The organism is Ornithinibacillus liuyingii (assembly GCF_055550225.1).
On sequence record NZ_JBPWOS010000006.1, the window covers coordinates 173015 to 265010 of the forward strand.

The 91996-nt window shown below is 37.0% G+C and carries 86 protein-coding genes and 2 pseudogenes; 61 read left to right on the plus strand and 27 right to left on the minus strand.

What is annotated here, in order from left to right:
- The first annotated feature begins 41 nt into the window (after positions 1 to 41).
- The gene (locus tag ACSKT4_RS09980; protein ID WP_465823310.1) at positions 42 to 1598 is read left to right on the plus strand and encodes a hypothetical protein; all 1557 of its coding nucleotides are present in this window, start codon (positions 42 to 44) and stop codon (positions 1596 to 1598) included.
- Positions 1599 to 2598: 1000 nt separating this feature from the next.
- On the opposite strand, the gene ACSKT4_RS09985 is transcribed toward ACSKT4_RS09980, so the two are convergent.
- Together ACSKT4_RS09985 and ACSKT4_RS09990 are read right to left on the minus strand one after the other, a co-directional pair.
- A complete protein-coding gene (locus ACSKT4_RS09985; RefSeq protein WP_465823311.1) occupies positions 2599 to 3060 on the minus strand; it encodes a competence protein ComK in 462 nt (153 codons plus the stop codon).
- Between the two features lie 41 nt (positions 3061 to 3101).
- Positions 3102 to 3371 (minus strand): helix-turn-helix domain-containing protein, encoded by a 270-nt coding sequence (locus tag ACSKT4_RS09990; RefSeq protein ID WP_465823312.1) that lies wholly within the window; start codon positions 3369 to 3371, stop codon positions 3102 to 3104.
- Between the two features lie 320 nt (positions 3372 to 3691).
- Here ACSKT4_RS09990 and ACSKT4_RS09995 point away from each other — a divergent pair, with 320 nt between their 5' ends.
- The 7 genes from ACSKT4_RS09995 to ACSKT4_RS10025 all read left to right on the plus strand — a co-directional run bounded on the left by ACSKT4_RS09995 (position 3692) and on the right by ACSKT4_RS10025 (position 12629).
- Entirely contained in the window at positions 3692 to 4234 is a 543-nt protein-coding gene (locus ACSKT4_RS09995; protein ID WP_465823313.1) for a sigma-70 family RNA polymerase sigma factor, read from the plus strand.
- 54 nt (positions 4235 to 4288) lie between these two features.
- Positions 4289 to 5194, plus strand: coding sequence for a DnaD domain-containing protein (locus ACSKT4_RS10000; protein WP_465823314.1), 906 nt, complete (start codon positions 4289 to 4291; stop codon positions 5192 to 5194).
- A 213-nt stretch (positions 5195 to 5407) separates the two neighbouring features.
- Positions 5408 to 6196 (plus strand): hypothetical protein, encoded by a 789-nt coding sequence (locus tag ACSKT4_RS10005; RefSeq protein ID WP_465823315.1) that lies wholly within the window; start codon positions 5408 to 5410, stop codon positions 6194 to 6196.
- Between the two features lie 234 nt (positions 6197 to 6430).
- The gene (locus ACSKT4_RS10010) at positions 6431 to 9157 is read left to right on the plus strand and encodes an AAA domain-containing protein (RefSeq protein WP_465823317.1); all 2727 of its coding nucleotides are present in this window, start codon (positions 6431 to 6433) and stop codon (positions 9155 to 9157) included.
- A gap of 200 nt (positions 9158 to 9357) precedes the next feature.
- Positions 9358 to 11040 (plus strand): restriction endonuclease, encoded by a 1683-nt coding sequence (locus ACSKT4_RS10015; protein ID WP_465823318.1) that lies wholly within the window; start codon positions 9358 to 9360, stop codon positions 11038 to 11040.
- Positions 11041 to 11059: 19 nt separating this feature from the next.
- Positions 11060 to 11494, plus strand: coding sequence for a hypothetical protein (locus ACSKT4_RS10020; RefSeq protein WP_465823319.1), 435 nt, complete (start codon positions 11060 to 11062; stop codon positions 11492 to 11494).
- Between the two features lie 28 nt (positions 11495 to 11522).
- Positions 11523 to 12629 (plus strand): BRCT domain-containing protein, encoded by a 1107-nt coding sequence (locus ACSKT4_RS10025; protein WP_465823320.1) that lies wholly within the window; start codon positions 11523 to 11525, stop codon positions 12627 to 12629.
- A 77-nt stretch (positions 12630 to 12706) separates the two neighbouring features.
- Here ACSKT4_RS10025 and ACSKT4_RS10030 read toward each other — a convergent pair whose 3' ends face one another.
- Positions 12707 to 13945 (minus strand): dicarboxylate/amino acid:cation symporter, encoded by a 1239-nt coding sequence (locus ACSKT4_RS10030; protein ID WP_465823321.1) that lies wholly within the window; start codon positions 13943 to 13945, stop codon positions 12707 to 12709.
- Positions 13923 to 14831, minus strand: coding sequence for a prephenate dehydratase (locus tag ACSKT4_RS10035; RefSeq protein WP_465823322.1), 909 nt, complete (start codon positions 14829 to 14831; stop codon positions 13923 to 13925). The genes ACSKT4_RS10030 and ACSKT4_RS10035 overlap by 23 nt, the downstream gene beginning before the upstream one ends.
- A gap of 1108 nt (positions 14832 to 15939) precedes the next feature.
- Here ACSKT4_RS10035 and ACSKT4_RS10040 point away from each other — a divergent pair.
- The 7 genes from ACSKT4_RS10040 (at position 15940) to ACSKT4_RS10070 (ending at position 28609) form a co-directional block, all read left to right on the plus strand.
- Positions 15940 to 17874, plus strand: a complete 1935-nt coding sequence (locus ACSKT4_RS10040; protein WP_465823324.1) for an endonuclease MutS2 — start codon at positions 15940 to 15942, stop codon at positions 17872 to 17874.
- A 543-nt stretch (positions 17875 to 18417) separates the two neighbouring features.
- A complete protein-coding gene (locus ACSKT4_RS10045) occupies positions 18418 to 18924 on the plus strand; it encodes an LURP-one-related/scramblase family protein (RefSeq protein WP_465823325.1) in 507 nt (168 codons plus the stop codon).
- A 77-nt stretch (positions 18925 to 19001) separates the two neighbouring features.
- Positions 19002 to 19727, plus strand: coding sequence for a hypothetical protein (locus ACSKT4_RS10050; RefSeq protein ID WP_465823327.1), 726 nt, complete (start codon positions 19002 to 19004; stop codon positions 19725 to 19727).
- 2 nt (positions 19728 to 19729) lie between these two features.
- Positions 19730 to 20503, plus strand: coding sequence for a hypothetical protein (locus tag ACSKT4_RS10055; protein ID WP_465823328.1), 774 nt, complete (start codon positions 19730 to 19732; stop codon positions 20501 to 20503).
- A gap of 221 nt (positions 20504 to 20724) precedes the next feature.
- Entirely contained in the window at positions 20725 to 23091 is a 2367-nt protein-coding gene (locus tag ACSKT4_RS10060; protein WP_465823330.1) for a GH39 family glycosyl hydrolase, read from the plus strand.
- A gap of 403 nt (positions 23092 to 23494) precedes the next feature.
- A complete protein-coding gene (locus ACSKT4_RS10065; protein ID WP_465823331.1) occupies positions 23495 to 26263 on the plus strand; it encodes a glycoside hydrolase family 3 N-terminal domain-containing protein in 2769 nt (922 codons plus the stop codon).
- Positions 26264 to 28609, plus strand: a complete 2346-nt coding sequence (locus tag ACSKT4_RS10070) for a beta-glucosidase (RefSeq protein ID WP_465823332.1) — start codon at positions 26264 to 26266, stop codon at positions 28607 to 28609.
- 164 nt (positions 28610 to 28773) lie between these two features.
- On the opposite strand, the gene ACSKT4_RS10075 is transcribed toward ACSKT4_RS10070, so the two are convergent.
- The gene (locus ACSKT4_RS10075; RefSeq protein ID WP_465823334.1) at positions 28774 to 29235 is read right to left on the minus strand and encodes a DUF3278 domain-containing protein; all 462 of its coding nucleotides are present in this window, start codon (positions 29233 to 29235) and stop codon (positions 28774 to 28776) included.
- On the minus strand, positions 29235 to 29432 hold the full coding sequence (locus tag ACSKT4_RS10080) for a helix-turn-helix transcriptional regulator (protein WP_186867933.1): 198 nt from the start codon (positions 29430 to 29432) through the stop codon (positions 29235 to 29237). The genes ACSKT4_RS10075 and ACSKT4_RS10080 overlap by 1 nt, the downstream gene beginning before the upstream one ends.
- A gap of 438 nt (positions 29433 to 29870) precedes the next feature.
- Between ACSKT4_RS10080 and ACSKT4_RS10085 the strand changes: the two genes are divergently transcribed.
- Positions 29871 to 31133, plus strand: coding sequence for a LamG-like jellyroll fold domain-containing protein (locus ACSKT4_RS10085; RefSeq protein WP_465823335.1), 1263 nt, complete (start codon positions 29871 to 29873; stop codon positions 31131 to 31133).
- 379 nt (positions 31134 to 31512) lie between these two features.
- Here the strand turns inward: ACSKT4_RS10085 and ACSKT4_RS10090 are convergent, their stop codons facing one another.
- Both ACSKT4_RS10090 and ACSKT4_RS10095 read right to left on the minus strand, forming a co-directional pair.
- The gene (locus ACSKT4_RS10090) at positions 31513 to 31908 is read right to left on the minus strand and encodes a hypothetical protein (RefSeq protein WP_465823337.1); all 396 of its coding nucleotides are present in this window, start codon (positions 31906 to 31908) and stop codon (positions 31513 to 31515) included.
- 89 nt (positions 31909 to 31997) lie between these two features.
- Positions 31998 to 32183 carry a hypothetical protein gene (locus tag ACSKT4_RS10095; RefSeq protein ID WP_465823338.1) on the minus strand — a complete coding sequence of 62 codons (186 nt, stop codon included), beginning with the start codon at positions 32181 to 32183 and terminating at the stop codon, positions 31998 to 32000.
- Positions 32184 to 32386: 203 nt separating this feature from the next.
- Between ACSKT4_RS10095 and ACSKT4_RS10100 the strand changes: the two genes are divergently transcribed.
- The 3 genes from ACSKT4_RS10100 to ACSKT4_RS10110 all read left to right on the plus strand — a co-directional run bounded on the left by ACSKT4_RS10100 (position 32387) and on the right by ACSKT4_RS10110 (position 33826).
- Positions 32387 to 32809: a hypothetical protein gene (locus ACSKT4_RS10100; protein WP_465823339.1), complete on the plus strand. Its 423-nt coding sequence runs from the start codon at positions 32387 to 32389 to the stop codon at positions 32807 to 32809.
- Positions 32810 to 32955: 146 nt separating this feature from the next.
- Positions 32956 to 33273 carry a PadR family transcriptional regulator gene (locus ACSKT4_RS10105; RefSeq protein WP_186867936.1) on the plus strand — a complete coding sequence of 106 codons (318 nt, stop codon included), beginning with the start codon at positions 32956 to 32958 and terminating at the stop codon, positions 33271 to 33273.
- On the plus strand, positions 33260 to 33826 hold the full coding sequence (locus ACSKT4_RS10110; RefSeq protein ID WP_186867937.1) for a DUF2812 domain-containing protein: 567 nt from the start codon (positions 33260 to 33262) through the stop codon (positions 33824 to 33826). Before ACSKT4_RS10105 ends, ACSKT4_RS10110 begins: the two co-directional genes overlap by 14 nt.
- A gap of 292 nt (positions 33827 to 34118) precedes the next feature.
- Here ACSKT4_RS10110 and ACSKT4_RS10115 read toward each other — a convergent pair whose 3' ends face one another.
- The gene (locus ACSKT4_RS10115) at positions 34119 to 35933 is read right to left on the minus strand and encodes a sensor histidine kinase (protein ID WP_465823340.1); all 1815 of its coding nucleotides are present in this window, start codon (positions 35931 to 35933) and stop codon (positions 34119 to 34121) included.
- Positions 35908 to 36609, minus strand: a complete 702-nt coding sequence (locus tag ACSKT4_RS10120) for a response regulator transcription factor (protein WP_465823375.1) — start codon at positions 36607 to 36609, stop codon at positions 35908 to 35910. Before ACSKT4_RS10120 ends, ACSKT4_RS10115 begins: the two co-directional genes overlap by 26 nt.
- A gap of 389 nt (positions 36610 to 36998) precedes the next feature.
- Between ACSKT4_RS10120 and lgt the strand changes: the two are divergent.
- A pseudogene (gene lgt / locus ACSKT4_RS10125) lies at positions 36999 to 37680 on the plus strand (prolipoprotein diacylglyceryl transferase).
- A 71-nt stretch (positions 37681 to 37751) separates the two neighbouring features.
- On the plus strand, positions 37752 to 38213 hold the full coding sequence (locus ACSKT4_RS10130; protein WP_465823341.1) for a hypothetical protein: 462 nt from the start codon (positions 37752 to 37754) through the stop codon (positions 38211 to 38213).
- 159 nt (positions 38214 to 38372) lie between these two features.
- Here ACSKT4_RS10130 and ACSKT4_RS10135 read toward each other — a convergent pair whose 3' ends face one another.
- Positions 38373 to 39086 (minus strand): Crp/Fnr family transcriptional regulator, encoded by a 714-nt coding sequence (locus ACSKT4_RS10135; RefSeq protein ID WP_366480480.1) that lies wholly within the window; start codon positions 39084 to 39086, stop codon positions 38373 to 38375.
- Positions 39087 to 39192: 106 nt separating this feature from the next.
- Here ACSKT4_RS10135 and ACSKT4_RS10140 point away from each other — a divergent pair, with 106 nt between their 5' ends.
- The gene (locus tag ACSKT4_RS10140; RefSeq protein ID WP_186867941.1) at positions 39193 to 39540 is read left to right on the plus strand and encodes a DoxX family protein; all 348 of its coding nucleotides are present in this window, start codon (positions 39193 to 39195) and stop codon (positions 39538 to 39540) included.
- A 393-nt stretch (positions 39541 to 39933) separates the two neighbouring features.
- Here the strand turns inward: ACSKT4_RS10140 and ACSKT4_RS10145 are convergent, their stop codons facing one another.
- On the minus strand, positions 39934 to 40656 hold the full coding sequence (locus tag ACSKT4_RS10145) for an HAD-IIB family hydrolase (protein WP_186867942.1): 723 nt from the start codon (positions 40654 to 40656) through the stop codon (positions 39934 to 39936).
- Between the two features lie 70 nt (positions 40657 to 40726).
- Here ACSKT4_RS10145 and ACSKT4_RS10150 point away from each other — a divergent pair, with 70 nt between their 5' ends.
- The 9 genes from ACSKT4_RS10150 (at position 40727) to dltD (ending at position 49393) form a co-directional block, all read left to right on the plus strand.
- Positions 40727 to 41389 (plus strand): cyclic nucleotide-binding domain-containing protein, encoded by a 663-nt coding sequence (locus ACSKT4_RS10150; RefSeq protein ID WP_186867943.1) that lies wholly within the window; start codon positions 40727 to 40729, stop codon positions 41387 to 41389.
- A gap of 239 nt (positions 41390 to 41628) precedes the next feature.
- Positions 41629 to 42336 carry a DNA alkylation repair protein gene (locus ACSKT4_RS10155; RefSeq protein ID WP_186867944.1) on the plus strand — a complete coding sequence of 236 codons (708 nt, stop codon included), beginning with the start codon at positions 41629 to 41631 and terminating at the stop codon, positions 42334 to 42336.
- A gap of 311 nt (positions 42337 to 42647) precedes the next feature.
- Complete coding sequence (locus ACSKT4_RS10160) at positions 42648 to 44390, plus strand: sensor histidine kinase (protein ID WP_186867945.1); 1743 nt, start codon at positions 42648 to 42650, stop codon at positions 44388 to 44390.
- Positions 44391 to 44469: 79 nt separating this feature from the next.
- On the plus strand, positions 44470 to 45141 hold the full coding sequence (locus tag ACSKT4_RS10165) for a response regulator transcription factor (protein ID WP_186867946.1): 672 nt from the start codon (positions 44470 to 44472) through the stop codon (positions 45139 to 45141).
- 13 nt (positions 45142 to 45154) lie between these two features.
- Complete coding sequence (locus ACSKT4_RS10170) at positions 45155 to 45301, plus strand: teichoic acid D-Ala incorporation-associated protein DltX (RefSeq protein WP_186867947.1); 147 nt, start codon at positions 45155 to 45157, stop codon at positions 45299 to 45301.
- A 17-nt stretch (positions 45302 to 45318) separates the two neighbouring features.
- On the plus strand, positions 45319 to 46821 hold the full coding sequence (dltA, locus tag ACSKT4_RS10175; RefSeq protein ID WP_186867948.1) for a D-alanine--poly(phosphoribitol) ligase subunit DltA: 1503 nt from the start codon (positions 45319 to 45321) through the stop codon (positions 46819 to 46821).
- A complete protein-coding gene (dltB, locus tag ACSKT4_RS10180) occupies positions 46818 to 47975 on the plus strand; it encodes a D-alanyl-lipoteichoic acid biosynthesis protein DltB (protein WP_186867949.1) in 1158 nt (385 codons plus the stop codon). Before dltA ends, dltB begins: the two co-directional genes overlap by 4 nt.
- A 15-nt stretch (positions 47976 to 47990) precedes the next feature.
- Positions 47991 to 48227, plus strand: a complete 237-nt coding sequence (gene dltC, locus ACSKT4_RS10185) for a D-alanine--poly(phosphoribitol) ligase subunit DltC (protein ID WP_186867950.1) — start codon at positions 47991 to 47993, stop codon at positions 48225 to 48227.
- Positions 48227 to 49393 (plus strand): D-alanyl-lipoteichoic acid biosynthesis protein DltD, encoded by a 1167-nt coding sequence (gene dltD, locus ACSKT4_RS10190; RefSeq protein WP_465823343.1) that lies wholly within the window; start codon positions 48227 to 48229, stop codon positions 49391 to 49393. Before dltC ends, dltD begins: the two co-directional genes overlap by 1 nt.
- A 128-nt stretch (positions 49394 to 49521) precedes the next feature.
- On the opposite strand, the gene ACSKT4_RS10195 is transcribed toward dltD, so the two are convergent.
- Positions 49522 to 50271 (minus strand): SDR family NAD(P)-dependent oxidoreductase, encoded by a 750-nt coding sequence (locus tag ACSKT4_RS10195; RefSeq protein WP_186867952.1) that lies wholly within the window; start codon positions 50269 to 50271, stop codon positions 49522 to 49524.
- A gap of 722 nt (positions 50272 to 50993) precedes the next feature.
- Here ACSKT4_RS10195 and ACSKT4_RS10200 point away from each other — a divergent pair.
- The 3 genes from ACSKT4_RS10200 (at position 50994) to ACSKT4_RS10210 (ending at position 54249) form a co-directional block, all read left to right on the plus strand.
- Entirely contained in the window at positions 50994 to 52028 is a 1035-nt protein-coding gene (locus ACSKT4_RS10200; RefSeq protein ID WP_465823345.1) for an NADH:flavin oxidoreductase/NADH oxidase, read from the plus strand.
- Between the two features lie 63 nt (positions 52029 to 52091).
- The gene (locus ACSKT4_RS10205) at positions 52092 to 52748 is read left to right on the plus strand and encodes a type 1 glutamine amidotransferase domain-containing protein (protein ID WP_465823346.1); all 657 of its coding nucleotides are present in this window, start codon (positions 52092 to 52094) and stop codon (positions 52746 to 52748) included.
- Positions 52749 to 52974: 226 nt separating this feature from the next.
- Positions 52975 to 54249 carry a YcxB family protein gene (locus ACSKT4_RS10210; protein ID WP_465823348.1) on the plus strand — a complete coding sequence of 425 codons (1275 nt, stop codon included), beginning with the start codon at positions 52975 to 52977 and terminating at the stop codon, positions 54247 to 54249.
- A 186-nt stretch (positions 54250 to 54435) separates the two neighbouring features.
- On the opposite strand, the gene ACSKT4_RS10215 is transcribed toward ACSKT4_RS10210, so the two are convergent.
- Positions 54436 to 54906: a hypothetical protein gene (locus ACSKT4_RS10215; RefSeq protein WP_186867956.1), complete on the minus strand. Its 471-nt coding sequence runs from the start codon at positions 54904 to 54906 to the stop codon at positions 54436 to 54438.
- A gap of 23 nt (positions 54907 to 54929) precedes the next feature.
- Between ACSKT4_RS10215 and ACSKT4_RS10220 the strand changes: the two genes are divergently transcribed.
- The 18 genes from ACSKT4_RS10220 (at position 54930) to ACSKT4_RS10305 (ending at position 75235) form a co-directional block, all read left to right on the plus strand.
- Complete coding sequence (locus tag ACSKT4_RS10220; protein ID WP_186867957.1) at positions 54930 to 55076, plus strand: hypothetical protein; 147 nt, start codon at positions 54930 to 54932, stop codon at positions 55074 to 55076.
- Positions 55077 to 55499: 423 nt separating this feature from the next.
- Positions 55500 to 56600 carry a metallophosphoesterase gene (locus ACSKT4_RS10225; RefSeq protein WP_186867958.1) on the plus strand — a complete coding sequence of 367 codons (1101 nt, stop codon included), beginning with the start codon at positions 55500 to 55502 and terminating at the stop codon, positions 56598 to 56600.
- A gap of 96 nt (positions 56601 to 56696) precedes the next feature.
- Positions 56697 to 58481, plus strand: a complete 1785-nt coding sequence (locus tag ACSKT4_RS10230) for a S9 family peptidase (RefSeq protein WP_465823350.1) — start codon at positions 56697 to 56699, stop codon at positions 58479 to 58481.
- Between the two features lie 222 nt (positions 58482 to 58703).
- Positions 58704 to 60617 carry a BglG family transcription antiterminator gene (locus ACSKT4_RS10235; RefSeq protein ID WP_465823351.1) on the plus strand — a complete coding sequence of 638 codons (1914 nt, stop codon included), beginning with the start codon at positions 58704 to 58706 and terminating at the stop codon, positions 60615 to 60617.
- 282 nt (positions 60618 to 60899) lie between these two features.
- A complete protein-coding gene (locus ACSKT4_RS10240) occupies positions 60900 to 61190 on the plus strand; it encodes a PTS lactose/cellobiose transporter subunit IIA (protein WP_211741198.1) in 291 nt (96 codons plus the stop codon).
- A gap of 12 nt (positions 61191 to 61202) precedes the next feature.
- On the plus strand, positions 61203 to 61514 hold the full coding sequence (locus ACSKT4_RS10245) for a PTS sugar transporter subunit IIB (RefSeq protein ID WP_211740897.1): 312 nt from the start codon (positions 61203 to 61205) through the stop codon (positions 61512 to 61514).
- Between the two features lie 58 nt (positions 61515 to 61572).
- Positions 61573 to 62844 carry a PTS sugar transporter subunit IIC gene (locus ACSKT4_RS10250; RefSeq protein ID WP_211740898.1) on the plus strand — a complete coding sequence of 424 codons (1272 nt, stop codon included), beginning with the start codon at positions 61573 to 61575 and terminating at the stop codon, positions 62842 to 62844.
- 53 nt (positions 62845 to 62897) lie between these two features.
- The gene (locus ACSKT4_RS10255; protein WP_465823353.1) at positions 62898 to 64316 is read left to right on the plus strand and encodes a glycoside hydrolase family 1 protein; all 1419 of its coding nucleotides are present in this window, start codon (positions 62898 to 62900) and stop codon (positions 64314 to 64316) included.
- Positions 64317 to 64791: 475 nt separating this feature from the next.
- On the plus strand, positions 64792 to 66093 hold the full coding sequence (locus ACSKT4_RS10260) for an ABC transporter substrate-binding protein (RefSeq protein ID WP_465823355.1): 1302 nt from the start codon (positions 64792 to 64794) through the stop codon (positions 66091 to 66093).
- Positions 66094 to 66286: 193 nt separating this feature from the next.
- On the plus strand, positions 66287 to 67240 hold the full coding sequence (locus ACSKT4_RS10265) for a carbohydrate ABC transporter permease (RefSeq protein WP_211740901.1): 954 nt from the start codon (positions 66287 to 66289) through the stop codon (positions 67238 to 67240).
- On the plus strand, positions 67237 to 68085 hold the full coding sequence (locus ACSKT4_RS10270) for a carbohydrate ABC transporter permease (RefSeq protein ID WP_339212395.1): 849 nt from the start codon (positions 67237 to 67239) through the stop codon (positions 68083 to 68085). The genes ACSKT4_RS10265 and ACSKT4_RS10270 overlap by 4 nt, the downstream gene beginning before the upstream one ends.
- A 93-nt stretch (positions 68086 to 68178) precedes the next feature.
- Positions 68179 to 69204 (plus strand): LacI family DNA-binding transcriptional regulator, encoded by a 1026-nt coding sequence (locus tag ACSKT4_RS10275; RefSeq protein WP_211740903.1) that lies wholly within the window; start codon positions 68179 to 68181, stop codon positions 69202 to 69204.
- Positions 69205 to 69284: 80 nt separating this feature from the next.
- Complete coding sequence (locus ACSKT4_RS10280; RefSeq protein WP_186867964.1) at positions 69285 to 70199, plus strand: ROK family protein; 915 nt, start codon at positions 69285 to 69287, stop codon at positions 70197 to 70199.
- Between the two features lie 65 nt (positions 70200 to 70264).
- Positions 70265 to 71701: a glycoside hydrolase family 1 protein gene (locus ACSKT4_RS10285; protein WP_465823359.1), complete on the plus strand. Its 1437-nt coding sequence runs from the start codon at positions 70265 to 70267 to the stop codon at positions 71699 to 71701.
- Between the two features lie 30 nt (positions 71702 to 71731).
- Positions 71732 to 72652: a Gfo/Idh/MocA family protein gene (locus ACSKT4_RS10290; protein WP_465823376.1), complete on the plus strand. Its 921-nt coding sequence runs from the start codon at positions 71732 to 71734 to the stop codon at positions 72650 to 72652.
- Positions 72653 to 72909: 257 nt separating this feature from the next.
- Positions 72910 to 73659 carry a nuclear transport factor 2 family protein gene (locus tag ACSKT4_RS10295; protein WP_339212406.1) on the plus strand — a complete coding sequence of 250 codons (750 nt, stop codon included), beginning with the start codon at positions 72910 to 72912 and terminating at the stop codon, positions 73657 to 73659.
- A 211-nt stretch (positions 73660 to 73870) separates the two neighbouring features.
- Positions 73871 to 74002, plus strand: a complete 132-nt coding sequence (locus tag ACSKT4_RS10300) for a hypothetical protein (protein ID WP_255488041.1) — start codon at positions 73871 to 73873, stop codon at positions 74000 to 74002.
- A 654-nt stretch (positions 74003 to 74656) separates the two neighbouring features.
- Positions 74657 to 75235, plus strand: a complete 579-nt coding sequence (locus ACSKT4_RS10305; protein ID WP_186867967.1) for a DUF1062 domain-containing protein — start codon at positions 74657 to 74659, stop codon at positions 75233 to 75235.
- Between the two features lie 250 nt (positions 75236 to 75485).
- Here the strand turns inward: ACSKT4_RS10305 and ACSKT4_RS10310 are convergent, their stop codons facing one another.
- The 3 genes from ACSKT4_RS10310 to ACSKT4_RS10320 form a co-directional block, all read right to left on the minus strand.
- Complete coding sequence (locus tag ACSKT4_RS10310; RefSeq protein ID WP_186867968.1) at positions 75486 to 76241, minus strand: MerR family transcriptional regulator; 756 nt, start codon at positions 76239 to 76241, stop codon at positions 75486 to 75488.
- A 17-nt stretch (positions 76242 to 76258) separates the two neighbouring features.
- Entirely contained in the window at positions 76259 to 77083 is an 825-nt protein-coding gene (locus ACSKT4_RS10315) for a VOC family protein (protein ID WP_186867969.1), read from the minus strand.
- 162 nt (positions 77084 to 77245) lie between these two features.
- Positions 77246 to 77557: a hypothetical protein gene (locus ACSKT4_RS10320; protein ID WP_211740907.1), complete on the minus strand. Its 312-nt coding sequence runs from the start codon at positions 77555 to 77557 to the stop codon at positions 77246 to 77248.
- 263 nt (positions 77558 to 77820) lie between these two features.
- Here ACSKT4_RS10320 and ACSKT4_RS10325 point away from each other — a divergent pair, with 263 nt between their 5' ends.
- From ACSKT4_RS10325 to ACSKT4_RS10345, 5 genes and pseudogenes are all read left to right on the plus strand, one after another.
- Positions 77821 to 78192 carry a VOC family protein gene (locus ACSKT4_RS10325; protein WP_343221399.1) on the plus strand — a complete coding sequence of 124 codons (372 nt, stop codon included), beginning with the start codon at positions 77821 to 77823 and terminating at the stop codon, positions 78190 to 78192.
- 56 nt (positions 78193 to 78248) lie between these two features.
- Entirely contained in the window at positions 78249 to 78707 is a 459-nt protein-coding gene (locus ACSKT4_RS10330) for an effector binding domain-containing protein (protein ID WP_465823363.1), read from the plus strand.
- Positions 78708 to 78766: 59 nt separating this feature from the next.
- Positions 78767 to 78887, plus strand: a pseudogene (locus tag ACSKT4_RS10335) (2-thiouracil desulfurase family protein); the annotation flags it as partial.
- A gap of 333 nt (positions 78888 to 79220) precedes the next feature.
- Positions 79221 to 79652, plus strand: a complete 432-nt coding sequence (locus tag ACSKT4_RS10340; protein ID WP_222618939.1) for an N-acetyltransferase — start codon at positions 79221 to 79223, stop codon at positions 79650 to 79652.
- A gap of 21 nt (positions 79653 to 79673) precedes the next feature.
- Entirely contained in the window at positions 79674 to 80051 is a 378-nt protein-coding gene (locus tag ACSKT4_RS10345) for a VOC family protein (RefSeq protein ID WP_186867972.1), read from the plus strand.
- 178 nt (positions 80052 to 80229) lie between these two features.
- Here ACSKT4_RS10345 and ACSKT4_RS10350 read toward each other — a convergent pair whose 3' ends face one another.
- The 4 genes from ACSKT4_RS10350 to ACSKT4_RS10365 all read right to left on the minus strand — a co-directional run bounded on the left by ACSKT4_RS10350 (position 80230) and on the right by ACSKT4_RS10365 (position 82400).
- Positions 80230 to 80712 (minus strand): GyrI-like domain-containing protein, encoded by a 483-nt coding sequence (locus tag ACSKT4_RS10350; protein WP_186867973.1) that lies wholly within the window; start codon positions 80710 to 80712, stop codon positions 80230 to 80232.
- Positions 80713 to 80728: 16 nt separating this feature from the next.
- Positions 80729 to 81175, minus strand: a complete 447-nt coding sequence (locus ACSKT4_RS10355) for a VOC family protein (protein ID WP_465823365.1) — start codon at positions 81173 to 81175, stop codon at positions 80729 to 80731.
- Positions 81176 to 81181: 6 nt separating this feature from the next.
- Complete coding sequence (locus ACSKT4_RS10360) at positions 81182 to 81571, minus strand: VOC family protein (protein ID WP_186867975.1); 390 nt, start codon at positions 81569 to 81571, stop codon at positions 81182 to 81184.
- Between the two features lie 76 nt (positions 81572 to 81647).
- Positions 81648 to 82400: an RNA polymerase sigma factor gene (locus ACSKT4_RS10365; RefSeq protein ID WP_465823366.1), complete on the minus strand. Its 753-nt coding sequence runs from the start codon at positions 82398 to 82400 to the stop codon at positions 81648 to 81650.
- A 484-nt stretch (positions 82401 to 82884) separates the two neighbouring features.
- Here ACSKT4_RS10365 and ACSKT4_RS10370 point away from each other — a divergent pair, with 484 nt between their 5' ends.
- The 3 genes from ACSKT4_RS10370 (at position 82885) to ACSKT4_RS10380 (ending at position 85553) form a co-directional block, all read left to right on the plus strand.
- Positions 82885 to 83343, plus strand: coding sequence for an SAM-dependent methyltransferase (locus ACSKT4_RS10370; RefSeq protein WP_186867977.1), 459 nt, complete (start codon positions 82885 to 82887; stop codon positions 83341 to 83343).
- Positions 83344 to 83495: 152 nt separating this feature from the next.
- Complete coding sequence (locus tag ACSKT4_RS10375; protein ID WP_465823368.1) at positions 83496 to 84506, plus strand: phosphotransferase family protein; 1011 nt, start codon at positions 83496 to 83498, stop codon at positions 84504 to 84506.
- A 126-nt stretch (positions 84507 to 84632) separates the two neighbouring features.
- A complete protein-coding gene (locus ACSKT4_RS10380; RefSeq protein WP_465823369.1) occupies positions 84633 to 85553 on the plus strand; it encodes a S66 peptidase family protein in 921 nt (306 codons plus the stop codon).
- Positions 85554 to 85884: 331 nt separating this feature from the next.
- Here the strand turns inward: ACSKT4_RS10380 and ACSKT4_RS10385 are convergent, their stop codons facing one another.
- The 5 genes from ACSKT4_RS10385 to ACSKT4_RS10405 form a co-directional block, all read right to left on the minus strand.
- Positions 85885 to 86523 carry an HD domain-containing protein gene (locus tag ACSKT4_RS10385; RefSeq protein WP_186867980.1) on the minus strand — a complete coding sequence of 213 codons (639 nt, stop codon included), beginning with the start codon at positions 86521 to 86523 and terminating at the stop codon, positions 85885 to 85887.
- A 113-nt stretch (positions 86524 to 86636) separates the two neighbouring features.
- Positions 86637 to 87560: a LysR family transcriptional regulator gene (locus tag ACSKT4_RS10390; RefSeq protein WP_343221418.1), complete on the minus strand. Its 924-nt coding sequence runs from the start codon at positions 87558 to 87560 to the stop codon at positions 86637 to 86639.
- Positions 87561 to 87917: 357 nt separating this feature from the next.
- Entirely contained in the window at positions 87918 to 88694 is a 777-nt protein-coding gene (locus ACSKT4_RS10395; protein WP_186867982.1) for a helix-turn-helix domain-containing protein, read from the minus strand.
- A gap of 24 nt (positions 88695 to 88718) precedes the next feature.
- On the minus strand, positions 88719 to 89294 hold the full coding sequence (locus ACSKT4_RS10400; RefSeq protein WP_186867983.1) for a LysE family translocator: 576 nt from the start codon (positions 89292 to 89294) through the stop codon (positions 88719 to 88721).
- Positions 89295 to 89539: 245 nt separating this feature from the next.
- Positions 89540 to 90019, minus strand: a complete 480-nt coding sequence (locus ACSKT4_RS10405) for a GyrI-like domain-containing protein (protein ID WP_186867984.1) — start codon at positions 90017 to 90019, stop codon at positions 89540 to 89542.
- 111 nt (positions 90020 to 90130) lie between these two features.
- On the opposite strand from ACSKT4_RS10405, the gene ACSKT4_RS10410 reads away from it, so the two are divergent.
- Positions 90131 to 91090, plus strand: coding sequence for a helix-turn-helix transcriptional regulator (locus tag ACSKT4_RS10410; protein WP_186867985.1), 960 nt, complete (start codon positions 90131 to 90133; stop codon positions 91088 to 91090).
- A gap of 293 nt (positions 91091 to 91383) precedes the next feature.
- Here the strand turns inward: ACSKT4_RS10410 and ACSKT4_RS10415 are convergent, their stop codons facing one another.
- Entirely contained in the window at positions 91384 to 91725 is a 342-nt protein-coding gene (locus ACSKT4_RS10415; RefSeq protein ID WP_186867986.1) for a TIGR04104 family putative zinc finger protein, read from the minus strand.
- Positions 91726 to 91996 lie beyond the last annotated feature (271 nt).

Below are 91996 nucleotides of genomic sequence, written 5' to 3' on the forward strand. Positions count from 1 at the left end.
AAGTATTATAGTTATCGCAAATAAATAACAGGGTGGTAAATATGAATAATTATGAAAAATTATATAGTATTAAGCAAAATATAGAAGAGAGTGTCAGTAAACATAAGCTATTTAGATTATCCCGTGAGGATGCTACTCTAGTGGTGCTACAGAAAGCTGGAGTGTTATATAAAATACATCTTTTTGCTGAGGACCAATCAAACCAAGAGAACTTTAAAAAATTAGCTAGAACAAATGAAACTAGAATAGATGAGATTATATTTATTCAAGAGTCAATAAAGTGGATATTTAGATGGTGTGCAAAGTATTGTCAGGATCAATCATTAATCAATAAAAAAGAAGTAGTAGCAGAAGATATATATGATCTTATGGGGGCAGCATACTCATATGATAAATTTTTTGATATGTGGGAAATGCATAGGGAGAAAAAAACTGTGTTTAGTCAACAGCGCAACAAAATAATTTTCAATTATAAGAACGAGGATTCGTATAGGATACATTTGTTTTATGACACTTATTTTAGAGAAGCTGAAAATGAAAAAAAGAAAAGTCAAATAGATAATGCAGAAGTTAATAAAAGGGATTTAAGTAAACTTTTAAAGATTGCTCATCAGACTGATTTTAATTGTACTTTTGACATTGAGTTTAATGAATTCAATTTTGAAGATTATAGGATATTTTCTACTCTGCTTACAGATTTTTTTACACAGAAATTCCTAGAAAATGATAATGATAACTCCTACGTAATTGATGTAGAAGATGAAGGACCCTTAATTTATAAAAAAGATGAATGGATAAACATGTTTACTGCCAAGTCAGAGTTAAATTATGAAAAAGTAGAAAAAATAATTGACTTCTTTACTTATGATTTCTCTGATAAATCAAGTGATATCTCCCTATCTTACTTTGTACCGCAATCCGAAAATTATTTAGCAGTATCGGAGGCGATATATAATCTTACAAGGCCAGAGGTAAATGCGATGCGATTGTTAGCCAAGAGACAATCCTCCAATTATGATTTAGCTCAAAATAATTTTGAAAATCAGGAGAGAAGAAAGGTTATAAAAGGAATCTCATCAGAATATTTATTTGGCTACGGGCGGGAAAAGTCAAAGAAGAATCTTCCTGGCATGGATTTACTCGTCTACGATCCAAAAATTAGTCATCTTCATATTATAGAATTAAAATATAAAATTCCTGTGGAGTCTACGCGTGACACTAATAATTTGGATAGCATGCTAGATAAAGCATATAAGCAGCTAGACATAGCTAAGGAATTTATTGATACTAATATATCAATAGTATTGGAAGAATATTTTGGCGAGGCGTATAAGAATATTATCCCTGATAAAATAGACTATCTAGTTTTGACTAACTATTCAATAGGAACAGGAATAAACGCTAATAAACCCACTCCAATATTACATGTGGAGCATTATATAGAATTGATGAACTATGAAAATGGCATGGAGTTAGTAAGAGAAATATTAAATGATAATGAAAAAAAGCTCAATGTTGAACAAAGAAAAAGATATAGTAGATTTTCTTTAATGGGATATAAAATTTTAATTCCTGAATTTAGTTTTCGATTTATATAATAAAAACACAGTCAATTGTTACTGAAGTAGTAACAAAAGGATTAGATTCGAATTTGGAGATGAATGATATTGCATTTGGATACATAGGGCTTGTGTCTAAAGTTTGGGATTTGTAAAGCCTTTCAACGGAGGAAGGCTATTATAAGAGTTGGGCAAGATTATATCAAATAATTAATTATTATATGCCATTGAGTAATTGAAAACTACATTTTTAAGTAGCGAATCGAAAGTTTGTCGTCTTTCAGAATTAGACATACTCGTGAATGATATAGTATTATACCATTTCTAAAGTCCTCGGCCATGTTAATAATAAAATTATAACCAAAGAACTTTTTCTTACAGACAGTACGGCGTCCTTTATAATATCTTTTTTTAGAAACGAGTTACTGTTCATATATTGATAGAATAAATCAACGTTTTTGTTTAAGAGGATACCAAATGTAATTAGCCCTACTTACATCAAATATTATATCTTCGAACTCAGGGTCATTTCTATAAGCTTTAAATAGGCAATTTAGACGTTGTTGCCCATCAGTAACGGAATGCTTCCCTGCCAAATTATCTTCTATAATGTCTCGGTGGATAAAAGAAACTTGTTCAATCGCTTTATAAAAATAAAATTTCTGCTACAACATTAATTTCGAGAGAATCTCTTTGAATACGATACTTATTCTTACTTTTTACCTTCTATAATAATAATGAGTTGGAAAAACAAATTAAATTACTATTTTACCAAGGAGGAAAAACAAAGAAGGTGTCGAATTAGTTATAGAAGATATCCCTGATAATAATGGAAGTGATAAAATGAACCACGATTTCGACCGCTTACGATGCCCTAAATGCAAAAGCCTGTATAAAATGAAAGACCAAGTTTTCTTAGACGAACTAAACACAGTCGTTCACCAAAAGTGCTACAATCCATATACTACCTACGCAATCAAAGATAAAGGCACCTACAAAGAGATCGTAGAACGATACCCATTCTTCAGTGAACTAGCTCCTAAGACTTCTTCTTGATAATGGATAAGATAAAGTTTGTCCGTTCCAACTGCTTTAATAACTCCACTTTAGGTACTTCAACAGCAATTTGATTCCCATTCTTAAACAATATTATGGATTGATTGGGTATTTTCTCCACAATACTTTCAACATGATTATAGAATATCCAACAACAATTCCAATTTTTAAAAGCATGGGTGGGAAAAGCAATGATATTCCGGTAAATGCTGATTGGAATAGGAGTTTTCCTGCTAAAACCGGTCAAGTGTTGAATAGACTCTCTTCTACCTGCAAAAGAACTAAAATTATCTAAACAACCCCTTTGGATTATCTCTAAAGGGGTTTTCTTTACGTAAAGTGTTCTATCCGGTTCTAGCGCAATAGTTTGGTAGTTTATATGGTTAACAGGAATTAATGCCATTGTTTGTTCGTTTATTTCATAGTGAGGTTGTATATTGCTCATAAGATGAGAAATTCCTTTATCAGCTAAGAGTTTATCTACAGCTATTCTTTTGTTATGTCAAAACCGTTATTCTCTAGTTCTTTAATAATACGATCAAATATGAGATTGATATCTATTCCAGCATTTCGTAGCCTTAATAGAGTCTCAATACGAGGCAATCTTGTTCCTCTCTCCATCTCGCCAATATGTTCAGGGCCAATCCCCGTATCTTGAGAAAATCTCTCTTGTGTAACATCTCTTTCAATATCCCGAATTTTTCTAAGTTCATGTCCGAAAATCTCAGATATTAATTTCAGTTGTTCTTTATCCACCTGGGCACGTCCCTTTTTGTACCCATTGTCATAAGAGAAGAGTGAACATACCACATACGAACGTATGGATTTTTACATAATATGGTAATTGTTTTGGTTTTAAGTTAGAAGTTGCTACATACCTATTAAAAAACTACTTAACTTTCAAACCTAGTTACAAAATAGAATTTTTAAGGCATTTATTAAGCCAAAATTCCATTTTTATAGGACAAACTCCAATTTTACTACTCTATCACGTGATGTTAGTTGATATGACAACCATTAACAGACCAACTATCCTAATGGTGCCGGCAACAATAAAGCATATAGGAGAGTGTTAAATGGATAAAGATTTTACGTTTGAAGAAATATCTAAACAGAATGAAAATCGAATACACTATCATATTCACAAGTTACAAATAAGAGATTCATACAATGAATTCTATGTAGAAGGGCTATACGCGATGTGGCTTGCCTATAAACGATATCAACCAGATAAAGGACCGCTAGCTACTTATTTCAACTTCATGATACGCAATCGCATGATTGATTTGATTCGGAATAAAACGAAGGAGCAGCGAGACATGGATGCTTATCTGCAAAAGGAAAGTATCGAAAAGCAGGATGGGAATCATTCCAGTACTAGTAGCGTTCCACTCATAACACCTGAGGATATCGAAATAGTAGATGAAGCGATATGGAATGAAGTAAAGGAGAAGCTGAGTCCTAATCAGTGGAAATGGGTCGATTATTATATCATTCAAGGATTGTCACAGAGAGAGATTGCTGAAATAGAAGGAGTAACTGTTGAGGCAGTAAAGAGTTGGGCAAGAGAGGCTAAGAAGAAACTACGAGCTTCCAATATTCTGGATCATGGTAATTAACAAAAGGTGGATGGGGAATTTCCTCATCCACTTAATAGAAAGGGAGATACATAAATGAATTATATTAAAGAAATTAATGCATTTTACGATCTAATGGAGAGGGAGCCGCTATCAGCATCTGCGGTGAACTTATGGCATACGTTATTACACATTAATAATAAGGCTGGGTGGATAGAGGAATTTACGGTATCTAGTACTATTTTAAAGTTAAAAGGTGGACTAACTGATAGTTCCTTTAAAAGAGCAAGAAAGGAATTGGAAGAAAGAGGATTCATTGAATGGCGTTCGAGGGGGAGAAATCTTGCGCCTTTTTACAGGATGAAGAGTCTTTGTGTGGAGTTTAACAGTGCTGGAGGGTATGGGTCTAGTTTAGTTGAAACAGACGTGGACCAACAGGTGGACCACACTATGGACCACAGGACGGACCAACAAATGAACCAGCAAACGAACCAACAAGCGGACCAGCAGGTGAACCGTCAAACGGCCCCTTTAATTAAACAAAAGGAAACAAAACAAAAAGAAATGAAACAAAGTCGTCAAGAAGGGACAAGAACTGACGCGGTTGCTTTTTATCAAGATAACTTCGGTCTAGTCACTCCGTTTCTGACCGAGGAGCTCTTATCGTGGGTTAATGATTTTGGTGATGAATTTGTAATTGAAGCAATGAAACGGGCGCTTGTACGTGGGAAGTTGAACTTTAGTTATGTGAGGGGCATTATGAATTCTTGGTTGAATCAGGGGATTAGGACTGTGGAGGAGTTGAAGCTTAGTGAACTAGAGGGGAGGAATAGCAGGAATAGTGGTTCTGGCTGGAATCGTAGTAGATCTCGTAGTGATGAGGTTGTGCCGGAGTGGTTTTTGGAGAGGCAGCGGAAGCGGAAGGAGGATTATTTAGATGACGAGGAAGAGGAGGTCGCTGGGGAAATATTGAAGGAGTACTTGGCACAGAGGACTGTGTAATGAGGCGATAATTACGAACAAAGGTAAATATATGTAAGTATAGAGGGAAAAAGGTGATTTTGTAATAGGGATTGGGTCACGGGGACTTTTCTTTGCGTAATAAAGGCTAATAAAATATATACCTTGCTCAATAAACTAAATCTAAGGTTTATAATAAAATTATTTTCTCCGATATTATAATTGTAAGTTCAATAAATATAAGGAGTTTTATTTTTGAGTATCGATTATAAAGAAATTATGGTCTATCTTAAAGACTATCTTCCGTTGGTTTCATTAGTGCCTCCTGTTATATGGTTTATAAATAAGGTTCTAAACCGTACTAAATTTGATGTTCTTTTGGAGGATAAGTATAGGAGAAAACTATATGATTTTCTAGAGCTTTTACTAATATCTATAATTATTTCATTAATTATTACAATTGCTGCAGTTTCGATGCCAATTCATAAGAATTTAATAGACTACCTAGGAAATGGATTTTTATTAGTAATAGGTTTAATAATTTTATCTATTTTGATTATGTATGTTGTATATCGAATTGTACTTAAGGAAAAAAGGTATAAAAAGATAGTTAAGAAAGAGGTAAAGCGAAACAAGGAAAAAGTTTGGATACGGACATTTAAAATTTTTTCAATTCTAGTTTACGCTGGATTAATTTATATTAACTTTATAGTTATATATATTGCCAATATTAACTTGGATCAAGAGGAATTAATTTTCTTTAACATATCGTTAATAGTTTTTTATATTGCCTACTTTGCCGTATTAAGAAAGTTAAATCTCCAATTATATAAAAGCCAATTAGAGTACTATAAAATGATTGTAGTAAATCCGAATAAGGTTAATGATGAATTATCTAAACTTGTAATTTTTTATACTTTAGGTAAAGAAAGAATTATATTAATTAGAAAGAAAGATACAGAATATGTAAAAGACCTCTATAAAATTAGAATTTTTTATGTATATGATACTAGTACAAATACATTACTTAAATTTAAATCATAAGAATGTGCGAATATTATAATAAGCTATCTGGGGAGATAATTTAGGTGTATATATATTCTACCTTTATTTAAGTCCCAGTACCCGTTCTTGATCGGGGATTCACCTGTGGACCCATCCTAGTGTTAGCGTCCCTTGTCTTCATGTTTAGAAGTGGGAAAATGTCCGTTTCACCGAGTAAAAAAGTTTCGTCCATAGATTTTGTAAGGAGTTATTATCAATAGGTAGGAGTAAACATTGAATATAGAAAAGTATTTAATCTTAGAAAAAAACAAAGATAAGACAGAACAAATTGAGACATGTCAGTTGATCAACGGAAAATGGATAATAAAGTTCAACAAAAGTGAGAAAAAATACTCCTTTAACGAGGAAAATATCCTTTTTCTAAGTGAACCTCACACTATTGATCCTAGTACAAGTATCGTATTTGCGAATGACCAACCAATCTCAGGTATTAACAAAATACTAGATTTTGGCTCACATATTAGGATTATATTTAACAATGGATTTAACAAGATATATAAAAGTTCAGAACTCAACATAGAAAAAAACTCTTTAAGTAATGCGAAAGAAAAAGACACCTTTGAATATTTAAAAACACTAGCAGACGCTGTTAGCGTAAAACTTGATGGAGATGTGTCCTTTTTAAGAAAGCAGTATAATAACCTCACTCAGATTAGTCCACGAAGTGTTTTATCAGCATATTTAGGAAAGAAAAATCTAATTATCCAATCGAAACAGCAACAAGTAATTTTTCCATTTGGCTTTAATGCTAGTCAAAAGTCAGCAACTGAAAAGGCAATTACAAGTCAATTGAGTATAATTGAAGGTCCACCTGGTACTGGCAAAACGCAAACCATTTTAAATATCATAGCAAACGCAGTAATAAATAATAAAACTGTTGCCGTAGTTTCTAATAATAACTCTGCCACTGAAAATGTTGTTAAAAAGTTAAAAAAATATGGAATTGGTTTTATTGCAGCTTCTTTAGGTAATAAGGATAATCAGAAGAAATTCTTCTCTGAACAGAGTAAAACATATCCTAATATGAGTGATTGGATGATAGAGGAGGAAGAAATTCAATCCATTAAAACTTACCTGGTAGAAGAGCAACATAAGTTAAGCGATATGCTAGAAAGCCAAAATAGAAGGGCTATTCTGAAACAAGAGCTATCTCAACTTCAAACAGAATATGGTTACTTTGAAGACTACTATTCAGAATCAGGTTTTACAGAGTTTGATATAAAATCGTTGTTTCCATGGAAGGCAGATAAACTATTACAACTTATAGTTGCGTATCGACAACAAATTAAAACAGGGAAAATTAAATTTAGCACAAAATTATATAATCTATTTAATTATGGAATCTATCATTTTAGTATCTATAAGAACTCACCAGAGTTTATTATTACCTACTTACAAAAGAAGTATTACGACTTAAAATGGAACGAATTAAAGGATGAAATTGCTTCTTTAGATCGTAAGCTAGATAATTTCAATTTTGAAAGTGCGATGCAAGAATTCAGAGAACAATCAATGCGATTGTTTAAGGCAAGATTGGCCAAGCGGTTTGGTAGAGGTGGATCCAGGCCTATCTTTGATGCTAGCTCACTATGGAAGGGTTTTAATCGTTTTATCAAGGAATATCCTGTAGTTTTAAGTACAACTCATTCATTACGTAATTGTGCTGCTAATAATTATTTATTTGACTATGTATTAGTTGATGAGGCTTCCCAAGTAGATATTGTGACGGGGGCTTTAGCGCTATCATGTGCAAAAAATGCAGTGATTGTTGGTGATGAAAAACAGCTTCCAAATGTAGTTCCAGAAGACGTAAGAGAAAAAACTACTACCGTGTTTAACTCGTATCAATTTGATGATGCCTATAATTATTCAAAACATAGCTTACTAACCTCTATTGAAACGTTATTTAGTGAAATACCTAAGACATTGTTAAAAGAGCATTATCGTTGTCATCCGAAGATTATCGGTTTCTGCAATCATAAATTCTATAATAATGAGTTAGTTATTTTAACAGATGGTCAAGAACAGGACAAACCTTTAGTTTTATTTAAAACAGTAAAGGGGAATCATGCAAGAGGAACGGTTAACCAAAGGCAAATTGATGTCATTACGAAAGAAATAATCCCTGATCTTAGTCATGAAGATTCTGTAGGAATTATAGCTCCGTTTCGGTTACAGGCAGATGAGCTGCAAAAGGTTACCAATGAAAGGGAAATTGAAGCGGATACCGTGCACAAGTTCCAAGGTAGGGAAAAAGACATCATAATTTTATCGACCGTTTCCAACCAAATTAACGCAAATGATTTTGCTGATAACTCGAACCTTATCAATGTAGCTGTTTCGCGCGCTGTTAAAAAACTAATCATGGTAGCTGCTGAGGGTAGCGAAGAATGGCATGGAACTAATATTGGCGATTTAATAAGGTACATTAAATACAACAATTTTGAGATAAAAGATAGCCAAATCTATTCTGTATTTGATCTTCTTTATAGTTGTTATTCAGATCAATTAATTAGGGTGTTGAAAAGTAGTAAAAAAGTTTCTGAGCATATATCGGAAATATTAGTGAATAATGTGATTGAAAAAGTATTGGAAGAAAAGCATTTTCAAACACTTGGTTGTGTTCTTCATCAGCCGTTGAGAATGCTGGTTAAAAATTCAGAAATTCTTACCGAAGAGGAAAGGATATATGCAATGAATATCCTAACCCATACTGACTTTGTTATTTTTAATAAAATGGATAAGATGCCAGTATTAGTAGTGGAAGTAGATGGACATGCGTTTCATGCAGATAATGCAGCACAACTTAAGCGAGATAAAATGAAAGATAATATCTTAAGGAAGTATAATATCCCTATTATACGATTGAAAACGACTGGAAGTGAAGAAGAGAAGTTAATTCGTAATAAACTCATTGAGGTATTAAGAATCAATGAATAATTCATAAATTGGATAATGAGAATGTTCTTTGTGAAATCATCAAGGTGAAATATTAAAGTGATATTAATTTGTAGAATATTGTGATATTATGTAAGTGAAATCACACAAGCAATCATCTTACTAGGGCATGACAACGTGGATATAAAGTTGTCATGCCCTTTTGTTATTTAATTGATAATTAAATGTTTGGAGGAGTTTCGATGGGAAGGCGCATGTATGAAATTGAGATTAGGCATGATGGGTTAAATAAATATAGGTTAATAAAAGGATCTGACCCTTATGTTGTTAGGCAGAAAGCAAGATACCAAGAATTGCAATGGGAGGAAATGTGGAAGAAAAAACTGGAAAGTCAATTAAAGAAAGACGAAAGAGAGGCTGCTGCTAGAGAAAAGGAGGCTAAAAAGACGCTAGCATTACAGTTAACGAGTGAAGCAGAAGAGAAAATAAAGGAATTAGAGGGTATTTTGACCTTTAGTCTTGAAGAAGATGGTGCAATAGACTGGGAAAATTTAAAGGATTATACAGAATTTGATGAGCCTCAACCAGTTGAGATAGAACATATATCCTTACCAGATAAGCCAATAGAGGAGAGTACAAAATATATCCCTAAATTAAATATTATAGATATCTTTTTTAAGTCTAGTAAAAACAAAAAAATAATAAATATGAAAAAGTTATATGAAGAGGATTTAGGAAAATGGGAAAAAGAGGTAGAAGAGATAAACGATAAAAACGAGGATATTACAGCTCAAAATGAAGCAAACTTAGATGCTTGGCTAAAGAAGGAAGCGGAATTTAAAAGAGAACAAAAAGAGAAAAATAATGCAATTGATAATCAGAAGCATAACTATGAAAAAGGGTTACCATCAGCAATTGTTGATTATTGTGATATGGTCTTATCTAAATCAAGATATCCAGATTACTTTCCCCAGGAATATGATGTCGATTATAACCCAAACAATCATGTATTGATTGTTGATTATTCATTGCCATCTCCGGATAATTTACCAACGGTCAGAGATGTAAAATATATTCAATCAAGAGATGAGTTTAAAGAGTCATATTTAACTGCAACTGCTATAAACAAAATATATGATAGTTTACTATATCAAATAACATTACGCTCCATACACGAGCTGTTTGAAGCGGATGTGGCAAATTATATTGATTCGATTGTGTTTAATGGATGGGTTGAATCGATTGATAAGGCTTTAGGTAATAAAGTAACCGCATGTATTCTATCAATACAAGTATCGAAAGAAGAGTTTATAAAAGTCAATTTATCGCAGGTTGACCCTAAGCTGTGTTTTAAAAACTTTAAGGGAATTGGAAGTAGCAAGTTGAATAGTCTTACACCGATAGCGCCAATTATTACAATAAATCGTGATGATCCACGCTTTGTATCTTCTTATGATGTGATGGATTCATTAAGTGAAACCAACAATATAGCGGCTATGGATTGGCAGGAATTTGAGCATTTAATAAGGGAAATCTTTGAAAAGGAATTTAATCAATCTGGTGGTGAAGTGAAGATTACTAGAGCTAGTAGAGATGGTGGAGTTGATGCAGTAGCGTTCGATCCTGATCCTATCAGAGGAGGGAAAATTGTAATTCAAGCAAAAAGATATACAAATGTAGTTGGTGTTTCAGCTGTCAGAGATTTATATGGAACCGTTATGAACGAGGGTGCTACTAAAGGAATTTTAGTATCTACTGCTGATTATGGACCTGATGCATACAGTTTTGCTAAAGATAAGCCACTTACTTTGATTAATGGTAATAATTTATTGCACCTATTACAGAAGCATGGTCATAGGGCGAAGATAGATTTGAAGGAAGCGAAGAAAGTAATTAAAGAAAAGGAAAGTAATATTGGGCAATAAATGAATAGGGGGATTCCATATGTTGCAAAATAGAATCGATGAATTAGATAGTGCGATTTTAGATATAAATGGAGAATTAGTATTTGTGACAGGATTCATGCATGAGGAAATGATGGAATTACATCTTGTTGAAGGGAAAGATTATTGGAGTTCAAAAGGCTTATATGACTATCAAGAGTTGCAATATCAAAATATAAAAAATAATGCACTAATAATAGTTAGAGAAAATGGAAAAGAGATAAATAGATATCAGTATAAACCGGTCTATAAAGATACCGTTCAATATAAAAATAAAAATGGTAAAAATCTATCTATCACTTTTACGATAAGAAAAAGTTTATTTAGTGAACATTACCATCTTCTATCTGATAGAATTTCAATCATTTTTGATAGAAAAGATGATCTGGATAACTATCTATTAGATGAATATGGTATTCGCTGTACCTATAATTAGGGGTTAAGGTTACGAGGGGGGAATAATAATGGATAATATGATTTTATTGGACATTGAGACTGGTGATTTTGATGTGGACTCCGGAATATATGAAGTAGCATTATTGGTAATTAAGGAGGGTAGAGTAATTCTAAGTGAACATATTGCGGAAGTATATGATGAAAAGATTCGCCACCTAGGAATGGGGGAAGGATACAAGAATATATCTGAAAATCAAGTAATGCAGGAGCGTTTCCAACATATAATCAATACATATCAATACCCCATAGTAGCTCATAATGTTTCTTTTGATAGAAAGTTTCTCGTTCATTATGGTTGGTTAGAAGAGAATTACGAATGTTACGATTCTGTGCGGGCTATCAAGTATGCTAATCCTAATTTGTTTTCTTATTCATTAGAATATCTAGTACATTATTATGAGATTGATCTTTCATTAACTCATATTGCAATAGATGATGTTTACGCGCTTTTTGAGGTGATTAAAAAGGTTGATCCTAAAACATGGATACCTTTATACAAAGTTCCTCCCAAAAAATTTAATAAATTTGTTGAAGCCACCGCTAACGTGGAAGGAGAAAGTTCAGTTTTTCAAGGAAAGAGATTAGTGTTTACGGGTGCAAGTCCCTTTCCTAGAATCCTAATGAAAGAGATAGCAACAAAGTGTGGTGCAATCGTAACCGGAAGCGTATCTTCTAAAACAGATTTATTGATTTGTGGAGAAAAGCCAGGTAGTAAGTTAGAAAAAGCTAGGGAGTTAGATATTGAAATACAGACAGATGAATGGTTCATAGATGCAGTATCAAAGGATTTAAATTTAGAGACGGCTACTATTGTGCGGCAAAGTGTTGCTGCAACCAAGGAAACTAGAAACGAAAAAATAACTTACACTAAGATTCCTGAATTAAGAGGAAAATTAGTTAATATAGCATTGCTACCATTTAGGATACAAAAGAAAGTGGAAGATATTCTCATTAATCATATGGAGGTAGTTGGCATTAATAAAGGAACCAATGGTTATAAGGTGGATTTTATTATTCATTCAGACGATAGGGAGTATGTCCTTTTAGAAAAGGCTAAAGAAATGCAAATAATTGCTATTCCATTGTCCAAGTTTAATAGAATGATTTTGAGTTAGTAATGAATAGTTAATAAGTAGTTTGCTAGTCACAAGAAAACAGCATTGAGAATCACATCCCAATGCTAGTTTTTTTTCTACATATTTAAGGCTCCCGAACTTTCCAATTTTAAAGCCTGCTTCTCCTCCGATCTATCAATAAGAACTGCTGCGGTGGCATCACCAGTAATGTTCATGGTCGTATAAGCCATATCAAGTAATCGATAGATGGCTGCGATAGGGCCCATTAATTCAACCGGTAGATTAAGAAGGGTAAGGAATGATGCCCCGAGTACAATTCCCCCGCCTGGAATGCCGGGTGCTGCCATATTTAAAATCGTTGCGATAATAACGAGATAAATAATTTGGCCAACCCCGAGTGGAATATTGTAAAAGTCGGATACAAAGACAGCAAGTAGACTAAACGATACTGCTCCACCGGCCATATTAATGGTCGTTCCCAATGGTATAACAAAGTTAGTAATGGATTCGGAAACTTTAAAGTCATTTCTGGTTACTCGCATGGTTGTTGGCATCGTTACAGCAGAACTTGTTGTAGATAGAGATACAAGCCACACTTTATAAATCCCTTTAATAAAATCAATCGGATTGAGTTTACTATATAACCAAGCAGGAAGTAACATAACAAGGATAAATACGATAATACATGCGAAATATGCTGTGAAAATATATAAACCAAGTGCAGAGAAAATACTAGCACCATATTCAGCAGTGGCGAATGCCATCAGAGAAATAATTCCGATGGGTGTTAGTTCCATGATGAAATCAAGAATTTTAAAAATGACTTTGGACAAACTGTTGATAAACGTTCTGACTGGATCGGCCTCTTTCCCAATCACCACAATGGCTACGGAGAAAATAAGCGTAAATAAGATGGTTGCCAGAATATCCCCTTCAGAAATCGCCTGAAATAGATTACTTGGTACGATATTCATAAAGAAATCGGCAAAGCTTGGTTCGGTGATTTCACCATCATAGCCGACCGCATCGATATTAATTTTCTGACCAGGACGAATTAAGTAGGAAATGACTAAACTTATTGCTGCTGTGGTGATAAACATGACAACAAAGACAACTATACTCTTAAAGCCAATTCGACCGAGATCATTGGAACTGCCAATATTGATAATACCAGTGGAGACTGCTACGAAAATAATAGGAATAATCATCATCTTAATTAAATTTAAGTAAATATCGCCGACGAACTTTGCTTGAATAGCGAGTTCGGGTAAAAGTATACCAAACAGGATTCCGAGTCCGAATCCAATCGCAATGCGGGTGAATAAGTGTTTTTTAGCTGTTAATAGTTGTTTCATTTTGTAGGGCTCCTTTGTATGTTGGGTTTTTACCTTTACGGTAACTGCCTAAAATATTGATATAAGTGCAACTATCTTCTAACTCTTCTAAAGCCATCTTGAGAGATTCGTTACCAAGACCGCTATCAATATCGATAAAGAATCCATATACGAACGGCTTCGTTTGAGTTGGTCGGGAAATTAAGTTGAGTAAATTCGTATCATGCTGTTTAAAAATGTTTAAAATATCGCTTAGTGAGCCAGTGCTGTGAGTTGTTTCGACGTAAATAGATGTTTTATCTTGTACTTGATTCACTCGAGCCTTTTGCTTTTTAAAGAATAAGAAACGTGTTGTATTGAATGGATTGTCGCTAATATTTTCTTGAATCACTGTCATGCCATACAATTCTGCAGCGTGGCTACCTGCTATGCTGGCGATGGTGTTATCCTTTGAATTTTTAACTAGTTTAACTGCACTAGCCGTATCCGTATATTCGAACACCTCGATATGAGGATACTGGCTTAAATATGTATAGCATTGCTCCAGTGCTTCTGGATGTGAATATACTTTGGTGATCTCCGACAGCTCGATTGGATGCTTTGTAATGAGTGCGTGACCAATTTTTACATAGATTTCATCTGTAGCGGCTACATCTAAATACTTCAACAAATCGATCGTTCTTGTAATAGGACCGGTTGTTGAGTTTTCTACTGGTAGAGCAATATAGTCAACTTCATCATGGAGCAATGCATCCACTAATGATCGAAAGGTACGAAAACCTCTTGTCTGATAATTATTTTCCCCGCTAAACTTTTGACATGCAATCGAACTGTAACTACCTTCCACACCTTGATAACCAATTAACAATATACTCACTCCTCTAATGATGATAAGAAAACTTGGCAAGCCAATACTGAAAGACGCGGATTGCCCTGGTTTTGCTTATACTTTATTCCTTAAAACTTTTGTACTTTCTTAAAGTGTAAAAAAAAGACCATTTATGCTTCAGCCTCTGGAAAAGGAGAGAAACGTAAATGGTCTAGAAAATATTAAAAACCAGCCACTTCGATTTCTCCTGTGACTGGTTAAACATTTTTACATGCTAATCAGCCATCTTAGATATAGGTCGTCTATATCCGTGATGGCATATAGACGTTATCTAAAATAGCTAAAAAAGAACTGATTTAATTGTTGGGATGTATGCTCTAACATAATTATCACTCGAATCCTTTGATTGTTAAATAAATTCTAACGACTTGTTTGTGTGTTGTCAATAAGAATTTTTTAGTATGACGCTTTGAAGATAGCTGTGAATACTTTCGGAAGGGAAAAATATTTCTCTCGGAAGAAAGAAAACTTCGCTACAAACTGTTTTTATAGCATAGGGATTTCCCTGACGATCAGTAGGAAATCTAATGAGTGAATAAAGTCATTTGTTGTAAAAAGATTCAGCTGAGATAACCGCATGCGCACTTCTCTACGTTAATTTATTTAAAAAAGCGATGGTTTTACTATTGTATGATTTGACCAGTAGAACCTTCCCCATTACTTATGATATAATAGGTAACAGAATACAACCCTTCACTAAAAGGAGATTGTTACTATGAGTGTGCATGTTCTTAATTAATCCATAATTGGATAGCTTGAAAAGGTTCAAAAAACTAGCGATTTAGCTAGTCTATTTGTGTTGTCCTTTTCAAGGTGAATTAAGAACAGGCTACTAAGCGGATAAGTTAAGATACGGACTTAAAGCTATGGCTGTTTTTGCCATAGCTTTTTTTTATCGCGGTGAAACCGACAGTTTCCCCCTTCTAAACAGGAAGATAAGGGACGCTAACACCGGGATTGGTCCACTTACCATCAGGGGAGTTCCCGTTGATGGAAGGTTCTCTTATGTAGATGTTTCGTTAAAGGGACATCTATCTAAATCACACTAGTGAAGGGATTCTTGCAACCGTCTTAAGCATAGGCTTGAGACGGTTTTTTTATTTTCATTGAAAGCGAGGAAAAGACAATGAATCAAAATACGATCGAAAAGCTTGAATATAAGCGGATTTTAGAAGAAGTTTCACAATTTGCGTTAACAACAAAAGGGAAGCAAAAAATAATAGAAAGCCATCCGATTCAAAATAAAAAGCAATTGGAAAGAATGCAGGAGGAAATAAAGGAAGCAATCGGAGTCTTGAAGATAAGTGCCAGTGTGCCAATTCATTCACTTGATGATGTGGATATTTATTTGGAGCAAGGGCATAAGGGGCTTGCTTTAAGGGCGGAGCAGTTAGTAAACATTCAAACCTTTTTGGATCATTGTAGAAAATTAAAGCGATTCATGCGGGATAAGGAACATATTGCGCCAACGATATCAACTTATGTATGGTCGATTGAAGATCTTCAAGGAATCGAGGATGAATTAGCCCGTTGTTTAAAATATGGCCAGATTGACGACTACGCAACCCCTGAGCTTGCGAAGGTTAGAAGACTGATTAGCCAACGGGAAAAAGAAGCGAAGGAAAATGCGGAGGCAGCTGCGAAATCCAAACGTATAGCAGACTACTTGCAGGAAAAGCATATTGTTGAAAAGAACGGTAGTTACGTACTTCAAGTAAAAGCAGCCTATAAAAATAAAATAGACGGTCACGTCGTCGATGTATCATCATCTGGGGCAACGGTGTTTATTGCGCCAAAAGTAGTTGCTGAAATACAAGGAGAGGTAGAACTACTACGGATGACGGAGGAAAACGAGGTACAACAAATTTTATACACCCTTACAGGGATGATTCTAGAAAAGGAACAAGAAATCAAAATCGCAATGGATACGATGCTTCATTATGATGTCCTGTTTGCTAAAGCGAAGCACGGCCTATCAATTGATGGTGTCCTGCCCATCTTAAATGAAACATACGATATCCATTTAAAAAATGCTCGCCACCCCATGTTAAAGGGAAATGTAGTGCCACTGTCTGTTCATCTAGACCGATTGGCACGTGCCCTTGTCATTACTGGTCCGAATACGGGAGGGAAGACCGTTACGCTAAAAACGGTGGGATTGTTATGTATGATGGCTCAGACTGGACTAATGATTCCAGCAGCGGAAGGAAGTTCGATTCACTTATTCGGAAAAATCTTTGTAGATATGGGCGACGGCCAAAGTATCGATGAAAACTTGAGTACCTTTAGTTCAAGATTAAAGAATATTATCAATGTCTTGGAGGAAACAAACGATAACACGCTCGTTCTATTGGACGAACTCGGCTCAGGTACGGATCCGAATGAAGGGATGGCACTAGCGCAAGTCATCATGGAGCAGCTCGTAGATAAAGGTGCGACTTTACTTGCTACTACCCATTACAGCGAATTAAAAAGCTTAGCACAGAATAAGGAAGGCTTTATCAATGGTTCGATGGAGTTCGATTTGCATACACTTCAGCCAACATACAGACTAATTGTAGGTGAAGCTGGGAATAGCCAAGCATTCCCAATTGCGATGAAACTAGGAATGCATCCAAAATTGGTGGAGCGGGCTTTTCATCTTACGTATAAAGATAAGCAAAAGCCCTTCATTTATGAAGAAAATGAAGAATTTAAGCAAAGCTATCAAAAGCAAATCGTAGTCAACCGCTATGTAAGAGCGGTGAAGAAAGAAAAGATTCAAACGGAGATAGCTCAGTTTGACCAAGGGGATAACGTAAGGATTTCGCCAAACGGGGAGACTGGGATTGTTTATAAAGGACCTGACAGTATGGGGAATTACGTAGTTCAAATCAAAGGAGAGAAAAAAACAATCAATCATAAATTGCTGAAGCTTCATATAAAAGCTAGTGCGCTTTATCCAGAGGGATACGATTTTGATCAAATCTTTAAGTCTAAAGAGTATCGAAAGAAAAGTCGGTTAATGAATCGGAAATATGTAGAGGGATTAATGATTGAAGTGGAGAGGGAGGATGAGTAAAGAGGGAAATATGGGGGGTGCTGCAGTAGATTTGCTAAAAGTGACACATACGTAGTTGTGTCGCTTTTTTATAGGTTTTTGAAAATCCATTGTTTAGATAGCAAGGAAGAGGATGGGCCTTGATGGTGGAACAACTGCCAATATGATCAAGCTGCTCAGAATAACGAAGAATAGTAGACAGCCTTACAGAGAAGTAGGGCTGTCTTTTTTTACAATAACGGAGAGTGATACATTCTCGAGTTACTTCATATTTATAAAGATATTATCTTGTTACGCCTAAACGATGATAACAACTTATGCCGGCCTTTTTCAGGTTTGTCTAGATCTATATAGTAGTCTTTATAGTTATTGACGAACAGTGATGTGACGTTCTTATCCGGTATAGAGTTCAATATTCAGGGAAGTAATGTACGTATTCCTTCCTAATAGACTGTTCTTTACATAGCACCTCCAAAAATCATTCCATTTTGAAAGATTTATTGAATATTATGTTAGTATGGAAAAAGAAGCAACATTTTACGGAGAATAAGTAGGAGGCATATCATGACAAAACAACTCTATATTAAGCAAAAGGTGTTCAGTATAGGTGAGAAATTTGCGGTGAAGGATCAAGAGGAGAACGATGTTTATTTCGTGGAGGGCAGCTTCATGAAAGTCCCTAAGACCTTCTCGATTATGAATACAGCTAGAGATGAAGTTGCTACGGTTACGAAGAAGGTATTTAGCTTTTTGCCGAAGTTTTTTGTTGAGGTGAATGGACAAGAGGTGTTAACGATTAAGAAGGAAATTTCCTTCTTCAAGGCTCGCTATACGATTGATGCAGTAGGTATTGAAATTCGAGGTAATTGGTGGGATATGAATTTCCAAGTAGAGCGGCATGGTGAGGTCGTGGGGAAAGTGAATAAGGTATGGTTGTCATGGGGGGACAGCTACAAGGTCGAGATATTGGATGAAGCGTTGGAGACGATTATGATTGCTATTGTGGTTGCGATTGATTGTGTGAAGGATGACAATTCTAAGACAGCTAACTCCTCGATTACGACGAATTAATTAAGGCTATAGGAGCTTAATCTACCATTAATTGTGAAGGGGAAGCAGAAAGTCAAACAGCAAGAGGGGGAGCTTGGGTGGAGATAAACTTTAACTTACCGGATAATGTGATCACCATCGTAGCTAGTTGTTTTGTTTGGGGTGTTATTGCCTATTTAGCATACCGAATATATCAGAGGCAAACGGATAAACCAAAGGTATGGAAGATAGCGGTGATTATCCTCATTGGTCTTATTTCGTTTTCTATTGATTTGCATTTATTTGATGTACTAGTAAAATTGGCCATCCTACCATTGGGTGTCTGGGCATTATATATTATGTTTAAATGGACAAATAAGAACTGGCATGCTTATCGCCGGTTCGCTTGGTTAGGATTTTGGGCGAACTTTATCTTTTTGGCGTCAACATTCCTTGCTATGCCGATTGATCATATCGTGTATCCGAAAGAGGAACCAGCAACATATATGGCCAGAATAGAAGATGCATCCCTTGTTCCAATCCATCCGTCAGCGATAGCGGACGGGGCATTGAATATAGATAGATTAGATAAGGAACTACATACGATGAAATCGGAAGCGGTATACAGTGATAAATGGTATCAGGATACTTATATGAATCATGTGGATACGAATGAGAGAGATGAGCGATTCCCTTATCAGTTGGTTGGGGCTTCTGCCGCATGGGGCAGTGGTCTTCATTCCGTTATCTTTATTGAAAATGATGGAAAGGGTCTGTTAATTACAACGGCCGAAAATCAGCTTTATTTTCGCTTTGCTGAATCCATCATTGAGGGGGTGGAGTGAAGATGATTAAGAAGATGATTAAGAAGATGATTGGTATTGGTGTAGCCTTCGTGCTAATAATGGGAGGGATTTATTGGTTTTATCTCGCAAAGCCTACTTCTTTTCCATCGAAGGAAGAGCTATTAGTTGAGCTTAATGATGTTGATCCTTACGTGGACGCAAGTGTAATCCAAGATACATTGGTGTTGGATGAAAGACATGTCTTGGTGCCTTTTATAGCTGATACGGATGATTATGGTTTAAGCTATTGGGTTTGGAATAAACATAAATGGCGAGTTTCCATGATTTCTTCGCGAGGTACGCCGATGGTATGGAAAATTGATCCGGCAGACCCGTCGACATATTACTTCGTGTGGAATATTCACCCGGAGGATAAGATGACTACAATGGACTACTTCCTCCTACGTGATCGAAGCTATCGTATAACGAGTGATGGGGGAGGGCTCCAGAAAGAAACGTATTATCCTAAAATCGAATTGCGAACAACCGTATCCCTTAACGAGTCCTATGGAGTTATGAAGCTACCGGAGGAATGGGTTAGGGTTATGAATGCATTTAATGACATGGGTAAAGCCTCTCCATCGAATGGATTCTTTAACTCCGTTTTCCCTGACCAAATGATGCAGTTTGGCTGGGTTCCTTCTTATCAAGATGGTGTAGAGCTTTCTTTAGAACGATCATTTAATGGCAGTAGGTATTATACCGATGTCCCAATCGACCTCGACCATATCATGATCCTTAACGAACCAGACTTGGAGGCGCCTGTCACTCCTTGAGATTTGTCAGTTCTGTTAAGGGGGACGTGAAATCTATCAGTAATATATGCTTTGCTCCAAGACAGAAGGCACAACGGTAATCCCCGATGTCCCTTCTGTCTTTATCTATAAGCAGAAACAAGGCCCCTTTCTTATCTCGTTTTCCCCTTCTACCAAATTGTAAAAATATTTCTGCTATGCTAGAGTTGATGTAACAGTTTATAGGAAGAGGCTTTGAGAGCATGAACTATGAATATGAGCAAATTAATTATAAAAAGGATCTGCCGATTAATGTATTTACCCATACTGTGGAACACTTCCCCTATCACTGGCACGAGGATATGGAGATTTTATTTGTATTAGAAGGTGCTCTTGAAATACGGGTTGGGCAGGATAGCTACGATTTAGAAGTGGGAGACATTTTCCTTGTGAATGGTAGTGAACTGCACTTTATTAATTCTAAAACGGATTATGGAAAGACCCATGTACTCGTTTTGCAAATAAATAGTGATTATCTAAGAGATCAACATATGGATATCAAACATAAAAGATTCTTTATCTATTCGAAGGATCTAGGGAATGTCTCAAAAGGCGTGATGGATGACTTAAAGTTTATCCTCGCTAATATGATGGACTTAACCATCAATCGAATAAACTTATATGAACTGAAAGTGAAAAAGTGGTTATTAGAGCTTATCGTTATTCTAATGGAACATTTCGAAGTCCCACAGGAAGAGGATTATGACGAGCTAGCGAAGGACGAACGTTTGCTAGAAATCTTAAAATATATGAATATGCATTCTGCTAGATCCAATTTAAGCTTGCAAGATATTGCGGAAGCGTTTTCGCTTAATCCGCAATATTTGTCTCGGTATTTTAAGGCCAAAGTCGGCGTCACGATAAAGAAAAAATTAGATGGTATGCGCCTGAACAAGTCTTTAATGGAACTACAAACGACGGACTTAACGGTGACAGAGATAGCGCTGAAGTATGGATTTCCAGATAGTAAAGCATATTATCGGGTGTTTAAAGAAATATTAGGGATTACCCCTAGCGAGTATCGTGAGCACTACCATTTTGAACTGGAACAACATGTATCGAAGGATTACCTAAGTATTAATAATCGTGAATCGCTAACGAACTTATTTAAATATTTACATCGAAAGAAGAGTAATCAACCAGTAGTAAAGACGGAAGCAAGAAATCTATCAGTAGACCTGACGAACACAAAGAGAAGGATAGAGCATACCTTTACTAATTTACTAACATTTGGATATGCTCCCCTTGCTTTGAGAACCGATTTTAAGGCCCAGCTTCATCAAATACAAGAGGAAATTGGATTTCGTTATGTTCGGTTCCATGATATTTTGACAGATCGATTACTTGTTTACAATGAAAAGTCTGATGGATCCTATTACTTTAATTTTCATAATATCGATGTGGTTCTCGATAATCTACTAGAAGAGAACGTGAAGCCGTTTTTAGAGATTGGGTTTATGCCGAAGCAGTTAGCAACGACTACGGAGACTATTTTCTTATGGGGTGCCCATGTTTCCCCGCCAAAGGAAATGCTTCGTTGGAAGGAGCTAATCGATGCTTTTATTAGACATGTCATCAATCGTTACGGACTTGATGAAGTAAGGACATGGTATTTCGAATTTTGGAATGAGCCAGAGGTTGAATATTTCTGGAGGGGAACAAGAGAGGAATTCTTCACGTTATATGCGGAGACATATAAAACAATCAAAGCGATCGATTCGGAACTAATAGTAGGCGGTTTTAGTAGTGTTAATTTTAGCCGTTACGAGGAATGGTTGAAAGCGTTTAACCAACTGGCGGAGAAAGAAGGAATCGGGTTAGACTTCTTTTCTGCTCATGTATACAATTTTACTAGAAAACCGGCTGAAGAAATAAAGCATACGGACAAGAAAGCTAGTATCTCCGCTGAAAATGTGACTCAATTTTCTAGCATTATGCTGGGTGATGAACATAATCTGACTAAAAGTATCGATAGCATTATTCGAAAGGGTAAGGAAGTCTCAACTACTGATGAGATATGGTTAACAGAATGGAATAGTAATAGTGATAGTAAAGATTTACTCCATGATACCTGTTATATGGCACCCCTTATCGTCAAGACTTCTATTGAAAACTTTGAGAAGGTAAAAGGGATGGGCTACTGGACGTTTACCGATATATTTGAGGAGTTTAGCCGGGAGATGTCACTTTTTCATGGTGGGTTTGGCTTGATGACATATAACGGAATTAAAAAGGCAGGTTACCATGGATTTTCCTTCTTAAGTAAGCTGGGAGAGGAACTAATTTTAAAGCGAGAGGATATGATTGTGACCAAACGAGGCGAGGATTACCAAATTCTTATCTTTCACTACTTACATCCTAATCGTTTGTATCGTACCTTTGATTATTCCCAGTTGTCGGAGCATAATCGGTATACCGTGTTTGAAGAGGAAAGAGATCGGCAGTATACCATTTTGCTAAAAGGAATTCAGGGCAACTATACGGTGAAAAAGCAGTATGTGAATCGCGAAAAAGGCTCTGCATATGATGCATGGGTTGAAATGGGAGCACCAAGTACTCTGGATCGTTGAGCGCTTAGCTACCTAAAGGGACGAGCAGAGCCTGGAATTTATGTGGAGGATGTAGAGGTTAGGGAGGATTATACACTGACAACGAGTTTACAGCCTCACGAAATTCAGTTAATTGAATTGAAGCGACGGTACTAATTATATCTTTTTAAGATGGAGCCATCTGCAACTATGCGGGTGGCTCTTTTCGTTGTGATGTCAAAAATCGTAATAACAATACGATGGAAATGGGAATTGAATAGTGTGTTGTTTTGATTAAGAGTCAATAATTGGAATGCAATTTCTCTTTTATTGGAATGATGTTTATGCTTCTGCCATGTATAGTAAACGTATTGTGACATTTTATGTTACCGCTTTCATGCATTTGATTAAAACAGACATATAGGTAATAGGGGGAAAAAGAGAAATGGCTAAATCGGAATACCGACAATTAAAGAAGGGTTACAAAGAAGAAGCCAAGGAAAGATCGAAGCAAGTAACATTGGAAAAGAAAGAAATGAGGAAGCTTCCGAAAGAGGAAAAAGCCCTTAAAAAGCAAGAAATAAAGCAAAAAATCGAGTCCTGGAAAGAGGATATTAACGCGACGGAAGACAAGAAAGAAAAAAAGGCGAAGAAAAAGGGATATAAGAAATATAAGAAGATAAGAAGACGGCCTTATGTATTGGCTACATGGGCAGCAATTATTCTTTTATTAGTTGGATCGTATACGAATTTTTATATGAAGAGAACTGCTCCAATGACAGCGGAACAGGCAGAAGCAGCGGAATTTTCTAAAGCGGTTGCAGAGCAAGTGATGGCAGAAAGTATCGTTTTATTAAAAAATGAAAGCGATTTTTTACCACTTCAAGATACGAAAATAAATGTGTTTGGAGCGGGAGCAGCGAAACCGGTATTTGGTGGAGGTGGAGCAGGAGCGATTGATAGTTCCGAGGTTGATGATCTTTATTTAGCGTTTGATCAACAAAATATTGAATACAATACAACACTATATAACCTTTACAGTAATTTCATCTATGACGGAAATGCAAGTACAGAGCCATTTGAAAAGCCTGGAAAATCATTAATGCAGAAGCTATTTCCAAATGTAATTGGGTTTATCCCACAATTTACAAAGGAAATGCCAGCAAATGAGCTTTCTGAGGATGTTATAAAAGAAGCGGTAGATTATTCTGATACGGCATTGTATGTTATTTCGCGAACTGGTTCAGAGGCAATTGATCTGAAAGTAGAGGATGTACGCTTGAAGCAGGAGGAAAGAGATACATTAGATATTTTGGATGCGAACTTTGACCATATTATTGTGTTAGTGAATACGGTTAATGCTTTTGAATTAGGCTTTATTGAGGAATATGAAAATATTGATAGTGTTATGTGGGTTGGTGCACCTGGGAAGTACGGAACACATGCGATTGCGAAGGCGTTAACTGGTGATGTAACGCCATCTGGTAAGCTCGTAGATACGTATGCATATGATGTAGAAAGCAATCCAGCGGTCATCAATACAGGGAATTTTGAATATGTGGATGAAAACGGGGAAGGTACAGGACGTTATTTCACGAATAATTTAGAAGGTATTTATGTTGGATATCGTTATTATGAGACATTTTTAGATGATGCAGAATATAGTGAAACCGTTCAATTCCCATTCGGTTATGGTCTATCCTATACCGATTTTGATTGGGAAGTGGTGGAGACGGTATTTAATGATGAAGAGATTTCAGTAGACGTGGAAGTAACGAATACGGGAGATTTTGCAGCGAAGGACGTTGTACAAGTGTACTTCTCGGCACCATTTATAGAAGGTGGAATAGAAAAGGCTAGCATTGAGCTTGGTGGCTATGCGAAAACAAGTGAGCTAGCACCCGGTGAATCGGAGGTTGTAACGGTAACCTTTGCAACGAGCGATATGGCTTCTTATGATCAGGAAATGGAAGAGGCATGGGTGTTAGAAGCGGGCGATTATCAAATTAAAGTAGCTCGTCATATCCGTGATATCGTCGAGGAGTTCGCGTATAATGTGGGTGAGACGGTCGTTATCAAAGAAGATCAGGCGACCGGTACGGAAATTCGTAATTTATTTGAGGATGCAGCGGGCGATTTAGTTTACTTATCTAGATCGAACCCAGAGGATACCTTCCCGAAAGCACCTACAGAAGAGGAGTACCTCATTCCGGAAGTGGTGGTAGATACTGCTGAGTACAAAGTGGAGCCGTCTACGGAAGAAGCACCTACAACTGGTGCGGACAATGGGGTGGAGCTTGCTGATCTAAAGGGCTTGGATTATCATGATCCACTTTGGGAGGAATTTTTAGATCAGTTTACAGCAAAGGAAATGGTAAAACTAGTTGGTGATGGTGGGTACTGGACAGAGCCAGTAAAACGATTGGGAGTACCGGCTACAACGATGTATGATGGGCCAGCAAGTATTCGCTCATTCTTTGAAAGCTGGTCATCTGTTGCTTTCCCTGTTGGGGTCAACATGGCAAGTACATGGAATGATGAGTTGATTGAACAGATGGGTGTTGCGATGGGGCAAGAAGCAGTCGCGTATGATGTAGATGCCGTGTATGCACCATCAATGAACATGCACCGTTCCCCATTAGGTGGAAGAAACTTTGAATATTATTCAGAGGATCCTTATATTTCTGGTAAGCTTTCTGCTGCTTATACGAGAGGGCTACAAAGCACTGGTACTGTTGCGGTATTTAAGCATTTTGCTGGAAACGATCAAGAAACGAACCGAGCGGCGAATGGTTTGTACGTTTGGGCAACAGAGCAAGCATTACGGGAAATATACTTTAAGCCATTTGAAATTGCAGTGAAGGAAGGAAATCCATATGGTGCTATGTCGGCATTTAACCGAATTGGCACAACATGGGCAGGTGGTAATCGTGCATTACTAACTGACTTACTACGAGAGGAATGGGGTTTTGAAGGCTTTGTGATTACCGATGCAGGTATAGGACCACAAGGGAATCATTTCGATCCACACCAAGCCATTCATGCGGGTAATGACCTAATGCTAGCATTCCCAATCAACTTTAGTTGGGATAATAAATTTGAAAAAGAACTGAAGCAGTATTTAGAAGAGGACGAAGCAGGTACACTACTTGGACTGAGAAATGCTGTCCACAATATTAGTTACTTTATCTTACAAACAAATAAGGTGGATTAAATGACGAATTATAAAGAGTTAATAGCAAACATGACACTAGAGGAAAAAGCATCCTTAATGTCCGGGGAAAATTTTTGGAATACGAAGCAGATCGAACGGCTTCGTATTCCATCTATCATGCTGACGGATGGCCCTCATGGATTACGCAAGCAAGGTGGAAAGGCAGATCATTTAGGCCTTAACAAAAGTATTCCGGCCACTTGTTTTCCAACAGCAGCAACACTAGCCAACAGCTGGGATTTAGATTTAATTCAGGAAGTGGGTTCGTATTTAGGGAAAGAAGCAGCTAGTGAGCAAGTGAGTGTATTACTTGGTCCTGGGTTAAATATTAAACGAAATCCGCTTTGTGGCCGGAATTTTGAATATTTCTCGGAAGATCCCTATTTAACTGGGAAGCTTGCGGCAAATATGGTAAAAGGAATTCAGTCGCACGGAATCGCTGCTTGTCCGAAGCACTATGCAGTCAATAGCCAAGAGCATATGCGGATGACGATTGATGAGGTAGTGGATGAACGGGCATTGCGTGAGATTTACTTGGAAGGATTTCGTTATGCAGTTGAGGAAGGCAAGCCCAAAACGATCATGACCTCCTACAATAAAGTAAATGGCGAGTACGCGAATGAAAACCATCACCTCATGCAGGATATTTTGTACGGAGAGTGGGATTTCCAAGGAGTTGCGGTGACCGATTGGGGTGGAAATAATGATCGCGTCGAAGGTCTAAAAGCAGGAAATCAGCTCGAAATGCCATCTACTGGAGGAATTACCGATAAAGAGATCGTAGAAGCAGTTCAAACCGGAGAACTCCAGGAAGAAGTGTTAGATGAAGCGGTGGAGCGAATGCTTCAGCTCATCTTTGAAACGACCAATGCATTGCAGGATACGGAAAAGGTTGATTACGAGGAGCATCATCAAAAAGCAATCGAGGCGGCGAGAAAATCGATTGTTCTGTTAAAAAATGATAAGGCTACGCTGCCATTAAAAAAAGAGCAAAAAGTTGCGATCATTGGTGATTTCGCTGAAAATCCTCGATATCAAGGTGCGGGAAGCTCCTTGATTAATCCGACTAAGTTAGATAATGCATTGGATGCTTTACAAGCAACAGACTTAGCCATTATCGGGTATGAACAAGGGTTTAAACGTTTTGGTGGAAAAAGCGAGTCCCTGAAAAAACGAGCATTAAAATTAGCCCAAGAAGCAGAGGTTGTGTTGTTGTTCCTTGGTCTAGATGAAGGTAGTGAAGCAGAAGGTATTGATCGCGCTGATATGAAGCTAAGGGATAACCAGCTAGAATTGGTGAAGGAATTAGCAAACGTACATGATCATATAGTCGTTGTGTTATCCGGCGGTTCAGCAATTGAGATGCCTTTTGCAGAGGATGTGCAGGCGATTGTCCATGGGTATCTAGGTGGTCAAGGTGGTGCTACTGCTATTCGTGATGTCTTGCTTGGGGATTATAATCCAAGTGGGAAGCTGGCAGAGACATATGCCCTAAAGTATGAGGATATACCGTCAGCACCATATTATCCCGGCTTAGAGGCTACTAGTGAGCATAGAGAGAGTATCTATATTGGGTATCGCTATTTTGATACGAAAAAGGTACCTGTCCTGTTCCCGTTTGGGCATGGTTTATCGTATACCGAGTTTGCTTATAGCGATTTAAGGGTTAGTGAACAATCTGCTACCTTTACGATTCGTAATATTGGCGAAGTAGCGGGTGAAGAGGTTGCACAGCTCTACATCAAGCCGACTAACGCAAGCGTGTTCCGGGCTAATAAAGAGCTAAAAGGTTTTATCAAGGTTCATTTAGAGCCAGGCGAATCAAAGGAAGTGAAAATCGAATTAGATGACCATGCATTTTCGTATTATAATTCCTTTCATCATTGCTGGTCGATAGAAACAGGCTCATATGAAATACAGGTTGGTAGTTCGATCGATGATATACGATTATCTGCTGTTGTAGAGGTGCAAGGTGATGACACGGAGCATCATTATAATAAAGAAGCGCTTAAACCGTATTATCAAGCAGATGTTCACCATATCGGTGATGAAGCATTTCATCAATTACTTGGGTGGACACCTCCAAACCCATTATGGGATCGGAAGGCTAAGCTTGGCTATAATGATACGATTGCCCAAGGAAAATACAAAAAAGGGTTTGGAAAGCTTCTTTATATCGTGGTGTTACTCGCTAAAAAGTTCCTATTTTTCATCCGCAAGCCTTTACTAGCGAATAATGTCATGTTCGTCATGAACATGCCCTTCCGCCAGATCCCTCGGTTCAGCCAAGGAAAGATTAGTGAGAAGATGGTTGATCGGGTCCTAAAACTGATTAATTTCAGGTAGAAGGTATATATTCATAGTTCGTGGAGATGGGTAGAATTCTAAGTAAAGTAGAATAGTATTAATAATAAAGTGCTAAGTGGAAATTAGCACTTTATTTTTGTGTTATAGCAATTATTTTTTTGTAAGAAAAGAGTGGCAGCATTGATCTTAAGAGACGATAAGTTTTATACTAATTCTTTATTCTTTTTATAGGAATTCTTTAAGGAAATATAATCCACGAAAAATAAGATTAAGCCACCTATAATCGATACGGCTATCATTTCATACCATTCACTGATACTGTTAGGAAACATAAAAACTAGGTATAAAAGGTGAAATATAATGACAAATCCACATGACTTAGTAAGAATTACTTTTAATTGCTTTTTATAAGCCTTTTCCGTAGAAATGTCTGTATACTCCATACCCGAAGTAATATATCTTAAGAAAACGTAGCCTAAAAAGATCCAGATAGCTATAAATAGCGCAAACTCTAAATCTATCTGAAAATAGGTTACATACCTGTTAATAATGAATATACCGATTAAAAATAGTAAGAGGATTACAGATCCTTCAAATAAAAAATATAAAGCTCTTTTCTCCCGATACTCATCATCTGGTAATAAAAACGATAACCAAGATTTCATTAGTTTTCTACCTCCCAGAATAAATCATCTAACGTTTTATTTAGTTCTTTTGCTATGGCAACGCAGAGTTGAAGACTAGGATTATATTCTCCTTTCTCTATAAGTCCAATCGTCTGTCTAGTTACACCAACTTTTCTTGCTAATTGCTCTTGGGTCATTGAAGTTTTCATTCGAGTTATTTTCACATTATTTCTCATTATCCTACCCTACTCAATTCAATGTAATATATATCTTGCATATGCAATTTATATATTACATTGAATGTGTCAGGAAGTCAAAACTTTTTTAATTAAGGAGTCGAGAAAAAATTTTGCTAAGAAAATATATAGAGGTTATTTACAGGTTTTTCACACTATAATTCTACAGTCATTTATATTTACACTTATTTAATTGTCAGGTGCTAAGAATTTATGTTCAACAAAGGTTCCGAAATAGAGTCCAATGGTTTCAAAAGGTATATAAAACATACTAGATTAGTAACTTATCTCTAGTAAGAATGTTAGATGTAGTTGAAACGCCAACCCTCTATTCAACCATAAGTTGATACAAAGCATAAAGAATGTCAACTTTTACGTTATACATTATTGCAATTGAATTTATTATAATAGGGGCAACAAAAGGAATGGGGTGATCCGGTGAACGAGAATAAAATGAGTTCTGAGCTAAGTCATAATATTAGTTGGTTAAGAAAGAAATGTGGGTTAACTCAGGAGCAACTTGCAAAGCGGTTAGGTGTTAGTAATCAAGCAGTAAGCAAATGGGAGAATGGACAGTCTTTTCCAGACATGTTACTTTTACCACAGCTTTCCGATATTTTTGGAGTCTCGATTGATACGTTCTTCGGTCGAGCGGAGAGATATATTGATTTACGGAAAGACCTTGTATTGGAGTATTTGTTCGAAGGAGATGTTCAAGATAGTAGCGGGAATAATAGGCATGGACGATTAGAAGGGGCATTATTTTGTAAGGACAGATTTGGTTTAGAAGGAAGAGCACTATATTTTGATGGGGAAGATGATTATGTGGTTATCAATGCTCCCCCCGCTCTATCTGAAAAAGAATTTTCTATATCATTATGGTGTTATTACGATGCCCAAACTTCATTTGATGGATGGCACAGTGCGATCATTTCGCAAGATGGCCAAAAACAGAATAGAATTTTCCAACTGAGTACGAAGGATGAATACATGACGTTCCATCGTTTTTTACTTGATCCAGATCTGTCGATGAATAAAAAAATAATCAAAGAATATTGGTACCATGTTGTAATTACTTATAAGGATCAGCGGTTCTATAAATATGTAAATGGGGAATTGGTGGCCGAGAAAGAAGGTCAATTCACACCTCATCACCATGAACCAATTTATATAGGAAGAAAATCAACAGACGAACCGTATTTCTTTTTCCATGGCAGGATAGACGACATACGAATATATAACCGAACAATTAATAATGCTGAAGTGAATGCTCTTTTTTTAGAACAAGGATGGAAGCCTGGTCCTTTACAACAATTAGAGATGGCAGAGGAAAGAATCCCTGCCCTCGAATTTGTTGATGCTGTTCGAATGATATTGCCTAGGACAGAATTACAAAAGGCAGTAAAATGGTATAAGAGTTTACTAAACTTTAAGTCACTTGTAGAAGAGGATTATTTTGTAATACTATCTCTATATAAAGGACCTGTATTGGTTATAGATGGAGCAGATGGGGATTTTGTTGAACAAAATAGGTATGCGCCTTTTGTTTTCAAGACAAAACATGAGATGGAAGAGCTACATGCACAATTAGCTTCTGCCGGCGCGACAAATTTGCTAGTGAGAGACGAAGGATTTGCGATTTTCTTAGATTTTAAAGATCCCTTTGGACAACATTGGATGATTATGAGTGAAAATAGATAACAATTTAAGGGCATTGGATATAACTCCAGTGTCTTCTTTTTTACCTGTTAAAACACGTTGGTCTAGATCCTTTACCAATAATGGTTACAAATAATTTTATCGATATATTTCTCATCAACCACATAAATTCTGAGAACCGATGTGAAAGATACTAGTCATATCATAAGCCATTTAACTTACCCTAAGTCTGGATGGACGTTAATAGCGCGGGAGGAGGAATCAAACTGTAAGAAAACCCGTTAGCTTAATAATTCTATCTCAGCACTAACATAATACTCCGAATATATTAATGGAACTCTATTATGAGAAAAAGCGACCTTTATAGATCGCCTTCTTATCTAACGTATATAACTGATTAATATATAGTTTAGAATCTATCCTATTGTATTGAAGCAGTAGTAAGTTTTATCGTTTCCGGTGCTTCTCCTTCAATTCTTAATGTTATATCTGTGGTAGGTGGGGTTTTCTCGTTTAACTTAAATACTCTCTCACTAAAATATTCTCCGTTTTCATCTAATTCACGGTCTCCTAGTCCCCATCCCATGAAGTCAGGACTTTCAATGAAAATATCAAACTCACTAAATTCGCTCAACTTATCACCTACATAAGTTACTTTTATACTTTGGTTTTCTTTACCCCAAATGTCATAGGTAGCTATTAATTCGGCTTTCCATTCTTTACCTTTTCCTTCAAAAAGCAATCCTCCATCGCTACTACACGAAGCTAAAATCAATGTGAAACTGATTATGAAAAACATTACTATAGCCTTTTTCATTCTCAGAACTCCTTCTTTTTATTTTCTTGATAATTATAATACTTCTATATACATACAAGAAAATCCTGCAAAATTGATGTCTATGTAGTTTAGTGATTTTGCTGGTATCGCTCTATTAATTGAGATTTAAGATTTAGGTAGATACCATACCCTCCTGTTAAGATAAGAAATAGTTGTCCGTAACCAAATTTTAGCTTAAACCAATATGTGAACAACATTAAGAAGCTAATCGCAATAAAAATGATGGTAATGATATTTTGATTATATTTATTCATTCTTTAGCCTCCTTATAGATTTAATTCTTTGTTAACGCCTTCTAACTCAATGCTAGCATAATATTCAATATTATTGTCATTTTTCGACCAATCAAAAAAGGTTACCTTTTTAATCACCTTTGTTTCATTCTTGCATCCTTCAGCACAAAAAGATTAAACATGAAAAAACAGTCTTCGGTGATACTACCATTGAGGTGATACATGTGGTTCGTAAACTATTGCTTTCGTTAATTCCTATTTTTTTCTCATTTAATCTATTTATAGTAAATGCTCAAAGCATCACGAATGTAGAACTGTTTGATATTGAAAAGAACGAGATAATAAAAACAACTAAACCAAACCGTAAGATACAATTAGAAGTTGAGAAGATTATTAAAGAAATTGATGATATTGTAAGAAAACTGAAACCTATTCCAGACAAAGGTTATATGATCAGAATCCCATTAAAGCCGTCTATTCAATTAGAAAATCAATGGGTGTGTGCTCTGATTGATGAAGTGATCATTATTATTCCAGAAGATGAAGAGCCATATTTACTCCTATTTGATGATGAAAATAAGACTCATTTTTTCACCTTTGAAGCAAAAATTGATACGTTACTAAATACTCTAAGTTTTTCCCTTTAAAAGCCTACGTGTTGGGCTTTTTATTATGTACTTCTTCCATTCTACTTCCTCAATTAATTTAAAAAAGTGGTTTACTATTCAGTTGAACTGTATTATAATGTTATAAAGCCGAACTATATAGTTGAACTGAATAGAAGGTGAAAAGTATGAAACATAGTTTATTGCCGTTGTCTGAAACCATGCATTATATTTTATTAGCTCTTCGTGAGCCGCTCCACGGCTATGCCGTAATGCAAAAGATAGAGAAGATAAGTAATGGTACGGTTATTTTAGCGGCGGGTACGTTATACGGTGCGATTGAAAACCTGCATAAACATGGTTGGATTGAAGCGGTTGGAAATTCAGGTCGGAGAAAAATTTATCAAATAACTCCAGAAGGGATCTCCATTTTGGAAATGGAACGAGAAAGGCTACTCCATATTTTATCTTTGTATGAGGGAAGTGAATCAAATGAAGAGGTTTAAAGTATTCTTTAATATTGAAAAAGAAGAGAAATGGCTGAACGAACAATTAGAAAAAGGCTATCGCTGTACCAATATCAGTAGATCGGGAATATACACGTTCAAAAAAACCGACAAAAGATATGTGATGCGACTTGATGTTCAAGATTATTTGCCAAAGAAGAAGCTCGAGGAATACAAGGCGATATATGAAGACTTTGGTTGGAACTATATAACAGGTTCCTGGCTTGGTGGCATACGGTATTGGCAAAAAGAAGATGATGGTCAAAATGAAATCTTCTCGGACCGCCAATCAAAGGGCAGTTATTATAAACGATTAATGAATTATTCCTTAATATTGGGGATGCTGTGTTTGTTTTTCTCTTTTTCGCTATACAATGACTCAAATTTATATCACGAAGGTCTTTGGAGTATGAATGGTGCATTATTTTGGAAGGCACTGGTAATTGAAACGCCATTCGTCCTTTTGAAGCTGCTTCCTGCCTTTATGGCTGTTGCTCTTGGTATCAGCTACTATAAAAATTATCGGAAGTATTCCTTGTTAAAAGGGAAATAACGTAAGAGGGTTCATTATCAAGATCTATATTTCCACAAGATCTTAAGATTATTTTAATACTGCGGATAGGGAATCGCTATAGGGCAAGTAATTTCACTGGTGGCAGTAAAGTTGCTGGACCTAATGGAAACTACTAAATTCTAATCGTATTGCATCTACAGATACTAAAGCAAGATAATATTATTTCTTAGAAAAAAATTAGGTGAATAGATAAAACATCTTTTCACCTAATATTTTTTAATCTATGATGGATTTAAAACGTTGTATTTTTGAACTCTACCTAAAGTAAATATCATTTCCTTGCCAAAGGAAAACTGATAACAACTTTAAACATATCCCCATCTATTTCTACTTTAAATATACCGCCACTCACATGTGTAAAGCTTTCTGCAATGGATAACCCTAGACCACTTCCATCTTCCGTTCTTGCTTTATCTCCTCTGTTAAATCTCTGAAGTATCTCGTCTGCTGTAAAATCTATTTCATACGAAGAAGTGTTTTTTATGGTCGCTATTCCCATACCGTTCTTTTCTTCAATTTCTATAAATATTCTCGTTCCTTTTAATGAATATTTAAATGCATTATCAAGCACGTTTTGAATTACTCTATAGAGTTTATTCCCGTCGGACACTATTTCTATAGGAGTATCTGGAGACTTCATCTTTATTTGACCCAAATCTTCAATACTATCCTCCATATCTAGTAACGTTTGTTCAATTAACATTCTCATATCAATCGTTTCTAAATTTAAATTAATATCACCACTATTACTCTTTGCTAAATCAAATAAATCAGAAACAATATTCTTCAATCTATCTGATTTTTTAGCAAGGATTTTAACGTAATCTTTTGCAGTATCTGAAAGATCTGTTTCCTTGGACAATAAATCTACATAGCTTATGATCGAGGTTAAAGGAGTCTTCAAATCATGGGATACATTGGTTATTAATTCTATCTTCATCCTTTCTGATTTCATCTGTTCCTCTAAACTCTCATTAATGCCTTTGTTGATCTCATCATATGTCTTATTATTATATTTCACATACCAATATATCAGTACAAGCTCAAGCAATGGTGGAAATATTACTAAGGGAGTATGAATGAACATGATGGTTAATAATATTAAAATTCCGCTACCTATGATGAAGGCTAATTGCCTTTTATGCAGATTCTTAGTTAGTGGATACTTTGCATATCTTCTGCCATCAAATAAACTCTTAACAAAATCCTTTGTATTCCAACAAATGACATATAATATAAAACCCTTTATAAAATTCCACTTTTTAATCTTTCTCACTAATGCTAATAATCCTATTCCAGATAATAAAGCACATATTGTGGTTACTATTCCAACAAGATACAAGCCAGACCCCTGAATCGAAGGTGTCCGAAGTATATGAGTATAATAGTAATAGTTATCTAGAACATAAATAAACATAGCTATAATTGGCAGAATAAATAATGCTAATAAAATTTCACTATATAATCGATCTATCCAGGTTGTTTGTAATTCTTCTTTATTTGGCTTCTTTCCTGTAACATTGATTAAATAGATAATAAGAATTATTGCGATAACCATATAAATGGAAAACTCTATCGCTTGATCACGTAATATATGGTTTGCATCATTCCAATCTTCCTGCTTTTCTTTCATATATCCATCGTTAAAGGCAATGTACATGGTTATGTCCTGGCCAAACCATAATGAGAATCTTTTATTAATACTACTACTGTCAGATTCAAAATTTCCCTGATTATATTCATAGAAATAATTACTATAATGTATAAAATCCTCTCTATTAAACTCCTCTCGATTAGTTATTGTTTCCTTACCATCGGTTATATAATAGATTAGATTTTCATTCTCTATTAACGTCTCTTCATTATTATTAAAGTTCGAATATATCCTACGAAAAGTTCGTTCTAGCTCATTCGCAAATGTGTTGCTTTCTTCGTATGTCTCCACCAATAGTGGTTCTATATTATATCCTTCCCAATCTACTTGCATTAATTGAATAACAGCCATGGAAATCATAATAGCTACTATCAAAAATGCTATAAATTTTGTAATGGTATTTCTACTAAAATTTTTCAATTTTGTACCCAATACCCCACACCACCTTTAAATATTTAGGTTCTTTTGGATTTATTTCTATTTTTTCACGAATACGCCTTATGTGGACCATTACAGTATTTTCAACCCCATAAGCAGGCTCTCCCCACACTTTTTCATAGATATGTTCAGCTGAAAAAACAATCCCCGCATTGGTTAGTAAGAAATCTAATATCTTATACTCAGTAGGAGTTAATCGAGTAGGAACACCATCTACTAACAATTGTTTGGATTCTTTATTCAGTTTCAACCCTCCGACTGTAATCTGAGCATTATTTGTAATATTGCCAACATCCCCTAGCGTGATATACCTTCTCAAAAGACTTTTCACCCTAGCAATTAATTCATCTGGATTAAATGGTTTCGTTACATAATCATCTGCTCCCATAGATAATCCTAATATTTTATCACTGTCTTCAGACTTTGCAGATAAAATAATAATTGGTATATTCTTTTGCTCTCTGATCTTTAAGGTGGTTGAAAGGCCGTCTAGTTTCGGCATCATAACGTCTAAAAGAATTAATTGAATATCATTCTGTACCAAAGCATCTAATGCTTCTAAACCATTAAATGCTTTAACAACCTCATATCCTTCCAGCGTTAACAACTTATCTAGCGCATTTGCTATCTCCCTGTCATCATCTACTACCAATATTTTAGTGTCCACAATATGACGTACCTCCTGTAACCTATATATTTAAATTAACCATTAAATCTTTCAATCATCTGTATATAAACCTTACAAATTTCTTAATATTTTCCATTCGATAACAATACCAAACATCAGGAGCGTGTGCGGATCTATGATGTATCCAAGTGATTCTATAATTTTGCTAATTTAATTAACCTACCCCTATTGTATATGTTCAACAAGAAAAGTGCTTCTCCTTTATGTATTGCCTTTCATGGCGTATGAAATAGAAATTAGATGAATAGGAAATGGACCATTATACCCTGCTATACGGCAGCAAATCTTTCAACTATATGCTAGGGATTTAGATGTTCAGATAAAGAATAGAGTCATTGAAATGAAGAGCACTAGTGGAGGGTAGACTATTGATAATTGGGACGGAGGCTCCAATTGATAGAGTTTTTTTAGAAGTGGGACCATTGACGATATACTGGTATGGCATCGTTATTGCTGTTGGAACTTTATTAGCGGCTTATTTAGCTACAAGAGAAGCAAAAAGGGATGGACTAGATAAAGATATAATAATAGATTTTCTTGTTTATGCTGTTCCAATAGCTATCATTTTTGCGAGAATATATTATGTGCTTTTTGAATTTGATCGGTATGCTAGTGGTCCGTTTTGGAAGGTATTTGCCATTTGGGAAGGTGGTATTGCCATTCATGGGGCGATTATTGGAGGAATTATTACTGCAATCTTCTTTACAAAGAAAAGAAAAATATCCTTCTGGAAATTTGCTGATGTCATTGCACCTAGCTTAGTATTAGGAGAAGCAATTGGTCGTTGGGGGAATTTCACGAACCAAGAAGCACACGGAGGACCGATTTCCACAGAATTATATGATGGTTTTTATCAATACTTGCCTGATTTTATAATGAATCAAATGGTTATCGATGGTGTTATGTATCACCCGCTTATATATCATTGGTGATTTACGTACAGCACAAATTGTATCTATTTTAGCGCTTGTCATTGGAGTTATTGTTATGGTTTACCGAACCAAAATAACAACTGCTCACTATATAGATACGCCAGCGATAAAAAAACGATAAAATCATACATAGAAGAAATAGAAGATTTACAAACAACACTAGCTGAAATAACGGAAGAGTATGAATCAGCGATGTACCAATTTGAAGAAGAAGAATATGAAGATGCAAATAAACTAATAGAAGATTTATTAAACAAGGATTTAAGTCATCCACTCTTTCAACCTGTGAAAAAGGAAATGGAAGAATTGCAGAATGATATTGAAACGGCTGTTCTTGCTAAGGAGAAGGCAGAAAAGGAAATAGCGGAGAAAGCTGCTGCTAAAAAAGCACAGGAACAAAAAGAACAGTCTACTAAAGTAAATCTTACGGCTGACGAAGCATTAACCATTATTAAAAATCTTTATGACTGGCCGTCAACAACCACATTTGATTTAGAACCTAATCTAATAGAATGGGGAGAAGAAAATTATTATGGTATTTACGTTGATACACATGTAGATGAAAGCAATTCTTCAACAAGTTTATTACGTGTAGATGCTAAGGATGGTTCTGTTTATGACTTCAGTCGTGGAGAGATGGTACCGGTAAATTGACATGCCAATATACGATGCAAAAAAAATCACCCTAATAGTTAGGCATAGCGAACAATTAGGGTGAAGTTCAAACCATCTATATCATCCTTAGAGTCTTTTTATAAATCATTCCATCTTTTATCATTTTGTTCAACTCAAGTGGTAGCAGTTGCCTCTCTCTTATATAGTGTTCTCTATAGTTTCCTTTAATCGTTGACGATGAATGATAAAAAATCCCCGAGTGCTTGTTCTGTTTACTACGCCTTCAGAAATTAACTCATTTAATAATTCTGTTACAGTTTCACGAATGCTTCCCATCATGCTAGCTAACTCTTGGTGTGTGACCTTCACCCCTATTTGAATCCACTCGTTTTGCACAGCAGCATTCTCGTTCAAAGGTTCCCCAAATTTTTCTGATAATCGGTTTAATAAAAAAAGTAGCTTGTTTCGTACACTCCCATATGCCATTTGCTCCATCATCTCCTCCATTTCCTTTAAACGAGTGGAGAGCACTTTTATTATTTTTAGTGCGATAACTGGTTTTTCCATTAAAACTTGTTCAAACTGGATCTTGTCTATGGAACATATAATAGAATTCTCAATAGCTTTAGCATATATAAGGTGGGACCCAGGGGCAAATAGGCTAATTTCCCCAAATATATGCCCCGCCCCCAATATATCTATCGTAAGTTCTTTCCCACTGTTAGACAGGGTGTACATACGCACTTTCCCCGACTTAATTAAATATAACCGCTTTTGATTCTTGTGCGGAGCGGTAATTAAAGTTCCTTTCTTGGTAACTCTGATTGGAGCTATGGATTCCATTTGTTGTAGTTCTTGTATGTCCAAATCATGGAATAAATTGATTCGCGATAAGTATTTAATTTTATCCACCAAATTCCCCCATTCGTAGGCTAGACTACAGATAATTCAATCAATATCAATTATAGTAAATTTTGGTAGATGTTTTCTATTTTTGTAATAAAGGAGTGTTTAATAATTGGAGATACTCATCATTATTGTTCAGGTTATTTTAGCGTGTATGTTTACATTTTCTGCGACCATCAAGTTCTTACGTAAACCAATGATGGTGCAACATTGGAACGAATATAGGTATCCTATGTGGTTTATGTTTTTCATTGCTTTATTGGAATTGACAGGTGTAATAGGATTATTAGCAGCATTTTGGTTTCCAGAAATGTTGATATATGCAGCTGTTCTTCTTGCTGTTTTAATGATTGGTGCCATACATGCCCACCTTTTCCGTGCCAAGCATACCCCACTAATGGCTATTAATGCTGTGGTAATGCTTCTTTTATCTATTACTCTTATTATTGTTGTTAATTAAAGGTCATTGGAATATTTAGTGGAATTACCTTTTTAAAAGTTAAACTACAATCAATATATAAATCTGATTATTTGGTGGTAATAGATCAAACAATAGTTAATTAATGCATCAATCTAATTACGATGGATACGTTGTCAAGAATGTAGAGATAGGCGCGAACTTATCTCTTTTTTAAGAATATAATTCTTGATAAAAGTGTATATATTTCATTAGTTCTGCGATTCCTGTTAATTGAATTAATAGTTGATTGTTCAATTTTTCCAATATATTAGAGTTTTGTATAAAACAATGTTTGACTAAGGATAATAGGATGAACTGTATTGTAAATAACCTAGAAAAAGAAACCACAAAAACGCTCTTAACTCACGCTTCTGAGGTTTCTTTTTCTATACTTCAAAAATCTTTCCCTAATTTAATTATAGTGTCTGCAACTTGTTCTTTCGTGATTGTCATGGAAGCATACTCTTGTACATGATGATCACCAACACATACACTGTATTTAGCGTTTTCAAACAGGCATTGATCATTGCTGTCGTTCCCAAAGGCGATGAAGTCTGTAACATGTAATCTATTAAGTCCATGAACTTTATTAACACCCAGGGGGCTTATATCAATAGCGTTTTCTTTTTTATAAGCAGTAACACTAACAGGTAATTGGGCTATCTCTTCCAGTACCGTTTTGGTAGGGTTAAATAAAACGAGTTTACAAATCTTCTCTAAATCTGTGAATAATCGATTCCTTGCAGATGATTGGTTAATATTATGATAGATAGGGTGGTCCTGACTACCAGTATAGGAATAATCCCATTCTCCATCTGCTAAATACATTAATTGATAGGTTTGAATAAGGTTATGTAATGGCTCTATTACAGCTGGATGAAAGTAATTGGTTGTAATCTTCCCATCCTCTGAGATATAACAACCATTCCCGCCAACTAATTTTCCTTTTTGAAGCTGGGCTGGGAGAACAGGTACTAAATCACGGATAGGTCTTGCAGAAGCAAAAATAATGTCGTGTCCACACTTCGTTAGTTCATCCAAAGCTTCTATAATAGATGAGTCTATTGTCTTTCCATCAAAGCAAATTGTTCCGTCAATATCGAATACAAAGTCCATTTTTAAATCGCCTCCATAGACGAGTATAATTAGTAGTAGTATATTGCCGAAAGGACAGGTGTCCTCAACTGTGGATGTAAAAAAATTCAAACAACTCTACGCTTATGAATTTCCGAATGAATTATTAACTCAAATCCAAAATCGTACCTATCAAACGAATGATTATATTTTAAGAACAGGTGATGAAATTGATGGGTTGTACTTTTTAATCGAAGGGAAATACTATGTATCTAGTCTTGAGATAACCGGTAAGGAATTGTTATTACGATATAGTAAAAGGTCTGGCATATTAGGGGATATCGAAATCTTGGAGCAATGTGCCATTCAATCGAATTGTATTGCTGCTGAGAGATGTGAATTTATCTATGTACCTCTAGCCGTCTATGAGAAATATTTAAAGCATGATATGGCATTTACACAAATACTGTTAAAAGAGTTGGCATATAAATTGAAGACTTGTACGACTTCCTCAAGAGTAAATGCGTTATCACCTGTGTCGGTTAGATTAGCAGCATATTATTGTACGATTGCGTCTCCCGAATCCAATAGTGACTATATAACGTCAAGTAAACTAGATGAGGTAGCTTCATTAATTGGTACTACGAAGAGACATCTTAATCGAATCTTAAAACAATGGAGTGAGGAGGGAAGTATTCATAGAGATGGTGATCATATTCAAATCCTAAATTGGGAGAGGATTAAGCAGCATTCCAATAATGTGCGTTTTGAATAAATTAGATGTAGTCAGGCGCTTTATACCTAAACTACATATAAATGAAGGTTGTCCTAGCCTATTGTAACAGCTATTGTTCAAATTTGCTCAAAGCTATTTCTTTGGCTCGGGATGGGGGACTTTAATCGGGCTGATTATATTATATTAAAAGGTATGAATTGCTTTATAATAGACTAGAAGATAAAAAATATTCATTAATTTAAAGAACACTATTACATGAAAGAAAGGAGTGACAACCATTGCATGACAATAAGGCACAAGACTTTATCAAGGAATTGGAAAAGCATCGGAATGAGCAGGATGTTGAGAAAATGAAACGTTTCTTTAAAAGCTCTGACCCAGATACGTTATGTCTGGGACTTCAGATGCGTACCGTTTTTCAGATTGCGAAACAGTTCATGGATATGTCCTTACCTGAGATTGAGAAGGTACTAGAAAGCCCTTATTATGAAGTAAGGATGGGGGCGGTTAGTATCATGGATTATCAAGCGAAGAAAAGGAAAATCTCCGAGGAGGAAAGAAAGTCCCTGTTTGACCTCTATTTGCGCAGACATGACCGTATCAACAATTGGGATTTTGTAGACCGATCGGCACCTTCTGTAATTGGTACGTTTTTATTGGATAAACCAAAGGACATTCTCTATACGCTAGCCCGCTCGAGCAATATGTGGGAGCGCAGAACTGCAATTGTTAGTACACATGCATTTATTAAAAAGGGAGAAATTAATCATACCTTTCGTATCGCAGAAATACTGATCCATGACCCTGAAGAGCTTATCCAAAAGGCTGTAGGCAGTTGGATTCGAGAAGCTGGTAAGCAGGATGAAACAATGCTAAAACGTTTTCTGAACGAATACGCACCTACTATGCCTAGAGTTACATTGAGATATGCCGTAGAAAAGCTGAACAAGGAGACAAGGGATTTTTATTTGTCGATGGGGAAGTGAATAGAGGGTGTACTAGGCTGTGGCAGAGGGAGTATCATACCCCACTATCACAGCCTTTTTCTTACCTTCTAAACCCTACTTCGTATTCGTAAACCCGCGATTAATATGAATCCCTTTACCATTACGGTTCCTGCCCTGAAAGTAATATTTATCCTCTACTACTCTCCTCTCCTAGTAATCTAGCCTAAGTAAAAAAAGGTTCCAAAATTTGAAAAAAATGGTTACGATATGAAGGTGTATGTGGACACACAAAATACATATCAATAGCTTACATTATTATTAAACTGACGTATGAAATAGAGGAGTATAACATGAGAAAACGCGGTATCACCGTTAAATTATTCGCTGTAACAGCTTTATTCTTTTTGATATTTTACGCCATGATTTTGATATTTCAGCTATTATTCTTTGATCGTTTCTATCAGCATCATAAAACAAAAGAAGCAAGGGAACACATACATCAATTAGCAGCAGCGTATGAGAAAAATTCTTGGAGCGAGGAGGAACTGACAAAACATACCCTGTCTTATATGAAGGAGACCAAAAGTCCATTGACGATTGTGGATGCAGAAGGTTACCAGTTGGTACAGGATCCGTTTAACATCATGCTGGAAACGAGAGATGGCTACGTTGTAGAGGTATCGCTTTCCTTACTCGTCACCAATTACGGGAAACAGATTCGAGAATTACGTATTACAGAGGGAGATACATTGATGGTGCACGGGGAAGCAGATGCGGAGGTTCCGTTAGTTATTTATCCAACTGTTATTACGAAGAATGGGGCAAGTGTGGGGGAAAGTCCGTTCGAGAACGATGTGATAGTCGAAGGAAAAGTAAAAAGCATTTCGCTGCCTAAGGCTGGGATGATTGAAAGAGGATTAGGGATTCTCTATGATGCGCTACTCGAATGGTTCCCACTAAAGGACGAGCAGTTAAAGAAGCTTTCCAAAGGGGAAAGTCTGCAGCTAGATTGGGTAGAGCCATGGAGTGGAAAACATAATTTAGTACTAATTGAGCCCTTTAAGAAAGATGGCGAAATGCAATTCATGTTCTCTGTCACATCGCTTCAAGAAATCAAAGAAACCAATGAAGCACTTCAGCTATTTTATGTCTATATCGGGATAGCCGGCTTCATTCTGATCCTTTTGCTGTCGTTATTCTTCTCCCGTCTTGTTAGTCGACCACTAATTAAGCTAAATGAAATGGCAGAAAAAATGGTGCATCTAGACTTCTCGAAGGTGAACCCGATTAAGCAGAAGGATGAGCTAGGAAGCCTTTCAAACAATATGCTTGTGATGGCGAAAAATCTGGATGTGGCACTAAATGATTTGAAACAAGCCAATGACAAGCTGAAGCAGGATATGGAAAAACGTGTGCAGATGGAAAAGGAACAGCGTGAGTTTTTTGAGCATGCATCACATGAACTGAAGACCCCGCTTAGCATTGTCAAAAGCTTTGCTGAAGGACTACAGGATGATGTTAGTCCGGATAAGCAGGACCACTATGTAGAAGTGATTATAGAAGAGTCCGCAAAGATGGAAGTGTTGATTCAGGATATGCTGGATTTAGCTAAGTTGGAAAATGGTGTAATTAAGCTAAGAAAAACATCTTTTCTACTCAGTGAAATGATTGAGGATTTAGCCGATAAACTATTCTGTATTGCGAAAGAGAAAAAGGTCGCGATTGAAATCATGCCGAAGAATGAACAGCATATTTTGGCGGATTATGAGTGGCTGGAGCGAGTCATGCAAAATCTTCTCATGAATGCGGTTCGGCACAGTGAGCCTGATTCTGTCATTGTCATTCGAATCGAATTGGATGCGGAAAATGGTGACACGGTGTTCAAAATTGAAAACAAAGGCACGCAAATCCCAGAAGAACAGCTGGATAAAATCTGGAGACGCTTCTATCGGACCGAATCCTCTCGTAGCCGGATGACGGGTGGTACAGGATTAGGGCTGGCCATTGTTCGGCAAATTCTAGATTTGCATGAATTTCAATATGGGGTGGAAAACATGCCTGACGGTGTGCGTTTCTATGTTCGTTTTCATTAATAGGACTAATTACTTATGAGGACACATAAAAGACATATCGCCTTGTTACTATATTGCTAGATTGGAAGGAAGATTCACGATGGGGAAGAAAGTGTTGCTTGTCGAGGATGAAGTGAGAATCCGAGAAGTGGTAGCTGATTATTTCAAAATGGATGGTTGGGAAGTGTATGAGACGGATAATGGCAGTAGTGCTATTGACTGGTTTAATGCCATTTATCCGGATTTAGTCATTCTTGATATTATGATGCCACAAATGGATGGATTTGCTGTTACCAAGCAGGTTCGTATGAATTCGGGTGTACCAATTATTCTGTTAACAGCAAAATCCAGTGATGATGATAAAGTTCGTGGCTTTGAACTCGGAGCCGATGAGTATGTTACAAAGCCCTTTAGTCCAAGAGTGTTAGTAGCGCGTGCTAATTCTTTAATGAAACGGGTTACCGAGCATTACCTGCCGACAGGACATATGATGAGCTTCGGTGAGGCAATGGTTAACACGAAGGCCCATCAGCTTCAGATTGCGGGCCAACAAGTCGAATTGACACCAAAGGAATATGAATTGTTGGTGTTCCTGCTTCAGCATAAGAATCAAGTCCTTTCACGCGAAACCATTTTGAATCACGTATGGGGCTTGGACTTCGATGGTGATATTCGAGTGGTGGATACACATATTAAAAAACTAAGAGCTAAATTAGGCGGCGAATCTCATCATATCCGAACGGTTATAGGGACCGGCTATAAATTTGAATAAAGGAAGAGAGAAAATGAATAGGCTCAAACAATTATATACGCGCCATGGCGTTCGTTTTGTTTTACATACTTGTTTTTATCTTGGAATCCTTATTACCTTGTTCTTGATGTACGGCTTCCATACAGCCAATACAGGTAACTATATTTACAATGATTTCTAAATGGAGAAGATAATAAAATGAAACTTTTAACTAGTATTGCACAGCATGCGGAAAGAAACCCAGAACAGATAGCATTTCGAACAGGAGACCAGGTATTGACCTATGAATTGCTTTGGGACAGATCGAGGCGACTAGCAAGCTTCATACACGCTAAGCAGCTCAAAAGACAGACACCAATTGTTGTCTATGGTCATATGGACATTGATATGCCGGTATCGTTCCTTGGATGTGTACAGGCTGGACACCCTTACATACCGGTAGATACATCTATTCCAATCGAACGAGTGCGTCTAATCGTAGAAAAATCTGGTGCGGGACTGGTTCTGAATACAACTGGTAGTATGCTAGATTTTGAGGATGTCACAGTTTTAGATGTACAGACACTACAGCTGGAGCAAGAAGAGCTGATTGGTGATGACTACTGGGTGAAGCCTGATGAGGTCTTTTATATCATTTATACATCCGGCAGTACGGGAAATCCAAAAGGTGTTCAAATAACCTCATCCAACCTGCAATCTTTTACCGATTGGATGGTCGGTGACTTTCCGTTAGGTCAAGGAAAGGTGTTCTTGAATCAGGCGCCTTTTTCATTCGATTTGTCTGTGATGGACCTTTATCCGGCGCTTCAGAGTGGGGGTGCAATTCATGCCTTGGAGAAAGAAGTCATGAATAAGCCAAAGCTAATGTTTGAGAACTTGAGTCGTTCGGGATTGCAAATATGGACGTCGACACCATCCTTCGTGCAGATGTGTTTTCCAAATCCGGACTTTCATCAAACGATGCTGCCGGAGCTTGAGGTATTCCTTTTCTGTGGGGAAGTGCTACCGCTAGCGGTGGCTAAAGAGCTGAAGGAACGTTTTCCTGGGGCGAGGATTTTTAATACGTATGGGCCAACAGAAGCAACCGTTGCGGTGACATCTATTGAAATTACGGAAGCGTTGCTTGCGCAAGAGAAGGCTCTGCCGGTAGGCTATCCAAAATCGGATATGCGTATCCTCGTTGTGGATGAATCGGGTAATCCGCTACCTGAAGGTGAAAAAGGGGAGCTTATCCTTATCGGGCCAAGTGTTTCAAAAGGCTATCTCGATGAACCTTTACTAACAGAAAAGGCATTCGGCGTGATAAACGGAATGAACGCCTATCGTACTGGAGATGCCGGCTATATGCAGGACGGGCTGGTGTATTGCCAAGGCAGACTGGATTATCAAATCAAGCTGCATGGTTACCGGATGGAGCTAGAGGAGATTGAGTTCCACCTTAATCAGTCTGAATATATTAAGGCAGCCATTATTATCCCGTATGTACCAAACGAAGAAATTGAATACTTGATTGCGGCAGTGGTACCAGCGGAGCATAGCTTTGAGAAGGAATACCAGCTGACAGCTGCTATTCGAAAGGATCTTGCTTTACGCTTACCGGCCTATATGATCCCGCGTAAGTTCACGTATCATACTGCTATTCCAATGACGATAAATGGGAAAGTAGACCGTAAGAAAATGAAGGAAGAGGTATTCGCATGATTCCATATAGCTCTTTCCTTTTCTTTATCATTCTAGGTATCTTGCTACTGCCAACGATGATTCTTGGCATAATGGGCAAGCGCCTTCGTTATTACAATGTGTTCGTCACCATTGTTGTATTGGCGATTATATTTTCCGGAGGGGATGAAGGCTTCTTCTCGTTAGTAGTCTTCACTATCCTTCAGGTTGTTCTGGTCAAGGGCTATATTTCATATCGGCATACAAAGAATAGCAGTCTCGTATTCTATATCATTAGCTTTTTGTCGATTCTACCTTTGATTTTATCCAAGCTGTTGCCGATATTGGCAGTGGACAACTGGGCAAGCTTTCTCGGTATCTCTTATCTGACATTTCGAGCGGTCCAAATCATTATTGAAACAAGGGATGGATTGATTAAGGAGCAGCTCTCGGTTTTTCAGCTTGTTAATTTTATGCTGTTTTATCCAACGATTTCATCAGGTCCGATTGATCGCTTCCGGCGCTTCCAAAAGGATGAAGAAAAGCGCTGGACACCGGAAGAGTACAAGGAGCTGCTTTATAAAGGGATCAATAAAATCTTCCTTGGCTTTTTGTATAAATTTATCATTGGCTATAGCATCAATACGTACTTCATTATGAATCTAGATAGTATAGCGACTAGCCAGTTTACGAATCATTTATTGTACATGTACAGCTATAGCTTGTACCTATTCTTCGACTTTGCCGGCTATACGGCGTTTGCGGTCGGAGTTAGTTATATCATGGGAATCCGGTCACCGGAGAACTTTAATATGCCATTCATCAGCCGCAACATTAAGGATTTCTGGAACAGGTGGCATATGTCACTATCGTTCTGGTTCCGTGATTATGTATTCATGCGCTTCGTCCTCTTGATGAAGAAGAAAAAATGGATACAGAATAAAATGCTCGTATCGAATTTAGGTTATATCCTGCTGTTCCTGCTGATGGGGGTATGGCATGGATTAGCGATTCAGTACATTATGTATGGAGCATATCATGCCTTGATGATGGCCGGATTTAATTTCTTCGAGTCCTGGAACAAAAAACATAAACGCTGGCCAACAGGAAGGGCCATGACAGTGGTGTCTATCGTCATCACTTTCCATGTCGTGTGTTTCGGTTTCTATCTGTTTTCCGGCAGACCATTTCAATAAAAGGGGAATATAAATATGGATTTTAAAGAGAAAGTATTAGAAGTTATTGCAGAAGTTTGTGAAGATGATGTGGTGAAAGAAGAGCATGATTTGGATATATTTGAAGCAGGATTGATTGATTCATTCGCGACCGTGGAATTACTTGTTCAATTTGAGGAGCAGCTTGCTATTAATGTACCAATTACAGAGTTCGACCGAGAGACATGGAATACACCAAATGCTATCGTTGATCGTCTGAATGAGCTGAGATAATGAAGAAGAAGTATCTGTTTGGACCGATCATTCTGGCATTGGTCCTGTTTGCCGGGGTCGTATACGTACCTGTATCATGGCTGGCTAAGTTAGTTCCAGCAGACCGTTTGGCGGAATCGGCTATCAGCTTGGAGCCAAATATGTTCCAGGGAACCTATTTGCAAAGTGAAATGCTCCGTAATTCAGAGTATGTTCCAATCTATGGTTCCTCTGAATTGTCGCGCTGGGATCCATTCCATCCATCGAATTATTTTGAGACGAATGATGCTGCCTTTACACCTTATTTAATAGGAAAAGGCGGAATGACCTCGATTATTCATGATTTAAACTTTGCAACACATGCCGATCAATTGAAGAACAAGAAGATGGTCATTATTGTATCGCCACAATGGTTTGTAAAGCATGGTACAGATGAGCAGCATTTTGCACCAAACTACTCCTCACTGCAAGCGTACCAGCTTCCATACAATGAGGAAGTGGACGAAGAGGTGAAGCGAAAACTGATGCAACGCCTGATGACGTATGAGGCAGTTAAGAACGACACCATACTTTATCAGCTTTATGATGCGTATTTGAATGACAATAAGGTTATGTTTAATATCTTGTCCGTTCCTGCAGAGGCATATATATCCATACTGAAGAAAAAGGATCTATATTTCACCATTATGAAAAATAAACCAACGAATCGACATCAGTCAGATGAAGTGAAGGGGAAGACATGGGAGGAGCTGCGGGCACAAGCGGATGCTTATGGCGAGAAGCGGACACAGCATTCCCAATTTTACATTGAAGACAGCGTGTATAAGCGTAAGAAGGAGTATATCAAGGGAATGGAAGGAAAGAATAAAACCCATTCCTATGCCGAATCACTGGAGTACGATGATTTCCAACTGATGTTGGATATTCTGAAGGAAGCAGGTGCTGAACCGCTATTTGTCATTATCCCTGTAAACGGAGCATATTATGACTACACAGGATTCCCGGAAAAGGGACGGCAAGACTATTACAAGCGGATAAAGAAACAGATTCGTGATAGCGGCTTTTCTTATGCCGATTATTCCGACCATGAATATGATCCGTATTTTATGCGTGACACGATTCATATTGGTTGGAAAGGCTGGGTTTATTTAAATGAGGATATCCAGAAGTTCGTAGAAAAACACTAGTAGATGGGAGCGCTTGTGTGATGGGCAGTCACACGTTCTCAAGCATTGGGGTATTAGATAGAAAAGGGCTGTGGCAGAGGGGCATTAAAGCCCAGTGCCACAGCCCTTTTGAGTTAATCATGTAAGGCTTATTTCGTATTCGTAAATCCACCATCGATACGGATTACTTCACCATTAATATATTCTGCTTTAGAAGTAAGTAAAAAGGTAACAAGCTCAGCCACTTCTTCTGGCGTTCCTAGACGTTTCTGTGGAATTCCACCTGTAGCATTTTCCTTCATTTTCGGATTTGCTTCGTAGAACTCTTTTACCATTGGTGTTTCAGTAGGTCCTGGAGCAATAGCATTTACACGCAAGCCATCTTTTGCATATTCTGCTACCATACTCTTCGTTAGCCCAACAATTCCGTGTTTTGTAGCGGAATAGGTAACAACAGAGTCTTGTCCAATAACACCTGCACTAGAAGCGGTGTTCACAATGGAGCCTCCCCCATTTTCTAACATTGCCTTCGCTACATAATGTACACCGTATAAGGCACCCATTAAGTTAATGCCAACGATTTTATCAATTTCTTCGATAGAGGTATCTAAGAAATATTTTCCGCTACCTGATATTCCGGCATTGTTAAAGAAATAATCAATTTTACCGAAGTGTTCTAGTGTTTGATCGACATAATGTTTTACGTCTTCTTTTTTGGATACATCCGCTTTTATGAAAATAGCATCTACGTTATGTTTTTTCACTAATTCTACTGTTTCATTTCCACCTTGTTCATTAACATCTACTACCGCAATACTAATTCCTTCCTGTGCCAATCGTACAGCTGTTGATTGACCTAATCCACTACCTGCACCAGTAATAATTGCAACGTTACTCATCTATGAAAACCTCCTATATAATCAATTGGAAAACCAATTTTTCATCGGGTTCATTTCCACCGTATTACCTGTTAGCATTACCATTGTATAACCAACTATGCGTTTAGCAAGCGTATATAGTCGAAAAATGGATCCGTACTTCAAGGGTAGAACTAATATTTCTCCAGGTCAACTATAGTAAACTGTGACTTCTTTTCTGAGAATTTCTAAAAAAATCGATTTGAAGAATGGAACGGCTCAATAGATAACATTCACCAGAAGTTCGTTTCTTTAGAATATCAGCGAATTAGAGAAGGCATGTTTCCGGAAATGGTACGTATACACACTTCTCTCTCCAAACAGATAATTTGTATTCTTTAAAAGCGAGTATTATAATTTCCAACACAATGGAGTGCACTCCATTATCCAAAACTTGTTATGGAGGGAAAAATGACATGACAAGAAATACTCGATTCATGATATTGCCGGATAGGATTGAAGAATGGGAAAACGCTAGTGCGAGCACTTTCCTAAATTTGTACGCCTTTGGACGTTGTGAAGGTTTTTGCGATTCGATTGGCTAGGTGTAAGTTTTATGTGTTTTATCGGGTAATTTATCAATACTAAAGAGGAAAAGCTTGCCCGGATAAGCGGCGCAAAAAGCCAATGTATATGCTTAAGCGCTCGTTTAGGTTTTTAACGCAAGGTCAGTTTAACTAAACATAGAAGGAGAGATTCTTTTCATGAAGGATTTATTTACCCCCTATCAAATAAAGAACTTAGAATTAAAAAACCGTGTCGTCATGCCACCTATGTGTCAATATTCCGTTACGAAAAAGGATGGAATTGCGAATGATTGGCATTATGTTCACTATGTTAGCCGTGCCATCGGAGGAGCAGGGCTAATCATTATTGAAATGACGGATGTGGAGCCGGATGGCCGTATTACAGATTATGATCTCGGATTATGGTCAGATGAACAAATCCCAGCCATCAAACGAATTGTTGATGCCTGTCACCAACATGGTGCTAAAGTGGCTATTCAAATTGCCCATGCGGGACGTAAAGCAGAGGATGCAGCGGTTCCTGTTGCGCCATCACCAATTCCATTTGATGAAAATTCCAAAACTCCGAGGGAACTGACAACAGAAGAAATTAAAGAAATGGTTGAGAAATTCCGATTAGCAACAGAACGCGCGGTAAAAGCTGGTGTCGATGCGATCGAAATTCATGGAGCACATGGTTACCTAATCCACCAGTTCCAGTCCCCATTTACCAATAAACGTACAGATGAATATGGACAAGATCTAACCAAGTTTGGTAAGGAAGTTATCCAGGCAGCGAAAAGTGTCATGCCTAGTGAGATGCCGCTAATTATGCGTGTTTCTGCGGTTGAATATGTGGATAACGGCTACGGATTGAGGGAAAGTGTCGCATTCTCGAAGGTTTATCAAGAAGCTGGCGTTGATATGTTCCATGTTAGTGCTGGTGGAGAAGGACAAATTGCTGCTCATGGAAGACCAGGAACGCATGCTGCCTACCAAGTACCTTTCGCAAGAGAAATAAAAGAAAAACTAAATGTCCCGGTTATTGCGGTTGGAAGACTGGATGAACCAGCACTCGCCAACGCAGTGATTGGAAATGAGGAAGCAGATCTTGTAGCGGTAGGTAGAGGAATGTTACGTAATCCATACTGGACACTAGAAGCAGCAGCTACATTAAATAAGAAAAACACCGTTCCTACCCAATACTCACCAGCCTTTCCATCAAGATCATAAAGGAAACGGATAGTTTTAACGAAAGAGTATATATTAATTTTGAATTATAAGGAGGAATAAAGCATGGCAAAAAAAGTATTGATGGTTGTGACAAATCATACAACTATTACAGATGATCACAAGACAGGTCTATGGCTAGAGGAATTCGCTGTACCTTACCTCGTTTTCAAAGAAAAAGGCTACGAGGTACAAGTGACCAGCATCAGTGGTGGTGAAGTTGCACTAGACCCAAACAGTATGGAAGAGAAGCCAGAGTGGAAAGATGCTGAAGCGGAACTAAAAAATATGGAGAAACTAACGAAAGACCATGCACATGGATATGACGCTATATTCCTACCAGGTGGACATGGTACGATGTTTGATTTTCCAGATAGTGAAACACTTCTTTATGTATTGCAGGAGTTTGCGGAAGAAGATAAAATCATCTCCGCTGTTTGCCACGGACCTGCTGGATTAGTCAATGCAACATACAAAGACGGTACACCAATCGTGAAAGGCAAGAAGGTTACCGCCTTTACTGATGAGGAAGAGGTTGAAATGGAGCTAGATGTTCACATGCCTTTCCTTTTAGAGACTAAATTACGAGAGAACGGTGCCGATTTCGTTGCTTCTGAAAAATGGACTGATCACTCGATCCGAGATGGCAAACTAGTGACAGGACAAAATCCGCAGTCTAGCAGAAGTACAGCGGAGAAAGTGGTAGAGGCGTTAGAGGAATAAGGTAGTGGATTGGTAAAGGGTACTTCCGAGCTTATGGCTTGGGGGTATTCTTTTTCTTTTTGTTGGTTTAAAATTGGTTTATACATAACTTTCTGCACAAACAACCCTGGGTTGTAATCTGGCATAGGTGCTTCTTTCATACTAGTTGTCTAGAAAGTCTCCCCATATTAGGAATAATAATACATGTTATAAAAAATATGATTAAATTTAAAGGAGCTACTAAGTGATGGAGAGGATATCTATAGAAATTCACTTTAAGTTAGAACCTAAAGATATTTGGTCGTATAAAAAGAACGCAAGAATTTATTCTCGTAAAGTTATCACTTCTATTCGATTGGCAAATATTATTTTTGCGGTTTTTTCATTTATTATCTTTTATGGTCCTAACTTGTTTCAAACACTAGTTAACACATTCTTTGCCTCTTTTGTAATTTTTCCTCTTGCAGAGAGATATACTTTATATGCTAGGCATAATTTGTTTTTAAAAAGAGATGCTGCTAAACTCGGGGAAAAACATTTAAAAATTAACCATGACGGCATTACATTATCTTCTACAACAAAAACTTTTTCCCAACAGTGGAATAGTATTATTCGAGTAGTAAAGAATGATTCTTATTACTTTATCTATGATCAAGACGAACGCTCCTATATAATACCAATAAGGGAACTATCATCTGAAAACGAACAAAAACTCCAAAACTTGCTTGTGGAACATAATAAACTCTTCATACAACAAGAAACTCCATCAAACCTAGAAAAACTTACGAAGCTCCGGTTGATTTTACTTATTTTCTTTGTATCCTTAGCCATCATCAATCAAATAGAAAACGCACAGGATTCATTATCTCCTGTAAAAGAAGAAGTATATGGTTTATTTCAAAATATTGATACAGAAACTGAGATGGAAGATTTACTAAAACAGAAACTCAATATAAAAGAATCCGTAACACAAAAAGATATAGATAAATTGTATAATAAGTTGAGTATGATTGATTCTGAGGATGCTAGTTACGATGACAAGTTTCAATTAGCCTCTTTAATAAAAAAGGCTGAGCAATTGATATATAATGGTTTACCAAATACGACTCAAGTCTATCACGGTGAAAGTACGCATTGGAAAGTAGTTGATTATAAAATACAAGCCAATCCTGTTTTGTTTCGTACCTACGCTGGAAGAATGTATATGAAGGAACAGGACGTTTTTGAAGCAGACTATTTCAACGTAGAAGTATATGTTATTTTTGATGAAAATGAGGAAATACGCCTTCATAAAGAGGAATTTTTAGCTGATTATCAAGATAGAGCTAAATCAGTAGAATTGGATATATCGGAACAATCAACAGGTGAATTTGCTGCTAACCAAGAATCGTATCGAAACAAAAGTGGAAATCCTGTTAGTATTGAAGACATAAATGAGGTTTTTATTTTGGTTCAATGGAAAGGAAAGAATGAAAACGAACTAGAGGAAGAAAAAATTATATTGTCCCCAGCGAACCTATAGATAAACACCACCCATATAACGCGGGGGGGGGGGTTTTTGCGGCTGGAAGCTTTTGACTGCCTCAACCCTAAAGGGCTGCTGATTGATTTGTCCATTTATTACGATCACTGGCCAGAACTCAAAAGTCTCCCGCTCAGCTATTTCGTCTTCTTTTTCCTTCGTTACCTGTAATTACCTAAACGTATTTCAGCTTAATTGCTCTAGCAATTCTACCAGCTCATCTATTAATCCTTCTTGTTTTGTTATATCGGGTTCTGCGGTTATCTCAAGACCTACATCATTAATTTCTTCTAGTAATCCAGTAATTCTGCTGTCACTAGTCTGGTCTAAATAATATCTAGCATATATACTCGCGCTAGAACCCATATGGGGATAATGATTTTCCTTAGTAGTGTCCTCAGGAATCTCTTTTAATGACTCTTTCGTATTCTTTACCCAATCAGACATGGAGGCATATTCAGATATTTCAATAGTTGATGTCTCAAGCGTTTGTTCGGACACTACTTCCTCTTTTTCTATTGCTTCATTCTTAGAAAACGCTTCGTCAGGTTGTGTCGCATTTCCCTTCTGATCATCATTGACGAAACTGATTATAATCATAGCGATTAAACTGATAGTGACTATCAATGCACCAAATGACAATAGATACTTTTTCAAAGTAAACTCCCCTTTAATGTTTTATGAATAAATTTATTCGTGAGTATACCTTCTGGCTCTTATTCGGTGGATTATCCTACGTTAACACATCATCTACCCTGTCCATGCTACATCTACCAGTCCCATACCGAATTGTATTATTATTACCATTATATCAACCTAGAAAATAGTTAACAAACTGTATTCATACTATTTTATAAAGTCGATAAATTATTTCTTTATAGGAATTTTGCTTATTAATTTGTTGTCGTTCGCTCTTCCTCTTTTGCTTTTCTCCATTATTTTAGACGACAGTTTTAGATAAAAGGATTCCTATTAGTAGAAACAAATCTTTATGTAAAAGAGAAAATCCATCCCCCATCACTATCAAACTCTCAATAAACACGTCATATCAATTACCCCATAACAACCACCTAAGCTATAATACAAGAGTAATCCATACATACAAATATGAAAACTTCCCATGTAGGTAGGCTTAATTATGAAAAAATAGGGTATTAACAAAAGGGACCTATCACTCTATTAAATTATTTTCGTACCGTTTTCTACTATGGAGCAATCAAACTAATAAGAAAAGGAGTTTAATCATACATATGTTCATTCTAATCTTAATCAGCACACTCGTAGTATATGGAGGACTCGTTTACTACATTGGCTGGAGGGGCTATCGCTTTCTTAAACCAGAATCATCAAGCAAACGATTTAAAATCATTTATAGCCTAGTCGTAATAGTAGTAGCGAGTTCGTTTTTCTTTGGGGTGATGTCTGGAATCACCTTTTTACAAATAGTTGGCGCATATTGGATGGCATGCTTCTACTTGCTGTTACTATTAGTGCCGCTTGCTCATATTACTGTTATTCTCTTGCGTCGTACGCGACTACCAAGGCATAAAACACAGAGATGGGCAGGGGTTGTGACACTCGTATTAATGGTATCCTTCTTGGGATATGGCATATTTAACGCTTATAGTCCGGTCGTAGAAAGCTATGAGATTAAGATTGATAAAGGCGATTCCTCTCTTGATAGTCTTTCGATCGCCATGGCAGCAGATACCCATTTTGGACTATTGTCAGGTAAAGGCCATGCAGAGCGCTTTGTAAAGGAAATGAACAACCTAAATGCAGACATCATCCTCTTGCCGGGCGATATCATTGATGATGACCTTCAAATCTTCCTGGATCATAACATAGATCAAATACTGTCCGAGCTCCATGCACCATATGGCGTCTATGCATCACTTGGGAATCATGACAAGCATGAGGGGACTATGCAGGAAATCATTGATGCATTAGAGAACAGTGGAATCCAAGTCTTGTATGATGAGACAGAGGGAATTCAAGGGCAATTTACGTTAATTGGACGAAAGGACAAAATCGACCCAAACAGGCTACCTTTAGAGCAATTAATGGATGGAGTAGACCCTAACTTACCAGCTATTCTAATTGATCACCAACCATATGATTTGGATATCGCACAGCAGGAAGGGATTGACCTCATGATCTCTGGCCATACACACCGAGGGCAAGTATTCCCAGGCAGCCTTATTACGGATGCCATTTATGAAAATGATTATGGCTACTTGCAGAAGGAGCAACTGCATTCTATTGTAACATCAGGCTTTGGTTTTTGGGGACCGCCAATACGTATTGGTACACGCTCAGAACTCGTGAAGATCGATATTACGTTCGAGTAGATACATATCGATATAGGATTAATTTTGATATAATATTTAGACAAATAAAAAAACAATGCCATTAGAGTGAACTGGCATATCAATGGGGGAATATACATGTTTCAATTTCCAAAGCCTAGTATCGAGAGCTTTTTCAGAACGATAAATATCGTCGATTTTGATGTGAATGCGACAGAGGATGAAATTCTTTTCTCCTCTAATTTAAATGGTTATTACAATGTATGGGCCATGAGACTTGATGAGCGGTACCCTTACCAGTTAACAACTGCCAATCAAATGAATTCCTTTGTAAAATATACACCCGGGGGTAACTACTTCTTAACTGGTTACGATACAGACGGAGATGAAAATTATCATATCTATGCAGTCAAAAGCAGTGGAGGAGAACCGGTCGCAGTGCTAAAAGCTGAGGGAGAAAAGTTTTACTATGGTGATTTGGCGGAAGATGGCCAACATCTCTATTACATAACGAGTGTAGACAATCCCAACTTTTTAAATATAGGCCGAGTAAATCTGGAGACAGGTGACAAGGAGATTTTGATAAAGGGTGAAAAAGGACCAAGTTATCTGTATTCTGTGAGTCCGGATGAATCGAGCTTTGCGTTCTCAAAAGAGCTAGGAAATACAAGCTCATTTGGCTATCTCGCTAAGGGTCAGGAGATTATCCCACTTACCCCTTCACAGAAAAAGCCGCATCGAGTTCGTCAAGTGAAATATCTAACGGATGATCAGGTGTTACTTTTAACCAATTATGAAAGTGAGTTTTACTATTTAGCTAGCTTTGAGATTAGCACGAGGACATTTACGAAGCTAGTAGCGTTCGATGGCTACGAATTATCGAATTTAACCGTTGACCGGGAGCGAAATCGTGTCTACTTTGTCGCAGAGCGTGGTGTAGAGGACCGTTTATATAGATTCGACTTAGCTACAAATGAAGCAACTTTACTAGATAGGCCATTTGATATGGTCAATAAAATAAGGATTGGAAAAAGTGGCGCCATCTATGCATTAGGTAGGTCAACAACCTTCCCAGCAAACTTATTCGAGTATACCGATACAGGCGGCTGGGAGCAGATAACCCAGCACCGTATCATAGGGGTGGATAATGAGGGATTAACAGAGCCTGAGGTGCTTACCTATAATAGCTTTGATGGATTAAAAATCGAAGCACTACACTTTTCACCAAATCCGGAGCTGGATAATGGGCATACCATCCTATGGCCCCATGGTGGACCACAGCATGCGGTAAGAAAAACCTTTACACCGCTCTTCCAATATTTATGCTCCCAAGGGTTCAGCGTGTTTGCGCCGAACTTCCGTGGTAGCACTGGCTATGGAGAGAGCTTTATGAGATTAGTAAATAAAGACTGGGGAGGCGGCCCGCGCCTGGATATCATCGCCGGTATGGACTGGCTAGACCAACAAGGGAAATCTAGTTCGGATAAGTGGTTCTGTATTGGTGGAAGCTATGGAGGATATATGACCTTACTTCTTCACGGTCGCCATGCAGATCGGTTTAAGGCATTTGTTGATATCTTTGGCCCAAGTAATTTATTTACAACCATTGAGACAGCCCCAGAACATTGGAAGGAATCGGATAGAGAGTTAATTGGTGATGTCAACGAGGACCGGGAGAAATTAATAGAAGACTCGCCAATGACTTATATTGACCAGATGACCAAGCCAATGCTAGTTATTCAAGGTGCCAATGACCCACGCGTTGTAAAGGTAGAATCCGATGTAATCGTCGATGCTATGAAAAAAAGAGGCCAAGACGTCGAATATCTCGTACTCGAAGACGAGGGTCATGGCTTCTCTAAAACAGAAAATGCCTTAAAGGTTTATTCGTTGATGGTTAGCTTTTTGCGGAAGTATGTGTAGGGTTGGGGAGTGGTATTTACCACTCTAATGGCGGATGCCAACTAATTGGCAACTTCACACAGGATCAATATTTAGTGATGAATCATCTTAATTACATTAGAAGGCCTCCTTTTTAACTCTTTAACTAAGGTACAATATATTTCCTCTAGTCTAGGAAACATATTGTACCCAAATATCGTTGAAAGCGTTTTATGATAGAAAGATACTAGAGGAGGTGCTACGTTGAATACTCGACAACAACATATCTTAAAAGTGCTATTAGAAGGTAAACCCATTACAGGCAATCAATTAGCACTTAAAATTCATGTAACATCTCGAACGATTCGAAATGATATTAAAGATATTAATCAACAGTTAAGTAATGCAGGTGCGCGTATTGTTTCTATTAGAAGTCATGGTTATCAACTTGATATTCATGATGAAGAGAAGTTTAAACAGTTTATTTATAACGTTTTAGATTTAGATAGGAGCTTCCCAGTTGAACCGGAAGATAGAATTCATTTCTTAGCTAAAAAGTTTCTTCTAAACCCAGATTATATAAAGGTAGAAGAATTGGCGGATGAGCTATATGTTAGTAAATCGACTCTAAAGAACCATATAAAGGATGTTAAGGTTGTCTTACAGCAGTATGATTTGCAGTTAACGCAAAGACCTAAGTATGGGTTAAAACTTATTGGTACAGAAAGTAATATAAGGTTTGCCATTTCCGAGCTATTGTTTCAACATTCTCCCCAAATGAAAGATGAATTTAGTCATCAACCATGGCTGTTATCAGCAGAAAAAATGGAATTAATACGTGAATCGGTTTTAAGAGAATTAAAGTCGTTTAAATTCAACTTATCGGATATTTCGTTACATAATTTAGTTGTACATATTGCCATAGCCTATAAACGAATAAAAAGCGGGAAATATGTGGAAAGCTTAAAAGACATTGAAGATGATATACAAAGCAAAAAAGAATATGAGGTAGCCCAAAGTATTATTAAATGTATAGAGCAAAAGTTGCATACCACTTTTCCAAAGGTAGAAATTTTGTATGTGGCGATGCATTTATTAGGTACAAGGCTTCTTTTAAATCATAAGCAGTCGGAATTAATTAGTAACTTTGATCAACGTATCTTAAAAACGGTAGAACGTTTAATAGATCAAGTTGATGAACAGTTGAATCTAGGTATTAAGCATGACAAAGAATTGTTTGCGGCAATTGCGCTTCACTTAAAACCTGCAATCCATCGCTTTAAACACAATATGAATATACGGAATCCAATGTTAGAAGCGATAAAAGTAAATTACCCCATTGCATTTGATGCAGCAATTATAGCAGGGAAAGTTATTGAAAAAGATTTTGATATCGAAATAAATGAAAATGAGATAGGATACATTGCACTACATATTGGTGCAGCACTTGAGAGATCGAAGCTGAATAAAAAACCAAAGCGGTGTCTGATTGTTTGTACTACCGGTCTTGGAAGTTCACAATTATTGCTGTATAAAATGAGGGCCAAATTCGGTAATAAATTGACCATTATAGGTGCAACCGAGTTACATAACCTCCCAAATTATGAGGAAGATGCTATAGATTTTATCGTTAGTACGGTTCCCCTACCGGAGGATTTAACGATCCCTTATGTAGTAGTAAGCACGATGTTAGATGATGGTGAACTCAGCAAGCTTGAATTTGTAATTGGCGATTTTAAAGAGTCTGTTATTGATTCTTACGTAAAAGAAGAGTTAATCTATCCTAACTTAGCTTGTGAAACTCCTGAAGAAGTGATTAATTATTTAGGTAATGAGCTTATTCAAAAAGGAATGGCTGAAAAGGGAATCGTGAGCTCTGTCCTCCAACGAGAGGATGCCGCGTCAACTAGTTATGGTAATCTCGTTGCAGTACCACACCCACTAGTGGCTCAATCCCCCTATACGTTTTGGACAATAGCTACTTTAGAAAAGCCAATTGATTGGGGTAAAAACAAAGTACAATTTGTATGCCTGCTTCATGTTGCTGATGAAAATAAAGAAGAGTTAAAACCGATGTACGAGGCACTTCTTCAACTGATTGATAATCATGAGATTGTTCAAAAACTTGTTTCGGCTAAGGATTCTTCTACAATAATGAACATAATCAAGAGAATGTAGTTTAATAGCTACATTCTTTTTTAATGGTTAGAGCTCAGAAATAACAAAGGCTTAGATTTGGCAATGGTGTTCTAGGATTGCAGTATTTGGAATCGCGCTTACGGTGGTTGAGCATTAGCTTTTCACGTATATTTCCAGATGTTGATGATATTTTGTGAGCAAATTCTTTCCGTTTATTGTGGAAAAAGGTTGACTTTTAATGGAAGCGTTTCAGTTATATAGTTTAGACAAGGTATAAATTTAGCACAAGAGGGTGACGATTTGGAAAATCAAGAGGTAATCATGGGGATAATTATTCACGGTGGAAATGCTAGAAGCTCTGCTATGAGAGCAATAGCTGAGGCGAAAAATGCAAATTTTGGAGAAGCTGAGAAATTAATAGAAGAATCCAATGAGGAATTAAACAAAGCCCACCGCATACAAACAGACTTGATTCAAGCGGAATCAAGAGGCGAAAAGACAGAGATCTCTTTACTCATGGTTCATGCACAAGATCACCTCATGAATGCAATGACTGTAAGAGATTTAGCAATAGAAATTATCGATTTAACAAAGAAAACAATTAATATCTAGGAGGAATTGAAAATGAAAAATATCTTATTAGTTTGTGCAGCGGGAATGTCTACAAGCATGCTGGTGAATAAGATGGAACAAGCCGCAGTTGAAAATAATGTAGAGGTTAGTATTAGAGCGACTTCCGGTGGGGATATAAAAAAATATATTGATGAGGCTGATGTACTATTACTTGGCCCACAAGTCTCCTATTTGAAAAATGACTACAAAAAGCAATTTGAACCGCAAGGAATTCCAGTAGAAGTAATTAATAGTATTGATTATGGAACAATGAATGGTGAAAAGGTTTTAAATTGGGCGTTGGATTTAATCAATTCTAAATAATAGTAGAATATGTAGGTTAAATCCTTTAAATTACTTTTGAAGGAATGGAGTGTCATATATGAGTACGCGTACAGATGCTATACAAGGGAATTTACAGCGTATAGCAGGAAAAATAGGAGAAAATAGATATTTAAAATCAGTATCAGAGGGATTACTTTTAGCATTACCAGTTATTATTATAGGTGCGCTTTCTATTTTAATTTCAAATATAAATTTGGAAGCATACCAAAATTTCATTACAGAAACAGGGCTGAAAACAGTATTGTCTCTACCTTCTTCTGTAACGATTTCCTTGATTGCTCTTTATGCCGTTTTTTGTATAGCATATAGACTTGCAACTCTATTTAATCAAGATGGAGTTGTTGCTGGTATTATTGCATTAATTTGTTTCCTAGTTTTAACGCCCTTTGCGACATTGGATGATGCAAGTGTGATACCTGTACAATTTCTCGGAGCTCAAGGTCTTTTTGTCGCAATTATAGTAGGATTATTATCTGCTAGAATTTATGTATTTATCGTGGAAAAGGGCTGGACTATAAAAATGCCATCTGGTGTACCACCAACCGTTGAAAAAACTTTTGGGGGATTATTACCAGGAATTATGATTGTAACGCTCTTTACAATCATTAGTGGACTGTTTACATTAACAAAGTTTGAAAGTGCCCATGAGTTTGTTTATTCATTTATTCAAACTCCATTACAAAATCTGGGTGGAGGATTCTGGTCAATGGTTATCCTTGTTATCATTATCCATACGCTTTGGCTTTTTGGGATTCACGGGACGCTAGCAATTTTACCTATCCTTTACGGAGTCTGGATACCATTAGGACTAGAAAACCTAGATGCTATTGCTGCAGGTAATCCACCTGAAAACATTGTAAACACTGGTTTTCTAGCTGTGTTAATCATTATAGGAGGAGCTGGCGCAACGCTAGCACTTACCCTACTTTTAGCGTTCTTTGCTAAAAGTAAACGATATAAAACACTAGGTAGATTAGCCTTACCTCCAGCGTTCTTTAATATTAATGAACCAGTCATATTTGGACTACCTATCGTACTAAATCCATATCTGGCTATACCATTTGTTGTAGCACCTTTAACGAATGCCATTATTTCCTATTCATTGATGAAGTTCGGCGTATTTCCACTGGTCAACGGTCTCCATATGCCGCTTGGAACACCAGTATTTGTGAACTCTATTTTAGCAGGCGCTGTGTCCTTGATCTTGCTTCAGGTAATCCTGATCATCATTGATATACTCATATATTTACCTTTCTTTAAAATACTAGACAAAAAGGCGCTAGAAGAAGAACAATCTAATGCAGCCTAGATTAATAGGTTAGCAAAGAGTCTTCTATCATAAACGACATTGGAGTGTTTACCATGACTAATAGTAGAAAATTTCCAAATGAGTTCCTCTGGGGCGGAGCCATTGCTGCCAATCAAGCTGAAGGTGGATGGGACGAAGATGGTAAAGGGGTTTCTATCGCAGATGTGGTTAGAGGTGGAATAATCTCTGGAAAAGCAGATAAAGTAATTGACCCTAATAAATATTATCCAAGCCATGAAGCGATAGATTTTTATCATCGTTATAAGGAAGATATCGCCTTGTTTAAAGAAATGGGCTTTTCGTTGTTCCGGACTTCGATTAACTGGACAAGGATTTTCCCAAATGGAGACGAAGAAGAGCCTAATGAGGCTGGCTTACAATTCTATGACAACTTATTTGATGAGCTAATTAAGAATGGTATGGAGCCTATGGTAACAATATCGCATTATGAAACACCATTACATCTTGTTGATCAATATGGTGGATGGGAGAACCGAAAATTAATAGATTTCTTTAGTAGATATTGTGAGGTTATCTTTAACCGGTATAAAGATAAGGTGAAATACTGGATGACCTTTAATGAAGTGAACAACATGCATAAAATTCCTTTCGCAGCTGGGGCATGCCGTATTGAAGAAGGACCAGACAAGCTACAAAGAGTCTATCAAGCAAGTCATCACCTGCTTGTAGCAAATGCCATGGCGGTTAAGCTAGGAAAAGAAATAATGCCTGAAAATGAAGTGGGCTGTATGTTGTCATTAAGTGCCTTCTATCCTCATACATGTCATCCAGATGATGTGTTTGGAGCATATGAATTTAGAAGAAGATCACTATTTTTCTCTGATGTCATGTTGAGAGGGAAATATCCGTCCTATACCAACAGAATATTCAAGGAATATAATATTCATATTGTTAAAGAAAAGTACGATGATGAACTTTTGAAAGATAATACTTGCTCATTTTTAGCGTTTAGTTACTATTTAACGTCGACCTATAAATCTGGCACACCTATATTTGAATCAACTGGTGGTAGTATGGGATATGAAAATCCTTACTTAGAAGTTTCTGATTTCGGATGGCCAATTGATCCAAAGGGATTAAGATATGTATGTAATGAATTATATGATAGATATGAAAAGCCATTGTTTGTAGTTGAAAATGGTTTAGGAGCGAAGGACGTTATAGCCGAAGACGGCAAGATACACGACAATTACAGAATTGAGTATATAAAGAAGCATCTAATTCAGCTTCATGAAGCCATTGAAGATGGTTGTGAAGTTCTAGGATATACGTACTGGGGTCCAATTGACATTGTTAGTGCGGGAACCGGGCAAATGCAAAAAAGATATGGTTTCATTTACGTGGACAAAGATGATGAAGGTAATGGAACATTGGACAGAATGAGAAAAGATAGCTTTTACTGGTATAAGAAAATAATAGAATCGAACGGTGAATTATTGTATCAAGATTAACCCAATAAACCCCTGTAGGTTATGCGACCTATAGGGGCTATTTTTATATACCTAGTTTGCTCTTTTTTACTTAATCTATCTTCCAAAATGGCGATGGATTTTATCAAATCCTGAAACACCCCCTCCAAATCCTGAAGAATATGTCAACTAGGCTGCCACGCTGCGGGTTCAAAAACAAAATGTTCGCACACCCCCCAAGCGTTCCTCCACCACCAATTAACGAAATCGGTTTCCTTAAAAATGAGGAGACTCCAACTATTAATTATCTAAACTTTACTACTTTTATTAAAAATTCCTAAAAAACATATTGATTTTTAAAAAAGTAAGCACTATAATTCTTTGTAAGCGGTTACTTATTTATTTTTTTGAATTCTATAGAAACCGGTTTCCTTAGTCGTGTATAGGAGGTGTCCATTTCTAGAGTGAATCAAGAGGGTTTTACAAACTATTAAACTAATTATAGGGGGTTATATCGTTGAAAAGTTTTAAACATATTGCTGTGTTTGGATTATTAGCTTTGCTTGTGGTTTCTTTAGTGGCTTGTAGTGGTGATGGTGATAAAGAGGCAAGTGGTGATAAGAATAGTAATTCGAACGAGGAAATTACGCTAGACTTCTGGACGTTTGGTGCAACTGGTTATGAGGATTTAGCAAAAGAATACGAGGATCAAAACCCAAATATTAAAATTAAAGTGAAATCATCCGAAACTGCAGACCATCATGATGCACTCTTCACCTCATTATCTGCTGGAAGTGGTGCACCGGATATTGCGATGCTAGAAATTGATCAATTCGATCGTTTTAAGGTTGCCCAGGATCGTTTTGAGAACTTGTATGACCTTGGTGCGAATGATGTAAAGGATCAGTACTTAGATTGGAAATGGGAAAGTGGAGAGAGTGTGGATAGAGATTTCTTGTTTGGCCTTCCAACAGATATCGGTCCGAAAGCATTATACTATCGAACCGATTTATTTGAGCAAGCAGGACTACCAACAGATCCAGAAGAGGTGGAAGCTTTAATTAACTCACCTAAGGCGTTTGAAGAGGCTGGGTTAAAGGTTAAAGAAGCAACGGGAATGCCATTTGTGGATAGTATTGAAATGGCCTTTAGAGCGTATTTAGATGCAGCAGAAACAGCTTATTTAACTCCAGATAATGAATTGAATCTTGGAGCAGATAGTGAAGTCAAAAAGGCATATGACTATGCGGTTCATCTGAATGACCTGGGAATAGTTGGTAAATATGAAATGTGGAGCCCAGAGTGGGCGAATGCGGTGAACAAGGGTGAATTTGCTGCGGAACTAGGTGCAGGCTGGTTGAAAGGCTGGATGGAAGGAAATGCACCGGAAGCTGTTGGTAAATGGAAGGTAGCGACATTACCTACTGAGTTCGCTGCAAATTGGGGTGGATCATATATCGCAATCCCAAGTGAAACTAAGCATGCACAAGAGGCATATGATTTTATTGAATGGCTTGTATCACCAGAAAATCAATTAAAATCATTCCAAAGCCATGGATTATTCCCTTCCGCTCATTCAGTCTATGAGATGGAAGAATTCACATCGAATGAAGATGAATTCTTTGGCTCTCAGGCAACAGCTCCAGTATTTGCTAAGGCTGCCCAAGACATTACGGGGATCGGATACAAAGGGGAAAAATACTTCCCTGTTCATAACGAAATCTTAAATGCACTGAAAAATGTGCAAAACAATAATGCAGATCCAGAGAAAGAGTGGGAAGCAGCTGTAAAACGTGCCGAGGATTTAATGAAACGTTAATCTATTAAACTCTGAAGACTAAAGGTATGATAGCGAACGAAACAAATAGTAATGGTCGGTTTACCGAGACAAGCCTTTTGCAAAACAGGGATGGAAGGAGTAAGCCGGCCACCTTTTTACAAGACCCAGAAAAAACTACGTTAGGAACGCCTAAAGGCACGGTACTATTTTGAAATGGAAAAGAGGCGTGAACATGAATTCTGCCAGTAAGAAAGAAGCTATAGGGAAAAAGAAGAAAAATAGGTCTGAAGAAAAGAAGGACATGATTTCGGGTTATTTGTATATAGCGCCTTTCTTTATTATTTTTGCACTTATTGGTCTATATCCTGCGCTTTTTAGCTTTTACTTAGCTTTTCAGAAGTGGAATGGCTTAAGTCCAATGACCTTTAATGGGTTAGCTAATTTTGAGCTCGTACTGACTGATCCGCTGTTTTGGAAATCGGTTTACAACACGATTATCATGGGGATTATGGGAACGGCTCCACAATTAGTTGTCGGACTTATTCTAGCCTATTTATTAAATTTGGCATTTCTTAAGTTTAAGAGCTTCTTCCGAGTAACGATATTTATGCCATATTTAACCTCAATGGTTGCCGTGGCACTTATATTTAGTGTGCTATTCAGTAATCATGATTCATCTTTTGCTAATTATGTGTTAACGAATCTTTTTGGACTCGACCCGGTCTCTTGGGCTGCCTCTGAATGGGGAACCAAGATTGCCATATCGCTTATGGTGTTTTGGAGATGGGTTGGATATAACACAATCATTTATTTAGCCGGGATTCAAAGTATACCGAATGACTTATATGAAGCGGCAACTGTGGATGGTGCTAATAAGTTTCAGCAGCTTTGGTATATTACGATTCCGATGATGAAGCCTTTTATTATCTTGACTGTATTTACATCAACCGTTGGCGCGATGCAGTTATTCTCTGAACCAACTGTATTCTTAGGGGCTGATGCTTTCACAAGGGATGAAGCGATGACAATTGTTATGTACTTATATCGTGATGCCTTTAGATTGCAGTCCTTTGGAACGGCATCTGCAACAGCGATTATTCTGTTAGTTATCATTACGATATTTGCTGTAATTAATCTAAGATTGACGCAAGGATTTGGAAGGAAAAAGCGAGGTGTTCATAAATGAGTAATCGCATAAACAAAAATCGCAAAAAGCTATCGTTCAGTAAACTATCCATTTACTCATTTTTATTCATTGCTTCCATCCTTTCTCTTTTTCCTTTTTATTGGATGTTTGTTATGGCGACACGACCAAGTGCTGCCTATAATTCTATTCCACCAACCCTTACACCAGGAGATATGCTAGTTGAGAACTTTAAAAAGGTATTAAATCAAATTGATTTCTTTGGTGGAATGTGGAATTCATTTGTATTGTGTGCGGTTGTTACGATTGTGGTTCTATTCATTAGCTCCCTAGCTGGCTTTGCTTTTGCCAAGTTTAAGTTCCCGGGGAAGAATATTCTGTTTGTCGCGATCTTAGTAACGATGATTATTCCGCCACAGCTAGGGTTAATTCCGCAATACTTTCTAATTTCGAATGCAGGACTCCTTGATACTTTACCAGGGGTCATGATTTTGTTCTTTTTAAATCCGTTAGGGATATTCTTGATGCGCCAATATATTTCAGGAGCAGTTCCGGATGAACTAATCGAGGCTGCGAAATTAGATGGATGCTCGAATTTCCGCATTTACTGGAGAATTGTCCTACCGATTATCCTACCAGCATTTGCAACGCTTGGAATCATTGTCTTTACGGCGGTTTGGGGAGAATTTTTATGGCAGTTTACGATTTTAAGAGACCCAGACATGTATACGATTCAAGTGGCATTAGCACAATTAAGTAATACGAATAATGTGGACTTCGGGATGATTATGTCTGGCGTATTCTGGGCGACTGTTCCGTTACTAGTCATTTTCTTACTATTTAACCGATTATTTATTTCTAGTATTACTGAAGGATCCGTAAAATAATTTATTTTTCCTGCCTGGCTATTGTATCACTCTATGACTCTTAGTAATCTAGCAGTAGGAAATATATATCAAGGAATTAGAGGAGATTATACGATGGGGTTAACGATAAAAGACATTGCACAAATGGCAGGGGTTTCACAGGCAACTGTTTCAAAAGTAATCAATAATTATAAGGGAATAAGTGAGGAAACGAAGAATAAGGTCATGACCGTAATTAATGAAATGGGCTATGCACCTAATTTTTCAGCAAGGTCACTAGCAACGAAAAAATCAAACCTCATCGGTCTCATCTATGCCGGTAGGATTAATGTGGATATGACACACCCATATTTCAATGAAGTAATTTCAACCTTTAAGAAAAATATTGGCTTATTAGGGTATGACATCTTGATGTTTTCTAATGAGCATTTTCTACAGGATGAGGGAAGTTATTTAGCAAGGTGCAAGCATTTTAACGTAGACGGCTGTTTGATTATTGCTGGTGAGAAGGTCGAGGATGCTACGTTTGAGCTTGCGGAAAGTGGATTCCCTTGTATCGGTATAGATATCGAATTAAAAGGGCCTAATGCGAGCTATGTCATGACGGATAATGTGAGCTTATCAAGGAAAGTGGTGGAACACTTTTATTTGAATTCCCATCGGAAAATTGGTTTTATCGGTGGAATGCGTGAATCGGTCATTTCAAATTTAAGGTTAAAAGGGTTCAAGAATGCGATGCAGCAGTTCGACCTTGAGCTACGAGATGAATGGATTCAATACGGAGATTTCCAGGAAGAGAGTGGCTATCTCTCTATGAAGCGAATGCTTGAATTAGATGATGTCCCCGAAGCCGTTTTCGCTGCTTCAGACTTAATGGCATTAGGTGCATTACGGGCGGTTAAAGAGGCCGGATTACAAGTTCCAAATGACATCCGAGTTGTTGGGTGTGATGATATTCCAGCATGCCGTTATAGTAACCCGAAACTGACCACGGTAAAACAGGATAAGGAAAAGATCGGTAAATTATCAGCTTATATGTTAAATGATTTAATTGAGGGGCAATCGAAAATAAAGCCAGTGTTTACAGACTCTGAACTTATTGTCAGGGAGTCATGTGGAGCGGATAAAACCTTCTGGTAATATTACATCGATTTATTCTCGGAAAGTGTATAAAAACAATAGCAACTAGAATCTTGTATGGGGTGTTAGGAGGTTTTTTGGTGAACTATTATGCAGTTTTTGATGTGGGTGGTTCCGCAATCAAGTATTCCCTTATGGATGAGGCTGGGTCTTTTATAGAAAAATCCTCTATTCCAACACCGAAGGACGGTATAGACGCTTTTGTAAATGTTATGGATTCCGTGGTGAAGGAATTTCAGAAGAAACAGGTTCTAAGTGGTATCGCCTTAAGTATGCCAGGAGCGGTAGACGTAGAAACTGGATTCATTAAAGGGATTACGGCTCTTCCTTATATTCATGGTCCTAATATCAAACAACTCATCCAAGAACGAACAGGGCTTGTGGTTGAGCTGGAAAATGATGCGAATTGTGCCGGTTTGGCTGAAGGCTGGATTGGTGCTGCTAAAGGGATTAATGACTACATTTGTATCGTGATCGGTACGGGAATTGGTGGGGCACTTGTTTTAGATAAGAAGATTCGCCATGGTAGCAATCTTTTCGGTGGTGAATTCGGCTATATGATCCTTGAGGATTATTTGGACCAGCCGATTGGGGAAACGTGGAGCTCACTTGCTGCAACTGGGGGCTTAGTGATGCAGGTTGCAAAACGCAAAGACATCGACCCTAACACGCTTGATGGGATAGCGGTGTTTAAAATGGCGGATGAGGGTGACCTAGAAGTACAGGATGAGATCGAAAAATTCATCAAGCGCTTAGCAGTAGGAATTTATAATTTACAGTACATGATTGACCCGGAGAAAATATTAATTGGTGGAGCAATCAGTAAACGGGATGGGCTAATTGATAACATCAATGAAAAGCTTAAGGTAATGAAACCGAATGAAGAATGTTTAGATATTAGGGTGCATCCATGCCAATTTGGCAATGATTCTAATTTAATTGGGGCGCTCTATCACTTCTTACAAAGGGCTACAAAACAGTCCATTTATAGATAGTAGGGGCTGGGTATACGTTTACTTAGTCTCCATGTATAGCAAATTAGATTGAAGGAGGGAATGTGATGATACATAAGAATTTAGAAGCCTTTCCTAGTCAGTTCCTATGGGGATCGGCTTCTTCTGCTTATCAGATTGAAGGAGCATGGGATGAAGATGGGAAGGGGCCTTCCAACTGGGATCAATTTGTCCGAATTCCAGGGAAAACCTTTAAGGGTACAACTGGTGATATGGCAGTCGATCATTACCATCGTTATAAAGAGGATATTCGCTTAATGGCCGAGATGGGCTTGAAGGCATATCGCTTTTCAGTTTCATGGGCTCGAATATTTCCTAATGGGAAAGGGGAAGTCAATGAAAAGGGCATCCAATTTTATAGTAATCTAATCGATGAGTTAATTAAGCATCGAATAGAGCCGATTTTAACCATCTATCATTGGGATTTACCACAGGCACTGCAAGATGAATATGGTGGCTGGGAATCTCGCGAGATTATTCGGGACTTTACCAATTATGCGGTTACATTGTATAAGCATTTTGGTGACCGGGTGAAATATTGGGTGAGCTTGAATGAACAAAATATCTTCACCAAATTTGGATACAGAACGGCTCTACATCCCCCAGGAGTAAAGGATGAGAAGCTTTTCCATCAAGTCAATCATCATGCGAATTTGGCAAATGCCAGTGCGATTAAGGAATTCCGTAACTATGTACCAGATGGAAAGATTGGCCCTAGCTTTGCCTACTCCCCTTCGTATCCAGCATCTGCTAAGCCGGAGGACATCATTGCTGCGGAAAATGCAGAAGAGTTAAATGCACATTGGTGGATGGATGTTTATGCATGGGGAACATACCCTCAGGTGGCATGGCGTTACTTAGAAAGAAAGGGCTTGGCACCAACTATCGAAGACGGTGACCTTGAATTACTAAAAGAAGGTAAGCCGGATTTTATGGGCTTAAACTATTACCAAACGACTACCTTTGAAAGGAACCCATTAGATGGTGTATCAGAAGGGAAAATGAATACATCTGGAAAGAAAGGCTCAACCGAGGATAGTGGAGTACCAGGTCTTTATAAAACCGTGAAAAATGAACATCTGGAGCGGACAAATTGGGATTGGAACATCGACCCAACCGGACTTCGCATCGCCCTCCGCCGCATCACGAACCGATACGAATTACCAATTCTAATCAGCGAAAATGGCTTAGGGGAATACGATAAGCTTGAGGAAGGCGATATCGTAAATGATGACTATCGTATTGATTATCTACGAGTACATTTGAAGGCGACCCAAGAAGCGATTAGTGATGGTGTAGATGTTATTGGTTATTGTACATGGTCCTTTACAGATCTACTAAGCTGGCTAAACGGCTTCCAAAAGCGCTACGGATTTGTCTATGTGAATCAACATGAAGAAGGGGAGCATGACCTTCGCCGGATTAAAAAGAAAAGCTATCATTGGTATAAAGAAGTCATTGAGACAAATGGAAAAAATCTATAAGTCAGGCTTATAACAAGAGGAGTGTTGGTTATCAGACAGCCAAAAATCGGAATGGTTGGTCTAGGATCCATTGCACAAAAGGCGTATTTACCTATTTTAACAAAGGAAACCTATTGGCAATTTGTTGGTGCTTTTTCACCGAATGCAGAGAAAAGACAGCGGGTTTGCAGGCAATATCGAATCAAAGACTTTCCTAGTTTATCGGCATTAATAGAGGAAAGTGATGCAGTGTTTGTCCACAGCTCAACAGAATCCCATTTTGAAGTCGTATCCGAGCTTCTACGAAATAGAAAGGACGTTTATGTGGATAAGCCACTCGCTGCGACAGTGGAACAAGGGGAGAAGCTAGTAGCGTTGAGTGCGAAGCATAATCGAAAGCTAATGGTTGGGTTTAACCGCCGCTTTGCACCGATGTATGTCGCTGCAAAAGAGCAAGCACAGGATCCTACTGCATTTTCCTTGGAGAAACACCGTGCACTTGACATTGGTCCACACGATTACCGTTTTACCATGTTAGATGATTACATTCATCTCATTGACTTGATGAGATGGCTTCAGGCTGGAGAAAGTAAGTTGGCATACCATAAGATGGATATCAACGCGGATAAGCAGATTACGTTTGCCCAGCATGTGTGGGAAGGGGAGCATGGTAATCCATTTACACTTTCCATGCATCGACATGCGGGAACCAACTTAGAAGAATTGAAGGTGTTAACGGCCGGTGCGCTCATTCGAGTGAAGAATATGAATGTAATGGAAACAGAGCAAGACGGGAAAGTAACGATACAAACCTCCCCATCCTGGGAGACAATTTTAAAACAAAAAGGATTTGTTGACGCGGTCAAGCATTTTGTAGATTGTATCATAAACGACAGCCAACCATTCGTAGATGGAGAAGAAGGGTTGAGATCACAGCTATTAGTGGAACAGTTGTTGAGAGAGCAAGGGTGAAGCGTGGAGCCATGCTTCACCCTTTGCATTTGTATTTATGGAAACACTCTTACATCATAAGAACTTTTCACCGTAGATTACGCCTCGATGATTTATCAAGTTAAATTTCTTACCACTTCTCATAATGAATTTTCCCTCAATTCCAAAAAAAGCAACCTAGAAGAATTTACGCACTGCTTAACGTGCTAGAATAGGATAAACTTGCTGTTTCCAACTACAGCAGGAAGCCTGCTTGTAAAAAGTGGAGGGATAAAAGAATGGGAAAAACAAATCTAAAGAATCTTGTGCAAGATTATTTTAATGCGTATGAAACAAAGGAAAGGGGAATTTTAGAGGAATTGTTAAGCCATGACTTCACGTTTAATAGTCCGGTCGATGACAAAATTAACCGGGAGGCATATTTTGAAAAGTGTTGGCCAAGTTGTAAAGACATAGAAGAATATCACATCCAAAATCTTTTTACAGACGGAGATGAAGCGGTCATTCGATACGAATGCGTATTAAAGTCTGGTGCTACTTTTCAAAATATGGAACATTTTTTATTTGAGAATGGGAAAATTAACGAAATAACCGTCTATTTTGGCTTCGATTTGAAGCACGATTCTGTAAATATTGCGAAAGTACAAAGGTTAAATGAGGCATTCGTGACAGGTGATATAGATTATATCGTCGATAACATTGCTGAGGATATTGAATGGAACTTTATTGGAGACTCCGTAATGGAAGGAAAAGAAGCTGCCAGAAATAACCTTGAGCCAATGCGTGGTGTTGTAGCAAAAGAACATACGGTTGAAAAAATCATCGTACAGGGGAATAATGCGCTCGTCGAGGGTACGATGAAATTGCCAAGTGAGCATAGTGAAGGAACCACGTATGCTTTTTGCGATGTATATAAATTTGACAAAGAGAACAATAACAAAGTTAAAACATTATCATCGTATCTGATTGAATTGTCGAGTGAGGACTATGATAGGTTAACAAAGGGTAATAAAACGAGTATTGAATAAAGCATCCCGACTTATGGCAAAAACATAAAATTGTTGGAGAGGTTGTGGAAGGAGCTAGGGTAAAGGGTAGGGTGGTTCTCGTGCTTTTCCCTTTGCCACTCCTTTCCTCATTGGAATATAAAACATCCCACCGGAAGTCTGTATCCTCCAGTAAGTTATAAATATATTTATGTACCAGGCAAATAATATGGGTTGAAGGGAGGATACTAACATGGAGTTTAAAGGTGCTGGAAACAAAATTGAACAAACTGCAGAAACGCTTATAAGAAAGGGTATCCCAGAAAGAGCAGCTGCTTTTGCTGCTTCAATGGGGTATTTGCGAGAGTTAAAAAAGAAAAAGTAAGCGGATGAAGCTTGGGAGGGCGGTGTTCTAGGGTTAGGGTACCATTTCAAAAGGGGCATTACCTGGCTGATTTTATGAAATCCTGAAAAAGGTGCCTGAAATCCTGAAAGATAGCGCTCAAATCCTGAACCCCCCCTCCAAATCCTGATGAATATGTCAACTAGACGGTTTTGCTGCGAAATAAGCGCTACTCCTAGGTATAGTTCTCTTTACTGACCAAAAAATAGTAGCTAATCCATAAATAATGAGGATTATTCTCCATACAGTTGTCCCGATAACGATATTGTGCCTCTACTAACCCCTAAATCCTGATAAAGCTCATGCCACTTTGGAGAATAACCTTGGCATTCGGTTAGGGGATTGACAATGGATAGAATTATTGTATAATTCAAAATAGGAGAAACACGGAAGGTGGAATTCGGTTTGCCAGCTTACTTGTAATGGTTAAGCAATTAAATAGTACATTTCTTTTTTGAACTGTGTGTTCATTCTACGGGAGAAGTGTGCCTATTTTTAGCCATTACGGGGAACGCGGGATAATCTGTTGTTTTAAATTCCAAGCGGGATACCTATAAGGTGTCCTGTTTTTTTATATGGGAAATTTTCTCCCTTCAGCTATTATTAGCGTTCCTCTGGAAAATAGAGGAGCGGGTTATGAGTTTAAATTATGTAGTGAAATATGAGGTTATTGCACAGGAAAAGCCGAACGTCATACGACATTGTAGGAATTGTAAGAGAAGCACGGAATACGTTTGTAGTGATAAATTTAGGGTGAATGCAAATCAGAAAGTCGTTGATATTTGGCTTATTTATAAGTGCATGCATTGTGAAAGTACTTGGAACTACCCTATTTTATCCAGAGTACATGTAAATCGAATAGATCCAATACTACATCAAAAGTTCATGAATAATGATCAAGAGACAATTTGGTACTATGCGTTTCAAATCAACAAATTACGGAAATTATGTGATGATGTGAGTAAAAATATACGCTACGAGATTAGAAAGAAAAAGTCCGAATCAGTTCCTAATGAAATGACCATTAGGATTTGCTGTAAATATGATGTTGGTCTAAGAATAGATAAGCTCCTAGCAGAAATCTTGGGTATTTCCAGATCAAAAGTAAATACCATGGCAAAGGCTGAAAGGTTTTTGCTATACCCAAATGTTACGATGAAGGACAAAGTGATAGATAATTTACAGATAACAGTCAAAGGTAATTGGATGCTTTAACTTCAAAATCTTCTATGAAGCAAGATTGTGGGGCTTTTCTTATAGGGTTTTTAGAGGGCGCTATCTGGGTGATTTTATGAAAACTGAAGAAGGTGCCTGAAATCCTGAAAGAGGTGCCCCAAATCCTGACCCCCCCCTCCAAATCCTGAAGAATATGTCAACTAGGCGGATTTGTTATAACCATATGTCATAGGATAGTTACAGATAAGAGCAATTTAAGAGAAAATACGGTTCCCCATTAAGGGAACCGTCATTTTACAATCGGTATCAAATAATCAAAGCTATCTTCGTCTATACTTGAATATCTTTCTAGCTTATAATCCGCTGGTTCGAACCCGTAACGGATGACGATTTGAATATAAGAAAAACATAGAAACGCATCATCTGCCCGACAGCCTTCCAAAACGGCAAATAACGTAGGGGGAACTCGTTCCAGACGAATGTTATCGTCTTCTTCTAAAGAAAAGTTACTGTTTACCTCAAATCCAATATCCCCAATAATACTATTCGAAGTGATTGCCTCTGTTTTTACATACACATGCTCGGAAGCTACTTGTCCATTTAACCGATCTTTAGCTTGACCAAAGTATTGCTTAAATGGATGTGGGCTACGGTCTGCTTCAACTCGTTGCCAGACAAGGATTTTCTCCTTCTCCCACTTGGATAGTAATAAGGTGTGAGTGCTGTCTGCTCTTATTCCGCCCACATATTTACGGGCTGCCAAGATGGCTTCCATTCGTTTATCTAAATCTTTTTTCCATTGTTCAAGCAACGCCTTCTTTTCTTGTTCCGTTGCATCACAATATCGCCTGATATCATTCATCGCTATATCTGCTTGCCTCAATGAATCGATCATTTTCGCAAGATGAACTTGATCTGGGGTATACGCTCGATACCCATTTTCTAGCCGGGTAGATGGCTCTAATAAACCCTTCTTATCATAATACCGAAGCTTACTGGGAGGTAAACCGGTCTTATTCGAAAATTCCTGTATAGTAAAATGCATACGTGTCTCTCCTGACGCTAGTTAGCGATATATGACCAGACGTTAATACGATTATTGTCTGGATCATAAATATGGAAACCACCCCAACCATTAATTGGGTCCCCAGCAATTTCCGATGGTTTAACCCCATTCTTAATTAATTTATTATACTCCTGAAAGAATACTTCTGGACGAATATCATAATAGGTTCTGGCTTTATTATCATTCGGTTTTTCAACTACTTTGTTCGTTTGTAGTAGCCAAATATTATCCCAGAAGCATTGGTCTAATGCATTTCTATCATAGGCGTCCTCTGTTCGAAGATGTGCATAACCATTTTCGTTATCAACTTCTACGATATCAAATCCAAGATGTTTTTCATACCAGTCAGCGGACTGCTTTGGATCAGATACATGAATAATTGTATTCACGGTTCCAAATCCAACAATTCCAGATGGCGGATATTCCGCTTCATCCTCACCTCTTGGCTCTTCAGCAATAGCTAGTTTCGTATTATCAAAGGCGAATATATCACAATATCGCTGCCCATTTGGTAATGTTTTTATTTCAGTAAACTTCACATCTTTATCCGCTAAGTAACGTAACGTTCCATCAAGGTTGTATGTAGCAAAACCAAGCCTTACATTCCCCTCTGTTTTTGGAGATTGAAAATGTTCATACTCTCCTTCAAACGATTTAATGGTCACAACCCCAGAGCGTGGCATTTTCATAAAAGCCTTTCGACCAACCCATGAAGTTATTTTGTCTAAACACTTCCAGCCTAATAGCTCTTCATACCACTCAACTGCCTTGTCAAAATGCTCCGGGTCAACCATAATAAATCCCCCATCCCAACGATACATTATAAACACTCCTTAAAAATTTATTTACAACCTAAGCATAAAGGTTAAACCTAGTCTAATGTCAATAGTACTTCGAAAATTCTATATAATAAATATTAATGACGGATAGACTTGTTAAAATTAGGACTGGGGCAAACCTATGTACCAAGATGGGAAGCGCCACTACTTGGTATAACTCTCTTTACTTGGCCATAAAATAGTAACTATTGTAACTAATCCATGAATAATCAGGATTATTCCCCATATAACGGTTGTTCCATTAACGATATCACTGTCATAAAATTGGACTAGATTGCTTAGTGGAAACGTTTCTGTGACAAACCGCTCCCCAGAAGGATTCAAGCTAAAGATATGCCAGCCCTTATAACCATCAAAAATATAGAATGCCAACTGTCCAATTCCGAAAATGATAAGGTGGAAAACCCATAAAAGTCCCTTTCTCCACGAAGGACGGGTATGATTATTTGCTTTCAATTTTTCTCCCCCTATACTTAATTTTTCTTAAAAATGACTTCAAACTCCTTCTTAACTTAAGCATAAAGGTTAAACCTAGTTTAATACCAACAATTTGTTAAATTTTGGAACACCATCTTAGAAGTTTGGAATAGATAAGTACATCATATATGCAATCTGATAAACTCTTATTAGGATTAACTCGTCTTTTGTGAAATATATTTGATTAACTTGTAAGAAATGCCATAAAACACTCGTTACTTGATTTAGAAAGAAAAAAGGAGGTGGAGGAATTGCTTTATGGAGTTGGAATTTTTGTCCCTGTTACGGATTTAACTCGCTCCAAAAAATGGTATATGGATATGCTTGGATTTGAACTTGTCCATGAAGATGAACCAGATGCCTATACGATGAAATTAGGTGATCGAAGGGTAATGATATGTTTAGTTAAATGCGAGCAGATAGAACAGCCGAGGTTCCCTAAAAATAATTATGCGGTTGATGTTTACTATAATTTTCACACGGATAATGTGGATGCAGCGTATGAGGACCTGTTAAAAAAAGGGGCAAATATAGGTGAGATTCAGAATTATGATGGCATTCGTGGCTTTGATGTAAGGGATCCAGACGGAAATCGTTTTGGCGTTGTAACATGAAAAATGATGTGGGGTATAGCACTAAAAACTAATTAAGCTAGAAGGGAGATTTAAGGATGTTTCATAAGAATAACCAACAATTCAATGTGTTAGGGAAAAAGTACACAGGAAAATTTGAAGAATATCCTATCATAATACCAAAAGCAATTGAAGACTTTAGAGAGTCTTATCGGGGAGACGATTCATTTACCAGAGTGATAGTCTATGAACCGAAAAAAAGTCCTGAACATACAGTTGGATATTTTTATTTAGGAGCACTTGTGGAAGGAGAACCAGGAGAGGTTCCGGAGAAGATGAATCTCTTTCAGTATGAGGGTGAATTTGCAAGCATATCGGTTCCTTTGGATTTAACGAAAATGGGCGAATACTATGACAAGTTAATCAACTGGATTGTTAAAGAAGGAGATCAAGTTGACCCTAATTATCATTTAATCGAAGTATATCGTCCTACCAATACAGGACAAGAGCAGTTGGAGATCTATATGCGCATTAACACGGTTAAAGAAAAAGTATAAGTAACATAAGGAGGTGTTCCTATGTATCCCTATTCTAAAACAATTACAACTTTGCCGTTGCGACCATTGTTGTCCTGAAGGAGAACAATCCATCTTGTGTTAGTTCCATGATTTATAATGGTGATTTCATTGGTGAAAAAAGTTAAGGGGATGGGTGTCACCTCCGCTTTATTAAAGTGAAATGGAATAAGTGTAATTTCAGAAGAGGATTTTGCTGAAACCTTTCTATAGCTTAAAATAGTAAACTGTTTGTCCACAAATAACCCATGTAAAATGATCTAGAAAACTATAGTCGGTTTTCAAAGGCAAGTTTGGGAAATATTCTTCAATACGGTTACAAGGATGAAATAATCAAATTGAGAGGATCTTTATTTTTTGAATAAATATTTGATATATGAATCAAAAAGTAGCGTTAAAGATTTTCCTAACGGAGTATTATAGTGGAACAACCTTCCTATGGGAAGGTTGTTATGATATGATGAGAACAAACGTTCCTATCCGGGGGTGGTAATCATGCAAATCTCAAAAGATAACACAATAAACATCAGACTTGCGATACCTACAGATACTAGTGAGGTACTAACATTCTTTGAAGAGAACATAGAAATCTCTCATGATCATATTTATAACCGGGAATTTGTTTGTCCGGATGGGGTTAAAGCTGCTATTAGAAGAAAACAAATGTTAATTGCCAAAAAAGAGTATGGTATAGTCGGCGCTCTTAGATTTTACAAGAAAAAAACAGACGGTAGTATATCACTTTATCAATTTGCTATATGTAAAAATCATAGAAAGCAAGGTTTACTAAAGCAGATGCTTTCTAATATAAATACAGGCCCGGTTCGTGTTAAATGCCCGAAGCATTCATCAATGAACCATTATTTTGATAAAACAGGTTGGATCTTGCATGATGCAATAGGTGAACTCAATTGCTGGCAATTATAAAATGAAAAAAGGGGAATGTTGATGACTACAAAAAAAGGAAATATAAAATTAATACAAGCCGTATCTCTTTTTACCCCCAACTTGGATCAGTCAGTTGATTTTTACAAAAGTACATTTGGAGCAACGGAAATGTTCCGCTCTAATCAAACAGATGGCTCTAATATGGTGGGGTTACAATTCGCTAATGGGGAAACAGAGTTTGTTTTACATGATAGTGAAAATTTGAAGGAACCTGACATTGAAGTGTTAGTTGATGATGTGAAAGACTTCTATCATACCCATAAAAGCAACGAGAATATTCATTGGATACAACCCCCGATTGAAAAACCGTTTGGCGGGCACCTTGCTGTTATGCGCACGATAGCAGATGATATTGTGTTAATAGTTGTAGGGCCATAATAAAGATATTTTTGCGAACTGCTTGTATAACACTCACGGTCTTCTGGAATAAAAGTCCCCCCTTGGTATTGAATAACCAAGAGGGGAAACGCTAGAATATATGGTTATCCTACCAATATTCAGTCATTGCAATGGTTTTGATTTCTGATACCTTCGCTGGCAGCCAGCCTACTAAACATCAATATTTCTCTACCGCAATAAACATATCAATCTCATTATCCGGCTGCTCCCGCTTATATCGTTCGTCCCATAGCTCGAGATCATACCCAACAGGCATATAATTATTTGCCTTTAACCATCTACCATATAAATAATCATACGATTGTTGCAGGTCACTTTCTGGTCCTTTGTGTGTGTAGGCTACATAGGTGTTCTTAGCTATAGTATGGAGGATAGCGCCATCTGGAACATCTTCATCAGCCACTTCATAGCCAATAATATTGGTAAACGTATCCTCATTCACATCGAATTGGTCCTTCATTGGATAAACTTGTATTAAATAAAAATGATTCCCTAGCTTGTGCTGGAATAGGTCTGCATTTTCCTTCAGCTTTGACAATGTTTTGCCAACCAAATCCTGTTCCTTAACCTGTTGTAAATTTGCTTCAAATTGATATCCTGCGACTCGAAACGTGTCTTTCTCTATAACTTTCGGTTCCATTTTCAAAATCTCCCCTTTATCTGTTCTTTTCCAAGACAAGGTCCCTCTCCAGACTAAGCTTCGGCCACCCTCCCCAAATATCAATAAGATTACCATCGGGATCTTCTAAATAAAAATTAATCCCACAATCCCCTTGATCCTGTATTTCTTCAACCGTGACTCCACAATCTGCCAATTGTTTGTGAAGCTCCTCGATATTCGTAACTTCCAATGTGAGGAAACACTGTCTATTGCCATCGACTTCCTGATAATTTAAATTCAAATTCTCTTTTGTTTTGATTAAAAATAATTGCTGCTCTCGGTTGATTTGGAGTTGCGCTTGTTTGGATGACTCATTTACTTCATTTAACAAGGTTAAATGAAGGTTGTTAACATACCAATCTGCGGATCGTTTAATATTAGACGCAGGAATATAAATGCAGTTTATCCCGACGACAGTTGGTGAGCTTGCCTCCTGTTTCAATATTCTTCACTCCTTCTTAAAGTCTTTGTTTTCTACCACTACGCCAAATTTATTGCCCTCAAAATCGAAAAAGTCAAAACCGATAATTGGACCATGCTCCTCTACATCCGTAACAGTTACTCCTTTTTGCTGTAGCTCTTGGTGGTAGGAATAAATGTCTGTAGTTGTAAAGTTATAATAGGCGTTCTGATAATTAGTGCTATCAGGAAACGTGGTTGGTGGCTTTTCCAGAACTCTCACTAAGGTTAAATATTGCCTCTGCTCCATAAAGTAAAAATCCGCCCCTTGATTTTCTGGCCAAGTGCCTACATGGTGAAGGCCAAGCTTCTCTTTATACCAGTGAATAGCCTTTTCAACATTTAAAACGGGTACAAATACTGCTCCAATCCTTATCACGTGAATTCCTCCCTTATTTGTTTTCATTTAATAAACGGATAGGTCGGTAAAAACCTTACATGATAGATAGAAAAAATTAACCCGATAGCTGACAGACCATAAAAACATTTCCATCCGGATCTGTAAAACGGAAACAGATCGATGTTTTGTCTCTGTTTATTTTTTCTATCTGAATCCCTTGTTCCAAGGATGCTAGGTAGGCCTCGTATATTAGATTTACGCTCTTTGATTGAAACCCTTTCATAAAGCTTTCGAATAGATTACTAGTCATGCTTTGTTTACTCGACTGGTTGAGTTTATAGAATTTGGAAGTTTCATCTGGTGATAAATGTGCATAGCGATTTAGTTTTTTCCTGGAACGGTGTAGGGTTGTGTGTACATTGGATTCCGAGTCTTTTATCATCCCAGCGGTTTCTTTAGCGGTAAATTGAAATACATCGACTAATAGAATGATTACAAATTGCTTGATTGATAAATATTCAGCTAGAATTTCCAAGGTTTCCCTAACGTTTATTGGATGTGATTTATCTTCTAAGTCAGCGAGGTCAACATGGTATTCGGATAAGGATTCTGTAGGAAGAATTTTCTTACGCCTCTGATCAATCAGTGTATGTTTGGCGATTTGATAGAAGAATCGCTTGGATAGAGGTCTCTTAGGATTCTTTTTCAATGCTATGTAACTTTTCATTAACGTATCCTGCAGGAGATCCTCTGCCTCCCAGGAGGAAGTGGCCAAACTAATACAGTACTTTTTAATGTCCTCATAAAAGGGGGAAATCAGGGTATCAAATAATGAGTGATCAGGATCAGTAGATTGGTAATGATTCATTTTTTCCTCCAGTTTGAATTGAAGTGTAACTTGCCCTGAGAAGAGAAAACAAAGAAGGTGGATTGCAAGAATGAGATGACTCTGATAAGGAGTGAATTGCTTCTTTATATAGTAACGCTACACCAACTAACTTCTCATTAAATGAATGTATCTATTAACATAAGATTGATTGAGCATTAATATAGCTTTAGTTCCATGTTAATCGTAATGAGATTAGTTTTATAATATTCATTATAATGAAAAATTAGTCAAATAACTAGAGTTAAAAGGTCTAAGCTGTCATTTATTTGTTTCGTCACCATGTAGACTACTTGGAGAAAAGGCATGAGCAGCAATTATGGCTCTTACCCAATGCCCTAATCTTTTTCCAATATAACTTTTTATTATACCTTTTGATTGAATATTTGTATTTTAATTATCCGTAAATGTATATTAAACTAACATTAATACAGAGAAAGAGCTTTTATAAAGGGGGAAATTGAATATGATAACGTTAAATCCAATTGGGCTTGCTTACAATGAAAGATACGAAATGGAAGATGATTATTGGGGTGGCGTAATTAGTAAGATTATATTAGATCAAACTCTTCCAGAAGAAGCATTATACGAAATTGAATCATTTTCTCACTTAGAGATTATTTTTCACTTTCATATGGTTGATAAAAATAAAATTATTAAAGGCGCAAGGCACCCTAGAAATGACATAAATCTTCCGAAAGTTGGCATTTTTGCTCAGCGTGGGAAAAATAGACCTAATCAGTTAGGTCTTACAACTGTAAGGGTAATTAAAAGAGAAGGAAGAGAATTATTTGTATCTGGGCTGGATTGCATTAACGAAACACCGATTTTGGATATAAAGCCCGTTATGAAAGAGTTTCTACCTAAAGAGTCGATAATCCAGCCTAAATGGTCTCACGATATTATGAAAAACTACTGGAGTTAAATAGTTACCCTCTTGTATTCTCTAATAATGCAAGGATTGTGATAAAATATGCCTAAACTAACTTAGCAGGCCATTTTAACAAGAAGAAGATTAAATTGGAAACGGTATCATTAATGTAAATAATCGTAAAGAATAACCTGGGGGAGTATTTTATGACTGCTGAAATAATTTTTGCATCAAATAAATTAGGATACATAAAGGATGAACAGTTAGAATTAATGCTTACTAAATTTAATTTGGGTAAACTTATTTCATCTAAAAAAACTGACAATGGTGCAATGGGTCAAACCATGTTCGTCACATCAACGGAAGGGAATTTTGTTTTGAAGGGAAACCCACTTTATAAAGGGCAGTTGATTGAGGAACGGTTCTTTATAGAAAATCTTGAAGAAAGAACCAGTGTACCAGTCCCTACACCATATATAATTGACAATTCTGAGGATATCTTTGGCTGGAACTATTCTATTATGCCACTACTTAAGGGCGACCATATAAATTCAAATCATCTGAAGACAGTTCTTAAATTTGAAGATAAGATAAAGATAGCTGAATCGATTGCTAGAACCTTGTCATCTTTTCATAAATGGAAAGTGAATGATTTTGGTGAGCTTAACACGGAAACCTTAGAGATAACTCCTTTTAATAATTCTTATACTCAATGGCTTTTTAGGAGAATAATGTTTTGGGTAGAAGATGCAAAGAAGTACTCAGTAATAAATGATAGTGATATCGATTGGGTTAAGTCTTTATTAGATGAATCCGAAAAGGAATTTAATAACTTTTCTTCTCCCACATTTGTAATGGGAGATTTTAAGCCTGGGAACTTTTTGGTACATCTAGGAGAGAATGGCTGGGAAATAAGTGGTGTATTTGACTTTACAAATTCTTATTTTGCTGATCCGATTTCTGATGTAATAAAGATGGTTACGTATTATATAGATAACAACGAAAGAGAAATTGCAAAGCACTTAATGAATATGTACTGTAGTCAATTGGAAGAAGGAAATGCTATAAAAAAGCGTTTAAAGGTGCATATGCTTCATCAAAGAGTGTTAGATTGGGGGAGTGCAAAAGCAACTAAAATGGTTACTTGGGATGATGAACTTTCATTTTCTAAATGGACAGAAGCATACACTGATGTAATTGAAAGTCTTATAGAGTAATACAGCAAATATTAAATAGTTGAACCATTTAATCAGTAGTTATCGTGAATATGACATATTTCAAATCATCTTATAATATCTTTTATTGTCGATAAAATTTAATGCTGGAGAGAGGGAGTGGGAAATATGGCAATCATACCCCCTTTGTTACAAAGAGGAGATACAATTGGATTAGTTACACTTGGCAGCCCTCTTGATGCGAATATTATTAATACTAGAGTACAAGTCTTGAGAAATATGGGCTTTAATATCGTTTTTGGTAGGCATGTTTATTCTTATGATGGCATTGTATCGGCATCAGCTCAAGAAAGAGCAGATGATTTAATGAATATGTTCAGGGATCCGAGTGTCAACATGATACTTGCCACCCGCGGAGGGACTGGAGTTCAGACCATCCTTCCTTATTTGGATTTTGATGTTATAAGACAGAATCCTAAAGTTATATCAGGTTATAGTGACATAACAGTATTATTAAATAGTTTGTATCAATTTAGTAATTTAATCACGTTCCATAGTTTAATGCTTATTGACTTTAGACCAGAAACACCTGCGTATAACTTCAATCAATTTTTTGAAGCAACGTCTACGTTAACTTCCCCTAGGATAATTCAAAATCCCCCCAATTATGCCCTAAGGAGCTTAGTACCAGGAAATGTAACTGGACCTATAGTAGGTGGAAATATGACTTCGTTAGTAAATGCACTCGGTACACCATATGAAATTAACACACAAGGAAAAATACTATTTTTAGAAGAAACGCATTCTCCAACTACAATGGTCTTTAGGTATTTAACACAACTATTAATGGCAGGTAAATTTCGAGATTGTCTTGGTATTATTATGGGAGAGTGTACTAATTGTCCGGTATCGTATCGTACAACGTATGAAGATTTAATTAATGCTCTACTAGTTCCCTTAGGAAAACCACTGATTACCAACCTTAGTTCAGGGCATGGCTTATATAAAGCTGCCATTCCAATCGGTGCCAATGTAAATATAAATTCAACAGAAAGTACCTTGACTGTGATGGAACCAACCGTTTCTTAGTGGGTGGGAGTTTTTGTTTTTTGATTTTGCCAACAAAAAACTGATAAAAATCAAATGGAGAACTTTAACGCTATACCTTGAACTGAATTATTCATCAATAATCTCTCCTTTAATTAGTTAATGTTATACAAAAGTAAACCAATAGCGGTAATACTGTTAATAAAATAAATAGTGGTATCTTATTATTGTTGAAAATTACTAATGAAGTATTAAATAGATTGATCCCCATTAGTATTAAAACAAGTGGAGCGTATGATTGATTAATACTAGCAGGAATGAAAGTAACCCTGTATAAAAAATACAGGGTAGCTGGTAATCTTGTTGGAAAAAATCATTCTGACCACGGAGAATGTAAAATACAATGACAAAAGTTCTTATTTTTATATTCCGGTTGAAAATGTTGAATAACATCTTCTTTCATATTGCCGAAAGTAGTTTCAGGCTTATGTTTAAACCCATCATAGAAAGCTGGTATTATATCCTTTTTGAAATTGTTACGAGGAAACGCTTTAATTATTTCTTCACGCAATTCTTCAGGGAATAGTTCAAAGCCATCTCCCATAACATCTAAACCAACACCATGAAAGAGTAATGCTACTTCTGATTGTTTATGTTCTGCAACACCCGGAGTCGTATGTAATGCAATTGCATCCCATACAAGTTGAATAGTTTCATCTGGAATTTGATACTGTTGAAGAAAACTTCTTGCTGCATTTGCACCGTCTACCTCGAATCGTAAGTCGGCACTACTGTATTTTTTAGTTAAGCCTAAATCATGGAATAAAGCACTGACATATAATAATTCCAAGTCATAATTCTTCTTCGCCTTTTTTCCGTTTACCGCGCCGAATAGAAACACTCGATTGGAGTGATTCCACAATAGATCATTCCCCTGCTCGCGTAAAATATCAGCAGCATCTTTCGCCAACCTAGAATCCGGAATACGGATACCCGCTATTGTTTGTACCATGATTAAAAACCCCTTTACAATAAATTTACTCATCGGTTATGAGTTATTTTCATTGTAAAGAGGATTCTATTATTTATCTATTCTATAATTTCTATGATAATAATAGATAAAATCTATAACAAAGAATTTTGTAAAGAAGTGATCGCACTTTTTTCCGTGTGAAATTGAAGCTTTTCGATCTCACTTACTAATAATTTTATAAATTTTCGTGCTGCGTAATTAATAAAACAATTCTTTTTCATCATGAAATAAACTGCTTTTGTCAAAGACGGCTCTTCAATATGCTGGAAGAATAAACCCTCTGTATCATAAAATTCATATAACGTTCTTGATACTACACTACTCCCAACACCACTTCGAACGAGATTTAATATAGATTCAATACTAGACGTTTCAACAATAGGCTCTATTTGCCTATCCATTTCATAGCTTGTTTTATCAAGTATTTTTCTACATTGGTGTATACTTGGGAATAGAATAAGAGGCTGAACCAGAACAGAGGATAATGAAATCTTCTGATTCCCATTACGTTGATTACTAATAAAGTAAAACTCTTCATCATACAGTTTTGTTACTTGCAACATATCATATTGATTAAGATGAAAACCAATACCAAAATCAGCTTGATTTTCTAGAACAGCCTTTTCCACCTGATCAGTGGTTACAATAAACACTTTAATGTTGGGATATAACTGGCTAAATTGAATACATAAATTAGAAACCAAATCTGTTATTTCTCCCGGTAACACAGCAATTTTTAATTCTCCAAGTTCTACTTTCGTCAATGCTTTGACTTGAGAAGTTATATTTTGAATAGAACTTCGAATATTCATAGCTTCTTGCTGTACAATTTCCCCAACCTTGGTAAGTTCAATTTTTTTGCCAATACGGTTAAAGAGTGGGTAGCCCACCTCTTGTTCAAGCATCTTAATTTGATGACTTAGTGTGGGTTGTGAAATTCCTAATCTTTCAGCTGCTTTAGTAAAATGTAATTCTTTACTAACCATTAAAAAATATTCTAAATGTCGTAATTCGATTTTTTTTACTCCTTTCTAATATAAGAGCTATCTTTAATAAGAACTTATATATCAAGCTGGACTAGCTGAAGAAATTATACCACTGATTGTACTCTTTTTCTTAATTAGCTTCACGTGTTATCGCCACAATAATACTTGTATTGATGTATGGCGTCACATTACTCTTTCCCCGACTTACCCAAATGTTATTATAATTTTACACCTACATTACCCCCAACTATTACAATCCATTATTACTAGAACAATCTCTATTACATTAACACCGTTACCCTATTATATCGCAAATACTAAGTATAATTTAAAAATTATTCTGTATTTTCGGCTTGCAACATATCATCCCTCTTTACACAACTAGCCTCAGTTCAAATGTAACATATATTCATATGCTGTTAATCCGTATACTTTTTTAAAGTGCTTATTTAAATGAGTTAAATCAACAAAATCACATTCCGAAACGGCTTGGTAAATATCTTTATGTTTATCGATCAATTGCTTAGCCCGTTCAATCTTACAGTTGAGAAAGTATTGATATGGTGTGATACCAGTATGAGACTTGAACAATCGAATAAACTGAAATTTGGATAGATGAAGCTCCGTACTAATCTCTTCCAGTTTAAGTACATTCCCTAAATCAGAACGAAGCATATCTTTCGCTTTATTAATTAGAGCATTGTCCTTCGTAATAGCCGTTGAGAGATTGGTTTGAGTAAGTGTATCGGTGAGAGATATGAATAGTTCACTACATAACGCCTCATCTTGTTCCTTTAATATCGCATTTGCTAGACTTAATACTCGTTGTTCAAGTGTATAATCATACACTACTGGGGTCTCGAAACTTATCCTATCTTTTTTCCCCGAAGCTTCTAAAAGTAATTGTGGATCAATATATAGGATGACATAATCAAGACCTGTCTCATCATGTGCCATTCCGTCATGTGCCTGTTCTGGATTAAAAAGCATTACGCCATTAGGATAGGATAATGTTAAATTGCCATCTAAGTTATAATGTTGAATACCACGTAGGGTTACACCAATTGCATACTCCATATGGCAATGCTTTTTATACTTGAAATCAGTGATACTTGCTGACAACGCGGTAATACCGGCAGCTTTTTTATAAATAAATTGATCCATTTTATTCACCTCGTTAAACATTACCTATACCCATATCATAATGGTCGCATAAACTAAGCCTAGTGCCATAATTATATTTACAATCCTTGTATACTTATGTAAAAACCTTTTGAGAATGGTACCAAAAAGAACCCATGAAAGTAATGCGATAAATCCAATGATAGTTATAGCGATCACACTTAACGTAACAGTAGGTGTATCGGTATTGTAGGATAAAACAAAGCTAGGAATAACGGTCATGGTGAATACGATTACTTTCGGATTTAAAAACTGCATAAAGAAGCCTGTAGTAAACGTGCCAGTTTTATTGTTAGTTGATTGTGATGTATCCATTTTATAGATTTGGTAAGAGAGATATAACATATAAATCGTACCGATAATCTGCATACCTATTATAATTTTAGGAACAACGGTTATCAGCACTGTATTCAACATTGCAGATATAGCTAGTAATAAACCAAAAGCAATTATCGATCCAAATGTATAATTCATGGCTTTTTTGGGCCCATAATTATGTACGGTAGATAAAATGACGATATTCGTTGGCCCTGGAGTTATAGTCACAATAAAGCAGTATAGTATAAAAGATGTCATATCCATGATGAAAACCCCTTTCAGTGTTTTCACCTAAATATACATCGAAAAAATTAATTGGATATAGTATATTATTGCAGGATTATAAGTCCCCATCCAGCCTTATTTTATTGCTAAGGCCCTTCATAACAAAAATCATCCTTTATTACTAGCTAAGTTTCCTTCAGTACCAACCTGTTAGTGAAAAAATAGGGTACTTCTCTTCTAAAAGGAAAGCACCCATTTGTTAACCCCGATATTTTATTTTTACCTTATTTCCTAACGACAGGAATCCACATTTCACCAAACACCAAACCGTTTTGCTGTCCCATCTCTACAGTGGCATTTGGCCCACCAACATAGGCGACATCCTTTAATTCAGGTAGAACCTGACCAAATGCAAGGCCAGTAAGTGTTTGACTTAGTTCATCAGCAGTTTTCGCTTCTGCTTTAACAACTACATATTCTCCCTTTGGAAACTCAATCACTCTAGTTGCTTCAGGTAGGGTTGCATCCGTCATAACACCAGCATAATGCATCATCTTGTTATTCACCGCCTCGTTTACGGAGAAAATGTAGTCGTTTGTTGCGACAGATTTTAATGTATCCAGTATGCCATTCTCTTTGACCTCGTGCCAGAAGTCAGACTTCTCCTTTGTTATCCCAGCATAGTCTGTGTAATCACTCTTTAGCTCCGTGCCAAAACCTAGAACTGTGAAGCCTTCCTTTTCCTCTAACGTATAATTTGCCATAATCAAATCTTCCTCTCTTAATGAATTGATCAAATGATTTTTATTTTCACTTGATGGGTTTATAATAGCTTTAAATCATGTCAAAAAGTGATACTGTTTTTGGAGGTTTCTATGAAAAAAGTTGAACGGATTAATACAATTATGCGGTATATTAACAACCGTGCCCACTTTACTATTTCCGAAATCATGCAGGAATTTAATATTTCTCGTTCGACAGCGATTAGAGATATTAGGGAAATTGAAGCCATGGGAATGCCTCTTATTGCTGAAGTTGGCAGAGATGGTGGGTATTTTGTTATGCAAAATTCGGTACTTCCGGATGTTCGCTTTACCGATAATGAGGTGAAAGCCCTTTTCATCGCGTTTATGGCCACAAGAAATCTACAGCTTCCGTATTTAAAGAGTCGCCTGTCCTTAGCTGAAAAGTTACTGGGCCTACTATCGGAAGACCAGCAGGATGACCTTGTTCTGTTAAATCAAATCTTGCTTTTTGAGGGCACTAACCCTAATAATCCCGACCTACTAGACCTGTCAGACCTCCCCCATCCCATGTTAGAAAAGCTTATCCAATTCCTTCTGATGGATCGCTATTTCGTGATTACTATCAATGAAGAGGAAGGTAGCAATACCTATCCAATTTACCTTATGCATCTTTACCGCGAAAAAAGTCGCTGGATGATGGAGTGCTTCGATATAAAGGAACGAAAGAAGCTTATGGTTCCTGTCGACCATCTTGGCAATATTGAACCATACTCAGAGAAGAAAAGATTAAGTAAAAAGAGTATAGAGAAACTATCTAAGCAACAAGAAGTTGAGAATCTTATACTTGAATTAGGTCCAAAAGCGATAGCCCAGTTTAAAAAGTATCATCCTATAAAAGCTTCTCTATCCTATACGAATCCCTTCCAAACGACAGCTGTTCTAAAGACTTATATTCAAGTTAGTGACGAAGAGGAATTAATGGACATGATAAATTGGCTGCTTTTTCTAGGTGAAGATATAAAAATAAGAGAAATACCGAAAGAAGTCTTAGTTGGATTACGAGGGAGATTATCCTTATATTACCCTTAAGAGATGCCGCTATTAACTAGTGCATCTTGGAAAGTTAGTGTCTATTATTTTGTAGGAGCGTGGAATAGAAGCACTAAAACACAACGGAAACAAAAATAGCAGTAATATAATAGGATTTTCACCAAGCACAACCTTTATAACCAAAGCAGAGCCGATAATAGCTCAAGTATGTAAAAGAATGTTCCCCCTCCTTTAGTTTCCTTAAAATAACCAACCTGCTAATGAATGAACGTTAACAAATAGGGCCTTCTCTTCTAAAAGATAAGCCCCCATTTGTTGAAAATCCGATCCCGTTATTTTAATAGCTTGTAATTAGAATGATATTTGGAATAAAACCTATATAAGAATGGAGTTATCGTAAAGGCAATAGTACTTAATACTAGAGAAACTATAAAAGAGATTAAAATAGATAAAGTACTGGAAGTGTCAAAATACGTTAGTACCAAATAACCGCCAAAAAATGCAATAAAAAATACAAACCCTATGCTGATGATTTTGGATTCCATGCTTGTCATATGCTCTGTACCACATTTTCTACAATTCATCGTATTATTTTTGTTAAACGACGACTTCCATACAAATTTATATATTTCTATCCATTTGAATTTTGTATGACACTTTTCACACTTTTGCAAATGATTCTCCTCCTTTATATTCCTCTCCTGTTGGCAAATTGTGTGGTTAATCGTAATCCAACAAATTATTTCTCCTTTACCGAAACATAATAAATTATCCCCAAAACAATTGGTATCAACAATACAAATGGTTTTTGGTTGTCAGGTAGGTATAATAATAAAAATAGCCCGACTAGGTGGCAACCCCTTAAAGTTAGAGTTTATATTATGCAGCTGATTGACTGGATTGAGTTCGGTATTCTACCGGACTCAGTCCAGTCAATTTTTCTTT

Excerpts from the sequence above, each read along its gene's own strand:
- ACSKT4_RS10025 (WP_465823320.1), top strand. The coding sequence starts at position 11,523 with ATGGATAATATGATTTTATTGGACATTGAGACTGGTGATTTTGATGTG.
- ACSKT4_RS10145 (WP_186867942.1), bottom strand. The coding sequence starts at position 40,656 with ATGGACTTTGTATTCGATATTGACGGAACAATTTGCTTTGATGGAAAG.
- ACSKT4_RS10095 (WP_465823338.1), bottom strand. The coding sequence starts at position 32,183 with ATGAATAAATATAATCAAAATATCATTACCATCATTTTTATTGCGATT.
- ACSKT4_RS10375 (WP_465823368.1), top strand. The coding sequence starts at position 83,496 with ATGACTGCTGAAATAATTTTTGCATCAAATAAATTAGGATACATAAAG.
- ACSKT4_RS10020 (WP_465823319.1), top strand. The coding sequence starts at position 11,060 with ATGTTGCAAAATAGAATCGATGAATTAGATAGTGCGATTTTAGATATA.
- ACSKT4_RS10285 (WP_465823359.1), top strand. The coding sequence starts at position 70,265 with ATGATACATAAGAATTTAGAAGCCTTTCCTAGTCAGTTCCTATGGGGA.
- ACSKT4_RS10410 (WP_186867985.1), top strand. The coding sequence starts at position 90,131 with ATGAAAAAAGTTGAACGGATTAATACAATTATGCGGTATATTAACAAC.
- ACSKT4_RS09995 (WP_465823313.1), top strand. The coding sequence starts at position 3,692 with ATGGATAAAGATTTTACGTTTGAAGAAATATCTAAACAGAATGAAAAT.
- ACSKT4_RS10400 (WP_186867983.1), bottom strand. The coding sequence starts at position 89,294 with ATGGATATGACATCTTTTATACTATACTGCTTTATTGTGACTATAACT.
- ACSKT4_RS10065 (WP_465823331.1), top strand. The coding sequence starts at position 23,495 with ATGGCTAAATCGGAATACCGACAATTAAAGAAGGGTTACAAAGAAGAA.
- ACSKT4_RS10230 (WP_465823350.1), top strand. The coding sequence starts at position 56,697 with ATGTTTCAATTTCCAAAGCCTAGTATCGAGAGCTTTTTCAGAACGATA.
- ACSKT4_RS10315 (WP_186867969.1), bottom strand. The coding sequence starts at position 77,083 with ATGTATCGTTGGGATGGGGGATTTATTATGGTTGACCCGGAGCATTTT.
- ACSKT4_RS10330 (WP_465823363.1), top strand. The coding sequence starts at position 78,249 with ATGTTTCATAAGAATAACCAACAATTCAATGTGTTAGGGAAAAAGTAC.
- ACSKT4_RS10240 (WP_211741198.1), top strand. The coding sequence starts at position 60,900 with ATGGGGATAATTATTCACGGTGGAAATGCTAGAAGCTCTGCTATGAGA.
- ACSKT4_RS10250 (WP_211740898.1), top strand. The coding sequence starts at position 61,573 with ATGAGTACGCGTACAGATGCTATACAAGGGAATTTACAGCGTATAGCA.
- ACSKT4_RS10060 (WP_465823330.1), top strand. The coding sequence starts at position 20,725 with ATGAACTATGAATATGAGCAAATTAATTATAAAAAGGATCTGCCGATT.
- ACSKT4_RS10365 (WP_465823366.1), bottom strand. The coding sequence starts at position 82,400 with ATGAATCATTACCAATCTACTGATCCTGATCACTCATTATTTGATACC.
- ACSKT4_RS10210 (WP_465823348.1), top strand. The coding sequence starts at position 52,975 with ATGGAGAGGATATCTATAGAAATTCACTTTAAGTTAGAACCTAAAGAT.
- ACSKT4_RS10000 (WP_465823314.1), top strand. The coding sequence starts at position 4,289 with ATGAATTATATTAAAGAAATTAATGCATTTTACGATCTAATGGAGAGG.
- ACSKT4_RS10370 (WP_186867977.1), top strand. The coding sequence starts at position 82,885 with ATGATAACGTTAAATCCAATTGGGCTTGCTTACAATGAAAGATACGAA.
- ACSKT4_RS10295 (WP_339212406.1), top strand. The coding sequence starts at position 72,910 with ATGGGAAAAACAAATCTAAAGAATCTTGTGCAAGATTATTTTAATGCG.
- ACSKT4_RS10110 (WP_186867937.1), top strand. The coding sequence starts at position 33,260 with ATGAAGAGGTTTAAAGTATTCTTTAATATTGAAAAAGAAGAGAAATGG.
- ACSKT4_RS10015 (WP_465823318.1), top strand. The coding sequence starts at position 9,358 with ATGGGAAGGCGCATGTATGAAATTGAGATTAGGCATGATGGGTTAAAT.
- ACSKT4_RS10245 (WP_211740897.1), top strand. The coding sequence starts at position 61,203 with ATGAAAAATATCTTATTAGTTTGTGCAGCGGGAATGTCTACAAGCATG.
- ACSKT4_RS10105 (WP_186867936.1), top strand. The coding sequence starts at position 32,956 with ATGAAACATAGTTTATTGCCGTTGTCTGAAACCATGCATTATATTTTA.
- ACSKT4_RS10305 (WP_186867967.1), top strand. The coding sequence starts at position 74,657 with ATGAGTTTAAATTATGTAGTGAAATATGAGGTTATTGCACAGGAAAAG.
- dltD (WP_465823343.1), top strand. The coding sequence starts at position 48,227 with ATGAAGAAGAAGTATCTGTTTGGACCGATCATTCTGGCATTGGTCCTG.
- ACSKT4_RS10205 (WP_465823346.1), top strand. The coding sequence starts at position 52,092 with ATGGCAAAAAAAGTATTGATGGTTGTGACAAATCATACAACTATTACA.
- ACSKT4_RS10160 (WP_186867945.1), top strand. The coding sequence starts at position 42,648 with ATGAGAAAACGCGGTATCACCGTTAAATTATTCGCTGTAACAGCTTTA.
- ACSKT4_RS10270 (WP_339212395.1), top strand. The coding sequence starts at position 67,237 with ATGAGTAATCGCATAAACAAAAATCGCAAAAAGCTATCGTTCAGTAAA.
- ACSKT4_RS10055 (WP_465823328.1), top strand. The coding sequence starts at position 19,730 with ATGATTAAGAAGATGATTAAGAAGATGATTGGTATTGGTGTAGCCTTC.
- ACSKT4_RS09980 (WP_465823310.1), top strand. The coding sequence starts at position 42 with ATGAATAATTATGAAAAATTATATAGTATTAAGCAAAATATAGAAGAG.
- ACSKT4_RS10170 (WP_186867947.1), top strand. The coding sequence starts at position 45,155 with ATGAATAGGCTCAAACAATTATATACGCGCCATGGCGTTCGTTTTGTT.
- ACSKT4_RS10350 (WP_186867973.1), bottom strand. The coding sequence starts at position 80,712 with ATGGAACCGAAAGTTATAGAGAAAGACACGTTTCGAGTCGCAGGATAT.
- ACSKT4_RS10225 (WP_186867958.1), top strand. The coding sequence starts at position 55,500 with ATGTTCATTCTAATCTTAATCAGCACACTCGTAGTATATGGAGGACTC.
- ACSKT4_RS10310 (WP_186867968.1), bottom strand. The coding sequence starts at position 76,241 with ATGCATTTTACTATACAGGAATTTTCGAATAAGACCGGTTTACCTCCC.
- dltC (WP_186867950.1), top strand. The coding sequence starts at position 47,991 with ATGGATTTTAAAGAGAAAGTATTAGAAGTTATTGCAGAAGTTTGTGAA.
- ACSKT4_RS10395 (WP_186867982.1), bottom strand. The coding sequence starts at position 88,694 with ATGGATCAATTTATTTATAAAAAAGCTGCCGGTATTACCGCGTTGTCA.
- ACSKT4_RS10030 (WP_465823321.1), bottom strand. The coding sequence starts at position 13,945 with ATGAAACAACTATTAACAGCTAAAAAACACTTATTCACCCGCATTGCG.
- ACSKT4_RS10070 (WP_465823332.1), top strand. The coding sequence starts at position 26,264 with ATGACGAATTATAAAGAGTTAATAGCAAACATGACACTAGAGGAAAAA.
- ACSKT4_RS10380 (WP_465823369.1), top strand. The coding sequence starts at position 84,633 with ATGGCAATCATACCCCCTTTGTTACAAAGAGGAGATACAATTGGATTA.
- ACSKT4_RS10275 (WP_211740903.1), top strand. The coding sequence starts at position 68,179 with ATGGGGTTAACGATAAAAGACATTGCACAAATGGCAGGGGTTTCACAG.
- ACSKT4_RS10300 (WP_255488041.1), top strand. The coding sequence starts at position 73,871 with ATGGAGTTTAAAGGTGCTGGAAACAAAATTGAACAAACTGCAGAAACG.
- ACSKT4_RS10200 (WP_465823345.1), top strand. The coding sequence starts at position 50,994 with ATGAAGGATTTATTTACCCCCTATCAAATAAAGAACTTAGAATTAAAA.
- ACSKT4_RS10385 (WP_186867980.1), bottom strand. The coding sequence starts at position 86,523 with ATGGTACAAACAATAGCGGGTATCCGTATTCCGGATTCTAGGTTGGCG.
- dltA (WP_186867948.1), top strand. The coding sequence starts at position 45,319 with ATGAAACTTTTAACTAGTATTGCACAGCATGCGGAAAGAAACCCAGAA.
- ACSKT4_RS10090 (WP_465823337.1), bottom strand. The coding sequence starts at position 31,908 with ATGAAAAAGGCTATAGTAATGTTTTTCATAATCAGTTTCACATTGATT.
- ACSKT4_RS10165 (WP_186867946.1), top strand. The coding sequence starts at position 44,470 with ATGGGGAAGAAAGTGTTGCTTGTCGAGGATGAAGTGAGAATCCGAGAA.
- dltB (WP_186867949.1), top strand. The coding sequence starts at position 46,818 with ATGATTCCATATAGCTCTTTCCTTTTCTTTATCATTCTAGGTATCTTG.
- ACSKT4_RS10255 (WP_465823353.1), top strand. The coding sequence starts at position 62,898 with ATGACTAATAGTAGAAAATTTCCAAATGAGTTCCTCTGGGGCGGAGCC.
- ACSKT4_RS10265 (WP_211740901.1), top strand. The coding sequence starts at position 66,287 with ATGAATTCTGCCAGTAAGAAAGAAGCTATAGGGAAAAAGAAGAAAAAT.
- ACSKT4_RS10080 (WP_186867933.1), bottom strand. The coding sequence starts at position 29,432 with ATGAGAAATAATGTGAAAATAACTCGAATGAAAACTTCAATGACCCAA.
- ACSKT4_RS10045 (WP_465823325.1), top strand. The coding sequence starts at position 18,418 with ATGACAAAACAACTCTATATTAAGCAAAAGGTGTTCAGTATAGGTGAG.
- ACSKT4_RS10130 (WP_465823341.1), top strand. The coding sequence starts at position 37,752 with ATGTACCAATTTGAAGAAGAAGAATATGAAGATGCAAATAAACTAATA.
- ACSKT4_RS10340 (WP_222618939.1), top strand. The coding sequence starts at position 79,221 with ATGCAAATCTCAAAAGATAACACAATAAACATCAGACTTGCGATACCT.
- ACSKT4_RS10220 (WP_186867957.1), top strand. The coding sequence starts at position 54,930 with ATGAATAAATTTATTCGTGAGTATACCTTCTGGCTCTTATTCGGTGGA.
- ACSKT4_RS09985 (WP_465823311.1), bottom strand. The coding sequence starts at position 3,060 with ATGAGCAATATACAACCTCACTATGAAATAAACGAACAAACAATGGCA.
- ACSKT4_RS10040 (WP_465823324.1), top strand. The coding sequence starts at position 15,940 with ATGAATCAAAATACGATCGAAAAGCTTGAATATAAGCGGATTTTAGAA.
- ACSKT4_RS10405 (WP_186867984.1), bottom strand. The coding sequence starts at position 90,019 with ATGGCAAATTATACGTTAGAGGAAAAGGAAGGCTTCACAGTTCTAGGT.
- ACSKT4_RS10345 (WP_186867972.1), top strand. The coding sequence starts at position 79,674 with ATGACTACAAAAAAAGGAAATATAAAATTAATACAAGCCGTATCTCTT.
- ACSKT4_RS10195 (WP_186867952.1), bottom strand. The coding sequence starts at position 50,271 with ATGAGTAACGTTGCAATTATTACTGGTGCAGGTAGTGGATTAGGTCAA.
- ACSKT4_RS10075 (WP_465823334.1), bottom strand. The coding sequence starts at position 29,235 with ATGAAATCTTGGTTATCGTTTTTATTACCAGATGATGAGTATCGGGAG.